This window comes from Pseudomonadota bacterium (assembly GCA_040752895.1).
Classification (GTDB): Bacteria; Pseudomonadota; Alphaproteobacteria.
The window spans coordinates 276686-387849 of the sequence record JBFMHN010000002.1; the positions used below are offsets into that span (position 1 = coordinate 276686).

116 protein-coding genes and 1 tRNA gene (2 of these 117 running past the window's edge) are annotated in these 111164 nt (G+C 64.5%); 71 read left to right on the top strand and 46 right to left on the bottom strand.

The genetic code is table 11. The annotated features are described in order from the left end of the window. The 3 genes from hyfB to AB1781_05160 all read right to left on the bottom strand — a co-directional run. On the bottom strand, positions 1-14 hold the 5' portion of the coding sequence (gene hyfB, locus AB1781_05150) for a hydrogenase 4 subunit B (protein MEW5703957.1). The gene continues 1999 nt to the left of window position 1, outside the view; the window shows 14 of its 2013 coding nt (coding positions 1-14); it begins with the start codon at positions 12-14; the stop codon falls past the left edge of the window. A 13-nt stretch (positions 15-27) separates the two neighbouring features. After that, on the bottom strand, positions 28-285 hold the full coding sequence (locus AB1781_05155) for a helix-turn-helix transcriptional regulator (GenBank protein ID MEW5703958.1): 258 nt from the start codon (positions 283-285) through the stop codon (positions 28-30). A gap of 185 nt (positions 286-470) precedes the next feature. Further along, complete coding sequence (locus AB1781_05160) at positions 471-992, bottom strand: hypothetical protein (protein ID MEW5703959.1); 522 nt, start codon at positions 990-992, stop codon at positions 471-473. A 167-nt stretch (positions 993-1159) separates the two neighbouring features. Here AB1781_05160 and AB1781_05165 point away from each other — a divergent pair, with 167 nt between their 5' ends. Then, the gene (locus AB1781_05165) at positions 1160-1465 is read left to right on the top strand and encodes a ferritin (GenBank protein MEW5703960.1); all 306 of its coding nucleotides are present in this window, start codon (positions 1160-1162) and stop codon (positions 1463-1465) included. Positions 1466-1710: 245 nt separating this feature from the next. After that, entirely contained in the window at positions 1711-1866 is a 156-nt protein-coding gene (locus AB1781_05170; GenBank protein ID MEW5703961.1) for a hypothetical protein, read from the top strand. 72 nt (positions 1867-1938) lie between these two features. Here the strand turns inward: AB1781_05170 and AB1781_05175 are convergent, their stop codons facing one another. Together AB1781_05175 and AB1781_05180 are read right to left on the bottom strand one after the other, a co-directional pair. Beyond that, complete coding sequence (locus AB1781_05175) at positions 1939-4308, bottom strand: AAA family ATPase (protein MEW5703962.1); 2370 nt, start codon at positions 4306-4308, stop codon at positions 1939-1941. Between the two features lie 58 nt (positions 4309-4366). Beyond that, on the bottom strand, positions 4367-6016 hold the full coding sequence (locus AB1781_05180) for an AMP-binding protein (GenBank protein MEW5703963.1): 1650 nt from the start codon (positions 6014-6016) through the stop codon (positions 4367-4369). A 245-nt stretch (positions 6017-6261) separates the two neighbouring features. On the opposite strand from AB1781_05180, the gene AB1781_05185 reads away from it, so the two are divergent. Both AB1781_05185 and AB1781_05190 read left to right on the top strand, forming a co-directional pair. Beyond that, positions 6262-7185 (top strand): DMT family transporter, encoded by a 924-nt coding sequence (locus AB1781_05185; GenBank protein MEW5703964.1) that lies wholly within the window; start codon positions 6262-6264, stop codon positions 7183-7185. A gap of 71 nt (positions 7186-7256) precedes the next feature. Further along, complete coding sequence (locus AB1781_05190; protein MEW5703965.1) at positions 7257-8081, top strand: sulfite exporter TauE/SafE family protein; 825 nt, start codon at positions 7257-7259, stop codon at positions 8079-8081. Between the two features lie 11 nt (positions 8082-8092). Here AB1781_05190 and AB1781_05195 read toward each other — a convergent pair whose 3' ends face one another. Together AB1781_05195 and AB1781_05200 are read right to left on the bottom strand one after the other, a co-directional pair. Beyond that, positions 8093-8812, bottom strand: a complete 720-nt coding sequence (locus AB1781_05195) for a rhomboid family intramembrane serine protease (GenBank protein ID MEW5703966.1) — start codon at positions 8810-8812, stop codon at positions 8093-8095. 124 nt (positions 8813-8936) lie between these two features. Further along, entirely contained in the window at positions 8937-9443 is a 507-nt protein-coding gene (locus tag AB1781_05200) for a DUF1993 domain-containing protein (protein ID MEW5703967.1), read from the bottom strand. A gap of 139 nt (positions 9444-9582) precedes the next feature. Here AB1781_05200 and AB1781_05205 point away from each other — a divergent pair, with 139 nt between their 5' ends. Continuing rightward, positions 9583-9993 (top strand): hypothetical protein, encoded by a 411-nt coding sequence (locus AB1781_05205; protein ID MEW5703968.1) that lies wholly within the window; start codon positions 9583-9585, stop codon positions 9991-9993. 110 nt (positions 9994-10103) lie between these two features. Here the strand turns inward: AB1781_05205 and AB1781_05210 are convergent. Continuing rightward, a tRNA-Gly gene (locus tag AB1781_05210) sits at positions 10104-10178 on the bottom strand. A gap of 241 nt (positions 10179-10419) precedes the next feature. On the opposite strand from AB1781_05210, the gene AB1781_05215 reads away from it, so the two are divergent. Genes AB1781_05215 through AB1781_05225 form a run of 3 tightly spaced genes read left to right on the top strand, consistent with a single transcriptional unit; the run spans position 10420 to position 12194 of the window. Further along, a complete protein-coding gene (locus AB1781_05215) occupies positions 10420-11328 on the top strand; it encodes a tetratricopeptide repeat protein (protein ID MEW5703969.1) in 909 nt (302 codons plus the stop codon). A gap of 1 nt (position 11329) precedes the next feature. Then, positions 11330-11974, top strand: coding sequence for an LON peptidase substrate-binding domain-containing protein (locus tag AB1781_05220; protein MEW5703970.1), 645 nt, complete (start codon positions 11330-11332; stop codon positions 11972-11974). Positions 11975-11984: 10 nt separating this feature from the next. Beyond that, positions 11985-12194 (top strand): Trm112 family protein, encoded by a 210-nt coding sequence (locus AB1781_05225; protein ID MEW5703971.1) that lies wholly within the window; start codon positions 11985-11987, stop codon positions 12192-12194. Here the strand turns inward: AB1781_05225 and AB1781_05230 are convergent. Beyond that, positions 12191-13414, bottom strand: coding sequence for a UbiH/UbiF/VisC/COQ6 family ubiquinone biosynthesis hydroxylase (locus tag AB1781_05230; GenBank protein ID MEW5703972.1), 1224 nt, complete (start codon positions 13412-13414; stop codon positions 12191-12193). The two genes, AB1781_05225 and AB1781_05230, sit on opposite strands and share 4 nt — an antisense overlap. 272 nt (positions 13415-13686) lie before the next feature. On the opposite strand from AB1781_05230, the gene AB1781_05235 reads away from it, so the two are divergent. The 6 genes from AB1781_05235 (at position 13687) to xth (ending at position 20370) form a co-directional block, all read left to right on the top strand. After that, entirely contained in the window at positions 13687-14025 is a 339-nt protein-coding gene (locus tag AB1781_05235) for a P-II family nitrogen regulator (GenBank protein MEW5703973.1), read from the top strand. A 10-nt stretch (positions 14026-14035) separates the two neighbouring features. Further along, a complete protein-coding gene (locus AB1781_05240) occupies positions 14036-15343 on the top strand; it encodes an ammonium transporter (protein MEW5703974.1) in 1308 nt (435 codons plus the stop codon). 232 nt (positions 15344-15575) lie between these two features. Then, on the top strand, positions 15576-17960 hold the full coding sequence (locus AB1781_05245) for a DNA translocase FtsK 4TM domain-containing protein (GenBank protein ID MEW5703975.1): 2385 nt from the start codon (positions 15576-15578) through the stop codon (positions 17958-17960). A 30-nt stretch (positions 17961-17990) separates the two neighbouring features. Further along, positions 17991-18626, top strand: a complete 636-nt coding sequence (locus AB1781_05250; GenBank protein ID MEW5703976.1) for an outer membrane lipoprotein carrier protein LolA — start codon at positions 17991-17993, stop codon at positions 18624-18626. A gap of 13 nt (positions 18627-18639) precedes the next feature. Continuing rightward, positions 18640-19569 carry an alpha/beta hydrolase gene (locus tag AB1781_05255; protein ID MEW5703977.1) on the top strand — a complete coding sequence of 310 codons (930 nt, stop codon included), beginning with the start codon at positions 18640-18642 and terminating at the stop codon, positions 19567-19569. A gap of 6 nt (positions 19570-19575) precedes the next feature. Beyond that, the gene (gene xth / locus AB1781_05260) at positions 19576-20370 is read left to right on the top strand and encodes an exodeoxyribonuclease III (protein ID MEW5703978.1); all 795 of its coding nucleotides are present in this window, start codon (positions 19576-19578) and stop codon (positions 20368-20370) included. Positions 20371-20376: 6 nt separating this feature from the next. On the opposite strand, the gene AB1781_05265 is transcribed toward xth, so the two are convergent. Then, positions 20377-21060: a response regulator transcription factor gene (locus AB1781_05265; protein ID MEW5703979.1), complete on the bottom strand. Its 684-nt coding sequence runs from the start codon at positions 21058-21060 to the stop codon at positions 20377-20379. A 242-nt stretch (positions 21061-21302) separates the two neighbouring features. On the opposite strand from AB1781_05265, the gene AB1781_05270 reads away from it, so the two are divergent. Both AB1781_05270 and AB1781_05275 read left to right on the top strand, forming a co-directional pair. Continuing rightward, complete coding sequence (locus tag AB1781_05270; GenBank protein MEW5703980.1) at positions 21303-21815, top strand: hypothetical protein; 513 nt, start codon at positions 21303-21305, stop codon at positions 21813-21815. A 39-nt stretch (positions 21816-21854) separates the two neighbouring features. Then, complete coding sequence (locus AB1781_05275) at positions 21855-22361, top strand: L,D-transpeptidase family protein (GenBank protein ID MEW5703981.1); 507 nt, start codon at positions 21855-21857, stop codon at positions 22359-22361. Here AB1781_05275 and AB1781_05280 read toward each other — a convergent pair. After that, a complete protein-coding gene (locus AB1781_05280) occupies positions 22358-23053 on the bottom strand; it encodes a YggS family pyridoxal phosphate-dependent enzyme (protein ID MEW5703982.1) in 696 nt (231 codons plus the stop codon). The two genes, AB1781_05275 and AB1781_05280, sit on opposite strands and share 4 nt — an antisense overlap. Before the next feature lie 40 nt (positions 23054-23093). On the opposite strand from AB1781_05280, the gene AB1781_05285 reads away from it, so the two are divergent. The 5 genes from AB1781_05285 to holA all read left to right on the top strand — a co-directional run bounded on the left by AB1781_05285 (position 23094) and on the right by holA (position 28471). Continuing rightward, entirely contained in the window at positions 23094-23732 is a 639-nt protein-coding gene (locus AB1781_05285) for a thiamine phosphate synthase (GenBank protein ID MEW5703983.1), read from the top strand. 64 nt (positions 23733-23796) lie between these two features. Then, positions 23797-24300 carry a DUF3576 domain-containing protein gene (locus tag AB1781_05290; GenBank protein ID MEW5703984.1) on the top strand — a complete coding sequence of 168 codons (504 nt, stop codon included), beginning with the start codon at positions 23797-23799 and terminating at the stop codon, positions 24298-24300. 55 nt (positions 24301-24355) lie between these two features. Continuing rightward, positions 24356-26935 (top strand): leucine--tRNA ligase, encoded by a 2580-nt coding sequence (gene leuS / locus AB1781_05295; protein ID MEW5703985.1) that lies wholly within the window; start codon positions 24356-24358, stop codon positions 26933-26935. Further along, entirely contained in the window at positions 26922-27434 is a 513-nt protein-coding gene (locus tag AB1781_05300) for a hypothetical protein (GenBank protein MEW5703986.1), read from the top strand. Before leuS ends, AB1781_05300 begins: the two co-directional genes overlap by 14 nt. A gap of 17 nt (positions 27435-27451) precedes the next feature. Then, complete coding sequence (gene holA / locus AB1781_05305; protein ID MEW5703987.1) at positions 27452-28471, top strand: DNA polymerase III subunit delta; 1020 nt, start codon at positions 27452-27454, stop codon at positions 28469-28471. Here holA and AB1781_05310 read toward each other — a convergent pair. The 6 genes from AB1781_05310 to AB1781_05335 are packed head-to-tail and all read right to left on the bottom strand — an operon-like array spanning position 28468 to position 34533. Continuing rightward, entirely contained in the window at positions 28468-29370 is a 903-nt protein-coding gene (locus AB1781_05310; protein ID MEW5703988.1) for a ParB/RepB/Spo0J family partition protein, read from the bottom strand. The two genes, holA and AB1781_05310, sit on opposite strands and share 4 nt — an antisense overlap. Beyond that, positions 29367-30191 (bottom strand): ParA family protein, encoded by an 825-nt coding sequence (locus AB1781_05315; GenBank protein MEW5703989.1) that lies wholly within the window; start codon positions 30189-30191, stop codon positions 29367-29369. Before AB1781_05315 ends, AB1781_05310 begins: the two co-directional genes overlap by 4 nt. A 7-nt stretch (positions 30192-30198) precedes the next feature. After that, on the bottom strand, positions 30199-30846 hold the full coding sequence (rsmG, locus tag AB1781_05320; protein MEW5703990.1) for a 16S rRNA (guanine(527)-N(7))-methyltransferase RsmG: 648 nt from the start codon (positions 30844-30846) through the stop codon (positions 30199-30201). 10 nt (positions 30847-30856) lie between these two features. Continuing rightward, positions 30857-32761 (bottom strand): tRNA uridine-5-carboxymethylaminomethyl(34) synthesis enzyme MnmG, encoded by a 1905-nt coding sequence (mnmG, locus tag AB1781_05325; protein ID MEW5703991.1) that lies wholly within the window; start codon positions 32759-32761, stop codon positions 30857-30859. Positions 32762-32819: 58 nt separating this feature from the next. Next, positions 32820-34169, bottom strand: coding sequence for a tRNA uridine-5-carboxymethylaminomethyl(34) synthesis GTPase MnmE (mnmE, locus tag AB1781_05330; protein ID MEW5703992.1), 1350 nt, complete (start codon positions 34167-34169; stop codon positions 32820-32822). 13 nt (positions 34170-34182) lie between these two features. Next, entirely contained in the window at positions 34183-34533 is a 351-nt protein-coding gene (locus tag AB1781_05335) for a (2Fe-2S) ferredoxin domain-containing protein (GenBank protein MEW5703993.1), read from the bottom strand. Between the two features lie 122 nt (positions 34534-34655). Between AB1781_05335 and AB1781_05340 the strand changes: the two genes are divergently transcribed. The 4 genes from AB1781_05340 to AB1781_05355 all read left to right on the top strand — a co-directional run bounded on the left by AB1781_05340 (position 34656) and on the right by AB1781_05355 (position 38951). Beyond that, entirely contained in the window at positions 34656-36710 is a 2055-nt protein-coding gene (locus AB1781_05340; protein ID MEW5703994.1) for a thioredoxin domain-containing protein, read from the top strand. Between the two features lie 10 nt (positions 36711-36720). Beyond that, positions 36721-37203, top strand: coding sequence for a methylated-DNA--[protein]-cysteine S-methyltransferase (locus tag AB1781_05345; protein MEW5703995.1), 483 nt, complete (start codon positions 36721-36723; stop codon positions 37201-37203). Between the two features lie 68 nt (positions 37204-37271). Continuing rightward, positions 37272-37967: a dienelactone hydrolase family protein gene (locus AB1781_05350; protein MEW5703996.1), complete on the top strand. Its 696-nt coding sequence runs from the start codon at positions 37272-37274 to the stop codon at positions 37965-37967. 3 nt (positions 37968-37970) lie between these two features. Further along, entirely contained in the window at positions 37971-38951 is a 981-nt protein-coding gene (locus AB1781_05355) for a quinone oxidoreductase (protein ID MEW5703997.1), read from the top strand. A 19-nt stretch (positions 38952-38970) separates the two neighbouring features. Here the strand turns inward: AB1781_05355 and rho are convergent, their stop codons facing one another. The 4 genes from rho to hemE all read right to left on the bottom strand — a co-directional run bounded on the left by rho (position 38971) and on the right by hemE (position 42987). Further along, entirely contained in the window at positions 38971-40227 is a 1257-nt protein-coding gene (gene rho, locus AB1781_05360) for a transcription termination factor Rho (protein ID MEW5703998.1), read from the bottom strand. A 229-nt stretch (positions 40228-40456) separates the two neighbouring features. Next, positions 40457-40903 carry a protoporphyrinogen oxidase HemJ gene (gene hemJ, locus AB1781_05365; GenBank protein MEW5703999.1) on the bottom strand — a complete coding sequence of 149 codons (447 nt, stop codon included), beginning with the start codon at positions 40901-40903 and terminating at the stop codon, positions 40457-40459. Further along, the gene (gene hemH, locus AB1781_05370) at positions 40904-41956 is read right to left on the bottom strand and encodes a ferrochelatase (GenBank protein ID MEW5704000.1); all 1053 of its coding nucleotides are present in this window, start codon (positions 41954-41956) and stop codon (positions 40904-40906) included. An 8-nt stretch (positions 41957-41964) separates the two neighbouring features. After that, positions 41965-42987: a uroporphyrinogen decarboxylase gene (gene hemE / locus AB1781_05375; protein MEW5704001.1), complete on the bottom strand. Its 1023-nt coding sequence runs from the start codon at positions 42985-42987 to the stop codon at positions 41965-41967. 433 nt (positions 42988-43420) lie between these two features. Here hemE and AB1781_05380 point away from each other — a divergent pair, with 433 nt between their 5' ends. Genes AB1781_05380 through dnaQ form a run of 5 tightly spaced genes read left to right on the top strand, consistent with a single transcriptional unit; the run spans position 43421 to position 47023 of the window. Next, positions 43421-44263, top strand: coding sequence for a pyruvate, water dikinase regulatory protein (locus AB1781_05380; protein MEW5704002.1), 843 nt, complete (start codon positions 43421-43423; stop codon positions 44261-44263). Next, a complete protein-coding gene (locus AB1781_05385) occupies positions 44256-44867 on the top strand; it encodes a nucleoside triphosphate pyrophosphatase (protein ID MEW5704003.1) in 612 nt (203 codons plus the stop codon). Before AB1781_05380 ends, AB1781_05385 begins: the two co-directional genes overlap by 8 nt. Next, positions 44864-45721 (top strand): shikimate dehydrogenase, encoded by an 858-nt coding sequence (locus tag AB1781_05390; GenBank protein MEW5704004.1) that lies wholly within the window; start codon positions 44864-44866, stop codon positions 45719-45721. Before AB1781_05385 ends, AB1781_05390 begins: the two co-directional genes overlap by 4 nt. After that, positions 45718-46329, top strand: a complete 612-nt coding sequence (coaE, locus tag AB1781_05395) for a dephospho-CoA kinase (protein ID MEW5704005.1) — start codon at positions 45718-45720, stop codon at positions 46327-46329. The genes AB1781_05390 and coaE overlap by 4 nt, the downstream gene beginning before the upstream one ends. Before the next feature lie 19 nt (positions 46330-46348). Beyond that, positions 46349-47023 (top strand): DNA polymerase III subunit epsilon, encoded by a 675-nt coding sequence (dnaQ, locus tag AB1781_05400; protein MEW5704006.1) that lies wholly within the window; start codon positions 46349-46351, stop codon positions 47021-47023. A gap of 13 nt (positions 47024-47036) precedes the next feature. On the opposite strand, the gene secB is transcribed toward dnaQ, so the two are convergent. Next, a complete protein-coding gene (gene secB / locus AB1781_05405; protein MEW5704007.1) occupies positions 47037-47534 on the bottom strand; it encodes a protein-export chaperone SecB in 498 nt (165 codons plus the stop codon). An 85-nt stretch (positions 47535-47619) separates the two neighbouring features. After that, positions 47620-48108: an FxsA family protein gene (locus AB1781_05410; protein MEW5704008.1), complete on the bottom strand. Its 489-nt coding sequence runs from the start codon at positions 48106-48108 to the stop codon at positions 47620-47622. A gap of 156 nt (positions 48109-48264) precedes the next feature. Here AB1781_05410 and AB1781_05415 point away from each other — a divergent pair, with 156 nt between their 5' ends. The 7 genes from AB1781_05415 (at position 48265) to AB1781_05445 (ending at position 53984) form a co-directional block, all read left to right on the top strand. Then, positions 48265-48960, top strand: a complete 696-nt coding sequence (locus AB1781_05415) for a Tim44/TimA family putative adaptor protein (protein ID MEW5704009.1) — start codon at positions 48265-48267, stop codon at positions 48958-48960. Positions 48961-48964: 4 nt separating this feature from the next. Next, positions 48965-50104 carry an MltA domain-containing protein gene (locus tag AB1781_05420; protein ID MEW5704010.1) on the top strand — a complete coding sequence of 380 codons (1140 nt, stop codon included), beginning with the start codon at positions 48965-48967 and terminating at the stop codon, positions 50102-50104. Between the two features lie 104 nt (positions 50105-50208). Continuing rightward, a complete protein-coding gene (locus tag AB1781_05425; protein MEW5704011.1) occupies positions 50209-50982 on the top strand; it encodes a (Fe-S)-binding protein in 774 nt (257 codons plus the stop codon). Then, positions 50982-52397 carry a lactate utilization protein B gene (locus tag AB1781_05430; protein ID MEW5704012.1) on the top strand — a complete coding sequence of 472 codons (1416 nt, stop codon included), beginning with the start codon at positions 50982-50984 and terminating at the stop codon, positions 52395-52397. Before AB1781_05425 ends, AB1781_05430 begins: the two co-directional genes overlap by 1 nt. After that, entirely contained in the window at positions 52394-53062 is a 669-nt protein-coding gene (locus tag AB1781_05435; GenBank protein ID MEW5704013.1) for a lactate utilization protein, read from the top strand. The genes AB1781_05430 and AB1781_05435 overlap by 4 nt, the downstream gene beginning before the upstream one ends. Beyond that, the gene (locus AB1781_05440) at positions 53059-53622 is read left to right on the top strand and encodes a Smr/MutS family protein (GenBank protein ID MEW5704014.1); all 564 of its coding nucleotides are present in this window, start codon (positions 53059-53061) and stop codon (positions 53620-53622) included. Before AB1781_05435 ends, AB1781_05440 begins: the two co-directional genes overlap by 4 nt. Further along, the gene (locus AB1781_05445) at positions 53619-53984 is read left to right on the top strand and encodes a helix-turn-helix domain-containing protein (GenBank protein ID MEW5704015.1); all 366 of its coding nucleotides are present in this window, start codon (positions 53619-53621) and stop codon (positions 53982-53984) included. The genes AB1781_05440 and AB1781_05445 overlap by 4 nt, the downstream gene beginning before the upstream one ends. 3 nt (positions 53985-53987) lie before the next feature. Here the strand turns inward: AB1781_05445 and hslU are convergent, their stop codons facing one another. Beyond that, positions 53988-55310, bottom strand: a complete 1323-nt coding sequence (gene hslU, locus AB1781_05450; GenBank protein ID MEW5704016.1) for an ATP-dependent protease ATPase subunit HslU — start codon at positions 55308-55310, stop codon at positions 53988-53990. A gap of 4 nt (positions 55311-55314) precedes the next feature. After that, complete coding sequence (gene hslV, locus AB1781_05455; GenBank protein MEW5704017.1) at positions 55315-55863, bottom strand: ATP-dependent protease subunit HslV; 549 nt, start codon at positions 55861-55863, stop codon at positions 55315-55317. Between the two features lie 133 nt (positions 55864-55996). Between hslV and hisB the strand changes: the two genes are divergently transcribed. Genes hisB through AB1781_05490 form a run of 7 tightly spaced genes read left to right on the top strand, consistent with a single transcriptional unit; the run spans position 55997 to position 59886 of the window. Next, positions 55997-56596: an imidazoleglycerol-phosphate dehydratase HisB gene (gene hisB / locus AB1781_05460; protein MEW5704018.1), complete on the top strand. Its 600-nt coding sequence runs from the start codon at positions 55997-55999 to the stop codon at positions 56594-56596. 24 nt (positions 56597-56620) lie between these two features. After that, a complete protein-coding gene (locus tag AB1781_05465) occupies positions 56621-56992 on the top strand; it encodes a DUF2628 domain-containing protein (protein MEW5704019.1) in 372 nt (123 codons plus the stop codon). After that, complete coding sequence (gene hisH / locus AB1781_05470; protein ID MEW5704020.1) at positions 56989-57633, top strand: imidazole glycerol phosphate synthase subunit HisH; 645 nt, start codon at positions 56989-56991, stop codon at positions 57631-57633. Before AB1781_05465 ends, hisH begins: the two co-directional genes overlap by 4 nt. A gap of 3 nt (positions 57634-57636) precedes the next feature. Further along, on the top strand, positions 57637-58374 hold the full coding sequence (hisA, locus tag AB1781_05475; GenBank protein ID MEW5704021.1) for a 1-(5-phosphoribosyl)-5-[(5-phosphoribosylamino)methylideneamino]imidazole-4-carboxamide isomerase: 738 nt from the start codon (positions 57637-57639) through the stop codon (positions 58372-58374). After that, positions 58367-59137, top strand: a complete 771-nt coding sequence (gene hisF / locus AB1781_05480) for an imidazole glycerol phosphate synthase subunit HisF (GenBank protein MEW5704022.1) — start codon at positions 58367-58369, stop codon at positions 59135-59137. The genes hisA and hisF overlap by 8 nt, the downstream gene beginning before the upstream one ends. Before the next feature lie 27 nt (positions 59138-59164). After that, the gene (locus tag AB1781_05485) at positions 59165-59497 is read left to right on the top strand and encodes a phosphoribosyl-ATP diphosphatase (GenBank protein ID MEW5704023.1); all 333 of its coding nucleotides are present in this window, start codon (positions 59165-59167) and stop codon (positions 59495-59497) included. A gap of 11 nt (positions 59498-59508) precedes the next feature. Then, the gene (locus AB1781_05490; protein ID MEW5704024.1) at positions 59509-59886 is read left to right on the top strand and encodes a histidine triad nucleotide-binding protein; all 378 of its coding nucleotides are present in this window, start codon (positions 59509-59511) and stop codon (positions 59884-59886) included. Here the strand turns inward: AB1781_05490 and AB1781_05495 are convergent. The 5 genes from AB1781_05495 to rsmI all read right to left on the bottom strand — a co-directional run bounded on the left by AB1781_05495 (position 59883) and on the right by rsmI (position 64504). Next, on the bottom strand, positions 59883-61412 hold the full coding sequence (locus AB1781_05495) for a YifB family Mg chelatase-like AAA ATPase (protein MEW5704025.1): 1530 nt from the start codon (positions 61410-61412) through the stop codon (positions 59883-59885). The two genes, AB1781_05490 and AB1781_05495, sit on opposite strands and share 4 nt — an antisense overlap. Positions 61413-61437: 25 nt before the next feature. Continuing rightward, on the bottom strand, positions 61438-62406 hold the full coding sequence (gshB, locus tag AB1781_05500) for a glutathione synthase (GenBank protein ID MEW5704026.1): 969 nt from the start codon (positions 62404-62406) through the stop codon (positions 61438-61440). A gap of 119 nt (positions 62407-62525) precedes the next feature. Continuing rightward, a complete protein-coding gene (locus tag AB1781_05505; GenBank protein MEW5704027.1) occupies positions 62526-63149 on the bottom strand; it encodes a BON domain-containing protein in 624 nt (207 codons plus the stop codon). Between the two features lie 6 nt (positions 63150-63155). After that, positions 63156-63548, bottom strand: coding sequence for a YraN family protein (locus AB1781_05510; GenBank protein ID MEW5704028.1), 393 nt, complete (start codon positions 63546-63548; stop codon positions 63156-63158). After that, positions 63545-64504 carry a 16S rRNA (cytidine(1402)-2'-O)-methyltransferase gene (gene rsmI, locus AB1781_05515; GenBank protein MEW5704029.1) on the bottom strand — a complete coding sequence of 320 codons (960 nt, stop codon included), beginning with the start codon at positions 64502-64504 and terminating at the stop codon, positions 63545-63547. Before rsmI ends, AB1781_05510 begins: the two co-directional genes overlap by 4 nt. Before the next feature lie 173 nt (positions 64505-64677). Between rsmI and AB1781_05520 the strand changes: the two genes are divergently transcribed. Further along, a complete protein-coding gene (locus AB1781_05520) occupies positions 64678-65904 on the top strand; it encodes a penicillin-binding protein activator (protein ID MEW5704030.1) in 1227 nt (408 codons plus the stop codon). A 2-nt stretch (positions 65905-65906) separates the two neighbouring features. On the opposite strand, the gene hemW is transcribed toward AB1781_05520, so the two are convergent. Genes hemW through rph form a run of 3 tightly spaced genes read right to left on the bottom strand, consistent with a single transcriptional unit; the run spans position 65907 to position 68411 of the window. Next, entirely contained in the window at positions 65907-67109 is a 1203-nt protein-coding gene (gene hemW, locus AB1781_05525) for a radical SAM family heme chaperone HemW (protein ID MEW5704031.1), read from the bottom strand. Then, entirely contained in the window at positions 67084-67689 is a 606-nt protein-coding gene (gene rdgB, locus AB1781_05530) for an RdgB/HAM1 family non-canonical purine NTP pyrophosphatase (GenBank protein MEW5704032.1), read from the bottom strand. The genes hemW and rdgB overlap by 26 nt, the downstream gene beginning before the upstream one ends. Beyond that, on the bottom strand, positions 67686-68411 hold the full coding sequence (gene rph, locus AB1781_05535) for a ribonuclease PH (protein MEW5704033.1): 726 nt from the start codon (positions 68409-68411) through the stop codon (positions 67686-67688). Before rph ends, rdgB begins: the two co-directional genes overlap by 4 nt. A gap of 158 nt (positions 68412-68569) precedes the next feature. Between rph and hrcA the strand changes: the two genes are divergently transcribed. From hrcA to dapB, 5 genes are all read left to right on the top strand, one after another. Then, positions 68570-69625, top strand: coding sequence for a heat-inducible transcriptional repressor HrcA (gene hrcA / locus AB1781_05540; protein MEW5704034.1), 1056 nt, complete (start codon positions 68570-68572; stop codon positions 69623-69625). Between the two features lie 24 nt (positions 69626-69649). Continuing rightward, complete coding sequence (gene grpE / locus AB1781_05545) at positions 69650-70276, top strand: nucleotide exchange factor GrpE (protein ID MEW5704035.1); 627 nt, start codon at positions 69650-69652, stop codon at positions 70274-70276. A gap of 228 nt (positions 70277-70504) precedes the next feature. Next, entirely contained in the window at positions 70505-72418 is a 1914-nt protein-coding gene (gene dnaK, locus AB1781_05550; protein MEW5704036.1) for a molecular chaperone DnaK, read from the top strand. A 64-nt stretch (positions 72419-72482) separates the two neighbouring features. Continuing rightward, a complete protein-coding gene (dnaJ, locus tag AB1781_05555; GenBank protein MEW5704037.1) occupies positions 72483-73613 on the top strand; it encodes a molecular chaperone DnaJ in 1131 nt (376 codons plus the stop codon). Between the two features lie 80 nt (positions 73614-73693). Further along, complete coding sequence (dapB, locus tag AB1781_05560; protein MEW5704038.1) at positions 73694-74458, top strand: 4-hydroxy-tetrahydrodipicolinate reductase; 765 nt, start codon at positions 73694-73696, stop codon at positions 74456-74458. Here the strand turns inward: dapB and AB1781_05565 are convergent. Continuing rightward, a complete protein-coding gene (locus tag AB1781_05565; GenBank protein ID MEW5704039.1) occupies positions 74450-74971 on the bottom strand; it encodes a DUF2244 domain-containing protein in 522 nt (173 codons plus the stop codon). The two genes, dapB and AB1781_05565, sit on opposite strands and share 9 nt — an antisense overlap. 45 nt (positions 74972-75016) lie before the next feature. Here AB1781_05565 and nth point away from each other — a divergent pair, with 45 nt between their 5' ends. Then, entirely contained in the window at positions 75017-75652 is a 636-nt protein-coding gene (gene nth, locus AB1781_05570; protein ID MEW5704040.1) for an endonuclease III, read from the top strand. 16 nt (positions 75653-75668) lie between these two features. On the opposite strand, the gene AB1781_05575 is transcribed toward nth, so the two are convergent. Both AB1781_05575 and AB1781_05580 read right to left on the bottom strand, forming a co-directional pair. Further along, positions 75669-76073: a hypothetical protein gene (locus AB1781_05575; protein MEW5704041.1), complete on the bottom strand. Its 405-nt coding sequence runs from the start codon at positions 76071-76073 to the stop codon at positions 75669-75671. Further along, the gene (locus AB1781_05580) at positions 76070-76735 is read right to left on the bottom strand and encodes an EI24 domain-containing protein (protein MEW5704042.1); all 666 of its coding nucleotides are present in this window, start codon (positions 76733-76735) and stop codon (positions 76070-76072) included. The genes AB1781_05575 and AB1781_05580 overlap by 4 nt, the downstream gene beginning before the upstream one ends. A gap of 137 nt (positions 76736-76872) precedes the next feature. On the opposite strand from AB1781_05580, the gene AB1781_05585 reads away from it, so the two are divergent. The 3 genes from AB1781_05585 to ald are packed head-to-tail and all read left to right on the top strand — an operon-like array spanning position 76873 to position 80345. Next, entirely contained in the window at positions 76873-77880 is a 1008-nt protein-coding gene (locus AB1781_05585; GenBank protein ID MEW5704043.1) for an adenosine kinase, read from the top strand. Between the two features lie 39 nt (positions 77881-77919). Then, complete coding sequence (locus tag AB1781_05590; protein ID MEW5704044.1) at positions 77920-79215, top strand: AmpG family muropeptide MFS transporter; 1296 nt, start codon at positions 77920-77922, stop codon at positions 79213-79215. A gap of 14 nt (positions 79216-79229) precedes the next feature. Beyond that, the gene (gene ald, locus AB1781_05595; protein MEW5704045.1) at positions 79230-80345 is read left to right on the top strand and encodes an alanine dehydrogenase; all 1116 of its coding nucleotides are present in this window, start codon (positions 79230-79232) and stop codon (positions 80343-80345) included. 3 nt (positions 80346-80348) lie between these two features. Here ald and phoB read toward each other — a convergent pair whose 3' ends face one another. The 8 genes from phoB to AB1781_05635 form a co-directional block, all read right to left on the bottom strand. Further along, entirely contained in the window at positions 80349-81041 is a 693-nt protein-coding gene (phoB, locus tag AB1781_05600; GenBank protein ID MEW5704046.1) for a phosphate regulon transcriptional regulator PhoB, read from the bottom strand. Next, entirely contained in the window at positions 81038-81769 is a 732-nt protein-coding gene (gene phoU, locus AB1781_05605) for a phosphate signaling complex protein PhoU (GenBank protein ID MEW5704047.1), read from the bottom strand. The genes phoB and phoU overlap by 4 nt, the downstream gene beginning before the upstream one ends. Positions 81770-81794: 25 nt before the next feature. Next, positions 81795-82541 carry a phosphate ABC transporter ATP-binding protein PstB gene (gene pstB, locus AB1781_05610; protein ID MEW5704048.1) on the bottom strand — a complete coding sequence of 249 codons (747 nt, stop codon included), beginning with the start codon at positions 82539-82541 and terminating at the stop codon, positions 81795-81797. Between the two features lie 173 nt (positions 82542-82714). Beyond that, complete coding sequence (gene pstA / locus AB1781_05615; protein MEW5704049.1) at positions 82715-84007, bottom strand: phosphate ABC transporter permease PstA; 1293 nt, start codon at positions 84005-84007, stop codon at positions 82715-82717. Then, positions 84000-85373, bottom strand: coding sequence for a phosphate ABC transporter permease subunit PstC (pstC, locus tag AB1781_05620; protein ID MEW5704050.1), 1374 nt, complete (start codon positions 85371-85373; stop codon positions 84000-84002). Before pstC ends, pstA begins: the two co-directional genes overlap by 8 nt. Positions 85374-85449: 76 nt before the next feature. Next, positions 85450-86493 (bottom strand): substrate-binding domain-containing protein, encoded by a 1044-nt coding sequence (locus AB1781_05625; GenBank protein ID MEW5704051.1) that lies wholly within the window; start codon positions 86491-86493, stop codon positions 85450-85452. A gap of 113 nt (positions 86494-86606) precedes the next feature. Next, positions 86607-88010, bottom strand: a complete 1404-nt coding sequence (locus AB1781_05630; protein MEW5704052.1) for an ATP-binding protein — start codon at positions 88008-88010, stop codon at positions 86607-86609. Between the two features lie 56 nt (positions 88011-88066). Beyond that, positions 88067-90325 carry an NADP-dependent malic enzyme gene (locus AB1781_05635; GenBank protein ID MEW5704053.1) on the bottom strand — a complete coding sequence of 753 codons (2259 nt, stop codon included), beginning with the start codon at positions 90323-90325 and terminating at the stop codon, positions 88067-88069. Between the two features lie 282 nt (positions 90326-90607). Here AB1781_05635 and mutS point away from each other — a divergent pair, with 282 nt between their 5' ends. From mutS to AB1781_05680, 9 genes are all read left to right on the top strand, one after another. Next, entirely contained in the window at positions 90608-93274 is a 2667-nt protein-coding gene (gene mutS / locus AB1781_05640) for a DNA mismatch repair protein MutS (GenBank protein MEW5704054.1), read from the top strand. A gap of 76 nt (positions 93275-93350) precedes the next feature. Next, positions 93351-96107 carry a [protein-PII] uridylyltransferase gene (locus AB1781_05645; GenBank protein ID MEW5704055.1) on the top strand — a complete coding sequence of 919 codons (2757 nt, stop codon included), beginning with the start codon at positions 93351-93353 and terminating at the stop codon, positions 96105-96107. 75 nt (positions 96108-96182) lie between these two features. Beyond that, positions 96183-97733: a murein biosynthesis integral membrane protein MurJ gene (murJ, locus tag AB1781_05650; GenBank protein MEW5704056.1), complete on the top strand. Its 1551-nt coding sequence runs from the start codon at positions 96183-96185 to the stop codon at positions 97731-97733. Positions 97734-97800: 67 nt separating this feature from the next. Continuing rightward, positions 97801-98799 (top strand): tryptophan--tRNA ligase, encoded by a 999-nt coding sequence (gene trpS / locus AB1781_05655; GenBank protein ID MEW5704057.1) that lies wholly within the window; start codon positions 97801-97803, stop codon positions 98797-98799. Positions 98800-98910: 111 nt separating this feature from the next. Beyond that, positions 98911-99828, top strand: coding sequence for a sulfite exporter TauE/SafE family protein (locus AB1781_05660; protein MEW5704058.1), 918 nt, complete (start codon positions 98911-98913; stop codon positions 99826-99828). Next, positions 99825-100589 carry a TIGR02186 family protein gene (locus AB1781_05665; GenBank protein ID MEW5704059.1) on the top strand — a complete coding sequence of 255 codons (765 nt, stop codon included), beginning with the start codon at positions 99825-99827 and terminating at the stop codon, positions 100587-100589. Before AB1781_05660 ends, AB1781_05665 begins: the two co-directional genes overlap by 4 nt. A 36-nt stretch (positions 100590-100625) precedes the next feature. Beyond that, positions 100626-101120, top strand: a complete 495-nt coding sequence (locus AB1781_05670; protein MEW5704060.1) for a universal stress protein — start codon at positions 100626-100628, stop codon at positions 101118-101120. Positions 101121-101246: 126 nt separating this feature from the next. Continuing rightward, positions 101247-101801, top strand: a complete 555-nt coding sequence (locus AB1781_05675; GenBank protein MEW5704061.1) for a NifU family protein — start codon at positions 101247-101249, stop codon at positions 101799-101801. Positions 101802-101982: 181 nt separating this feature from the next. After that, on the top strand, positions 101983-102951 hold the full coding sequence (locus AB1781_05680) for a glucosaminidase domain-containing protein (protein ID MEW5704062.1): 969 nt from the start codon (positions 101983-101985) through the stop codon (positions 102949-102951). A gap of 27 nt (positions 102952-102978) precedes the next feature. Here the strand turns inward: AB1781_05680 and AB1781_05685 are convergent, their stop codons facing one another. After that, on the bottom strand, positions 102979-104031 hold the full coding sequence (locus AB1781_05685; GenBank protein MEW5704063.1) for a polysaccharide deacetylase family protein: 1053 nt from the start codon (positions 104029-104031) through the stop codon (positions 102979-102981). 25 nt (positions 104032-104056) lie between these two features. After that, positions 104057-104668, bottom strand: coding sequence for a D-alanyl-D-alanine dipeptidase (gene ddpX, locus AB1781_05690; protein ID MEW5704064.1), 612 nt, complete (start codon positions 104666-104668; stop codon positions 104057-104059). Between the two features lie 127 nt (positions 104669-104795). Here ddpX and tsaB point away from each other — a divergent pair, with 127 nt between their 5' ends. The 8 genes from tsaB to AB1781_05730 form a co-directional block, all read left to right on the top strand. Further along, on the top strand, positions 104796-105455 hold the full coding sequence (tsaB, locus tag AB1781_05695; GenBank protein MEW5704065.1) for a tRNA (adenosine(37)-N6)-threonylcarbamoyltransferase complex dimerization subunit type 1 TsaB: 660 nt from the start codon (positions 104796-104798) through the stop codon (positions 105453-105455). Further along, positions 105448-105930 (top strand): GNAT family N-acetyltransferase, encoded by a 483-nt coding sequence (locus tag AB1781_05700; GenBank protein MEW5704066.1) that lies wholly within the window; start codon positions 105448-105450, stop codon positions 105928-105930. The genes tsaB and AB1781_05700 overlap by 8 nt, the downstream gene beginning before the upstream one ends. 75 nt (positions 105931-106005) lie before the next feature. After that, positions 106006-106443 (top strand): MucR family transcriptional regulator, encoded by a 438-nt coding sequence (locus AB1781_05705; protein MEW5704067.1) that lies wholly within the window; start codon positions 106006-106008, stop codon positions 106441-106443. Positions 106444-106551: 108 nt separating this feature from the next. Continuing rightward, positions 106552-106974, top strand: a complete 423-nt coding sequence (locus tag AB1781_05710; protein ID MEW5704068.1) for a Fur family transcriptional regulator — start codon at positions 106552-106554, stop codon at positions 106972-106974. A 16-nt stretch (positions 106975-106990) separates the two neighbouring features. Next, positions 106991-107914, top strand: coding sequence for a GNAT family N-acyltransferase (locus AB1781_05715; protein MEW5704069.1), 924 nt, complete (start codon positions 106991-106993; stop codon positions 107912-107914). Positions 107915-107928: 14 nt separating this feature from the next. Further along, positions 107929-108780 carry a lysophospholipid acyltransferase family protein gene (locus AB1781_05720; protein ID MEW5704070.1) on the top strand — a complete coding sequence of 284 codons (852 nt, stop codon included), beginning with the start codon at positions 107929-107931 and terminating at the stop codon, positions 108778-108780. A 105-nt stretch (positions 108781-108885) separates the two neighbouring features. Continuing rightward, a complete protein-coding gene (gene miaB / locus AB1781_05725; GenBank protein ID MEW5704071.1) occupies positions 108886-110241 on the top strand; it encodes a tRNA (N6-isopentenyl adenosine(37)-C2)-methylthiotransferase MiaB in 1356 nt (451 codons plus the stop codon). After that, positions 110238-111164, top strand: the 5' portion of a protein-coding gene (locus tag AB1781_05730; GenBank protein ID MEW5704072.1) for a PhoH family protein. Its footprint extends 90 nt past the window's final position; 927 of the gene's 1017 nt are visible here — the first part of the coding sequence; it begins with the start codon at positions 110238-110240; its stop codon lies beyond the right edge, outside the window. Before miaB ends, AB1781_05730 begins: the two co-directional genes overlap by 4 nt.

Consider the following 111164-nt stretch of genomic DNA (forward strand, 5'->3'; position numbering starts at 1 on the left):
GCAACGACAGGCATCGCACCCCGTCCTTTATGCTGCCGGCGGCGCCTTCAGCCGCACCCCGCGACCGCCGCTCAGACTTATCGCGCCCTCGCCGATCAGTTCGATACCGGCGGCATCGAGCGCGGCGACCAGCTTCATGAGTGAATCCACGTTGCCGCGAATGACGCCGTCGCTCGCCTCCATGCGCTGAATGGTCGGCACCGAAAGGCCCGACAGCTCTGCCAACTGACGCTGGTCAAGACCGAGCAGGGCCCGGGCGGCACGCAACTGTGGCGCAACGATCATGACACAACCATATGTTATTAACTTTTATATATGATATATTATGTTTAGAACTTGTATATATTTATATTAAATCGGATCATAAATAACTAGAGCTTCCTATGGGCGACGCCCATCGGCGCCGAACACGCCCGGCGCTCGAAGCGGCACACGAAGTTTATGTTTTCAATGGGTGACTCGGGATCGCCCTAGTGCACGCGCTCCGGCCCCGGACGCGCGGCCCGCTCGAATGTTACTGACTGCCCAGGAGGCTGCCCAAGGTCGTGCCACGGCAGCGCGCCGCCGAAGGCTGTGGCGAAGGCGATGGCGGTTTCGCAAAAACCAGCGAGCCCGGCTTCTCCCACATGGCCATAAGCAACGCCGAAGCCGGCGGCGACACCGCGTTGGCAGGCCGCGACCAGAGAAACCAGCCAGACTTCATCTTCACCAAGGCACGGACAGCAGGGCCGATGGTAACGAAGCGGGCGGAGACCATGGGCGGCGAGACTGCGGAACAGACGCTCGAAGCAAACCAGGGCCAGCCTTCCGCGCTCGGCGCCGAGGCGTTCGGAAAACGCCTTGCGCACCAGAAACCAGTGGCGGTGGTCCTCCGTCACAGCGCCTGCGCACCAGTGCCGGAACGTCCAGACCAGCAGGCCTTCCGATTCCGTCAGATCCTTGAGCCAGGCCGGGCGGCCGCCGCTTTGGTCGGGAAACGTGTCGTTTTGCAAATACGCGTCCTCCGTATTTCCCTCTTGCCGTCCAAGCCAGGATAATGAGAATGAAAATCATTTGCAATGCTTTTCAGCTCCTGCCGCGGAACGGGCGGCGCATTTGCTTAAACCCCCGCTTCGCGGCAGACTGTCTGCCCCGCTCCAATTCAGCCAGAGGTTCAGACATGTCCAGCGAAACCCTGCACGCGCCGCGCGAACGTTTGAGCAAGAAAACGATCGCGCTGCACCAGGCGATCGTCTCCCTCATGGAGGAACTCGAAGCCGCCGACTGGTACCGTCAGCGCGCCGACGATTGCGAGAGCAAGACCCTGAAGGCGATCTTGCTCCACAACATGCGGGAGGAGATCGAACACGCCTCGATGATTCTCGAATGGCTGCGGCGCAACAGCCCCGACTTCGAGAAAGAGTTGAAGACCTACCTCTTTTCGAAGGGCGAGATCGCAAAGCTCGAGGAAAAGGCAACAAAGTAAGGCGCAAAAAGACAACGCGCTTTCTTCCCGGACCGCCGGGAAGAGAACAAAGCGACAACTCCCAAGCGTCGCCAGCCCTTTCAGGCCCTATTTTTTCCTCGAAAAATCTCCCTATAATTATGCGCGCCGGCAACGGCGCGCCAAAGGTGGAAGCGACGAGTTAGGGGCTCCGGAGGCGAACCGTCCTTCTTACTTCTCTCTGTCTCTCGAAATCGCGTGCGGAGAAAAACCTAGGAGAAACTTACGTGATCAAAAAATGGATACACGCCCTCTTGATGGGGGCTTTTCTGACAGGGTCGGTTGCTGGTTTCGCTCACGCGGGTCAGCAGGAAGATTGCTCGAAGATCAAGGACCCGACCGACAGACAGCAATGTGAAGATGAACAAGATAGCGGCGAGTAACGAATAAGGTCCTAGGCATCGAACCTCCGCCGCGGAAACGCGGCGGAGGTTTTCTTTTCGCCGCCCGGCGTTTCACCCTCCAAAGACGGCGCTTCGGCCGCGCCGCGCGAGCAGGTGATCGAAGGTTTCAAGCTCGGCCATCACCTTGCCGTAGAGACTTGCCGGCGGGTAGACGCCCTGGGCGTCCGGCGCACCCACCGCGAGGCCGGTAAAAAGCTCGGCCGCCTCCTCGATCGTGCGCACGCTCCACAGATGGAACTTGCCCGCCGCCATATCCTTCACCACCTCGTCGCGAAGCGTGAGATGGGCTTCGTTGGCGGCCGGAATCACGACGCCCTGGGTGCCGGTCAAATCCCCGGCCGCGAGGCAGGCGCGGTGGAAACCCTCGATCTTGTGGTGGATGCCGCCGACGGCCTGCGTAACACCGAGCTGGTTGACGGAGCCGGTGATCGCGAGGTCCTGGCGCAATGGCACGCCGGCAAGATCGGAAAGGATGGCCAGAAGTTCAGCCATGGAGGCGCTGTCGCCTTCGACGCCGCCATAATTCTGCTCGAAGGTGACCGAGCAATTGAAGGAAAGCGGAAAGCGCCGCGCGAAACGGCCGGTCAGGAACCCCTGCAAGCCAAGCACGCCCTTTTGCTGGATGGGGCCGCCGAGTTCGGTTTCGCGCTCGATGTTGAGGACGCCGCGCCGGCCGGCCGAAGCCCGCGCCGTGACGCGGGCCGGCACCCCGAAGACATGATCCCCGAGGTCGAGCACGGAAAGCGCGTTCACCTGACCGACCGCAACCCCTTTCGTGTCGATCATCACGACGCCCTTGGCGATGTTCTCCTGCATGCGGTCCTCGAGACGGGCGTTCCGGCGGCGACGGCGGTGAACGACGGCAAGAATCTCGTCCCGGGTCACGGTCTTGACGCCGGGGCCGGCATCGAGTTGCACCGCCTCCGTCAGCATGTCCCGCGCGTTCTCGTATTGCGAGCTTAACTTCCCCCGGTCGCCCGCCCATCGTGAAACAAGACCGAGCAGGAGACGAACGGCCTCGTCCTCGCAGGTAACCTCGCCCAGCTCCACCGCCATCTTCCGCACCAGCCCGACATAGCCGGCGACGTTCTCCGGCGTCGCCTCCATGTCGGGGTCGATTTCCGCCTTGATCTTGAAATAGGTCCGCAAGTCCGGATCGAAGGAAAAGGCGCGGTACCAGAAGGGGGCGCCCACCAGGATGACGCGAACGGAAAGCGGGATCGGCACCGGTTTCGGCGATTCGGCGATCGGCAGCGCGCCCAGCCGGTGCAATTCCTCGATCCGGATCTCGCGGTCGCGCAAGGCGCCCTTCAGAAATTCCCAGGAAAAGAATTGCTGGGCCAGCGTCTCGGCGCGAATCACAAGAACGCCGCCGTTCGCCCGATGCAAAGCGCCGCCGCGGATCATCGTGAAGTCCGTCTCGACGATGCCGCCCGGCACCGGCCTATATTCGATGCGGCCGAACAGGTTCTCGTAGGACGGGTTCGGTTCGAGCACGACGGGGAGCTTTTTCAACCCCCCGTTATCAACCAGCAGGTTCACCGCGTAATGCTGTTCGGGCGGCAGCACGCCCTTCGGCAATTCTTCCGCGGCCGAGACGCGAAAGAGATCGAGATTGTCGAGCATATCGCCGCGCATTTCGACCAGCCATCGCGCGAGGCCCGGGTATTTCGAGAACTCGTCTATCAAATCGTCGAGGATGCCGCCGATGGCGTTGTCGCCAACCTGACGGTTGAGCTCGCGCAGTTCCTCCATCAAGGTCCGTTGCAGGCGCGCCGCGTCGCGGTTGAGTTTGCGAAGCTCATCGCCCAGTTGGTCGCCGGCCTCGCGGAGCGCCTCGCGGCGTTCTTCCGGCACCGCCTCGACCGGCAGCGGCTCGCCTTTCTCGTCGAGCGCCACGACGACCATGCCCTGAGGCGTTTGGACAAGACTCAGACCGGCCTTTTGCGCCTCCTCCCGCATGGCCTCGACGCGGCGGGAGATTTCCTTGCCCATGGCGTTGCGCCGCCGGCCGATTTCCTCCTGGTACTCCTCGGAGCCGAAGGCCTTCGAGAGCGCCTCGCGAAGCTGGGGCAGAAGAGCCGCCATGCGGTCCCGGAAGGCGCGACCCTTGCCGGCCGGCAAGCGGTGGGGCTTGGGCTGATCCGGCTGGCGAAAATTGTTGAGATAGACCCAATCGTCCGGCGGCTTGCGGCCTTCGACGAAGGTTTCCAGAAATTCGATCGTCGCCGTCATGCGGCCGCTGCGGTCGGCGCCGATGACGAAGGTGTTGAAGCCGGGGGCCTGGGTTGAAAGGCTGAGTTCGAGCGCCTCGCGCGCGCGGTGGTGGCTGGAAAGCTTGAAAATGTCGCCTTCCTCAGACCCGCCGACATCGAAACGGGGAAGGCCGCAATCCTTGCCGTCGATCGGCTTTGCCACCACGGCGTTTTTCCTCCCTTGCCCTGCGATCCCCGCCGCCGGTGACCGGCGGCGGATTTTCCTAGGGTTTCGTCAAGCCCATTGCAATCTCGCGAAGCTTGAACTTCTGAATTTTGCCGCTTGGCGTGTGCGGCATCTCGTCCAGGACCTCGAGCCGCTCCGGCATATACTGCTTCGCCATCTTCTGCCCTTCGAGGAAGGCGATCATGGCCTCAAACGTCAATTTCTCGCCCGCCTTCAAGACGGCGAAGGCGCAACCCTTCTCGCCCAGCCTCGGGTCCGGCATGGCGACGATGGCGACTTCCTGGATCGCCGGGTGGCGGTAGAGGGCCTGTTCGACCTCGGCGACCGGCACGTTCTCGCCGCCGCGGATGATGATGTCTTTCGCCCGTCCGGCAATCCGGATGTAGCCCGCCGCGTCCATGTAGGCGATGTCGCCGGTGTCGAACCAGCCTTCCGCATCCGTCCCGAACATCTCGGGCTTCTTCAAATAGCCGACGAAGGCGCCGGGACCACGCGCCTTCAGCAAACCCGGTTCGCCCGGAGGCTTGGGTGCGCCGCTTTCCGGATCGACGATCTTGACCTCGAAGCAGTCGAGCGCGCAACCGTCGGTCGTCGCGGACTTTTCAATCGGCGCCTCCGGCGGCACCGCCGTCGCCACGCCAAGCTCCGTCATTCCCCAAGCCGAGATTACGCGAAGTCCGAGCCTTTTCGTCGCTTCCTTGACGAGGACGGCGGGGATCGGAGCACCCGCGCAGACGAATTTCTTGAACGTGCCGACATTATAGTTGGCGACCGCTTCCGTGTGCGTGAGATCGGCGAGAAAAGGGGTCGCCCCCATCGAAAAGGTCGCACCCTCCCGCTCGATCCGTTTCGCGCATTCTTCCGCGTTCCAGATGTCCTGGAGAACGCCTTTCGCCTGCAGGTAGGCCGGCATCATCAGGCCGTAGAGGAAGCCGGTGAGATGGGCAAGCGGCGAGGCCATGAGGATGACATCGTCCGCCGTCAACTCGAGTCCTTCGGCGTAGGTTTTGACGCTGGCCACCAGCGTATTCGCGGTGTGCATGGCGCCCTTCGGTTTCCCCGTCGTGCCCGAGGTGTACATGAGGAGGCTCACCGCGTCGGCGCCGGGGCGGCGCGCCTTGAAAATAGCGGCGCGGTCCGTCTTTTTTTCCAACGCCGGGTCCAGCAGCACGCGCTCGAAGGCGTCCTCGCCTTCGCCGCCAACCACCAGCACGCGCTTGAGCTTCGGAAGGTCCTTGCGCAAACCTTCCATCATCTTCGGATAATCGAACTTGCGGAAAAGGCGGGGCACGACCATCACCTTCGATTCCGCAAAGCCCGTCATGTAGGAAATTTCCCGCTCCCGGAAAATCGGCATCAACGGGTTGATGACGGCGCCGATCCGCGTCGTCGCCGCGTAAAGAGCGGCGAATTCCCACCAATTAGGAAGCTGGATCGAAACGACGTCGTTCTTCTCGACGCCCAAGGAAACCAGGCCCAGGGCGATGCGATCGGAAAGGGCCTGGAATTCCTTATAGGAAAGGACGGTGTGCTTCCCGGTCATCGCGTTGAAGTTCGACCAGGCGGTCTTGTCGGGTACGACCTGGGCGGCGGCGTCCACATAATCGCACCAGAGCTTCCCCGGCCAATGCTTCTTCGAGCCCGCGCTTGCACGGCGCCATTCCGGAAGTATCGGATCGAAATCCATGGGTCTGTCGCTCCCTTCCCTTTATGCGTTTCTTGTATCGGCCCGCTCACCGCAACGGCGCGATACCCGCCCCCCCGAACGGGAAAAATCCAGGGCCATGTTAGCCCGCCCCTATCCTACGTCAAGGACGCCCGGACCGTTTCCCGGGCGGGGAAGGGAGAGGCAAGCGGGGCCGACTTCCGATTGACGGCGGGGTAGCACTTCCATCAAATGGCCCCTTCCTTCGAAAACCCAAGGCGCGTTTCATGCCGTCCGCAATCCTTGCCGTTGTCCGCTCGCCTTACCTGTGGTTGACGTTTGCGATGTTTCTTTCGGCGTCGAACCTGATCGTAGGCCGCGCCGTCGCCGGCCACGTGCCGCCGGTTGCCCTTTCGTTCTGGCGGTGGACGATCGCGTTTCTCTTTCTCCTGCCCTTCGCCTGGCCGGCGCTCCGCGTCCAGTACCGGGTGCTGCTGCGCGAATGGAAGACGCTGGCGCTGCTCGGCTTCCTTGGGATCGCCGGATTCCTGACTCTCACCTATTTCGCGCTGCAGGGAACGACGGCCATCAACGCCAGCCTCATCAACGCGATGGTGCCGGTTCTGATCCCGATCCTTGCCTGGATGATGTTCCGCGACCGCGTGACGCACCGCCAGACGATGGGCATTCTTCTCACGGTGGCGGGCATTGCCGTCATCGTCCTGCGCGGGGACGTGGGCACGCTCATGAACCAGCGGCTTGCCTGGGGCGATCCGGTGATGCTGTTCGCGACTTTCTTCTGGGCCGGCTATTCCGTGATCTTGAAGCGCCTGCCCGACGGCCTTCAGGCGGCCGCCGTGCTTTCGACGGTCATCCTCTTCGGGCTGGCGATGCTGCTGCCCCTCTACCTTCTGGAAATGGCGGCCGGCAGGGTCATGGTGCTGGACGGTGCTTCGCTCGTCGCTATCTTCTATGTCGGCGTCTTCGCCGCCGCCATTGGCTTCCTCTGCTGGCACTACGGCGTCGACCGGATCGGGCCGAACCGGACCGGCGTTTTCTTCAACCTGGTGCCGGTCTTCGGGCTCGGGCAGGCGATGGTTCTTCTCGGCGAAAGGCTCCATGCTTTCCATTTCGTTGGCGTACCGCTCGTTCTCCTGGGCGTCTGGCTGGCGACCGCGCCTCCGAAAAAACGCCGGATGGAAAGCCCTTAAGCCCCTGGCTGGCGCGCCAGGCGCCCGCCGCCTAAAGTTGTGCGGCCACCCTTGGAACGAGGCCCCCCTGGATGCCGGAAACGTTTCCTCCTCTTCTTCTCCTCGCCGGCGCCCTGGTCGCGACCGGCGCCATCGCCGGCGTCATCGCCGGCTTCCTCGGCGTGGGCGGGGGCATCGTCATCGTGCCCATCCTTTATTTCCTTTTCACCGCCATCGGCGTTGACGAGGCCGTGCGCATGCACCTTGCGGTCGGCACCTCGCTCGCGACCTTTCTGCCGACGGCAAGCGTTTCCGCCCTTGGCCACCACCGCCGCGGCGCCGTGGACCGGGCGCTTCTGAAACGGTGGGGGTTTGCGATCTTCGCCGGCGTCGTGCTCGGCGCTTCGATCGGCGGCTTCGTGAAGGGGACGATCCTGACCGGCGCCTTCGCGACGCTCGCCCTGGTGGTGGCGACGTATCTTTTCTTCGGGCGCAAGGATTTCCGCCTCGCCGACCGCTTGCCCACCGGCCTTCCCTTGCAGGCGGCGGGCGCCTTGATCGGCGGGCTTTCGGCGATGATCGGGATCGGCGGCGGCACGATGACCGTGCCCTACCTCAACGCCTTCGCCTACCCGATGCCGCGCGCCGTCGGCACCGCCGCCGCGATCGGCCTCCTCATCGGGGTGCCGGGTGCCACCGTCTTCGCCATCGCCGGTCTCGACGCGGCGGGCCTGCCGCCTTATTCGCTGGGTTATGTGAGCCTGCCCGCCTTCGCCCTCATCTCGGCCGGAACGATTGTCGCCGCCCCTTATGGAGTTCGGCTCGCCCACGCGCTTTCGGCGAGCCTCCTGCGGCGCGCCTTCGCGCTTTTCCTGGTGGCGACGGCGGCGCGCATGTACTGGGGACTCTTCGGGTAGAGGGCGGCGGCCTACCCCCACGGCCCCCGCCGGAAACGGGCGGGGCGATCCCGATCGAGAAGCGGCACGCCCGGGCGGCGGAAGAAGGGAATAAGCGCCATCCCGGCCAGGAAGCCGCCGATATGAGCGCCGTAGGCGATGCCTCCGCCCTCGGTCACCTCTGCCGTGCCCAGGAACTGCAGCAAGAACCAAAGCCCGAGCACGAGGAAGGCCGGCACGCGGATCATCTGGATATAGAAGAAAATCGGCACCACGACCAAGATCATCGCCCGCGGATGAAGCAGGAGATAGGCGCCGAGCACGCCGCCGATGGCGCCGCTCGCGCCCACCATCGGCACCTGGGATTGGGGTGCGAGCCCGGCCTGCGCCAGCGCCGCCGCCACCCCGCAGAGCAGATAGAAGACGACGAAGCGGCCGTGCCCCATGGCGTCCTCGACGTTGTTCCCGAAGATCCAGAGATAGAGCATGTTGCCGCCGAGATGGAGCAGCCCGCCGTGCACGAACATCGAGGTGATGAGGCTCGCCTCCGGCGACACCCAGGCCAGTTCGGGCGGCAGGGCGACGTGGCCGAACAGCACGGCCGGGATCAGACCGAGCGCATAGAAGATCCGTTCCTGGGCGGCTTGCGGCTGCCCAAGCTGCCAGAGAAAGACGAGGACGCAAAGGACGATCAGCCCGACCGTGACGAAGGGGCGGAGCGTTGTCGGATTGTCGTCGTGGATCGGTATCATGCCTTATCCCCGCCGGGTCCATCGGGCCCCCAAGGATAGCGCATTACCCAAGCGGGAAAGGAAAGATGGAGCGGACGAAGGGATTCGCACCCGCGACTTCAATCTTGCGAGGAAATTTTTTCCTTCACGCCGGCCCCAGATAGTCCCGCTTGCCGATTGCCAAACCGCCGTGGCGCAGGATGGCGTAGGCCATGGTGACGTGGAAATAGAAGTTTGGCATTGCGAAATGCACCAGATAGGACTGGCCCTTGAAGTTCATCGCCTGGCCGCCGACGGTAAGGGAAATATCGCGATCCTCCGAACCGTCGATATCTTTCGGTTGGAAACCCTGCAGAAATTTTACCGTCCTGGCGATGCGCGCCCTGAGATCGGCGAAGGTTTGCTCGGTGTCGTCGTATTTCGGAACTTCGGCGCCGGCAAGACGGGCGGGGGCCCCCTTGGCGTGATCGGTTGCGATCTGGATCTGGCGAATGAGCGGGAACATGTCGGGGGCAAGCCGGTAGTTCAGCAAGACCGTCGGGTCGATCTTGCGCTTCGCGGCATCGGCGTCCGCCTTATCGAGAATGGCGGAGAGGCTGTTCAGCATCCGCAGAAAGGCCGGCACGGAAGCCTGATACATGGAGAGAGACATCGGCGCGAACCCTTTTTCCTTGAGGTATCCCTGCCTTATTAGGCCATACCCTTCATGGGGCAGTCTAGATAGACAACCGGCCGGCTAAACCCCCGCCGTGGATCGACGGCGCGCACGGGCGCGGTGTATGAGAGGAACGATGGACGAGGCCAGCAATCGCCGGCAAAAGGACAAGGACTGGGTGAGCAGGCCCGGCCGCTATGTGGTCGCCTGGGGGTTGCCAATGGCGGCGTTGATCGCTGCTGTCTTTCTGCCCCCTCTCGCGCGAACCGTCATTGGGACCGCGGCCCTTCTCTGGATGGGCGCGGCCTGCCTCGCGAACGCGGCGCGCTGCGGCCGGACGCATTGCTACTTCACCGGCCCCTTCTTCCTTATCCTGGCCGCCGGCGTGGCCTTGCACGGGGCTAAGATTTTTTGGCTGGGTCCCGATGGCTGGATCTGGCTGGGTATCACCAGCGTGGCGGGTGCTGTTATCCTTTGGTGGTTGCCGGAGTGGATGTGGGGGAAGTTCGTGAAATTTTCCGGCAAACACGGGCGCAACAAGCCCTAACCCGCCGGTAACCGCAGGGCCCAGAAAGCCCGCCCGTAACGACCGACAACGCCGCCCCCCTCCGGCCCGCAGGCCGCGAGAAACGGTGTTTTTTTCTGTCCTTAGAAGAATGGAGCGGGCGAAGGGATTCGAACCCTCGACTTCAACCTTGGCAAGGTTGCGCTCTACCCCTGAGCTACGCCCGCGCCGCGCCTTGATCCCGCGCCTTGATCCAGGGGCGGAAAATCCATATAGGCGGGAAGGGGAGTGTAAGGAAAGCTTGGCCCAATTCAAGCCCGATCGCGCGGGCCCAGGACTTGGGCCCCGGCTTGGGCCCCGGCTTGGGCTTGCACAAGACCGGCCGAAGTCCCATCATTCGGCCCAGCACGGAAATCCAACACGGAAATCCGAACGAATCGTACCTTATTTTCAGGGAAGACCCGCCCGATGAGCCCGTTGCCCAACCAACCCGTCCTGCCGGACGGGGCCGATTTTCCCGCCATCCTCGAGGGAAGCCCGCAAGGCTTCCTGCGGGATGTCGTCGAGCCTTCGAGGACGCGGCCCGTCTTCGTCTATTTCTGGATGCCGAACCCGGCCTGCCAGCAGTTCACGCCGCTTATCGAGCGGCTGGCGCGGGAGGGCGGCGCGCGCGTCCGCCTGGTCAAGATCAACGTCCACGACCACCCCGAGATCGCCCAGCAATTGCAGTTGCAGACGGTGCCGACCGTGCTCGTCTTCCAGAACGGAGCGCCGGTGAACGGCTTCATGGGCCCCATCTCGGAGGACAACCTCCGCCACTTCTTCGGCCAGGTGCTGGGCGCCCCGCTCGTCGACCAGACGGCAGGCGAGCTCAAGGCGGCGCGCGCGGCGCTGGACAAGGGTGCGGCCGGAGACGCCCAGGTAATTTTCTCCGACATTCTCGGCAGGGACCCCGAGAATCCGGAAGCGATCGCCGGCATCATCGAAAGCTTCCTCGTCCTCGACGACATGGAAACCGCGAAGAGCTACCTCGACGAGGTGCCGGAGAAGCTGCGCACGCACGCCGCGATTGCCCGCGTCCGCGCCCGTATCGAACTGGCCGAGACGGCGCCCCCGCAGGCGACCGAGGCGCTGGCCGCAAGGCTCGCCGCAAACCCCAACGACCACCAGGCGCGCCTGAACCTGGCCCTTGCCGAATTCACCAAAGGAAAGACGACGGCCGCCGTTGAATCGCTTCTCGAAATCGTCCGCCGCGACCGCAAGTGGCAGGACGACGCAGCGCGCAAGCAGCTCTTGAAATTCTTCGAGGCGCTGGGGCCGGACGATCCCGTGACGGTGGCCGGGCGAAAGCAACTTTCCACAATTCTCTTTTCGTGAAATGGACGACGACGAACTCCCGGAAATCCTGCCGATCTTTCCGTTGTCCGGGGCGCTGTTGCTGCCGCACGGCGTTTTGCCGCTGAACATTTTCGAGCCGCGCTACCTTGGCCTGATTCGCGACGCGATGGCGGGCGAGCGCATCGTCGGCATGATCCAGCCGCTGCCCGCCTTAGACGCAACGGACAAGCCCGGCCTTTACCGCACGGGCTGCGTCGGGCGGATCACCGCCTTCAACGAAACGCCGGACGAACGCTTCCTGATCATGCTGACCGGGCTCAGCCGGTTCGACGTCGCGCGGGAGCTGTCGGAATTTCACGGCTACCGGCGGGTCGTCGCCGACTATTCGCGCTACCCGGAGGACACCGTCCCGGAAACCACGCCGAGAATAGACCGCGACCGCCTGCTCGACGTGCTGCGGCATTTCCTACAGCAAAACGCCATCGAGGTGGAATGGAAGACGGTCGCGGCGCTGGCCGACGAACAGCTCGTCATCTCGCTTGCCATGACCTGCCCTTTCGCACCGAACGAAAAGCAGGCCCTGCTCGAATGCCCGAGCCTGGCCGAACGCTGCCAGGTGTTGACGACGCTGCTCGAAATGGCCTTGCTCGTGCCGGACGCAAGTGGGAGCATGCGGCCGAACTAGGAGGGTGCAGATGGAAAAAGGGAAAGCCGGAATCGATCCGAAGCTTCTGGAAATTCTCGTCTGCCCGCTGACCAAGGGTCCGCTGCGGCTGGACGCCCTGCGCCAGGAACTGATCAGCGACCAGGCGAAGCTCGCCTATCCCATCCGCGACGGCATTCCGATCATGCTGGTGGACGAGGCGCGGCCCTTGGACGACAGCGAAACCCAACGCCCGCGCTAGAGCGGATGCCCGCGCATGAGCTTGGGCCCCTTTTCCCAGCCGCCGCGCGGCACGCCCATCGCATGCCGCATGAAGCGCCGCTTGAGAGGCGGCAGCCGGTTGACGGCGGCGAGGCCCAAATCGCGGGCGAGGCGTAAGGGAGCAAACGTGTTCGAAAAAAGACGGTTGAGGCCATCCGTCATCCCCGCCATCAGAAGATTGTCGAGCCGGCGCAGCCTTTCGTAGCGCTCGAGATGGGCGCCCTGGCCCAAGTCGAGGCCGAGCCGATGGGCGTCGACCAGCCCTTCCGCCAACCAAGCCAGATCCCGGAAACCGAGATTGAGCCCCTGGCCGGCGATCGGGTGGATGCCATGGGCGGCGTCGCCCACCAGCACGAGACGCCCTTCCTGGTAACGCTCGGCCAGCACCAGCGAAAGCGGATAGGACCACCGCCCGCCCACCACCCGAAGCGCGCCCAGATGACTACCGAAACGGCTGGTGAGTTCGGCCAGGAAGGCGTCGGCGTCAAGGGCGAGAAGCGAAGGGGCGAGCACCGTCCGTTCCGTCCAGACGATCGAGGAGCGATTGCCCGGCATCGGCAGGGTGGCGAAGGGGCCGGCGGCAAGAAAGCGCTCGACCGCGACGCCGTCATGGGGGCGCTCATGGGCGACCGTGCAGACGATGGCGGTTTGCGGATAGTCGGCGCGGAAGCAGCGGATGCCGGCTTGCTCGCGCAGGGGCGAGAAGCGCCCGTCGGCCGCTATGGCAAGACTTGCCGTCACTTGCCCGCCGCTCGCCAGGTGGGCCGTCACCCCATGGGCGTCGTGTTCAAGATTGGTAACGGCTTCCGGCGCCCGCAGCGAAAGCGCCGGCACTTTTTCGGCCGCCGCCAGCAGCGCTTGCCGCAGAAGGCGGTTTTCGACGATGTGGCCGAAGGGGTCTTCGCCCACCTCGCGGTGATCGTAGTGAAGGAAGAGAGGGGAATCGCCGTCGGTGATGCGGATGTCGAGGATGGGTTCCGCCGCCTCCTTCAGGGATTGCCAAAGGCCCAAGCCTTCGAGCACGCGGCGCGAGCCGCAGGCAATGGCGGAGGTGCGGCCGTCGAAGGCAAGGCCGCGCACGTTTTCCGGCGATTCGCGCTCGACGACAGAGGTCGCGATCCCGGCCTGCCCAAGGGCAATGCCGAGCGTAAGCCCGACCGGGCCGCCGCCTACGATGACGACCTCCGCGCGTTTCGTCATGGGACCCCCGCCGCTCCTTTCCCGGTGAATGGCCGACAATCGCCGCCGATGGACGCTTTGTCCAGTGGCCGGCATGAAGTAAGGGTCGCCTAAATTTTCATCAATATTCGATTGTGGCCTAAAAATTGGGCGAAAATTCGCCGCCGACCCTGGCGAAGCTTCCATCTATAAAAATTTATCCAATAAATTCAATCTGATACGAACCGACAAATCTCGGCACGGGTCTTGAAAGAGTGCTGGCATCGGCCAGCGCAAGCATGAGGAACCGAAAAATGAAATTCGTCATGGCCATTATTAAGCCTTTCAAGCTCGACGAGGTGCGTGAAGCCCTCATGGAGCTTGGCGTCCAAGGTCTTACCGTTACCGAAGTCAAGGGATTCGGCCGCCAGAAAGGCCACACGGAAATCTATCGCGGAGCGGAATACGAAGTGAGCTTTCTTCCGAAAGTGAAAATCGAGGTGGCACTTCCGGACGATCTCGCGGATCGGGCGATGGAAATCATTCAGAAAGCGGCCCGCACGGACAAGATCGGCGACGGGAAAATCTTCGTCTTCGATCTCAAGCAAGTCGTCCGCATCCGGACGGGTGAAACCGATGCCGAAGCATTATAGGAGAAGCCCCATGAGGAACGTGCTGTTAGCGATTTTAGCGCTTGCCGTATCCGCCACCTCGGCGCTGGCGCAAGAAGCGATGGAGGCGGCGGCCGAAGTGGCGGAGGCAGTGCCCGTGCTCAATAGCGGGGACACCGCCTGGATGCTGACCGCAACCGCGCTCGTCCTTCTGATGACGATCCCCGGGGTTGCCCTTTTCTATGGCGGCATGGTTCGCAAAACGAACGTCCTCGCCACCATCATGCAAAGCTTTGCGATCACCTGTCTGGTGACGATCCTATGGATGGTCGCCGGCTATAGCCTGGCCTTCGGTGCGGGCGGCGCCTATGTCGGCGATCTTAGCCATCTGTTCCTGAAGGACCTAAGCCTGGAGGGGTTAAGCGGGTCCATTCCCGAATCCGTCTTCATCATCTTCCAGCTTACCTTCGCCATCATCACGGCGGCGTTGATCACCGGCGCCGTCGCGGAACGGATGAAGTTTTCCGCCCTGCTCGTGTTCATCGGGCTGTGGTCGCTGCTCGTCTATTCCCCGATCACGCATTGGGTGTGGGGCGGCGGTTTTCTAAGCGAAGCGGGCGTGCTGGACTTCGCCGGCGGCACCGTCGTGCACATCAATTCCGGGGTCGCGGCGCTGGTCGCTTGTCTGGTCCTTGGTCCGCGCACCGGCTTCGGCAAGGAAATCATCGTCCCTCACAACCTGGTGCTGACGGTGATGGGGGCCTCCTTCCTGTGGGTCGGCTGGTTCGGCTTCAACGCGGGCTCCGCGGTGGCGGCCAACGGGTTGGCCGGCATGGCGATGGCGGTAACCCAGATCGCGACGGCGGCGGCGGCCTTGGCCTGGATGTTCGCGGAATGGGTCGCGCACAAGAAGCCAAGCGTGCTGGGCATCGCCTCGGGTGCCGTCGCCGGCCTCGTCGCGATCACGCCGGCCTCGGGCTTCGTCGATCCGATGGGCGCACTCGCCATCGGCGCCATCGCCGGAATCGTCTGCTTCTGGGGAGCGACCTGGTTGAAGCGGACGCTCGGCTACGACGATTCGCTCGACGTCTTCGCCGTGCATGGGCTCGGCGGCATCGCCGGCGCGCTTTTAACCGGCGTCTTTGCGGTCGAGGCGATCGGCGGCACACCGGGTCTGCTCGAGGGCAATCCCGGCCAGGTGTGGACGCAAGCCTACGGCATTCTCGCCACGATCCTATACTGCGCGGTCGCTTCCTTCGTGTTGCTGAAGGGGATCGATCTCGTGATCGGGCTCCGCGTCAAGGAGGAGGACGAACGCGAAGGCCTCGACATCCGGCTGCACGGCGAAAGCGTGTTGTAGAACGAACCGGTTATTTTCCTGCATCCACCACCCGGAAGGGCAACCTTCCGGGTGGTTTTTTGTCCGAAGCCTTAAGTTTTCGCGATCCGGGAAATATGGGGGTGTTGGTGGCGCGACCCGCAACATTCTGCGGTGTGGTGGGGGAGAAGGCTTGTTTCCGGGCGCGCGCGGGGACTAAAATGTCACCGCTTCGGGAAATAAAATTCCCCAAGATTCCACTTCTTGAGAGGCCATGCGCCGGGCAAGCACCGTCAAGACGACCTTCCTTCCCGCCGGCATCCGCGAATTCCTGCGCCGCCGGTTGATCGAGGCGGGCGGTCTCGTCTGCGCCGGGCTTGCCCTTGCCCTGGGGTTTGCCCTCTTGAGCCATGACGCGACCGACCCCTCTTTAAACAGCGCCAGCGACGGGGCAGTTGCCAACTGGCTGGGCTTGCCCGGTGCGATCACGGCCGACCTTTTCCTGCAGACGATCGGCCTTGCCGCGGCACTGGTCGTTCCGGTCCTTTTGGCCTGGAGCTGGCGGGTGCTTTCGAAGCAGGGAATTACGCGTTTTTGGCTGCGGCTTTCGCTCCTGCCCGTCGCCTTGCTGCTGGCCGCTTTCGCCTGCGCGGCGTTGGTTGCGCCGGAGGGCTGGCAGTCGAAAAGCGGCGCCGGCGGCTTCACCGGCGCCCTTTTGCTGCGGGAAATACGCGATTTCGAGCTGCCCATCGGTTCCGGCGTCCTCGGTATCCTCGCGGCGGGGCTGGCCTTGGTTGCCCTGGTGCCGGCGCTCGCCCTCGGACGGGGGGAATGGCAGGCCACCCTTCGGGCGTTGGTGTGGCTCGCCAAGAACACGGCGCGGGTCTTGGCCATTCTCGCCTGGCAAGCGCGGCGCAGGCTTTGGGCCTTCGCCGCCTGGGCCGGTGAAACGATGGCGGCGCGCCGTTCGTTACGTGTGCGGAATGAACCAGCCCTAGCCGAAACCAGGGCCGCCGCCCGGCAAGAGCCGGAGTCGGCGGCAATCGTTTCGGAGGCGGAACAAGAGCCAAGCCGCGTCGCGCCGCGCGCCAAGGGGCCGCCGCCCGGCAAGCGCGCCAAGGCCGAACGCGAGCCCAAGCTGCGGCTGTCGGCGGGAGAGACATTCGCCTTGCCGCCGCTCGACCTGCTCGACACCCGGCCCCGCACCGCGCCGCATCTGCGGATCGACGAGGCGGCGCTTGAGCAGAACGCGCGCCTTCTCGAATCCGTCCTCGACGATTTCGGCGTGCATGGGAAAATCATCAAAGTCCGGCCCGGCCCCATCGTCACGCTCTATGAGCTTGAGCCCGCTCCGGGCACAAAAACCTCGCGCGTGATCAGCCTTGCCGACGACATCGCGCGCTCGATGAGCGCGGTCTCCGTCCGGGTCGCCGTCGTGCCGGGCCGCAACGTCATCGGAATCGAGCTTCCCAACGCCGCGCGCGAGACCGTCTTCCTGCGCGAACTCCTTTCCTCTTCCACCTTCGAGCGAACGCCGCACGCGCTGACGCTGGTGCTCGGCAAAGACATCGGCGGCAGCCCCATCATGGTGGACCTTGCGCGCATGCCGCATCTTCTCATCGCGGGCACGACGGGTTCGGGCAAGTCGGTCGCCATCAACACGATGATCCTTTCGCTACTCTACCGGCTGCCGCCGGAGAAATGCCGGTTGATCCTGATCGATCCCAAGATGCTGGAGCTTTCGATCTACGCCGACATCCCGCACCTTCTGCACCCGGTTGTCACGGAACCCGCGAAAGCCATCGTCGCGTTGAAATGGGCGGTGCGCGAGATGGAAAACCGTTACCGCGCGATGTCGAAACTTGGGGTACGCAACATCGACGGCTATAACGCCCGCATCGCCGAGGCGAAAAAGAAAGGCGAGGTTCTGACGCGCACGGTGCAAACCGGCTTCGCCCCGGACACCGGAAGGCCCCTTTTCGAGGAGCAGCCGCTCGACTTGAGCCCGCTTCCCTATATCGTCGTCGTCGTGGACGAGATGGCGGACCTCATGCTGATCGCCGGCAAGGACGTCGAAGTTGCGATTCAACGCCTTTCCCAGATGGCGCGCGCCGCCGGCGTGCACCTGATCATGGCGACCCAGCGCCCTTCCGTTGACGTCGTGACCGGCACGATCAAGGCGAATTTCCCGACCCGCATCAGCTTCCAGGTCACATCGAAGATCGACAGCCGCACGATCCTGGGCGACCAGGGCGCCGAGCAACTGCTGGGTCACGGCGACATGCTCTACATGACCGGCGGCGGGCGCATCACCCGCATCCACGGCCCCTTCGTCAGCGACGAAGAGGTCGAGCGCGTCGTTCACTTCCTGAGAGAACAGGAGGAGCCCGTCTATATCGACTCGATCACGGAAGAGGAAGAAAGCCTGTTCAGCCCGATGGCCGACGGCGAGGGCGACGACCTTTACGCCCAGGCCGTGGCGCTTGTCCGCCGGGAACGGAGAGCCTCCACCAGTTTCATCCAGCGGCACTTGCAAATCGGCTACAATCGGGCGGCCAGGATCATGGACCAGATGGAGGCGGATGGTCTCGTCAGTCCCGCCAACCATGTCGGCAAACGCGAGGTGCTGATCCGCGATTCGGATGCCGTTTCCTCGTAACTCTATTCTGAAAAAAGCAGGCCCCGTTCGTTGCGCACCCTTTTCGCCCTTGCTCTCTGCCTAGTCCTTTCCGCCGTCGCCGACGCGGCGGCGGCGAAAGAAGCGCTGACACCCGAACTTCGTCAGGCCGTCGGCCAAGCCGAACGCTATCTCAACGGCATCACGACGATTCGCGCTCGCTTCATCCAGGTGGGGCCGAATGGGGAATTGTCGGAAGGGAATGTGTATCTGGCGCGGCCGGGGCGCATGCGGATCGAATACGACCCGCCGGTGCCGCTGCTGCTGATCGCCGCCGACAGCTGGCTCACTTATCAGGACAAGGAACTTGAGGAGGCCACCTATCTGCCGCTTTCCTCGACGCCGGCCGCCTTCCTGCTCGAAAAGGAAATCCGCCTCGGCGGCAAGATCACCGTGACGAAGGTCGAGAAGACGCCCGGCGCCCTCCGCCTCCGCCTCATCGAGACGGATGACCCGAAGGCCGGCGCGCTGACCCTCGTCTTCGGCGAGGCCCCCTTCGCCCTTCGCCAGTGGGAAGTGACGGACGCACGGGGCCTGACGACGCGGGTCGGTTTTCTGAACGCGGAGTTTGGAGTCGCGTTCGACTCCGAACTCTTCAACATCAAGAACCCGTATCGGAAATCGAAGCCTGGACCCAGGCGACATTAGGCCGCACGCCTTCATGCCGGAAAATTTTCGTTCAATCCCGCGGGAAAAGGCCGAAGCGAACGCTGTCTTTCGCCCGAACGGGATCCGGCTCAAGCTTTACCGGCTCCATGGCCCTGCGCAGGAAGGGCCGGCCATCCTGTTCGGCCATGCGAACGGCATGGCGGCCGGTTCTTACCTTCGCTTGCTGGAGGCGCTCGCCCTGCGAGCAACCGTTTTCGCCTTCGACGCGCGGGGGCACGGGGGCTCGTCGGCGCCGGCGACGAATCTCGACGCCCATTACCAAATGGATCTTTTCGCCGACGACCTGGAGGCCATCACGCAAAGTGTCCGGAACGAGGCGGGCGAGGTTCCCGTTTTTTACGCGGCCCATTCCTTAAACGCCGCCGCCGCACTTAGGCTTGGCGTCACGCGAAAGCGGAAATTCTGGGAAAAGATCGTTCTCTTCGAGCCGCCGGTCTGCCCCCCCGCGGCGCATCCCCTGCGGGCGGAGGCCGAGGCGAAAACGCAACAGCTCATCGCCCTTTCGAAGAAGCGCAAGGCGCGCTGGCCGAGCCCGGGGGTGTGTGCGGAAGCGTTACGGGGAAAGTCCCTTTTTCGCCAGTTCGAGGAGGGCCGGCTGCTCGATTACGCGAAGGCCAATCTGCGTCCGACCGGCGAGGGGGATTTCACTCTCGCCTCGCCGCCCGAAGTCGAAGCCGCCATCTTCGCCTGCCATACCAATTCGGCAACTTTCGAGAAGCTCGCGGATTTTCCGCAGGCCGTCCATTTCGTCTCCGGCGACCCCGGCGTGGGCGAGACCGGCAACTGGATCGCAAAACTTTCGCCGGAACTTGCCGAGCGCGTTCCGGGAAGCAGGCTCACGGTCTTCGAGGACAAGAGCCACCTTCTTCTTTTCGAGGCGACGGCGCGGGCCAGGGATTGCATCCTCGCCATGCTGGCCTGACCATCGATGCGCGTCACCCTGGCAAGCTGGAACGTGAACTCGGTGCGGCTTCGCCTGCCGCTCATCGAACGGCTGATCGGGGAAGCGAACCCGGATGTCCTTTGCCTGCAGGAAACCAAGGTCGAGGACGCGCTTTTCCCGAGAGAGCGCTTTCGTGCGCTCGGTTTTCCCCACGCCGTCATCCGCGGCCAGAAAGGCTATCACGGCGTAGCCATTCTCTCGCGTCTTCCCATCACGGAAATGGGCGGCCGGGAATGGGCGAAGCGCGAGGATCGCCGCCACGCCATTGCCTGCCTTGGCGGCATCGAGGTGCACAATTTTTACGTGCCGGCCGGCGGCGACGTGCCGGATCCGGCGACAAACCCCGCCTTCGCCCACAAGCTCGCCTTCCTTCAGGAGATGGCGCGGTGGTTCAAGAAGGCGAAGGGAAAACGCCCGGCCGTCCTGGTCGGCGACCTCAACGTGGCGCCGCTGGAAACGGACGTCTGGTCCCATCGCCAGCTTCTAAAGGTGGTGAGCCACACGCCGGTCGAGGTCGCCCTTTTGAAAACGGTGCAGGAAAGCGCGGCCTGGGTGGACGCCGTCCGCCGCTTCGTGCCGGAGACCGAGCGTCTCTATAGCTGGTGGAGTTACCGGGCTCACGACTGGGCGCGTTCGGATCGCGGACGCCGGCTCGACCACGTATGGGTGACGTCTTCCCTCGAACCAAATTTGCGCGCGGGCGGCGTCTTGAAGGCGGCGCGCGGCTGGCTACGGCCTTCCGACCACGCGCCGGTGCTTGCGACCTTTGATCTGCCATGAAGCGGCTCAGACGCTTAAGCGATAACCGCCGGATTCGGTCAACAGAATCTGGGCGTTCGCGGGGTCCTGCTCGATCTTCTGGCGCAGCCGGTAAATGTGGGTTTCCAGCGTGTGCGTCGTGACACCGGCGTTGTATCCCCAAACCTCGCTCAGCAGCACCTCGCGGCTCACCACCTTGTCGCCGACCCGGCAGAGATATTTGAGGATGGCGGCTTCCTTGTCCGTAAGCCGGATCAGCCGGCCGTCCTTCTGAAGCTGTCGGAGACTCGGCCGGAAGCGGTAGGGACCAATGGTGAAAACGGCGTCCTCGCTTTGCTCGTGCTGGCGAAGCTGGGAACGGATACGGGCCAGCAGCACGCCTAATTTGAACGGCTTCGTCACGTAATCGTTGGCGCCCGAATCGAGACCGAAAATGGTGTCCACTTCCGAATCGGCGCCGGTCAGCATGATGACCGGGGTGAGAACGCCGGACCGGCGGATAAGCTTGCAGACCTCCCTTCCGTCCATGTCCGGCAGATGCACATCGAGCAAGATCAGATCGTGGTGGCCGCGTTTGACCACGTCGAGACCGGCAGCGCCATCCCCCGCTTCGTCAACCTCGAACTCCTCGTGCAGCCGGAGCTGCTCGGCCAAGGACTGGCGAAGGGCCGCGTCGTCTTCGACGACGAGGATGCGTTTCGTTGATTTCACGCGCATGACACCCTTTCCACCGGAGCGGGTTTCTTCTCGTTTCATCGGGCGCCGGTATTTTACCACGTTTTCACGAAGCCCCCGAGCCAAGGCCGCCTAAGCGGCAAAAATTTCCGACCCGGGGTGCGCGGCCGCCGCCGCCGTCCACGGGGCTTTATTTAACCCAATGTTTTAAAAGCTCTTTTTCAGATGGGTCCTTGGCATCCCTCTTGCTTCGAAGGGGTTATGCAAAAGGGACTCTTATGATCGAAACCCACGCTTCCGCCCCGGCGCGAGTGTCCGGCCCGGCCCCTTCCGCCCCTCCGGCGGCGGCGGCCGGCGAAAAGGCCTCCGGATTCTCCCTGTGGGGAGACGGCGAAGGTTTCAGCTTCGCCGACTTGCTCGACGCCGTTAATCCGCTTCAGCATATCCCCGTCCTCGGCACGCTTTACCGCGAACTCACGGGCGACCACATCGGCACCGCCGCGAAGCTGGCCGGTGGCGCCCTGTTCGCCGGCATTCCCGGGCTTATCGGCTCGGCGGTCGATTCCGTCGTCGAAGCCCTGAGCGGCAAGGACATCGGCGAGAACGTGCTGGCGCTGTTCGATGGCGGCGCGGCGCCGCCCACCGTCCTTGCCGCCCAAACGCCCGCGTCCGAACCAAGCTTGGCAGAAGCCGCAATTTTCGCGCTTCGTTTCGATCGCGAAACAAAACTTTATCGGAAAAACGACAACCTTCCCCCGCCCCACGAGCCTATTCTTCGCATTCTAACCTAGGTCTTGTTCCGCACCGCCGCCGCGTTATAAGGCTTGGCAATGGATCTTTTCGTCTTCGCGAACGGTTTTGCCCGATGGGGCGAAACGCGGTTGCGTTGCGCGCTCGGGCGGGCCGGCGTGCAAACCGACAAGCGCGAGGGCGACGGCGCCACCCCGGTCGGCGTCTTCCCCTTGCGCCGTGTTCTTTACCGGCCCGATCGCCTGAAAAAACCGGAAACCCGCCTTCCCCTTGCCGCGCTGCGACCCCAGGACGGCTGGTGCGATGCGCCGGACCACCCCGATTACAACCGGCCCGTCACCTTTCCCTTCGCGGCGAGCGCCGAAGCCTTGTGGCGGGAGGACGCGCTCTATGATCTCGTGCTGATCCCGGGCTTCAACGATTCACCCGTCGTTCCGGGCAAGGGAAGCGCCATCTTCGTGCATCTGGCCGGGGCCGGTTATGCCGCGACGGAAGGCTGCGTGGCGTTCGATCTTGCCGATCTGCAACAAATCCTGAGGCAGGCGGACACGCACGCCCGACTCTGCATCTCCCAAGCCCCGCTCTAGGCGCGCGACCGGAAGATCGCCGTACCGATCCGCACGTGACTGGCGCCGAAGGCGAGCGCCGTTTCGTAATCGTTGCTCATCCCCATGCTCAAGCCCTGCAGGTGGTTGCGCCGCGCCATCTCGCGCAGCAGTCCGAAATGGAGCGCAGGCTCCTCGTCGATCGGCGGAATGCACATGAGGCCCTCGATTTCCAGGCGAAGCTCCTCGCGGGCAAGTGCGAGGAAGGCGTCGAGCGCCTCGGGTGCGACGCCCGCCTTGGCAAGCTCTTCGCCGGTGTTTACCTGCACGAACAGGCGCGGACGTTTTCCGCCTTGGGCAAAGGCTTTGGCCAGGGCGCGGGCGAGCTTCGGCCGGTCGAGGGTTTCGATGACGTCGAAAAGGGCCAGCGCGTGCGCCACCTTGTTCGTCTGCAACGGCCCGATCAGATGAAGCTCGATGCCGTCGAATTCCTGTCGCAGGGCGGGCCACTTCGCCGCCGCTTCCTGGACGCGATTTTCGCCGAAGACGCGGTGGCCGGCTTCGAGCGCGACGCGAATGACGGAGGCCTCGACCCCTTTCGTCACCGCGACGAGGACGGGGGGGCGCGGCCCAAGGCGAAGCGGGCTTTGCGCCGCGGCGACCTCGCGGGCAAGGGCGCGCAGTTTCTCCGCGACGGTCGCGTGTCTCTCGCTTGGCAGGCGGGCGGCCCTCATGGCAGGTTGGCGCGGGTTCCACGCCTAGGATAGAAAGACCGTGCCCGGGATTCCACTGAATCGCTCAACCCTGCTGCGTCTCGGCGGATTCCGCGCCGGCCTGCCGCCGCTCGTCTGCCTTACCGACGCCCGCCGTTTCCCCGATCCAAAGCCGGCCATCCGGCGTCTGCCGCGGGGAAGCCTCGTCATTTTTCGCCATTACGAAATGAAAAAAAAGGAACGCTACGCCCTGGCCGGCGAAGTCGCCGCCCTTTGCCGGGCGCGGGGTCTGCGTCTGCTCGTCGCCGGCGACGCCGCGCTTGCCCTCGCCGTTCGGGCGGATGGGTTGCACCTGCCGGAATGGCTTGCCCGAGGGCCGGTAAGCCGCGGCTGGGCCTGGCGGCGGCGAAAACCCGGCTGGCTGTTGACGGCGGCCGTTCATTCCGAAAGGGCGCTTGAGGCGGCGGCGCGGCAGAGGGCGGACGCCGCCCTGCTGGCGCCGGTTTTTTCCACCGCGAGCCACGCGCAGGCAAAGCCGCTCGGCAGCGTGCGCTTCGCAAGCCTAGCCCGGCGAACCGCCTTGCCCGTCTATGCCCTGGGCGGAATCGGTCCAACCAATGTCCGCCGGCTGATGGGTTCGGGCGCCGTCGGCCTCGCCGCCGTCGGCGCCTTTGCCAAGGACGCCGACACCCCGACTTAAAAAGCCCGGTTTCCAACCAGTTTACGCTGGAAATCGGCGCGCTAGTTCAGGCATACTCCCCGCCATGGCGCAAAGCTGGAAACGAATTTTCGCGGCCTTTTTGCTGGCCGGCGTGGTGGGTGGCTGTTCGGTCGTCGACGGAATCTGGAGCCAGAACCCGGCCCTGGGCGATCGCAAGAAAAAGACGTCCGCCGCCGCCGATTCAACGGCGGTCGGCCAGAACGCCGCCACCCCCGGCGCCGGCATCAACGCCTATCTCTGGCGGGCTTCGCTGGACACCATCTCCTTCATGCCGCTGGCCTCGGCCGATCCCTTCGGCGGTATCGTCATCACGGACTGGTACGCGCCACCCGAATCACCGAACGAGCGATTCAAGCTTACGGTCTACATCCTTAGTCAAAGCCTGCGCGCCGACGGTCTTAGGGTGGCGGTCTTCCGCCAGATGCTGACCGAGAACGGGGGCTGGGCGGATGCGGCGGTGGACCCGAAAACCGTCGTCGAGCTCGAAAACAATATCCTTACCCGGGCGCGACAGCTTCGCATCAACCGGACCACCAGCCAGCAATAACCCCCAGGCGAACGCGCCCGGCCGGGCCTTGCGGCGGCAACCCGGACAGGGAACAATGCCAGCCATGTCGCGCTACAACTTCCGGCTCGCCGAACAAAAATGGCAGGCGATCTGGGCCGAGCGGGGAACCTTCACCGCTCGCGAGGAAAAGGGCCGTAAAAAATATTACGTCCTTGAAATGTTTCCCTACCCTTCCGGCCACATCCACATGGGGCACGTCCGGAACTACACGCTGGGCGATGTCGTAGCCCGCTTCAAGCGGGCCCAAGGTTACAACGTCCTGCACCCGATGGGGTGGGATGCCTTCGGCATGCCAGCCGAAAACGCGGCGATCGAGCACAAGACCCATCCCGCCACCTGGACGGCGGCCAACATCGCCCACATGCGGGATCAATTGAAGGCGATGGGGCTTTCTTATGACTGGTCGCGCGAGCTTGCCTCCTGCACGCCGGATTACTACCGCCACGAACAGAAGATGTTCCTCGACTTCCTGAAGAAGGGGCTCGCCTATCGGAAGGAATCGTGGGTGAACTGGGACCCGGTCGATCACACGGTGCTGGCGAACGAGCAGGTCATCGATGGCTGCGGCTGGCGATCCGGCGCGCCCGTCGAGCGCAAGAAGCTTTCCCAGTGGTTTTTGAAAATCACGGCCTACAACGACGAATTGCTGGACGCTCTCGGTAAACTCGACCGCTGGCCGGAGCGCGTCCGCCTCATGCAGGAAAACTGGATCGGAAAATCCGAAGGCATGGTGCTGCGCTTTCCGCTGCAGGATGCGAACGCCGCGGCGGCGGGCGAGCTTGAGGTCTACACGACGCGCGCGGACACGATCTTCGGCGCTTCCTTCCTCGCCGTGGCGGCGGATCATCCGCTGGCGCGGAAGCTGGCGCAAAGCAACCCGGAACTCCGGGCCTTCCTCGACACTTGCGCGCGCGGCGGCCTGACCGAAGCGGCGATCGAAACCGCCGAGAAGACGGGCTTCGACACCGGGCTTCGCGCCCCGCACCCCTTCGCGAAGGAGGTGACGCTTCCCGTCTATGTCGCCAATTTCGTCCTAATGGAATATGGGAAGGGCGCCATCTTCGGCTGCCCCGCCCACGACCAGCGCGACCTCGAATTCGCGCGACGTTATGGCTTGCCCGTCCGCCGCGTCGTGGCCGGGCCGGAGGGCGAGGCGGCGGCCATCGGAGAAACGGCTTATACCGAAGACGGCGTTCTCATCCATTCGGACTTCCTGAACGGGCTTTCGGTCGCAGCGGCGCAACGGAAGGCGGCGGAGGCCTTCGAAAAAATCGGCAGGGGCCAGCGCAAGACCGCCTGGCGGCTCCGCGACTGGGGAATTTCCCGGCAGCGCTATTGGGGCTGCCCGATCCCGATCCTGCACTGCGCGTCCTGCGGCATCGTGCCGGTACCGGAAAAGGATCTGCCGGTCGAGCTGCCGAAGGACGTGTCCTTCGACACACCCGGCAACCCGCTCGACCATCACCCGACCTGGAAGAAAGCGACGTGCCCCGAATGTGGGGGTGTTGCGCAGCGCGAGACCGACACTTTCGACACCTTCTTCGAATCGTCCTGGTATTTTCTTCGCTTCTGTTCGCCCAAGTTGGAAACGGCGGCGTTCGATCGCGACGCGGTCGCTTACTGGATGCCGGTCGACCAATATATCGGTGGCATCGAACACGCCGTGCTGCATCTCCTCTATTCCCGTTTTTTCATGCGCGCGCTGCGCGATTGCGGCTACCTCGACTTCAACGAACCCTTCGCCGGCCTGCTCACCCAGGGCATGGTGTGCCACGAGACGTACCGGGCGGCGGACGGACGCTGGCTCTATCCCAGCGAGGTGACGGCGGGAGGGGAAAGAAGGCGCGTCACCACCGGCGAGGCCGTCACGGTCGGCCGGTCGGAGAAGATGAGCAAATCGAAAAAGAACACGGTCGACCCCGAGGCGATTCTTAAAACCTACGGTGCCGATACGGCGCGCCTTTTCATGCTTTCCGACAGCCCGCCGGACCGCGACCTCGAATGGACGGAGGCCGGCATCGAAGGTGCTTGGCGTTACGCCAACCGGCTCTGGCGATTGGCGACGGAACCGGCCACCGCCCTGCCAGAACCGGCCACCGCGCAGCCGGCCCATCTGGGGACGAAGGCGGCCGCAACCCACCAGGCGATTCACAAGACGATTGCCGCCGTGACCAACGACTTCGAGCGCTTTCATTTCAACCGGGCAATCGCCCGCATCCGCGAACTCACGAACACATTGGCCGAGCTTGAAAACGAAACCGGTGAAGACGCGGCCTGGGTTCGCCGGGAAGGCCTGGAGACCGTGACCCGCCTCATCCAGCCGATGACGCCGCACCTGGCGGCGGCGCTCTGGGAGGCGCTCGGGCAGCAAGCGCTGCTGGCGGACGCGCCCTGGCCAGAGGCGGATTCCAGCCTTATCCTGGACGCGACGCTCACCGTCGCCGTGCAGATCAACGGCAAGCTGCGCGGCACCGTCGAGTTGCCGAGGGACGCCGAGCACGCGGCGGCCGAAGCGGCGGCGCTTGCCTTGCCGGCCGTCGTAACGGCGTGCAAGGAAAGGCCCGTTCGGCGTATCGTCGTCGTTCCAAACCGGGTGATCAATGTCGTGGTTTAAAGGCGCTTTCCAGATTGGTTTGCTTTTCGCTCTTGCCGCTTGCGGTTTCCACCCGCTGTACGAGAAAGCACCCGGCGGCAGTGGCGTCAGCGTAGCGACGGACGAGCTTGCCTATATTCGCATCGAGCCCATGCCTGACCGGCTTGGCCAGGAATTTCGGAACGCCCTTCTCGATCGCATCACGCCGATGGGCGAGCCACCCCAGCCGAAGTATTTCCTTCGCGTGGCGGCAAGCGAATCCACTCAGAAATTCGGCCTGCGCGCGGATGAAACGGCAACCCGCGCGAATTTGCGCCTGGCCGTGACGTACGTGCTGTACGACGTCGTGACGCGGAAGGTTCTCTTCCACGCAAAAAAACGCGTGGTGGGAAGTTACAATATTCTGCGATCCGACTTCGCGACACTTGCCGCCGAGAAGAACATCCGCACGCGCCTCATCAACGAGGCCAGCGATGGCATCAAGACGAGCCTGGCCATTCATCTGAACGAAAACCGTTAAGCGGTGAGACAGGAACGATGAAGGTTGCGCCAAGACAGGTGGAGTCGTTCCTGCGGAAGCCCGATCCCGCGGCGCGCGCCGTTCTGGTCTATGGCAGGGACGCCGGCCAGGCGCACGAACGTCTGGCGACGTTGGTCGGGGCGGTGCTCGAGGATCCGGAAGACCCCTTCCGCCTTTCCAGCCTTGCCGCGGCGGCGGTCGCGAAGGACCCGGCGATTTTGCGGGACGAGGCGGCCGCGTTTTCCTTTACCGGCGGCCGCCGTGTCGTGCGCGTCCTCGGCGCGAGCGACGCGCTTGCCAATGCGTTCCAGGCGTTTCTGGAAGCGCCGGCGGGCGAGGCGCTCGTCCTGCTAGAAGCGGGCGATCTCGGCGCACGGTCAAGCTTGCGCCGCCTTTTCGAAACGTCCCCCCGCGCCGCCGCCATCCCCTGCTATGGCGACGAAGGCCATGCCCTAGAGGGCCTTCTCCGCGAATCGCTCGCCGGCTTCACGCTTGCGCCGGAGGCGCGCGTCTATCTCCTAAGTCATCTCGGGGCCGACCGTCTCCTAACCCGGCGCGAGCTTGAGAAGCTTGTCCTCTACGCGGAAGGCAAAGACACCATCGCCCTGGAAGACGCCGTGGCCGCCGTCGGCGACAGCTCGGCGCTCGCGCTGGAAGATGCCGCCTACGCGGCCGGCCAAGGCCAGCGTGAAGCGCTCGAGGAAGCGCTCGAGCGCCTTCACCTGGAAGGCGCTTCTCCGGTCGCCATCTTGCGGACGGCGAGCCAGCATTTCTTGCGCCTTCACCTCGTGCGCGGCCACATGGAAAAGGGCAAAGCGGCAGACGCCGCGATTCAGGCGCTCCGTCCGCCCGTCTTTTTCAAGCGCCGCCCGGCCTTTCACGCGCAGCTTACGCGCTGGCCGCTGGCCGCGCTTTCCCGCACGCTTGAACTGCTTGCCGAACGCGAGGCGGCATGCAAGTCGAGCGGCATGCCGGCAAAGACACTTTGCGACCGCACGCTGCTTGAGATCGCCGTGAACGGCGGCAGAAACGCTTAAATATCTTTTTTCTTTTCGGATATCGCGGCTGGGTTGCTCAGGCGGTGCAGTACGTCGTCGAGCTGCTCGAGCGTTCGGTAATGTATCGTAAGTTCGCCGCCGGACTTGCCGTGAAAGCGGATGGCAACGCGAAGGCCGAGCAGCGTGGAAAGATCGCGTTCGAGCGCGAGCGTGTCGGTGTCCTTCGCAAAAGCCGTTTTCTTCGCCGGGTCCTTCGCCGTCTGCTGGCGACGCACGAGGGCTTCGGTCTGTCGCACGTTCAGTCCTTTGCGAACGATTTCTTTGGCAAGAATTTCCGCGTTCGCCACGTTCAAAAGCGCCCGCCCGTGGCCGGCGCTCAACGCGCCTGCCTCCAACATTTCCTTCACCTTCGGCGGCAAACCGAGAAGGCGGAGCGTGTTCGCGATATGGCTGCGGCTCTTGCCGATGACCTTGGCGAGGTCTTCCTGGGTGTGGGCGAATTCGTCCATCAGCCTGCGATAGCCCTCCGCCTCTTCGAGCGGCGTCAGGTCCTGGCGCTGGACGTTCTCGACCAGCGCGATTTCAAGGGCGTCGTTGTCCGTGAAGTGACGGACGAGGACGGGCACTTCGTGCAGGCCGGCGATTTGGGCGGCGCGCCAGCGCCGTTCCCCGGCGATGATCTCGAAACGCTCGCTTCCTTCCAGCTGGCGGACAAGGATGGGCTGCAAGACACCCTTCTCGCGGATGGATTGGGCGAGAGTGGCAATTGCTTCCTCGTCGAAACGGTGGCGCGGCTGATGGCGGCCGGGTTGCAGGAGATCGACGGCGATCGTCTTGCCCTGGCGGATGCGCTCGAGGGAGGCGTAATCCTCCGTCTCCTCGCCGAGAAGCGAGGCGAGCCCGCGGCCAAGCCCGCGCTTTTTTCCGTCTTCGGTCATTCCCATGTTTCCGGGGTGGCGAGCGGTGCCTTGTCCGCGCGACGCAGAATTTCGCGGGCGAGGCGAATATAGGCCATCGCCCCGGCCGAACGGTGGTCATAGAGGAGAACGGGAAGGCCGTGGGAGGGCGCTTCCGAGATCCGGACATTTCTCGGAATGACCGTCTCGTAGACCATGTCCCCGAAATAGGCACGGGCATCGGAGGCGACAGATTTACTCAATATATTGCGTCTATCATACATAGTCAACACAACCCCTTGTAGTTTGAGGGCCGGATTGAGGGCGCGGCGCACACGCTCGATGGTCTTGACGAGATGACTCAGGCCCTCGAGCGCCAGAAATTCGCATTGCAACGGCACCAGCACGGCGTCCGCCGCGACCAGGGCGTTCAGGCTCAATAGCCCAAGGCCGGGCGGGCAGTCGATCAGCACATAGTCGAGGACCGGCAGATCGCCGCGCAGTGCCTTGCGCAGCAGGAATTCCCGTTCCTTGACTTCGACCAATTCTATTTCGGCCCCGGAAAGATCCACCGAAGCCGGCACCACCGATAAGCCGGGGATCACGGTGGCAATCATCGCCTGCCCGACGGTGGCTTCGCCGGCCAGCACGTGATAAGCCGTAACCTTTCGTAATTCCATAGGAATCCCAAGGCCTGTGCTGGCATTGCCCTGGGGATCGAGATCGATGACGGCGACCCGTTTGCCGACCGCCGCCAGCGCCGTGGCAAGGTTGATCGCCGTCGTAGTCTTGCCTACGCCGCCTTTTTGATTCGCTATCGCAACGATCTGCGGAACGCCTGTATCCGATTGGACAAAGCCCAAGGGACGGTCAGCGAGGATCGTATCGTTTGGCACGGTGGACGTCTCGGATGCGCAGGATCACGCTTTCCCGGTCCGACTGGCTTGGAAAGCGTTCGACCGTCATCTTCCAGCTTTTTTCCGCCTCGGTCAATTCCTCTGATACGCGTCTTCCCTTCGGGAACAATCCGACCGCGCCCAAATCCAGGAAGGGAAGGGCCTCGCCCAACAGGCGGGAAAGGGGCGCCAGCGCTCGCGCCGTCACCGCGTCGGCCGGAAAAGGCGCCAGGGCTGCGATCCGGCATCGGTGAATATGCGCCGATACCCCGGTTACCCTGGCCGCTTCCCCGAGAAAGGCCGCTTTTTTAGCGTCGCTTTCGATGAGATGGACCTCGGGCACGCCAAGCACGCCAAGCACCAGGCCCGGAAAGCCGGCGCCGCTCCCCATATCGACGATAATTCTGGTGTTTTTCGGAAGTAGCGGGAGAAGCTGGGCCGAATCGAGAAAGTGACGCCGCCAGGGGTCCTGCAAACTGGCCTCACCGACCAGATTGAGACGCTTTTGCCAGTGCTCGAGCAGCCGGAGATAGGCCTCCAGGCGTCCGAGTGTTTCACGTGAAACACTCGTAACATTCTGAAATTCATTAATATTTAATGGCTTTACCGGTGCCTTTGCCATGACCTGCCGGTCACGCGAGCTGCGTCTGATGCGATTCGGAGTGTGGAGATTTCCGCCGCACATGGGCGAGCAGGGCGATTACCGCCGCCGATGTTACGCCGTCGAGACGGGCGGCGGCGCCGAGAGTCGCCGGACGGGCGGCTTTCAGCTTGGCCCGCACCTCGTTCGAAAGGCCGCCCACGGCATCGAAGTCGAGATCGGCCGGCAGCATTAGCGCCTCGTCCCGCCGGAAAGCGCGGATATCGGCTTCCTGGCGCTCGAAATAGATGGCATAGCGGCAGTCGGTCTCAAGCTGGACAGCAATGTCGGCGCGCCATTTTCCGACCTCCGGCCAAAGCGCGGCTAGCTTTTGGAGGGTGATGGCGGGATAGGCGATAAGCTCGGCCGCCGTCCGCCGCACGCCGTCGCGGTTGATGGAAAGGCCGAGGCGGGCAAGCGCGTCCGGCGTTGCCGAAAGGGTATCGAGTCGGGCGCGCGCGGCAGCGAGGGCGTTCCGCTTTTCGAGGAAGCGGCGGGCGCGCGCGCTTCCAACGCCGCCAAGGGCGATGCCTTTTCCGGTCAGTCGCAGATCCGCGTTGTCGGCGCGCAGCCGGAGCCGGTATTCGGCGCGCGAGGTGAACATGCGATAGGGCTCCGAAACCCCGCGGGTGACGAGGTCGTCGATCAGCACCCCGATATAGGCTTCCGTGCGGTCGAGCGTGAAGGGGGCACCCTGCGAAACCTTGAGCGCGGCGTTGAAGCCGGCGATGACACCTTGGGCGGCGGCTTCCTCGTAACCCGTCGTGCCGTTGATCTGCCCCGCCAGGAAAAGCCCAGAAATCCTTTTTGTTTCAAGTGTTTGCTTCAATTCTCGCGGGTCCACGTAATCGTATTCGATGGCGTAGCCCGGGCGCAGCATGCGGGCGCGTTCGAGGCCCGGGATAGTTTTCAGCAACTCGGCCTGCACTTCCTCGGGCAGGGAGGTTGAAATGCCGTTCGGGTAGACCGTCCGGTCCTCGAGGCCTTCCGGCTCGAGAAAAATCTGATGCCGCGCACGTTTCGCGAAGCGCACGACCTTGTCCTCGATGGACGGGCAATAGCGCGGGCCGGGGCTGGTGATCTGGCCGGAATAGATCGGCGAAAGATGGAGATGCTTGCCGATGAGCGCGTGGCTTGCCGCGGTCGTGCCGGTGATATGGCACAGCACCTGCGGCGTGGTGATCCGGTCGGTCAGATAGGAGAAGGGCTCGGGCGGCACGTCGCCGGCCTGCGGCTCAAGCCCGGCCCAGTCGATGGTCGCACCGTCGAGCCTGGGCGGCGTTCCGGTCTTCAGCCGGCCAAGGGCAAACCCCCCACGATCGAGCGTGCGGGCGAGCCCGACCGCCGGCGCCTCGCCAACCCGCCCGGCCGGAATCTTTTGCGGCCCGATATGAATGAGGCCGCGCAGAAAGGTGCCGGTCGTCAGCACGACGGCCCCGGCCCGGATCTCCTGGCCGGCCGCCGTCACAACACCCTTAACCCCGCCATGGGCGTCGAGAACGAGGTCTTCGACCGCGGCTTCCTTCATGCTAAGTTCTTGAATTTCATTAAGAAGTTTAAAAACTGCCTGTCGGTAGAGCCGGCGGTCGGCCTGCGCCCTGGGGCCGCGGACGGCCGCCCCCTTGCTGCGGTTGAGCACGCGAAACTGGATACCGGCGCGGTCGGCGGCTAGCCCCATGAGGCCGTCCAGCGCGTCGATCTCGCGGACGAGGTGCCCCTTGCCGACGCCGCCGATCGCCGGGTTGCAGGACATCGCGCCGATGGTGTCCAAACGGTGGGTGAGGAGGCAGGTCTTCGCCCCCAGCCTGGCGGCGGCGGCGGCGGCCTCCGTGCCGGCATGACCGCCGCCGATGACGAGAACGTCATAGCGGGCGTCTGCGCGGGCATCTGCGCGCACGTCTTTCATGGGGAGGGAAGCTAGTCGCCGCCAGAGCGGCTGTCAAAAAATGCCGGGGTTATTTTCCGATGCAGAATTCGGCGAACAGGCGGTCGAGAACGTCCTCGACGTCCACCCGGCCGGTGATGCGGCCAAGGGCGCGGACGGCGAGGCGCAAATCTTCCGCCGCCAGCTCCGGCGACGGCTGGCTTAAGAACCGGGCGAGGGCGGCGGCGCAGTCTTCCAGGCTCCGCCGGTGACGCAGGCGGGTCACGGGGGCGGCCTCGCTCCCCGTCAGACGATCCCGGATCTCGCTTTCCAGGCGCCGCAGAAGAAGGTCCATGCCTTCGCCCGTCTTCGCGGAAACCACGAGCATTTCCTTGCCCGCCAGGCGAGCCGTCCGGGTCGCGCCGGCCCGGGTCGCGCCGGCAAGGTCCGCCTTGGTAAGAACCGGCACCGTCGTTTCGTCCACCAGGGCATGGGTTTCCCGATCGCGTTCCGGCCACAGCGTGCCGTCGAACAGGGCGAGCTTAAGGTCGGCTTCCGCGGCGCGCCTTCGCGCACGCGCAATACCTTCGCGTTCGATGGCGCTTGCCTCGGCGCGAAGCCCCGCCGTATCGGCGATGACGGCCGGCAAGCCGCCGAGGTCGAGCGCCACCTCGATGACGTCGCGCGTCGTTCCGGGTTCTTCCGAAACGATGGCGACATCGCGCCTTGCGATCGCGTTGAGCAGAGTTGACTTGCCGGCGTTCGGCGCGCCCAGAAGCACGATCCGAAATCCCTCGCGCAGCCGTTCGCCCCGCCGGTTGTCGTCGAGATGGGCCGCGATCTCGCGCCCGATCCGCGCGGCTTCTTCCTCTGCCGCCTGCCGCATGCCCTCGGGCAAATCCTCGTCCACGAAGTCGATGGCAGCCTCGACCCGAGCAAGGGTTTGCAGCAACACCTCCCGCCAGGCCTCGCACCGTTCGCCAAGGGCGCCCTCGAACTGCCGCAGCGCCTGTTCGCGCTGAGCCGCCGTCTCGGCCGCGACGAGGTCGGCAAGGGCTTCGATCTCGGTGAGATCGAGCTTGCCGTTCTCGAAGGCCTGCCTTGCGAACGCGCCCGGCTCGGCCGGCCGCAAGCCCGGAAGGCGGGCGAGGGCTTCCAGCGCACCGGCTACAACCGCCCGCCCGCCGTGGAGATGCAACTCGACGACCGGCTCGCCGGTAAAGCTTTTCGGTGCGGGGAACCACAGCACCAGCGCATGGTCCAGCGGCTTTGCGGTGGCGGGGTCGGCAAGCGTGGCAAGCGTTGCCTGCCGGGGCTTGGGCAGGGCTTTCCCCGAAAGCCGCCGCAGCGCTTCCCCAGCCGCCGGCCCGGAAATCCGGACGACGGCGATGCCGGCCACCCCCGGACCGGAGCCGAGAGCGAAGATCGTCTCCTGCCCCATCGCGTCCTTACCTTCAGTCCTTCGCCGCCTTGACGTCGAGCAACAGCCTCTCCACGCGGCCGCCGTCGCGAATATGGCGGATCAGGATTTCGTCGACGTCGGCCTTCGAATCGCAGCGGTACCAGACTCCTTCTGGATAGACGACGAGCGCCGGGCCTTGCACGCAGGCGTCGAGGCAGCCCGCCTGGTTGATCCGCACGTCTTTAAGCCCCAGCGCCTTGGCGCGGGTCTTCATGTGGTCGCGCAAGAGAGCGCTTCCTTTCGCCACGCAGCATCCGCGCGGGTCATCGGGAGAGCGCGCGTTCATGCAGAAAAAAATATGCGCGCGGAAACGAAGCGGCGGATCGTCAGGCGCTTGCGCCATGGGTCTCCGTTTTCCTCTTGGGTCTAGCCGGGAATCGAAAGAACGCCCTTACGACCCAAGGTAAGGCATGGGATAATCCCCTGCAACGCCACGCACGCCTTGCGCGAAGAGAGCCTTCGTCCATGTCCGACATGTCCAAAAACCACCTCGACCGGGAAACCAGCCCTTACCTGCTCCAGCACAAGGACAACCCCGTCCACTGGCAGCCGTGGGGCGAGGCGGCGCTGACCAGCGCCAAGGAGCGGGGCGTGCCGATTCTGCTTTCCGTTGGCTACGCCGCCTGCCACTGGTGCCACGTCATGGCCCACGAAAGCTTCGAGAACCCGGAGACGGCGGATCTCATGAACGCGCATTTCGTGAACGTGAAGGTGGACCGTGAGGAGCGCCCCGATCTCGATATCGTTTACCAGACGGCGCTCGCGCTGATGGGCGAGCACGGCGGCTGGCCGCTCACCATGTTCTTGACGCCCGAAGGCGAACCTTTCTACGGCGGCACCTATTTCCCGCCGGGGCCGGCCTTCGGAAGGCCCGCTTTTCGCGATGTCCTCAAGGGCATCGCCCGCATCTACCGGGAAGAACCCGACAAGGTGGCCGGCAACGCCGCGGCGCTGCGCGACGGCATCGCGCGAATGGCGGTGGCAAACATCGAGGGCGAGATCCAGCCGGAATTCCTGGAACAGGTGGCGCGCTCCCTCTTCCGGATCGTTGACCGGAAGCATGGCGGCATCGGCAAGGCGCCGAAGTTCCCGCAAGCGCCGATCTTCGAATTTCTCTGGCGGGCTCACCGGCGCGGCAAGGCCGAGACCCAAGCCTTCGCGGGTGCCGTGACGCACACGCTTTCCCACCTTTGCCAGGGCGGCATTTACGACCATTTGGGTGGCGGCTTCGCCCGCTATTCGACGGACAAGGAATGGCTGGTGCCGCATTTCGAGAAGATGCTCTACGACAACGCCCAGCTCATCGAGCTTCTGGCGCTTGTCTGGCAGGAAACCCGCGACCCTTTCTTCGCCGCGCGGGTGGAGGAGACGGTCGGCTGGGCGTTTCGCGAAATGCGGCACGCGGAAGGTGCCTTCTTCAGCAGCCTGGATGCCGACAGCGAAGGCGGCGAGGGCGCTTTCTACGTATGGACGGAAACCGAAGTGGATGCCCTGCTCGGTGACAAGGCGTCCGCCTTCAAGGCGGTTTACGATGTAACGCCGGGCGGCAACTGGGAAGGCAAGACGATCCTCCGCCGCAACAAGGGGGCGGCACTCCCGGCATGGAACGCGGCGCTTGAGCGCCCGCTCGAAGCGGCGCGGCGCATTCTTTTCACGGCGCGCGGGAAACGCCCCCGCCCCGGCCGCGACGACAAGGTGCTGGCCGACTGGAACGGCCTGATGATCGCGGCCGCGGCCTTCGCCGGTGACGTTTTCGAACGGCCGGAATGGAAGGAGGCGGCGGCCGGCGCCTTTCGTTTCGTTCGCGAAAAGATGACGGCGGCGGACGGACGCCTCCGCCACAGCTGGTGCCGGGGAAGCCTGGGCGCCATGGCCACCCTCGACGACTACGCCGAAATAGCGCGCGCCGCGCTCCACCTGTTCGAGGCAACGTTCGACGCCTCCTACCTCGCCCACGCCGAGGCCTGGGTGGCGACCGCGAACGAACACTATTGGGACGGAAAAGGCGGCGGTTATTTTCTCACCGCCGATGACACCACCGACATCATCGCGCGGATGAAGCCTTCGAGCGACCACGCGACCCCGTCCGGCAACGGCACGATGGCAAGCGTCCTGGCGCGTCTTTTCTACCTGACCGGAAACGCCGACCACCGCGAACGCGCGCAGAAAATCGTCCGGGCCTTCGCCGGCGAGGCGGCCCACAACCCGGCCGGTTTCGCAAGCCTGCTTAACGCCTACGAGCTTTTGGAGAACGCGCTGCAGGTAACGATCCTGGGCGATCCCGGTGCGGCGGACAGCCAACGGCTGCTCCGCGCCGTGCATGGGGCGTCCCTGCCCGCCCGCGTGCTCCTCCTTGTCGAGGACGGCGATGCCCTGCCCGATGGCCACCCGGCGAAGGGCAAAAAGCGCGAGGGGGGAAAGGCGACCTGTTATCTTTGCCGGGGACCGGTTTGCGCGCCGCCGATCGTGGAACCGGCCGCCCTCGCAGAAGCCCTCGCCCAAAGAAACGGAGGAGATTGAGGAGGAGCCCATGCCGCAACTTTCCGTCGCAAGCCCGGTGGGCACGCTTACGCTCACCGAAGAGGAAGGCAAGATCACCCGCCTCGACTGGGGCCGGGCCGAGCGCGAAGAGCCCACCCCCCTCCTGCGCCGGGCAAAGGCCGAGCTCACCGATTATTTCAAGGGGCGGCGTCAAACCTTCACCTTGCCGCTTGCCCCCAAGGGCACGCCCTTCCAGCAAAGGGTCTGGCAAAAGATGCGGCAGATCCCCTACGGGAAAACCCAAAGCTATGGCGCGATCGCCGGGAAGCTGCATAGCGGCCCCCGGGCGGTAGGCGGCGCTGCCGCCCGCAACCCGATTCCCATCCTCATCCCCTGCCACCGCGTGCTCGGCGCTCAAGGAACGCTCGGCGGCTATTCCGCCCATGGCGGTGTCGCGACGAAACGCGCCCTGCTCGCCCTCGAAGGGGTAACCCGCCACCGCCGCGGCGGTCCAAGTGACAAGCGGCAATGAGGGGGATATTCTTCAAGGAAAAGCGGTAAAGCGGGAACCGGCCCGGCCGGACCTTCGAGGGAGAAACCATGGCCGAGATCACGATCAACGCCTCCGATGGCGGCACCTTTTCTGCCTATCTTGCGAAGCCCGACAAGACCCCGGCGCCGGGGCTCATCCTGATCCAGGAGATTTTCGGCGTGAACACCGAGATGCGCCGGAAGGTGGACGCTTTCGCCGCGGCCGGCTTTCTCACCCTTTGCCCGGATCTTTTCTGGCGGCAGGAGCCGGGCGTTCAATTGACCGACCAGACCCAGGCGGAATGGGACAAGGCCTTCGCCCTCTATAAGGGCTTCCATGAGGCGAAGGGCGTGCAGGATCTGATCGCGACCCTCTTTCACGTGCGCGGCCTGACCGAATGTTCGGGCAGCGTCGGCACGATCGGCTACTGCCTGGGTGGCAAGCTCGCCTATCTGATGGCGACGCGTTCGGACGCGGATTGCTCGGTCGGCTATTACGGGGTCGGCATCGAAGGAGCGCTGGACGAAGCCAACGCCATCTTGCAACCGCTTCTGCTCCATATCGCCGAGAAGGACGAATTCGTGCCGAAGGCGGCGCAGGACGAAATCAAGCGGGCGCTCGCCCGCCACCCTTGCGTCACCATCCATTCCTACCCGAACGTGAACCACGCCTTCGCGCGCGGCAACGGCGTCCATTACGACAAGGAAGCGGCCGGGCGTGCGGACCGCCGCACGCTTGATTTCCTGAAAGCGCACCTCGTTTAAGAAATGGCGACGACACACGCCGTCCGTTTCCACGCGACCGGCGGGCCCGACGTTCTGCGCTGGGAGGAAGTGCCGCTCGATCCGCCGGGACCGGGCGAAGCCTTGATCCGCCATACGGCGATCGGTTTAAATTTCCACGACACCTATGTGCGAAGCGGCCTTTACCCGGTGCCGGAGCTTCCCGCTATCCCCGGGGTCGAGGGGGCGGGCGTTGTCGAGGCGGTGGGGCAAGGTGTTGTCGAGGTGCGCGTGGGCGAGCGCGTGGCGTATGCGTCCGCCAAGCTCGGGGCCTATGCGGAACGCCGGCGAATACCCGCCGCCCAACTCGTACCCCTGCCGGAAGAAATCTCCGACGAGCTGGCCGCCGCCCTCATGATCAAGGGGATGACGGCCTGCTATCTTCTGCGCCGAAGCCACCGGGTGGCGAAAGGCGAGGCGATCCTCGTACACGCCGCCGCCGGCGGCGTCGGTCTCATACTCTGCCAGTGGGCGAAGCATCTCGGGGCAAAGGTCCTGGGCACGGTGGGCAGCCGGGAAAAGGCGGAACTCGCCGCCGCCCATGGCTGCGACCACCCCATCCTCTACCGCGAGGAGGATTTCGTGGCGCGCGCGAAGGCCTTAACCCGGGGCGAGGGGGTCGCCGTTGTCTATGATTCGGTCGGCCGGGATACCTTCGCGGGCTCGCTCGATTGCCTGAAGCCCTTGGGCACGCTGGTGAGCTTCGGCCAGTCGTCGGGGAAGGTGCCGCCCTTCGACATCCTCGATCTCATGGCGAAGGGATCTCTCTTCCTGACGCGGCCCAGCCTTTTCACCCATGTCGCGAAACGCGAGGACTTGCTCGGCATCGCCGCCGAAACGTTCGCGGCAGCGCGCGCCGCCTTCCGGGTCGAGATTCGGCAACGCTACGACTTGCGCAAGGCGGCGAAGGCGCACCGCGATATCGAGGCCAGGCGAACGGCAGGTGTCTCGATCCTCCGCCCGTAGAAAGCGGATAGAGAAAACCTTACGTGTTCATCGACTCGAAGAAGTCGTCGTTCGACTTCGTTATTTTCAACTTGTCGAGCAGGAACTCCATCGCATCCGTTGATCCCATCGGGGTCAAGATCCGGCGCAACACCCACATCTTCGAAAGCCGCGCCTTGTCAACGAGCAGCTCTTCCTTCCGGGTACCGGACTTCGTGATGTCGATCGAGGGGAACGTCCGCTTGTCGGAAAGCTTACGGTCGAGAATGATTTCGGAATTGCCGGTTCCCTTGAATTCCTCGAAGATCACCTCGTCCATGCGCGAGCCGGTATCGACCAGCGCGGTCGCGATGATGGTCAGCGAACCGCCTTCCTCGATGTTCCGCGCCGCGCCGAAGAAACGCTTCGGCCGCTGCAACGCGTTCGCATCCACGCCGCCCGTAAGCACCTTGCCCGAGGAAGGCACGACCGAGTTATAGGCGCGCGCAAGACGCGTGATCGAATCGAGAAGGATGATGACGTCGCGTTTGTGTTCGACAAGACGCTTCGCCTTCTCGATCACCATTTCGGCAACCTGCACGTGGCGCGTTGCCGGTTCGTCGAAGGTGGAGCTGATGACTTCGCCGCGCACGGAGCGCGCCATGTCCGTCACTTCCTCCGGCCGTTCGTCCACCAGAAGAACGATCAAGTAGCAGTCTTGATGATTCGCCATGATGGAATGGGCGATGTTTTGAAGCATCATCGTCTTGCCGGTGCGGGGCGGCGCCACGATCAAGGCGCGTTGCCCCTTGCCGAGCGGGGTGACGAGATCGATCACCCGCGACGTCACGTCCTTCAATTTCGGGTCCAATATCTCGAGGCTTAATTTTTCGTCGGGATAAAGGGGCGTCAGATTATCGAAGTTGATGCGGTGGCGGGTGGTTTCCGGGGCCTCGAAATTGATGGCGTTGACTTTCAGAAGCGCGAAATAGCGCTCGCCGTCCTTCGGGCTGCGGATCTGACCTTCGACCGTGTCGCCGGTGCGCATCCCGAAGCGGCGGATCTGACTCGGCGAAACGTAAATATCGTCCGGCCCGGGCAGGTAGTTCGCCTCCGGCGAACGGAGAAAGCCAAACCCGTCCTGCAGGATTTCAAGGGTGCCGTCGCCATAGATGGGGGTGTCGTTTTCGGCCAGCTGCTTCAAGATCGCGAACAGCATGTCCTGCTTGCGCAGCGCGCTTGCGTTCTCGACCTTGAGTTCCTCGGCATAGGCCAGCAGGTCGGCCGGGGCTTTCGTCTTAAGTTCCTGTAATTTCATGATTTTATCTGCGTCTGGAGGGGGGTCGGCAAAGGCTGGATAAGGCGAAGCCGGGAACCGGCCGGAAAGGGAGTGGGGGCTTGTTGGGCGGCCGCCGGAATTTTCCGGGGGCCGTTTCGTGTTGTACCGTTTCGTATTGTCTTGAAAATAAAGGCAGTGCGAAAGCCTGCCTGAAAAAAACACTAGCGAACGGCCGAAAGGAAGTCAAACCCTTAAAACGGGTGACGGCCTAGAACGGCTTCACGATGACGAGGATCACGATGCCGATCATCAGTACGGTCGGCACTTCGTTCACGCGCCGGTAGAAGGCGGCGGCGCGGGTGTTGCGGTCGGCGGCGAACGTCTTCCGCCAGCGCGCCAGCAAACCATGAAAGCCCGCAAGGGCGAGGACGAGAGCAAGCTTGGTGTAAACCCATCCCGACCCCCAATTCACCACGCCCGGCGTCGCCAGCAAAAGCCCACCGAAGACGAAGGCCGCGATCATCGCCGGGTTGATGATGGTGCGCAGGAGGCGGCGCTCCATCACCTTCAGCATCTCGGAGGCCTCGCCGCCGGGTTTGGCGTCCGCGTGATAGACATAAAGCCTCGGCAGGTAGAGCATGCCGGCCATCCAGGCGATGACGAAGATCAGGTGCAGTGAAAGCGCCCACGGGCGCCAGGCGACAAGAAATTCCATTTACGCCGGCCTCGATTTATGGTCTGCACGATTCGGGCAGGCGCGAAAGCCCCTCGGGCAAACGCGCGCGCCGCTCTCGGTTGTCATGGTACGCTCCCCGGCGCGCGCCGCAAGCACGAGATCAGCAAGGGCGCGAATAAAATCCGGTGACGTACCGACCGTCGGCACGCGCGTGTATGCCGGCACGCCTCGCGCGGATGCGATCTCCCGGTATTGGATGTCGAGCTCGACCAGCGTTTCGGAATGTTCCGAAACGAAGGCGATCGGAACGACGACAACCGGTTTGGCGTCGGCGGCGGCGCGCGTGATTTCCGCGTCGAGCGAAGGCCCGATCCATTCCAGCGGCCCCACCCGGCTTTGGTAGCAGACCGCAAAGTCGAGCCCCGGCACGTTCAGTTCCGCAACGACCGCCTTCACCGTTTCGTTCACCTGCCATTCGTAAGGGTCCCCCGCCGCCACGATCTTCTTCGGCAACCCGTGGGCCGAAAATAGAACGCGCGCGCGCCTTTCTCCGGCAAGGGTTTCGCGCAAAAGTGTAACGACCGCGCGGCAGAAACCCGCCGCTATCGGGTAACAGCAAATCGCAAAGGCGGGTGCGGTAAGTCTCGCGCGGCGTGCCGCCCGTTTCCAGGCGGCAAGGGAGGACCCGCTCGTCGTCGTCGAAAACTGCGGGTAAAGTGGCAGCAACACGACATCGTCCGGCCCCCATTCCTTCACTTCCCCCGCCACCGCTTCGCTCATTGGGTGCCAGTGCCGCATGGCGACGAAGACCCGGAATTCCTGTGTTCCCTCCCGCGCGGCAAGCTCGCTATGCAGAGCCGCCGCCTGGTCCCGGGTCAGCGGCAGGATGGGAGAGCCGCCGCCAAGTTTGGCGTAAATTTCTTTGGCGATCGGTGCGCGCCGGTGCGCGATCAGCTTCGCCAGCAGGAAACGAAAGGGTTCGGGCAGACGCAGAATGGCGGGGTCGTGAAAGAGATTGAAAAGAAAGGGTTCCACCGCCTCCGGGCGGTCCGGCCCGCCCAGGTTGAAAAGGACGACGGCGGTTTTTTTCATGGGTGCGTTCAGCCGGTTTGGCGCACGAGGTCGAGAAGGGCGGCAACGTGCTCGGGCGGTGTTTCGGGCACGACGCCATGGCCCAAGTTGAAGACGAACGGCCCGTGACCCAAAGCCGCAAGGATGGAGGCCGCCTCCATCCGCAGGCGCGCTCCCCCCTCGACCAGGGCAGCGGGGTCCAGGTTTCCCTGAACGCATACCTTCGTCTGCAATTCAGCGGCGGCCCATTTTGGAGAAACGGATTGGTCAATACCGATGCCATCCACCCCGCTTCGTTCTGCGTACAGCCTATAGCTTTCTCCGGCACCTCGCGGAAAACCGATGATGGGGGTCTTCGGACAGGCCTTTCGTAAATTCTGCACGATCAGCCGGGTGGGTTCCACGACCCAACGTTCGAAAGCCGGTTCTGCAAGTACGCCCGCCCAGCTGTCGAAAAGTTGAACGACATCGGCGCCGGCTGCGACTTGCCGGATGAGATGATCGGAAACGCTCGCCACGAGTATTTCCATTAGCTTCGAGAAAGAGGCCGCGTTTTTTTCGGACCAGCGTTTGGCTCGGCCAAAGTCTTTGCTTGATCTGCCTTCAATCATATAGGCGGCAAGCGTCCAGGGCGCGCCCGCAAAACCAATCAAGGCAACCCGTTCGGGAAGCGCTTTGCGCAAGCGTCGGATCGTTTCGTAGACGGGTTCAAGCTTGTCCTGCGATTGGCAGGGTTGAAGTTTGTTTATGTCTTTTTCGTCCACCAATGGGGAAAGAACGGGTCCTTCCCCTTCGGAGAAAGCGACTTCCTGACCAAGAACATCCGGGATCAAAAGAATATCGGAAAAGACGATGGCGGCATCGAGAGGAAAGCGCCGAACCGGCTGCATGCTTACCTCGAAGGCCAATTCCGGCGAGTAGCAAAGCTTGAGAAAGTTTCCGGCCTTTTCCCTGACCGCGCGGTACTCCGGAAGGTAACGTCCGGCCTGGCGCATGAACCAAACCGGCGGCGGTGTCAGCGTTTTTCCGCGCAGCACCTGAAGAAGCGGCATCGGGGAAGTCACGGCGCGTTGCCTTTTTCATGCATTCCGGGAACTCGTTTCCTTACTCTACAATCTATATAAGAATCTAAGTAATTAGATAGTAGATGTAGTAGGTCCTGAGGATAGTGGGGATCGTTTGTTATTCGGAATCAACGCACAGAGAAGTTAAAAACATCAAGGCGGGAAACTTTTTTGTGCATAACTAATTAAACAGGGGCATGAGATATCTTTTGTGCCGGGGAATTTTTTCTTTCCACAGCCGGTGGATAAGCGAAAGAAACCGTATCTAGGCGGAAACTCCCATTCCGGTTGGTTGGTGTTTTAAACAAGCCGGGATAAGGTTACCAAGACCTCACGGCGGCAGGAAGTCAGTGTGAAGGAATAGGGATCGTTTCAAGGGTCTCCCTGAATTGCCGTGAATACGCGTAGATATACAACGCCGATGACACGAATCGCACAGGGTTCTGTGAAAACTTTTCATCTACATCTTGTTTCGGATGCAACGGGTGAGACGATCCGCAGTATCGTTCGCGCCTGCCTTGTACAGTTTGAAAACGTCCAGATCGAAGAACACACGTGGTTTCTCGTGCGAACCCAGGCGCAGGTGCAGCGTATTTTAGACGCGGTTGCCGCCAACCGCGGCATCGTTCTTTTCACCATCATCAATCCGGCGCTGCGTGACGCCATTGAGGAAGGCTGCCAGCATCTAAAAATTCCATACATCCCGGTGCTGGACCCGGTGATGGGCGCGCTTCGCAACTCCCTGGGTGTCAAAAGCAAGGATCAGCCCGGCCGCCAGCATGCCCTCGATAAGGAATATTTTCACCGGATCGACGCCATGGACTTCGTCCTCCTGCACGACGACGGCCAGCATGTGCAGGATCTCGACAACGCCGACGTCGTGCTCATCGGCATTTCCCGCACCTCGAAGACGCCAACCTGCGTGTACTTGGCGAACCGGGGCTTGCGGGCGGCGAACGTGCCGATCGTGCCGGGCTTGCCGCTTTTAGATGCGGTGGACCGGACGACGCGCCCTCTCATCATCGGCCTGACGATGGACCCGGCGCGTCTCGTCGAAGCCCGCCGGTCACGTATCAAGGAGTCGGGCGCGCCGGATGTCTACACCGATTTCGAAACGGTGCGGGATGAGGTGTTGCAAGCCAAGCGGATCTTCGCCGAGCGGAACTGGCCGGTGATCGATGTCACGCGCCGCTCCGTCGAGGAAACCGCTTCGGCGATCCTGCAACTTTATACGGAACGGCAAAAGCGCGAAGGCCATGCCTGATCCGATACCCGCCGCAACGCCCGTCGTTCTTGCCTCGGCCAGCGCCATTCGCGCGCGCCTCCTGCGCGAGGCCGGCCTTACGTTCACCATTGCGCCGGCCAGTATCGACGAGGCGGAGGTCAAGCTTGCCATGCGGGAAGAACCGGTCGAGGCGGTGGCCGAAATGCTGGCGCTGCTTAAGGCGCAAAGCGTCTCCCGCCGCTACCCGGACGCCCTTGTGATCGGCGCCGACCAGATTCTGGCCTGCGATGGCGCGCGCTACGACAAGCCGGCCGATATGGCCGAGGCCCGCGCCCAGCTCACGGCCCTGCGGGGGCGGACCCACGACCTCATCGGCTGCGCCGTCGTCATGCGGGAGGGGGTGCGGCTTTGGCACCATGCCGACCAGGCGGCGCTTACCATGCGGCCTTTCACCGACGCATTTCTCGACTCCTACCTGGCGGCGGCGGGGGCCGAGGTGCTGGCCAGCGTTGGCGCCTACCGTCTGGAAGGGCTTGGCGCCCAGCTTTTTGCGCGCATCCGGGGCGATTACTTTACCATCCTGGGCCTGCCGCTTTTGCCGCTTTTGGATTTTCTGCGCGTCCGGGAGGTGCTCAAGACATGACGATCACCGGAAAGACCCGCGTCGCCGGCGTCATGGGTTGGCCGGTTGCGCACTCCCGCTCGCCGGCCCTGCACGGTTACTGGCTCCGCCGATACGCGATCGACGGCGCCTACATACCCCTGCCGGTCAAGCCGGAAAACCTTTCGGCCGCCCTTCGCGCGCTCCCCCTTTTAGGCTTTGCCGGCGTCAATTTGACGGCACCCCACAAGGAATCCGCGCTTGCCATCGTGGACCGGGCGGACGCGCAAGCGCGGCGCATCGGTGCTGCGAACACGGTGACGGTCGAAGCGGACGGGACGCTTTCCGCCATCAACACGGACGGGTTCGGCTTTATCGAAAATTTGCGCGCCACGATCCCAGCCTGGAAGGGCGGGGCGGGCCCGGCCGTCGTCATCGGCGCGGGTGGGGCGGCGCGCGCCGTCGTGGCGGCGCTCTTCGACGCCGGGGTCGCCGAGGTGCGCCTCGTGAACCGGACGGAAGCCCGGGCCGGGGCCTTGGCCGAGGCACTTTCCGGCGCGGTCCGGGTGGTGCCCTGGTCGGCGCGCGCGGAAGCGCTTTCCGGCGCCGCGCTGCTCGTCAACGCGACGACGCTTGGCCAGGAAGGGAATCCCCCGCTCGATCTCGATCTCGAACCGCTGCCGAAAACGGCGATCGTCTATGACATTGTATATACGCCGCTGGAAACGCCGCTGCTGCGGCGGGCAAAGGCCAGCGGCCACCCGACCGTGGACGGGCTTGGCATGCTGCTGCATCAGGCAAGGCCCGGTTTCCGCGTCTGGTTCGGCAAGGGCACGCTCGACCCCGAGGTGACCGCCGGACTCCGCGCCGAAGTCGCCGGGGGCGGGGCGGGGTGAGCGGCGGCATGTGGGTGGTCGGGCTGACCGGCTCGATCGGCATGGGCAAGACGACGGCCGCCGACATGCTGCGGCGGCTTGGCATTCCGGTGTTCGACGCCGACGCCGCTGTCCGCGCGCTCGAAAGCAGAGGCGGCGCCGCGGTGCCGGCGATCGCCAGGGCCTTTCCGGGCCTCGTGCGGGAGGGGGCGCTCGACCGCGAGGGTCTGGCCAAGCGCGCCTTCGAAAACCCGGCGGACCTTCATAAGCTGGAAGCGATCGTGCACCCCTTCGTCCATGTTGCAGAAGCGGCCTTCCTCCGTGCGGCCCGGGTCCGGCGGGCGGGTATCGCCGTGCTCGAGATTCCCCTCCTGTTCGAGAGCGGCGCCGAGAGACGCTGCGATGTCACGCTTGTCGTGACGGCGCCGCGCTTTGTGCAGGCGGCGCGCGTCCTCAAACGGCCCGGCATGACGGGCGCGCGCTTCCGCGCCATCCTCGCTCGCCAGATGCCGGACGCCGAAAAGCGCGCGCGCGCCGACTTCGTCGTGTCAACCGGGATGGGCCGTTATCCGACGTTGAAAGCGCTGGGCAAAATCGTCAGACTGCTGCGACAGTCCAAACCCCGTTAACACCCACCGAAAGGCAGCCATGCGCCAGATCGTTCTGGACACGGAAACGACCGGCCTTGACCCCCTGGCCGGCCATCGTATCGTCGAGATCGGTTGCCTCGAACTGGTCAATCACATCCCGACCGGCGAGAATTTCCATGCTTACGTGAACCCGGAGCGGGACGTGCCGGAGGAAGTCGTACGGGTGCATGGGCTTACCCAGGCTTTCCTTCGTTCGCACCCCGTTTTCGCCGATCTGGCGGACGGATTCCTCGACTTTATCGGCGACACCGAGCTCGTCATTCACAACGCGGCGTTCGATCTGGCGTTTCTGAACGCCGAACTCGATCGCGCGGGCCGTCCCCAACTCGATCCGTCGCGCTGCATCGACACGCTTCTCCTGGCGCGCCGGAAATTCCCGGGCGCGCCCGCCAGTCTGGATGCGCTTTGCCGGCGTTTCGGCGTGGACAATTCCGCGCGGGACAAGCACGGCGCCCTTCTCGACAGTGAATTGCTGGCCGAGGTTTATCTCGAACTCATCGGCGGCCGCGAGCCGGGTCTAAGCCTGGTGGTCGGCGGCGGCGAAGCGGCGTCGGGCGCGGCGGTGGTTGAGCGGACCTTCCGGGCACCCAGACCGCACGGGCCGAGCGAAACCGAACTCGTCGCCCACGCCGCCCTTCTCGCGCGGCTCAAAAATCCGCTCTGGGAAGCTTGAGGCGCGCCGCGCCTCAAGAAACCGGGCCGGACGGCTTTTCCTGATAGCGGGTCCGATAAAGGGCCGCGAAGTCGATCGGATTGATCAACATGGGCGGCAGGCTGCTTTCCTGCGTCAGGGTTGCGACGATGTTCCTGGCGAAGGGGAACAAATGCCGCGGGCATTCGATGAAAAGCACGGGCTTCACGTGCTCCTCCGGCACGTTGGCGAGCGCGAAGACGCCGGCGTAGGCCAGTTCCAGGATAAAAATCGATTCGGCTTCGGCTTTCGCCTCGCAACGCACGGCAAGCGCGACCTCGTAGGTGTTCGGCTGCAAGTTGCGGACGGCGACCTCGATGTTGATGTCGACGTCGGGTGCCTTGGTCAGGCTTGAAATGCTTTCCGGCGCCCTCGGGATTTCGAAGGAAAGGTCCTTGATGTATTGGCCGCGGATGGTGAGCGGTAATTGCTGCTGCGCGCCTCCCGCTGCGGGGGTGATGTTGGTGGTGGGGTTATTGGGTCCGTTGTTCATGCTTGGGCTCCCTTGCGGCCGGTGGGGAGTGGCTAGCATGGATCGCGGGAAGGGACAACCGTGGAAGGGCGGCCGGGCCTTCGGTTCAGCCCCCGTTCAGGCGGCCAGGGGGTGCCGAAGGCGGGTGCGGAGGCGTGGTGCGGACCTCCCGATAGACGCCCTCGATCACCGTTTCGCCGCCGGCCACCGCCCCGCCGGGCCGTTCGACGGTCCAGCCCCCCTCGGTCAGATGGCTGGCCATGAGCCGGCCGAGGAAAGCGCGAAAGGGCGGCAGAAACAGTAGCAAACCGAAACCATCCGTGACGAAACCGGGGGCGATCAGGAAGGCGCCGGCCAGCAGCAGGCAAAGGCCGTCAAACGCCTCGCGCGCCGGGAAAACCTGCTGCATCAGGCTGGCGCGCGCCTGGTGCAGCACGGCGAGGCCCTGGATCCGGAAAAGGGCGGTGCCCAATACCGCCGTGAACACGACGATGCCCAGGGTCGGCCACAGACCCAGCCATCCGCCCACCTTGATGAATACGGCGATCTCGATGACCGGGACGAAGAGAAAAAGAAAAAAGAGGAACAAAATCATTCGCTTCCACGAGAATCGGCAAAGCCAGCACAAGACAATATACAAGCCGGCAGGGAAGCACCTATATATACTCCATATACTCTTGGGGAGGCTCTCCGGCGGGCCTGTTCCCGCTATTTCTGGAAAATCGGCCGGCTCGAGAGAGGCGTATAGGTCTTGCAACTCCTCGACATTCTATTCTTCGCTGCCATCGCGGCGTTTCTGGTCTTTCGGCTGTGGAGCGTTCTCGGCCGGCGGAACGGTCTCGACCGTCGTCCGCCGATGTCTTCGTGGTCGCCGCGCGGCCGCGAGGAAGAGGCCGCGCCTTCAAACGCCAAGCGGGCGAAGGAGCGCGTAGTCCAACTGCCGGGCACCCATCGGGAAGACAGCGCCCCGGCCCGCGCGTCGGGTGCGGAAGGACCCATGGCCAAGACCTTCGAGGCCTTCCGCCAGAAGGACCGCGCCTTCGACATCAACGAATTCCTCGCCGGAGCCAAAGCCGCTTTCGAGGCGATCGTCGCCGCGTTCGCAAAGGGGGATCGCAAGACGCTTCGCGTCCTCTTGAGCAAGGAAGTCTTTTCCCGTTTTGCCGCCGCCCTCGATGCGCGCGAGGCGAAGGGCGAACAATCGGAAGTCACCATCACCGGCATTTTACAGACCGAGGTGATGGACGCCGCCCTGCAAGGCGGCGTCGGCCGGATCACCGTGCGGTTCCGCTCGGAACAGATCCAGTTCACGCGGAACAAGGACGGCGCCATCGTCGTCGGGGATCCGAGCACGCTTCGCACCGTCACGGATATCTGGACGTTCGCGCGCGACCTTGGTTCGCGGGACCCGAACTGGCTACTGGTCGCGACCCAAACACCGGCCTGAGGGCATGCGCGCCTTTCGAGCGTTTTTCTACCTGCCACTTTTCTTGCTTGCCGCCTGCGAGGTGACGCCACCCGCGCCCTTCCGGCTGGAGCCGGTGGGGTTCGAGGCGCTTTCCGGCTGGGCGACGGACACCCAGGCCGAGGCGCTGGCCGCTTTTCGCAAAGGCTGCGCAAGGCTCGCCCTAAACCCGGCCACGACGGACGCCTGGCGGGAGGCGTGCGCGAAAGCAAACGCCCAACCGGCCGACGACGACGCGAAGGCGCGCACCTTCTTCGAGGCCAACTTCACGCCCCACCGCGTGCTTGGCGAAGGTAGCGTGGAAGGCCTTTTCACCGGCTATTACGAGGCCGAACTCAACGGCGCCCGGCAACGCGATTCCCGCTACCGGATACCCGTCTACACCCGTCCTGCCGATCTCGTCATGGTGAACCTCGGCCGCTTCCGGGACGATCTCCGCGGTGAGGTCATCGCCGGCCGGGTGGCGGAAGGCGAGCTTATGCCTTACCCGACGCGGGGCGAGATCGAGGCCGGCGCCCTGGAAGGAAAGGGGCTCGAGCTTCTTTGGGTTGACGACCCGGTGGATCTTTTCTTTCTCCATGTTCAAGGCTCCGGCCGCGTGCGGATGAAGGAAGGGGGCGTCCTTTACTTGAGTTACGCCGGGAAGAACGGGCACCCCTACCGTTCGATCGGGCGGGCGCTGATCGAGGAAAACGCCTTGCCGCGGGACGGCGCCTCAATGGCGAAGATCCGCGCCTTCCTTGCCGCCCACCCGGAGAGAATGCAGGAGGTGTTCGCGAAGAACCCCTCCTTCGTCTTCTTCAAGCTGCGCGAGAGCGAGGCACCCATCGGCAGCCTGGGCGCGCCGCTGACGCCGGGGCGGAGCCTGGCCGTGGACGTCGCCTTTCTTCCTCTGGGCGCCCCGGTCTGGCTCGACACCAAGCACCCGATCGAGACGGCAAAGCCGCTGCGCCGCCTGGTCATCGCCCAGGATACGGGCGGCGCCATCAAGGGGCCGGTGCGGGGCGATTTCTTCTGGGGCGCGGGCCAGGAAGCCGAAAGTCTGGCCGGCGCCATGCGGGCGACCGGGCGCTACTATCTGCTGCTTCCGAAAACCGCGACCGTGGCCGGCCGGGGCGGCGGTTAGGCCCTCGCCCGTCTTGCTTTTCGGGCCGCCGCCTCCCATGCTGGACGCGCGTTCGCCCGCGTCACCCGCGGGCCCTTTTCCCGGTGCCTCGAAGGGGCCCTGCCATGCCGCAGCCTGACCGCGTCGGGCTTTTCGTCACCTGTCTGGTTGACCTGCTCCGTCCGCAGGTAGGCTTTGCCGCCGTCCGCCTGCTCGAGAACGCCGGTTGCCGGGTGGCTTGCCCGCGGGCCCAGACCTGTTGCGGCCAGCCCGCCTTCAACGCCGGCGACAACCCGACCGCCGCCGCCCTGGCCAGGCGGACGGTCGCCGCCTTCGAGGGCTTCGACCGCGTCGTTGTTCCTTCCGGCTCCTGCGCCGCGCATCTGCGCCGCCAGGTCCCGGTCTTGCTGGCCGAAGATGCGGCGTGGCGGGTGCGTTCGCGGGCCTTCGCCGACAAGGTCTTCGAGCTTACGACCTTTCTCGATGCGGTTCCGGCCGTGGCGCCGGGCCCGGTCGAAACCGCTCAAGCTTCGCGGCGGATCGCCTACCACGATTCCTGCGCCGGCCTGCGCGAACTCGGCATCCGCTTCTCCCCGCGCCGCTTGCTCGCGCGTCTTCCCGGCGTCGCCGTCGAGGAATTGTCCGACCGCGACGTCTGCTGCGGCTTCGGCGGCGCCTTCTGCGTGAAGTTTCCAGAAATCGCCGGCCGCCTCGCCCGCGACAAGGCCCGCGCCGCGCAAGCGACCGGGGCAACCGAACTCACCGGCGGCGATCTCGGCTGTCTCTTGCATCTGCAAGGAATGCTGCATCGGGCGGGCGTGCCCATGCGCGTCCGCCACGTCGCCGAAATTCTGGCCGGGTTCGACGGCCCGGCCATCGGCGAAGCGGAGGAGGCGTAGTGGAAATCACCTCGAACGCTTTTCGCGAGAAGGCTTCGCAGGCGTTGCAAGACGCCGATCTGCAAGACGCGCTTCAGAATCTGAAGCGCGGATTTCAGGAGAAGCGCGCCAAGACGCTCGCCCATCTTCCCGAATACGAGGCGTTGCGCGAGGAAGCGGTCGCGGTCAAGGACCACGTGCTTCGCCATCTCGATTTCTATCTCAATCACTTCGAGGAAAAGGTGCGCGCGAACGGCGGCCACGTGCACTGGTGCGAAACCGCCGCCGACGCGCGTGCGACGATCCTGAGGCTTTGCCAACAGGCGGGCGCCAAGACCGTGGTCAAGGGCAAGTCGATGATCGCCGAGGAGATCGCAATCAACGACCATCTCGCCGCCCACGGGATCGCGCCGGTCGAAACCGACTTGGGCGAATACATTATTCAGCTTCGGAAGGAACCGCCGAGCCACATCATCGCGCCCGCCATTCACTTGAAGCGCGACCAGATCGCCGGTACCTTCCGGCGGCAGCACCAAGACCTGCCGGACGACCGCGCGCTCGACACCCCGCGCCGCCTGGTGGACGAGGCAAGGCACATCCTGCGCGAACGCTTCCTCGGCGCCGACGCCGCCCTTACCGGAGCGAATTTTCTGATCGCCGAAACCGGCAGCGCGGTTCTTGTCTCGAACGAGGGCAACATTGACCTGTCGCGGGGCCTTACCGGGCTTCATATCGTTCTCGCCAGCCTCGAGAAGGTGGTGCCGAGCCTCAACGATGCCTTCCTCTTTCTTCGGCTTTTGAGCCGGGCCGCGACGGGTCAGGAGGCGGCGACCTATACGAGCTTCTTCACCGGGCCTTCGCGTCCGGGTGAGGTGGACGGGCCCGGCGCGTTCCATGTCGTCCTTCTCGACAACGGCCGGAGCAAATTGCTGGGCGGCGAGTTCGCGGCGATCCTGCGCTGCATCCGCTGCGGGGCATGCCTCAACCACTGCCCGGTCTATGGCGTCACCGGCGGCCACGCATACGGTGCGGTCTATACCGGGCCGATGGGCGCCGTGCTGACGCCTTTGCTCGAAGGGCTCGACCGCGCCGGCCCCCTGCCCGAAGCCTCGACCTTCTGCGGGCGCTGCGAGGAAGTCTGCCCGATGGGGATTCCCCTGGTCGGCCTTCTGCGGAAGCTGCGCGTTCGCCGCCGCGCGGAAGGTCGGGTTTCGCCCTTGGCGCGGGCCGGCCTTGGCGTCTGGGCGTTCCTCGCCCGGCGGCCTTTCCTCTATCACGTCGCCGCCCGGGCGCTGGTAGCGGTTCTCTTTCTTTTCCGCCGGCGCGGCCGGGTGCCGGCCGCCCCCTTCGCCGGCGGTTGGGGGCGTTCGCTTCCGCTCGCTTCCGCCCGCACCTTTCAGGCCGAGTGGCGGCGACGCCAAGGTGAGGACGCATGAGCTTCGCGCGCGACCGTATTCTTGGCGAGATCCGCAAGCGGACGGAGAAAAACGAACCCCCTTCCCGCTTGCGGGCGCGGCTTAAAGACCCGCCCGTTCATACCATCCCGGCGCGGGTGCGGCGGGGAGAGGCGGAGCGGCTTTCCCTCTTCGTGCGCATGGCCGAGCTGGCCAAGGCGGAAGTCGTGCGGATTAAGACGCCGGCGGCGTTTCCGGAAGAAGTCCGCCGCCTGCTCGCCGAACGGGGCCTGCCTCCGGAGGTGCTGGCTTCCCGGGAGCCGGCGCTGCTTGGCCTGCCCTGGGCGGCGGCCGGCCTGCGGCTCCGCCACGGCCGCGCCGGCGCGGAAGATCGCACGGGCGTCGCCCTCGCCCTGGCCGGGGTCGCCGAGACCGGCGGCCTCCTGTTCGCCGCTTCTCCGGCAAGCCCGATGACGCTTCACCTGCTCTGCGATCTCCACGTCGTTTTGCTGCCGGAAGAACGCCTGTGCGGGACGGCGGAGGAGGCGTTCCATTTCTTGTCCCGCTCCGCCGACGGCGCGCTGCCTTCGGCGGTCACGCTGGTGACCGGGCCTTCGCGGACGGCCGACATCGAGCAGCGGATCGCGCTGGGCGCCCACGGACCCAGGGAGGTTCACATCGTCCTTGCCGGGCGCGCGGCGCGATGACGGCGCCGCCAAACGGGGATGGCGGGGACGACCTCTGGAAGCAGGTGAAGACGGAGGCCCGCCCGCTGGCCAAGGGCAAGCGCCGCCTGCGCAAGGCCGCTCCCGGAAACGCCCCGTTCCCGCCCCGCAAGGCGCCGGCCTGCAAGGCGCTGCCCCGCCCCGCGTCGCCGGCCTCGAAAACGCCGCCCGGTTCGGCGCCCGGTTCGGCGCCCCCTGCGCCGGGTCTCGACCGGCGGACGGCCGAGCGGTTAAAGCGCGGCCAGCTCGCCCTCGAAGCCCGGCTCGACCTGCACGGCCTTACCCAGGAAGCCGCGCACCGCGCCCTTAACGCCTTTCTCCGGCGCGCCGCGGACGAAGGGAAACGAACGGTTCTCGTCATCACCGGCAAGGGGGAGGCGAAGGCGAAGGCGGGCGGCGGCGTGTTGCGGACGAACCTGCCGCGCTGGTTGGCGACGCCGCCCCTTTCGCGGCGCGTGCTTTCCGTCGTGCCGGCCAAGGCCCGCGACGGCGGCCTCGGCGCTTTCTACGTCCGGCTGCGCAAAGAACGCGCGCCCCGATGACGCCCTTCGGTGCCAGGGTGCGCGTTTACCGCGCCGCGCGCGGGCTTACGCTCAAGCAAATGGCCGCGGACTTGCAAATCTCCCCCGCTTACCTTTCGGCGCTTGAGCACGGCCGGCGCGGCCGGCCGAGCCGGATGCTGTTTCTGCAGATCGCCGCCTATTTCGAACTGGATTGGGAAGCGCAGGAGGAACTCGAAACCCTTCTCCGGCATTCGAACCCGAAGGTAACGGTGGACACCGCGGGCTTGAGGCCGAACGCGACGGAGCTTGCGAACCGGCTCGCCCACCGCATCCGGCACCTCAAGCCACCCGCGATCGAGCGCCTTCTCGACCTTCTTCGCGAGGACGCGGAGAAGAAGTAAGGGTTAAAGGATGAACCGCGAAAGATCGGCGTCCTTGGCAAGCGACTGCACCTGCTCGCGGACGTAATGCGCGTCGATGGTGATGCGCGCGCCGGCACGGTCCGTCGCGGTGAAGCTGATTTCCTCCAGAAGCCGTTCCAGTATCGTGTGCAGCCTGCGCGCGCCGATGTTCTCGACGTTCCGGTTGACCTGCATCGCGATTTCGGCGATTTCGGCGACGGCGTCCTGGGTGAAGTCGAGCGTCACCTCTTCCGTCGCGAGAAGCGCTCGGTACTGGGTGATGAGGCTCGCCTCCGGCTCGGTCAGGATGCGCACGAAATCCGCTTTCGTGAGCGCCTTGAGCTCGACCCGAATGGGCAGCCGGCCTTGCAGTTCCGGCAGCAGGTCGGACGGCTTCGAAAGGTGGAAGGCGCCGGAGGCGATAAAGAGAATGTGGTCGGTCTTGATCGACCCGTGCTTGGTCGCGACCGTCGTTCCTTCGATCAAGGGAAGCAGGTCGCGCTGCACGCCTTCCCGGCTTACCTCGGCGCCGCGCATATCGGAACGCGCCGTTATCTTGTCGATCTCGTCGAGGAAAACGATGCCGTTCTGCTCGGTTTCGGCGATGGCCTCGCGGAGCACGCGGTCCTGGTCGAGAAGCTTGTCGCTTTCCTCGGCGATCAGGGCCTGGGTGGCCTGCGCGATGGCGACGCGCTTGGGCTTCTTGCTGCCGCCGAAGGCCTTTCCGAAGATGTCGCCCAGATTGAGCATGCCCATTTGGGCGCCGGGCATGCCCGGAATCTCGATGGTCGGCATCGCCGCCGCGCCGGAATCGGCAAGCTCGATCTCGATCTCGCGGTCGTCCAGCTCGCCCGCCCGCAGCATGCGCCGGAACTTCTGGCGGGTCTCGGCGGAGGCGTCCTCGCCAACCAGCGTCTTGAGCAGGCGTTCCTCGGCCAGCTCTTCCGCCTTTGCCGCCACGTCGCGGCGCATCTTCTCGCGCGTCATGGAGAGCGCGATTTCAAGAAGGTCGCGGACGATCTGTTCGACATCGCGCCCGACATAACCGACCTCGGTGAATTTCGTCGCCTCGACTTTCAGGAAGGGCGCCTGGGCGAGACGTGCGAGGCGCCGGGCGATTTCCGTCTTGCCGCAGCCGGTCGGCCCGATCATGAGAATGTTTTTGGGCAGCACCTCCTCGCGCAAGCTTTCCGGCAATTGCTGGCGCCGCCAGCGGTTGCGAAGCGCGATGGCGACCGCCCGCTTCGCCGCGTTCTGGCCGACGATGTAGCGGTCAAGTTCGGAGACGATCTCGCGCGGCGAGAAGAAGGCGCTGACGGCGGTCATTCGTCTAGAGCGTTTCGATGGTGAAGGTGGTGTTCGTGTAGACGCAGATACCGGCGGCGATCTCCATCGCGCGCCGGGCGATCGTCTCGGCGTCCATGTCCGTCGCCTGGATGAGCGCGCGCGCCGCGGCCAACGCGAAATTGCCGCCGGAGCCGATGCCGATCAACCCGTCCTCCGGTTCGAGCACGTCGCCGGTGCCAGTCAGCACCAGGGCGACGTCACGGTCGGCCACCGCCATCATCGCTTCCAGGCGGCGCAGGTAGCGGTCCGTTCGCCAGTCCTTCGCCATTTCGACGGCAGCCCGCGTCAACTGGCCGGGGTGCTGTTCGAGACGCGCCTCTAAGCGCTCGAAAAGAGTGAGCGCGTCCGCCGTCGCCCCGGCAAAACCGGCGATGACAGAGCCGTCGCCGAGCCGGCGGACCTTTTTCGCCGTGGTCTTGATGACGGTGCTGCCGAGGCTCACCTGGCCGTCGCCGGCAATCACGGTCTTGCCCCCCTTGCGGACGCAAAGGATGGTCGTTCCGTGCCAGTGGGTGGTGTCGCTTTCGGCCATTTTCTTCCCGAAGATGTGGGGAATCGCCCGCTCGGGTCAAGGTCTAGGACAGGAGGTGTGGCGGTTTTCCCGAAATCTTGGTAGAACGGCGCGAATCAAGGCGTTGAGAATCCAGAAATAAGGACGCGAAGCCATGCGGCACGCCCGCGTCGAGCGCAAGACGAAAGAAACGCGGATAGAGGCCGAGCTCGACCTCGACGGCACCGGTGCGTACGACGTGGCGACGGGGATCGGCTTCCTCGACCATATGTTGGAACAGCTTTCGCGCCACAGCCTGATCGACCTCAAGCTCCGCGCCGAAGGCGATTTGCGGATCGACGGCCACCACACGACGGAAGACACCGGCATCGTGATCGGCGAGGCGGTGAGCCGGGCGCTCGGTGAGCGCCGCGGGGTCGTCCGCTATGGCGAAGCGACGATCCCGATGGACGAAACCCTGACGCGGGTCGTCGTGGACATTTCCATGCGCCCCTACCTGATCTGGCGGGTCAACTTCCGCCACCCCAAGGTGGGCGAGATGGACGTCGAGCTTTTCAAGGAATGGTTCCAGGCGTTCGCTCAATCGGCCGGCATTACGCTGCATATCGAGAATTTGTATGGCGAGAACACGCACCACATCATCGAATCCTGCTTTAAGGGGCTTGCGCGCGCCCTTCGCCAGGCGATCGCGATCGACCCCAAGCGGGCGGACGAGGTGCCGTCCACCAAGGGCGTTCTGGGCGGCTCGCTTTAATCGCACGCGCGCGGAGGGGTGACGGTGGCGATTTACACGGTCCATCGGTTGCCGCTTGCGGCGGAAACGGGCGAGGACGAGACCGTTTTCGTCAAGGAAGGCTTTGCGTGGCCGGCCTTTTTCTTCACCGGCCTGTGGGCCTTCTGGCACCGGATGTGGGGGGTGGGCACCCTGCTGCTGGCCGGCGGTCTCGCGCTTGACGGCGGCCTTGCTTTCCTCGGTGCGGACCCGCTCGTTCACGGCACAGCGCTGGCTTCTTACCTTATCTTCATAGGCCTCTTCGCCAACGACTGGCGGCGGCGGTGGTTGGCGCGGCGCGGCTATGAATTTTTAAGCCCGGTCGGCGGCGAAACCCGCGAGGGGGCAATCCGCCGCTACTACGACCACACGCCATGAGCGTTGCCGTCATCGACTACGGTTCGGGGAATTTGCGGTCGGCGGCGAAGGCGCTGGAGGCGGCGTCGCGGGCGGCGGATTTGGGGCTTGCGGTCGAGGTGACGGTAGAGGCGCGCAAGGTGCGCGCGGCAAGCCGCATCGTCCTGCCGGGGGTCGGCGCCTTCGCCGACTGCAAGGCCGGCCTTGCCCGCCTGCCCGGCATGCTGGAGGCCTTGCAGGAGACGGTGATCGAAAAGGGGCGGCCTTTTCTCGGCATCTGCGTCGGCATGCAACTGATGGCGGAGCGCGGCTTCGAGCATGGCGCACACGCGGGCCTTGGCTGGATCGCCGGCGAGGTTACGCCGATCGTCCCAAAGGACCCTTCGCTCAAGGTGCCGCACATGGGCTGGAACGAACTCGAGCTGGAGGCCGAAGAACACCCGCTTTTCGCCGGCATCGCATCCGGCGCGCACGCTTACTTCGTGCACGGCTTCGCGCTTCGCCTAGCGCGGGCGGAGGATAGGCTGGCCAGCGTCGATTATGGCGGGCGGCTTACCGCCGCCGTCGGCCGGGCGAACCTCGCCGGCACCCAGTTTCACCCGGAGAAAAGCCAGGGCGTTGGCCTTCGCCTGCTCGCCAATTTCCTGCGCTGGCGGCCCTGACCCATGATCCTTTATCCCGCGATCGACGTGAAGGAGGGGACTTGCGTCCGTCTGTGGCAGGGCGACATGGAAAAAGTCACGCGCTTCAACGACGACCCGGCGGCCCAGGCCGCAAGCTTTGCGGCGGCCGGCTTCCGCTGGCTCCACGTCGTCGATCTCGACGGCGCGGTGGCGGGCGGGCCGGTGAACACGGCCGCCGTCCGCGCCATCCTTGGCGCGGTCAACCTGCCGGTGCAGCTTGGCGGCGGCATCCGCGATTTGGCGACACTGGAGGCCTGGCTGGCGGAAGGCATTACCCGCGTCGTCCTGGGCACGGTCGCCCTTTCCGACCCCGGTCTCGTTCGCGAGGCGGCCAAGCGTTTCCCCGGCCGCGTTGCGGTCGGCATCGACGCCTGGCAGGGACGCGTCGCCATCCGGGGCTGGCAAGAGGCGTCCGAGGTGGAGGCGATAGAGCTCGCCAAACGCTATGAGGACGCCGGCATTGCGGCGATCATCTACACCGACATCCAGCGCGACGGCACGCTGCGGGGGCCGAACGTCGCGGCGACGGCAGCGCTAGCGGAAGCGCTCACCATCCCCGTCATCGCCTCGGGCGGGGTTTCTTCGCTGGACGATATCGCGGCGCTGAAGGCAAGGGAGGCAAGCGGCATCGCGGGCGTCATCCTGGGCCGCGCGCTTTACGACGGCAAAGTCGCGCCGCAAGCCGCCCTCGAAATCGCCAACCGGGAATCCAATGCTTAAAGCCCGCCTCATCCCCTGTCTCGATGTCAAGAACGGCCGCGTCGTCAAGGGCGTCAACTTCGTCGATCTGCAGGACGCCGGCGACCCCGTCGAACAGGCGACGGTTTACGACCGCGCGGAAGCGGACGAGCTTTGCTTCCTCGACATCACGGCTTCCCACGAAAACCGCGACACGCTTTTCGACGTCGTCGCCAGAACGGCGGAGCGCTGCTTCATGCCGCTCACCGTGGGCGGGGGCGTGCGCACCACGGAAGACGTCCGCAAGCTTCTGCTGGCCGGCGCCGACAAGGTTTCCATCAACACGGCGGCGGTGGCCAAGCCCGAGCTGGTGACGGAGGCGGCGCTGCGCTTCGGCCAGCAATGCATCGTCGTGGCGCTCGACGCCAAGCGCGCGCCTTCCGGCGCCTACGAGATTTTCACCCATGGCGGCCGGCAGGCGACCGGCATCGAGGCGGTTGGCTGGGCGAAGCGGATGGCGGCCGCCGGGGCCGGCGAGATTCTGCTCACCTCGATGGACCGCGACGGCACCCGGGCCGGCTTCGATCTCGCCCTTACGCGGGCGGTGGCCGACGCCGTCCCCGTCCCCGTCATCGCCTCGGGCGGGGTCGGCACGCTCGATCATTTGGTCGAAGGAATCCGGGAAGGCCACGCCTCGGCCGTGCTCGCCGCTTCCATTTTCCACTTCGGGGAATATTCAATCGCCGAGGCGAAGGCTTATCTGGCGGCGGCCGGGATACCGGTGCGCCCGGCCGCCCGGCCGTGATAGGCTGGCAACCGGGAGCCTAAAGCCATGACAGAAACGAATGGACAAGCCACCCTTTCCCGCCTCTTCGCCTTGATCGAAGGCCGCAAGGGAAAGGACCCCGAGACATCCTATACGGCGCAATTGCTGGCCGGGGGGGTTGGGAAGATCGCCGAGAAGCTTGGCGAGGAGGCGATCGAGACGGTTCTCGCCGCCGTCACCGGGGAACGGGAGGCGCTTATCCACGAAAGTGCCGACCTTCTCTATCATTTGCTCGTGTTGCTGGCGGCGCGCGGGATTCGACCGGAAGACGTTTTCGCCGAGCTTGAAAAGCGCGAGGGAAGATCGGGAATCGAGGAAAAATGCGCCCGCAAACGCTAGGGGGGCAAACCATGGCGTACGACCCGAACAACGTGTTCGCCAAGATTCTGCGCGGCGAAATCCCGTGCAGGAAAATTTACGAGGATGACTTCGCGCTCGCCTTCCACGACGTCAACCCGCAGGCCCCCGTGCACGCCCTCGTCATCCCGAAGGGCGAATACGTCTCGATGGCCGATTTTTCCGAACGCGCCCCGGACGCCCTGCTCGCCGGCTTCTTCCGCGCCGTCGGCAAGGTCGCAAAGACCCTCGGCGTTGCCGAATCTGGCTACCGCATTCTGGCCAATCACGGGACGGATTCGCACCAGGAAGTGCCCCACTTCCACGTCCACGTGTTCGGCGGCGCGGGGCTCGGCCGCATGCTGCACTTGCGGAAAGGTCCGAAAGGCTAGAGCGGACTTCTTCCAGGCGCCAGGCGGCGGAAGGTAAGCGCCTCGGCGAGGTGGCCGCGGTGAATGGCCGCGCTGCCCTCGAGGTCGGCCAGGGTGCGCGCCACGCGGAGCACGCGGTGATAGCCGCGCGCCGTCAAGCGAAGCTTGCCGATCGCCTCTTCGAGCAGCGCCTTGCCTTCCTTGTCCGTCGCGGTCACCGCTTCGAGAAGTTCGCCGTCGGCTGCGGCGTTCACGCGAACGTCAGCACCCATTTTTTCATAGCGTTCCGCCTGGCGCTCGCGGGCCGCCAGCACGCGCGCGCGCACGGCGGCCGACGGTTCCGAAAACCCCGGCCGGATCAGTTCCTCGGGCGGCACCTCGGGCACCTCGACGTGGAGGTCGATGCGGTCGAAGAGGGGGCCGGAAATCTTCGCCTGGTATTCGACGGCGCATTTCGGGGCGCGCCCGCAGTCGCGCGCCGGGTCGCCCAGATAGCCGCAGTGGCAGGGATTCATCGCCGCCACCAGTTGAACGCGGGCCGGGTAAGTGACGTGGGCGTTGGCCCGCGCCACGGCGACCCGCCCCGTTTCGAGCGGCTGGCGAAGCGCTTCCAGCGCCGCCCGCGAAAATTCCGGCAGTTCGTCGAGGAAGAGAACGCCGTGATGGGCGAGCGTCACCTCGCCCGGCCGCGCCTTGGCGCCGCCGCCGACCAGCGCCGGAAGGGAAGCGGAATGGTGGGGCTCCCGGAAGGGGCGTCGCCGGGAAAGTTTCCCCTCTTTGAGGAGACCGGCGATGCTCTGGATCATGCTGACGTCCAGGGATTCGCGGGCGTCGAGCGGCGGCAAGAGGCCGGGCAGCCGCTGGGCCAGCAACGACTTGCCGGCGCCGGGCGGGCCGATCATCAGAAGGTTGTGGCCGCCCGCCGCCGTCGCTTCGAGCGCCCGCTTCGCCGTCTCCTGGCCCTTGACGTCGGCGAGGTCGGGGTAAGGCGCTTCCGCTTCCGCCGCCGCCAGCTCCGGCTGCGGCGGGCTTAAGGCTAGATTGCCCTTGAAGTGATTGACGAGGGCAAGAAGGGTGGCGGCTGCCAGCACCGCGGCCCCGTCCGCCCAGGCGGCTTCCGCCCCGCAAACCGCCGGGCAGATGAAGCCGCGGTCGTTCGCGGCTGCCGCGATCGCCGCCGGCAGGACGCCGGCGACCGCGCTCAAACCCCCGTCCAGCGAAAGCTCCCCCATTGCCATATAGCCCGCAAGCTCGTCGCCGGAGAGGACGCCCATCGCGGCCAGCAGCGCCAGCGCGATGGGCAGGTCGAAATGACTCCCCTCCTTCAGCACATCGGCCGGCGCCAGGTTGACGATGATCCGCTTCAGCGGCAGTGCGAGCCCCATCGATTCGAGGGCGGCGCGCACGCGCTCGCGGGATTCGGCGACCGCCTTGTCGGCAAGGCCCACGATCGTAAAGGCGGGCAGGCCGTTCGTGACCCGCACCTGAACATCAACCTCCCGGACATCGATGCCGGAAAAGGCAACGGTGGCGATGCGTGCAACCAAGGACGCTTTCCTCTGCGGCGTTCGCTCAGCCCGTCCGCTTGGGACGATGCTGGGCGGCGTGGCGGGCCTCGATCACGTCCCAGATCTTCGCCTCGATCGAAACGTTATCGAACCGGTCGATTTCGCGAATGCCGGTCGGCGACGTGACGTTGATCTCAGTGATGTATTTTCCGATAACGTCGATCCCGACGAAGACGAGACCGCGCTTCTTCAGCGTTCCGCCGATCGCTTCGCAGAGCAGGGTGTCGTGCGCGCTCAGCGTCGCCTTTTTGGCGGTGCCGCCGACGTGCAGGTTTGACCGCGCCTCGCCCGGGGGCGGGATGCGGTTGATCGCGCCGACCGGTTTGCCGTCCACCAGGATGATGCGTTTGTCGCCTTCGCGGACCTGCGGCAGATAGCGCTGCACGACGATAGGTTCCCGGTACAGTTCGGTGAAGAATTCGAGCAGCGCGTTCAGGTTCTCGTCTTGCGGCGTGACGTGGAAGACGCCGCGCCCGCCGTTGCCGAAAAGGGGCTTCAGCACGATATCGCCGTGCTCCTTCCGGAAGGCGCCGATCTCCTCGCGGTCCGAGGTGATCAGCGTCGGCGGCATCAGATCGGAGAAATGCGTGATGAACAGTTTCTCCGGCGCGTTTCGCACCTCGATCGGGTCGTTCACTACCAGCGTCGTCGCCATCACGTGTTCCAGCAGATGCGTCGCCGTGATGTAGGCCATGTCGAAGGGCGGGTCCTGGCGCATCAGCACGACATCGACGGTTGCCAGGTCAATGCTCTGGGGGTCGCCGAAGGTGTAGTGATGGCCCTTCTCGTCGCGCACCATGAGAGGGTGGGTGCGGGCCACCACCCGGCCGCAGCGGAAGGTAAGGTCCTGCGGCAGGTAATGAAAAAGGGCGTGGCCCCGGCGCACGGCCTCCAGCGCCAGGGCGAACGTGCTGTCCCCCTCGATGTTGATCCCTTCGATGGGGTCCATCTGGATCGCGACGGCAAGGCTCATGCAGGCACCCGCGTAGGCAAGAAAAGACCGGGGATAGGAGAACCAAGAATAGGAAAGTCGAGAAGAGGCGAGAATAGGAAAGAATGTCCGCTCGCGCCAGTCGGCGGTTTTCCCCCGCTTTAAGACGCGCGCCGCCGCGGGTCGTCCTTCAGAAGCACGTGGCTCACGACCCCTTCCACGTATGGGATGTCGCGGGCGGTTCGTATGACGCGGTCGAGTTCCCGGCCGTCCTGGGCGACGCCCAGGACATAGATCACCCGACCGACCGCCTCGACCGAATAGTTGATAGCGAGGACTTCCTTGTCGAACAAAAGCCGTGTCCGAAGCTCGGCGGCGATCCAGCCGTCGCGGACGGTGTCCAGTATTTCCGCGTCGGGGGCGACGTGAAGCTCGTTGATGACTTCCTTGACGCCCGCCACCTGCCAGGTCAGCCGCGTCGCGGCGTCGAGCGCTTCCGCGTTCGGCACTATCCCCATGAGTAGCACGCGGCCCTCGTGGACGCTGGTGCTGACGCGGCGGAAAAGCGCGATGTCGGCGTTCAAAAATTTATAGTTGATCTCGGCGCGGATCGTCGTATCGCCGATGGCGCCGCCCAAGCCCCGCTCTTCCGACGCGGCGACACCGGCGCCGGCGCCGGCGCCGACCGCCATGCCGATCGGCGAACAGGCGGCGAGCGGCAGGCCGGCGGACAGGAGAAGGCAAAACCAGCGGCGCAGCAGCATGGGGGTCCCGGCGGTGTCCACGATGTTTTATCTAATGCCTTCATAGCCTTTCCGCCAGATGTCCTTCACGTGGCGGGGAAGGGTGAAACGGCCGGCCAGCATGGCATCGAAACGGACGGGCCGATCCGCAAGCTCGGGCCGGCGGCTTAGAAAATATTCCGCCGCCCGCAAAATGCGCGCGCGCTGCCGCGGGTGGATGGCCTCGGCCGCTTCGTGCACGGACCGCCGCGCCTTGATCTCGACGAAGACCACCGTGCGGCCCCGAAGGGCGATGAGGTCAATCTCGCCCACCGGCGTGCGGTGGCGCCTGGCCAGGAGGCGGTATCCCTTGAGCCGCAGCGCCAGCGCGCACAGGACCTCGGCCAAGCGGCCATAGCGTTCCGCCCGCCTGGCCCGCGCGCGCGTTTCGCGTTTGTTCATGCGTTCCGTTTCGTGAGCGCCAGCGCCAGGGCATAGACCCGCCGGCGGCTAAGCCCGGTGCCGGCCGCGACCGCGTCCACGGCGTCGCGCAGGCTGGATCGGCGCAGCGCCGCCGGCAGCAATTTCTCCGCTTCCGCCTCGCGGTCTTCCGCCGCCGCTGCCTCGGGGGGGCCGAGGACGATAACGACCTCGCCCTTCGGCGGCCCTTCCCTTTCGTAAATTTCCGCGAGCCTCGCCACGTCGCCGCGGCGGACTTCCTCGTAAAGTTTCGTCGCCTCGCGGACAACGGCGGCAGGCCTCCGGCCCAGGTGTTCGGCCATTTGGCGAAGGGTGGCCGGCAGGCGTTTCGCGGATTCGAAGAAAACAAGCGTCGCCGGAAACCCGCCAAGGCTTTCGATCTCGCGCCGCCTGGCTTCCGCCTTGGCGGGCAGGAAGCCGCCGAAGAAGAAGCGGTCGGGGGGAAGCCCGGAAAGCAGCAAGGCGGCGAGCACGGCCGATGGCCCCGGCAAGGCCGTGAACGGAATTCCCTCCGCCACCACCGCCTGGACCAGCTTGTAGCCGGGGTCCGAAACAAGCGGCGTGCCGGCGTCGGTCACCAGCGCGATCGTCTCGCCGGCCTTGAGCCTGGCCAGCAGGCGGGGCCGGGCCTTGGCGGCGTTGTGCTCGTGATAGGGGGTAAGTTCGGTTGCGATGCCATAGCGGTCGAGCAGCTTCCGGGTGACGCGGGTATCCTCGCAGGCGATGGCGGCGGCCTCCTTGAGGGTGGCGATGGCGCGGAACGTGATGTCGCCCAGGTTGCCGATAGGGGTGGCGACGAGCAGGAGGCGGCCCCGTTTACTTTCAGCCTCCCAATCGCTAGCCTTGGCGGCTTGGACCATTTCCTTTTCGGAGGTTTTGGGTGGGTGTTTCCGCCGCCGCCCGTTCCCATTCCCGTTGCCGCCTTTTGACCGGGGCATGCGCGGTCCTTTCGCTTGTTCTTGTGGCCGGCTGTGCGAGCAGGGTATCGGAGCGCTCTCCCGGCACGCAAGAGGCACCGCCGCCGTCCAGCGCGCCGTCAACGCCGGTCAGGGAATCGCCGCTTTCCCTGCCCAGCGAATACGACCGGACGCGGAGCGAAGATCCCGCCCTGATGGAAACCACGACGGCGATCGCCTCCCTAAACCGGGTGGTGTCGCGCCAGGGAGTCGAAAGGGCCGTCGCCAAGATGCCCGGCGACGACGCGCGGACGCGTATCGCAATCTTGCTTCCGCTTTCAGGCGCGAACGGGACGCTCGGGAAGGCGATGCTCTACGCCGCGGAGATGGCGCTCTTCGATCTGGCGGGGCCGCAGCTCGCCCTGCTGCCGTTTGACACGAAAGGCACCCCCGCCGGCGCGGCGGCGGCGGCGAAGGCCGCCCTTGGAAGCAACGTTTCCTTGATCCTGGGTCCGCTTCTTTCCACCTCCGTCTCCACCATTGCCGAAGCCGCGCGCGCGCGGGCCGTCCGCGTCGTGGCGTTCTCGACCGACCGGAACGTTGCCGGCCGCGGCGTATACGTCATGGGATTTCTGCCGCGCACCCAGGTCGAACGCGTCGTCACCTTTGCCCATGAGCGGGGGGTAAGACGCTTCGCCGTGCTGGCGCCGCAAAACGTCTATGGCCAGACGGTCGTCGACGAACTGAAGCGGGCCGTCGCAAACGTCGGAGGCGTGGTGACGCGCGTCGCCTTCCACGACGCCACGTCCGCCCTGGACATGGAAAAACTTTCCGGAGTTGTGCGCGAGCTGGCGAATTACGACGCGCGAAAAAAGGCGCTCGACGAACGCCGCGCCGAGCTTGCGGCATTGGGTGACGCGACCTCGCTGGCCGAGCTTGAGACCCTGAAAGAGAAAGAAACGCTGGGCGACGTTGACTTCGACGCCGTCTTGCTGCCGCAAGGGGGCGATCACCTGAAAAGCATCGCGCCCTTGCTTTCCTATTACGATATCGATCCGAAGACGGTTCGTTTCCTCGGCACCGGCCTTTGGGACGACTCCTCGATCGGAACGGAGCCTTCGCTGGTTGGCGGCTGGTACGCCACTTCCTCGCCGCAGGAATGGGAACGTTTCGTCCGTCGTTACCGGGAGAAATTCCAGACGCCGCCGCCGCGGCTGGCAAGCCTTGCCTATGACGCGGCCGCCCTGGCCGCCGTGCTGGTCGGTGCCGGCGCCTCGCTCGACGATTTTTCGCTCACCGTGCGGGGGGGCTTCGCCGGCGTTGATGGCGTCTTCCGCTTTCATCCGGACGGCTTGGTCGAGCGCGGCCTTGCCGTGCTGGAAGTGCGCCGGAAGGGGCCCCGGGTCGTAAGCCCGGCCCCGACCAGTTTCACCGGCAGCTAGGCCTAGCCGGTGAGCAGCCGCCCGAGCACGGCGTTCAGCCGAAGCCTTCCCTTCGGTGTCGCCCGCAGGCCCTCTCCGTCGAGAACAAGAAAGCCGCCATCTTGCAAGGCGGTCAGCCGCTCGGCCGGAAAGGCGGCCGCGATGTCGCGCCCGGTCTGCCGCCGGAAACGTTCGTGGGCAAGCCCTTCCCGCAGGCGGAGCCCCATCATCGCAAGCTCGGCCAGGCGGCTTTCCGAATCGAGCGGTTCGACCGTCTCCCAGGCGGCGCCCCCGTCCTCGGCCGCCGCCAGCCAGCGTTCCGGCTGGCGAATGGCGGCGGTCGCAAGCCGTGCTTCCATCGCCTCGCGGCCGCCGATCCGGCCATGGGCGCCCGGGCCGATGCCGACATATTCGCCGGCCTTCCAATAGGTCAGGTTGTGGCGGCAGGCTTCGCCGCGCCGCGCGTGGTTGGAAATCTCGTAGGCGGGGAAGCCGGCTTCTTCCATCGCCGCTTGGGTGGTTTCGTAAAGGGCCGCCGCCGCGTCGTCCGCCAGGGGGGCGAGTTTGCCTTCGCGGTAGAGCTGGAAGAAATGGGTGCCGGGTTCGATCGTGAGCTGGTAAAGCGAAAGATGGCCGTCGGCAAGGGCCAGCGCCTCGGCAAGTTCTTCGCGCCACGCGGCAACCGTCTGGCCGGGCAGGCCATAAATAAGATCGAAGGAAACGCGCGGAAAGACGGCCTTCGCCGCCTCAAGTGCGGCAACCGCCTCGCCCACCCCGTGGGTGCGGCCCAAGAAACGCAACGCCTCCGCGCGCAACGCCTGTATGCCAAGCGATAGCCGGTTGACCCCGGCTTCCCGGTACTGCCGGAAGCGGGCCCCTTCCGCCGAGGTCGGGTTCGCCTCGAGCGTCACTTCGAGGCCGGGATCGGTTTCCCACAGCACCTTCGCTTCCCCGATCAGACGGGCAACGCTTGCCGGCGGCATCAGCGAAGGGGTGCCCCCGCCGAAGAAGATGCTGGTCAGCCGCCGCCCGGGCGTCTGGTTGGCGGCCTGACCCAGCGCGTGGGAAAGCGCGCGCTCCCAGCGCCCGAAGGCGATCCCTTCCCGCACGTGGCTGTTGAAGTCGCAATAGGGGCACTTCGAGAGGCAGAAGGGCCAGTGGACGTAAAGCGCGAAGCCTTCCGTTCCGGCCAGGGCGGGGTTACTTTTTTGCTGCGAAGCAGGCATGGATGAGCTTGCGGAAGGCGTTCGCCCGATGGCTGATGGCGTCCTTCGCTTCCGGCGCCATTTCGCCGAAGGTGGCGTCGTGGCCCTCGGCCACGAACATCGGGTCGTAGCCGAAACCCTGCTTGCCGCGGGGCGGCCAGACCAGCGTTCCTTCGACCGTGCCTTCGAAGACCTCGCACACCCCGTCCGGCCAACACAGAGCCAGCGCACAGGCAAAATGCGCCCGGCGGTCCGGGTGGCCCTCGATCATTTCTTGCACCCTCCGCATGGCGTCCTCGAAATTGCCGCCGGGGCCCGCCCAGCGCGCGGAACGGATGCCGGGCCGGCCGCCAAGGGCGGGGACGACGAGGCCGGAATCGTCGGCCAGCGCCGGCAGGCCGGTTGCTTGCGTCGCCGCTTTCGCCTTGATCTTGGCGTTTTCGGCGAAGGTGGCGCCGGTCTCAGGGGGAGCTTCAAGGCCAAGCGCGCTGGCCGCGAGCACCGTGACGCGGAAGGGTTCGAGCAGGGCGGCAAGCTCGCGCGCCTTGCCCGGGTTGTGGCTGGCCAGCACCAGCTTTTCCTCGCGGAAGGGGCGGCTCATCCCCCGTCCAGCCCAAGCGCCTGCCGCTGGCATTTCAGGAGTTCAGCGACCCCGCTCTCGGCGAGCGTGAAAAGCACGAGGAACTGCTCGCGCGAAAACGGCGCCGCTTCGGCCGTTCCCTGGATCTCGACGATGCGTCCCGAGGCGGTCAGCACGAAATTCGCGTCCGCTGCCGCGGCGCTGTCCTCCGTATAATCGAGATCGAGAATGGGCTCGCCTTCCCAGATGCCGCAGGAAATAGCGGCGACCTGTTCGACGATCGGGCTTTTCGGCACCGCCCCGCTCTTCACCAGACGGTCGCAGGCCTGGTAAAGGGCGACGAAGGCGCCGGTGATCGCCGCCGTCCGGGTGCCGCCATCGGCCTGCAGCACGTCGCAGTCGATCCGGATCTGCCGCTCGCCCAGCGCGCCGAGATTGATGACCGCGCGCAGGCTGCGGCCGATCAACCGCTGGATTTCCTGGGTCCGCCCGGATTGCCGTCCGCGCACGGCCTCGCGGTCCATCCGCGAGTGCGTGGCGCGCGGCAGCATGCCGTATTCGGCGGTGACCCAGCCGGTTCCCCGGTTGCGCAGGAAGGGCGGCACCTTTTCCTCTATGCTTGCCGCGCACAGCACGTGGGTGTCGCCGAAGCGGACGAGGCAGGAGCCTTCCGCGTGCTTGCTGACGTTCGTTTCCAGGTGAATGGGTCGAAGGGCATCGGCAGGCCGCCCGGAAGGTCGCATGGGGTGTGTCCTGTGGTTTCGAAGAAATCTTCGCTGATGGCCGCCAAGCTAGCCCGCCGGGCGTGGCTTCGTCCAGTCTTCCGCCCGTGGACGGCGTGCGTTGACGATGCTCTCCCGGCTAACTAGATTCAAAGCCGGAGGGCCAGCGATTTTCACCCATGGCAAATAGGAACAATCCGGCTTTCGTCGAGCTCAGCGAGCGCAGCCGGGAAATTTTCAGTCGTATCGTGGACGCCTACGTGGCGACCGGCTCGCCGGTGGGTTCGGCGGTGCTGGCACGCAAGCTCAACGTGCCGCTCTCCTCGGCCACCGTCCGCAACGTGATGGCCGATCTCGAGGCCGCCGGGCTTCTCTATTCGCCGCACACTTCGGCCGGGCGGCTGCCGACGGAGGCGGGGTTGCGGCTTTTCGTGAACGGGCTGCTCGAAATCGGGGGCCTGAATGAAGGCGAGCGGCGCGATATCGAACGCCGGTGCAAGCCGGAGGGCCACAGCATTCAGGAGCTTCTCGAACAGGTTTCGAACGCGCTTTCCGGCCTGTCCTGCTGCGCCAGCCTGGTCGTGGCGCCGAAAACGGAACGCGCGCTCAAGCATATCGAATTCGTTCGCATAGGGCCGCAGCGCGCGCTCGTCGTCATCGTGACCGAAGATGGGATCGTCGAGAACCGCTTGGTCGAGCTGCCGCCGGGTCTGCCTTCTTCGGCCCTTGTCGAGGCAACGAATTTCCTCACCGCGCGGCTCGTCGGTCGCACATTCGCCGAAGCCCAGGAGGAAATCTTGGAGGAGATTCGCGCCCACCGCGCCCAACTGGACGCGCTTGCCTCCCGTGTCGTCGCGGCGGGGCTGGCGACGTGGTCGGGCGGCGAGGGCGCGGGCTCGCTCATCGTCCGCGGGCAGGCGCGCCTGCTTGAGGACGTAACCGCGGTCGGGGAAATCGAACGCATCCGCGGCCTCTTCGAGGCGCTCGAACGGAAGGAGACGATGAGCCGCCTTCTCACGCTTTCGCAGGAGGCGCACGGCGTGCAGATTTTCATCGGGGCGGAAAACGAGCTTTTCGGTCTTTCCGGTTGCGCGATGATCGTCGCCCCTTTCCGCGACAGCCGCCAGCAGATCGTCGGCGCCCTCGGCGTCGTCGGGCCGACGCGAATCAATTACGCGCGCATCATTCCAATGGTAGATTATACGGCCCAGTTGGTCGGGCGCTTTATCGGATAACCCCAACGCAAGCGAATGGTGAAGATGAATAAACCGGACGAAAACGATAAGCCGGCGGAAGGCGAAGCGTCGCAAACGGAAACGACGAAAGCCGAAGCCGGCGAAGGAACGCCGGCGGCGGAGGCCGGGCCGGCGGAAACCGCCGGCCGCGACCTTGAGGCAGCGCTTGCCGAAACCAAGGATCAGTTGCTGCGGACGCTTGCCGATATGGAGAATTTGCGCGCGCGCAGCGCGCGCGAACAGGAACAAGCGCGCAAGTTCGCTATCGCGGATTTCGCGCGGGCGGTTCTCACCGTCGCCGACAACCTTCACCGGGCCGTCGGAAGCGCGCCGGATCCGGAAAGCGTTGCCGACGAACCCACGAAACGGTTGATTGAGGGTGTTGCGCTGACCGAACGCGAGCTTGCGGCCGTTCTCGAGCGCCATCACATCCAGAAGATCGATCCCGTGGGCGAGAAGTTCAGCCACGACCTTCACCAGGCGATGTTCGAGGTCGAGACGGCGGAGCATCCGCCGGGCACGGTCGTCGAGGTTCTGCAGATCGGCTACCGGCTGCACGACCGCCTGCTGCGCCCGGCGATGGTCAGCGTCGCCAAGGCCGGGGTCGGCGGGGAAGGCTGCGCGCCGCCCAGGGTGGACACGCAAGCCTGAGTGGAAAAGCCCGCCCGGTCCAACGTTCACCTTTCGTGCTTTGCCGTGCGGTATGTAAAAAAAGACCCGCCGGTGTTGCCGCGGTTTCAGCGAGGACCTATATATCCTCAGGCTAACCCTCAAGACGTTAAGGATTTTTCTATCCAGGCGCGTATTACGTAAGGTCGGATGGGGGGTTCCGAAGGTGCCGATTCGCGGCCTTCGGGGCTCGCCAAGGGAGAGGAGACCATGAGCAAAGTCATCGGTATTGATCTCGGTACAACGAATTCCTGCGTCGCCGTCATGGACGGCAAGAACGCCAAGGTGATCGAGAACGCGGAGGGCGGGCGAACGACCCCCTCGGTAGTCGCCTTCACGGAGGCAGGCGAACGCCTGGTCGGCCAAGCGGCCAAGCGCCAGGCCGTCACCAACCCGGGGAACACGCTGTTTGCGATCAAGCGCCTGATCGGGCGGACCTACGACGACCCCACGACCCAAAAAGACAAGGGCATGGTCCCTTACGAGATCGTCCGTGCCGACAACGGGGACGCCTGGGTCGAAGTGCGGGGCGAGAAGTACAGCCCAAGCCAGGTTTCCGCCTTCATCCTGCAAAAGATGAAGGAGACGGCGGAGGCCCATCTCGGCGAGAAGGTTGAGCAAGCCGTCATCACGGTTCCGGCCTATTTCAACGATTCCCAGCGCCAGGCAACGAAGGACGCCGGCAAAATCGCCGGCCTCGAAGTCTTGCGCATCATCAACGAGCCGACGGCGGCCGCTCTGGCTTATGGCCTGGAAAAGAAGCACGCGGGCACGATCGCCGTTTACGACCTCGGCGGCGGCACGTTCGATATTTCGATTCTCGAAATCGGCGACGGCGTCTTCGAGGTGAAGTCCACGAACGGAGATACCTTCCTCGGCGGCGAGGACTTCGACAAGTACATCATCGATTACTTGGCGGATGAGTTCAAAAAGGAAAACGGCATCGACATCCGCTCGGACCGTCTCGCGCTTCAACGCTTGAAGGAAGCCGCCGAGAAGGCCAAGATCGAACTTTCGAGCGCCATGCAGACGGAGGTGAACCTTCCCTTCATCACCGCCGACCAGACGGGGCCGAAACATCTAAACATCAAAATCACGCGCGCCAAGCTCGAGGGCGTTGTCGCGCATCTGATCCAGCGCACCGTTGATCCATGCAAGGCGGCGTTGCGGGACGCCGGTCTCAAGGCGTCCGATATCGACGAGGTCATTCTCGTTGGCGGCATGACACGGATGCCGAAGGTCGCCGAAACCGTAAAGCAGATTTTCGGGCGCGAGCCGCACAAGGGCGTCAACCCGGACGAAGTTGTGGCGGTAGGCGCCGCGATCCAGGCCGGCGTTTTGCAGGGCGACGTGAAGGACGTGCTGCTGCTCGACGTGACGCCGCTCTCGCTTGGCATCGAAACGCTGGGCGGCGTCTTTACGCGCCTCATCGACCGCAACACGACGATTCCCACCCGCAAGAGCCAGGTCTTCTCGACCGCCGAGGACAGCCAGACGGCGGTCACCATCCGCGTGTTCCAGGGCGAGCGCGAAATGGCGGCCGACAACAAGCTGTTGGGTCAGTTCGACCTGGTCGGCATCCCGCCCGCCCCGCGCGGGGTGCCGCAGATCGAAGTGCGCTTCGATATCGACGCGAACGGCATCGTGAACGTCTCCGCGAAGGACAAGGCGACCGGCAAGGAACAGGCGATCCACATCCAGGTTTCCGGGGGGTTGTCCGAGGAAGAAATCGAAAAAATGGTCGCCGACGCCGAGAGCCACGCCGAAGAGGACAAGCAGCGCCGCGCGCTTGTCGAGGCGCGGAATCAGGCGGAAGTCCTCGTCTATTCAACGGAAAAGAACCTGCAGGAGCACGGCGATAAAATACCGGAGGCTGACAAGGCGGCCATCTCGGGCGACCTTGAAGCGCTGCGCGGCGTCAAGGACGGCGAGAACACGTCGGCGATCCGTTCGGCGATCGAGAAGCTCGCGCAATCCGCCATGAAACTCGGCGAGGCGATGTACAAGGCCAGCCAGGAAGCCGAAAGCGAAGCCCCGCAAGACGCCGCGCCGGCCCCGGAAGGTTCCGTGGTGGACGCGGAGTTCGAAGAAGTCGATGACGAGCATAAAAAGAAAAAATCGTAACGCCTCGCTTCAAAGCGTTCGTCGCGAACGGCGATAGGCTTCTTTCGCTTCCAGGGTTCCTCCCATGGCCAAACGTGACTATTACGAAGTTCTGGGTGTTGGCAAAGACGCTACCGCGGAAGAAATCAAGAAGGCCTATCGCAAACTGGCGATGCAGCACCACCCGGATCGCAACCCGGACGACGCCGCCGCCGAACAGCACTTCAAAGAGGCCAACGAGGCCCATGACGTTCTGAAAGACGCCCAGAAGCGCGCCGCCTACGACCGCTTCGGTCATGGTGCCTTCGAGGGCGGCGGTGCCGGTTCGGGCCATCCCGGTGCCGGCGATTTCACCGGCTTCGCCGATATTTTCGACGAGATGTTCGGCGAGGCCGGCTTCGCCCGGCAGACGGGCCGAAACGCCGGCCGCGGCGCCGACCTCCGCTACAATTTGACGATCGCCCTCGAAGACGCCTTCCGCGGCAAGCAGGCCGAGATCCGCGTGCCGACGCTTGTCGTTTGCGTAACCTGCAAGGGAGGCGGGGCGGCCGCCGGTTCGGGCCCGGTCACCTGCACGACGTGCCATGGTGTCGGCAAGGTCCGCGCCCAGCAGGGTTTCTTCACGATCGAGCGCACCTGCCCGGCCTGCCGGGGCGCCGGCCGCGTCATCGAGAAGCCGTGCGCGGCGTGCAACGGCCTCGGCCGCGTTCAAAAGGAAAAGACGCTCTCCGTTACGATTCCGACCGGCGTCGAGGATGGCACGCGCATCCGTCTCACCGGCGAGGGCGAGGCCGGTGTGCGAGGCGGGCCGAACGGGGATCTTTACCTATTTATCTCGGTCCGACCGCACCGCTTCTTCCGCCGGGAAGGGCCCCATCTCTTTTGCCAGGTGCCGATTCCGATGACGACGGCGGCGCTGGGCGGCACCGTCGAAGCGCCGACCATCGACGGCACGTGTGCGCGCGTCTCGATCACAGCTGGCACCCAGACCGGCCGCCAGTTCCGCCTGCGGGGGAAGGGCATGCCCGGCCTCCGGGGAACGGCAAGGGGCGACATGTATATCGACGCCGTGGTGGAAACCCCGGTCCACCTTACGAAGCGCCAGCAGGAATTGCTGCGCGAGTTCGAAAAAGCCGGCAACCCAAAGCGGATGAATCCCGCCTCCGAGGGCTTTCTCGACAAGGTGAAGGAATTCTGGGACGACCTTCGCGAATAGGGCGCGCCCCGTTTCGGAAAATTTTCTCCGCCCCGATCGAGCCTTATGTTTAAATTCCCGCGCAGGAAGGAAACGACGGCATGGCCGTTATACGCATTGGCATTTTGGGCGCTTCCGGGCGCATGGGCCGCCTGTTGATCCGCGAGGTGGCGGCGGGAAAAGGGTTTGCGCTTTCCGGCGCCACGGAGGCGAAGGGTCACCGCGCGATCGGCCAGGATGCGGGCGTGCTCGCCGGTCTTTTTCGTCTCGGCGTCGCGGTTTCGGATGACGCGGCCGCCCTCATGGCGGCGTCCGACGTCGTGATCGATTTCACGCTGCCGGCGGTGACCGTTCGGCACGCCAAGCTCGCCGCCAAGGCGGGAACGGCCATGGTCATCGGGACAACCGGATTCGCACCGGCGGAGGTGAAGGCAATCGCCGCCGCGGCCAGGCGCGTGCCGATCGTTCAGGCGCCGAACATGAGCCTTGCCGTCAACCTTCTTTTTGCATTGACGAAGCGCGCCGCCGCTGTTCTGGACGCGACCTACGACATTTCGATTTCCGAGATCCACCACCGGGAAAAGCGGGACGCCCCTTCCGGCACGGCCCTGGCGCTTGGCGCCGCCGCGCAGGCGGGCCGCAAGAAAAAGGGAAAACCGGCGAAAATCCCGATGGTCTCGATCCGCGCCGGCGACACGGCCGGCGAACACACGGTTCTCTTCGCCGGCGAGGGCGAACGGCTTGAGCTTGCCCACAAGGCCACCTCGCGCCAGGTCTTCGCCCGCGGCGCCGTCTTCGCGGCGCGCTGGGTGAAGGGGAAGCCGCCCCGTCTTTACGACATGGCGGACGTGTTGGGTCTAGGCTAGGTCAAGGCCCGGCGCCGAGCGTTCATGCCGGGCGCGAAGGGCGTCGCGGATGGCTTGCGCGAGGTCCAGTTTCTCGGCCGCTGTCAGGAAGGCGCCGATCTCGACGGTTTCCCCATGGGTGGTAAGCGTAAGCTGGCTGCCCGGCCGCGGCGGGTTTTCCATCTCGACGCGCAGCCAGTAGGGCTCGAAACGATAGGACCAGACGATTCCCTTCGGATTAACCTTCCGCAGAAGAAGCTCCCTCTCGGTCAGCGTCAGCGTCTCGAAGGCGCGCCCCCCGCGGTAGTTCAGCCGGAAGAAGATATAGACGAGCAAAACGTCGAGTCCGAAGAACCCGAAGATCGGCCAGGCGCCGGCCAGCAGGAACAGCGTGCCGGCGACGAAGCTTACCCCGCCGATCGCCAGCATGAGGACCCAGAAACCGGTTTGGCTTAAGCTCCGGTAGGGGCGCATCTCGGCGTAGAAGAGGACAGGGGTCGGTTCAGCCGCGTTCTTTTCGGGGCGGGTTTCCATGCTTCCCGATATAATACCGTTCAGGATTTTCGGAAAGGCCGCATCATGAATCTGGCGAAAATCGAGCGGTTTTTCGCCACCCTCGCCAAGGCGAACCCCAACCCGAAGGGGGAGCTTCGCTACACCAGCCCCTATACGCTTCTGGTCGCGGTGGTCCTTTCCGCCCAGGCAACGGACGTCGGCGTGAACAAGGCAACGCGCACGCTCTTCGCCGTCGCCAACACGCCGGAGAAGATGCTGAAGCTTGGCGAAGAGAAGCTTCGCGCGCACGTCCGGACGATCGGCCTTTTCAACACGAAGGCGAAAAACATTCTCCGCCTGAGCGCGCTTCTTCTCGAACGCCACGGCGGCCGCGTGCCGAAGGACCGCGCGGCGCTGGAGGCGTTGCCCGGGGTTGGGCGCAAGACGGCAAACGTCGTTTTGAACATGGCCTTCGGCCAGCCGACGATCGCCGTCGATACGCACATCTTCCGTCTTTGCAACCGGACAGGCCTGGCGCCGGGGAAGACGCCGGGGGCCGTCGAGAAGGCGCTGCTGGCGCGCGTGCCCGAGAAATACCGGCGCCATGCCCATCACTGGCTTCTCCTGCACGGCCGTTACGTGTGCAAGGCGCGAAGGCCCGACTGTCCCCGCTGCATCCTTCGCGCGTTCTGTGAATACCGGGCGAAAACGCCCGGCTGATTCACCGGAGGCGGTTTTATTTCACCCGCTGGATCCCTGCGTAACAGGCGTCCGCCGGCAGGGTTTCGCCGGGCGGCGGACGCAACTCGAAATAATCTACGCGGTAGTCGCCACTTTCCGCATAGAGGAAAAGATCGAGGACGCACGCATCGGCCGCGTACTGCCAGACTTCGGCCGGGCCGTCGCGGCGGATAAGGTGCGGCGCGCCGAGCAGGCTTAAGACGCCGGTCTTATCGAGGCCGATCATCTGCGGCGGCTTCGGCATAGCCGCCGCCGGAAGCGATGCTTTCCCGCCCTCCCGCCTGGCCGCCTCTTCCCCTTGCGGCACGCGTTGGATCGCGGGTTTTGTTGGCGACGTGCAGCCGACCAGAAGCGCGGGCAGCAGCAACCACAGCAGAAAAAAGCGGCGCGGCGGCGTCATGCCCGGCTTTCCCGATGCCGCTCGAAAAGATGCAGCATCAGGGTGGTGCCGAGGACAGGGGCGATCAGGTTGATGCCGGGGATCGTGGAAAGGACCGCGATTGTCATGCCGGCCGCGAAAATACTCCACCCATGCGTTTTTCGAAACGCTTTTGCCGCTTTTGGCTCCAGGCGGCGCGCGGTGACGAGGTCCGCGTATTCGCGGCCGAGCAGGAAGCCGGTGACGGCAAAGAAAAGAAAGGGTCCGACGACGGGAAGAAAATAGACCGGCAACGCCAGCAGGTTGAGAAAGACGAGAAGACCCGTGAACATCGCCGTCGTCAGAAAAATTTCGGCGAAGCCCTGGCGACGGGCCGGCGGCAGGCGCGGGTAGTCCTTCGCCTCGATGGCCTCGCACGCGTCTTCCAGGAAAAAACCCAGCCCCAGCGTCACGAAGCCCGGGAAAAGCAGAAAGGTCAGCACAAAAATAGCGACGAACCCGCCGATATCGAAGAGTCCCTCAAGCCAGACGGTTTCGAAGAAAGTGGTTTTGGCGGCGACCAATCCGGCGATTGCCCAAAGGGCAACCATCGCCGCCATCGCCACCCAGGCTCCGCGCCAAAGCAGGCGGCGGAAGCCCGGGTCCGCGATCTGTCGGAACGTTCGGAAAAGGGCGGTTGGCATGGCGCTCCTCGGATCGTATCGGCGGGGCAGGCGCGTACGTTAACGGGCGTTCCCTCTTCGCCGCAAGCGCCGGCTTGTCGGTGGGCGGGCGGAGGGTTAAGTTGCCTCGCAGGTCAGGTCAACCGCGGAGAATACGCATGTCTGCGAAGCCGTTGGACGTCGTCGCTCTCGGCAACGCCATCGTCGATGTCATCACCCACGCCCGCGACGAGGCGGTGGCGGCGCTCGAGCTGACCAAAGGGGCGATGACGCTGATCGACGCGGCGCGGGCCGAGTTTCTCTATGAATCCATGGGGCCGGCTATCGAGATTTCGGGCGGCTCCGCCGCCAACACCGTCGTCGGGATCACCCAGTTGGGAGGGTCGGCCGGTTACATTGGCAAGATCCGCAACGATGAGCTCGGCGGCATTTTCAACCACGACATTACCGCCGCCGGGGTCGAGTTCCTGACGCTGCCGGCGACGGAAGGCCCGCCGACGGCGCGCTGCCTGATTTTCGTCACGCCGGACGCCCAGCGCACGATGGAGACCTATCTCGGCGCTTCCGTGGAGTTGGGTCCGGCCGATATCGAGGACGTCTTCATCGAGCGGGCGAAGATCGTCTATCTCGAAGGCTATCTCTGGGACGCGCCGCCGGCGAAGGAGGCCTTTGAGCGGGCTTCCGAGATCGCGCACAAGATGGGCAAGAAAGTGGCGCTTACCCTTTCGGATCCCTACTGCGTCGAGCGCCACCGGGAATCCTTTCAGGTGTTCGTCGAAAAACACGTCGACATTCTTTTCGCGAACGAGCAGGAAATCCTTTCCCTTTATCAATCGCCAGACTTCGACGCGGCGATGCAGAAAGTGCGTTCCCTTTGCGAGGTAACGGCACTTACCCGCAGCGAGAAAGGTTCCGTTGTCGTCACCGGCAAAGAGGTGCATGTGATCGACGCCGAGCCGGTGCCAAGGGTGGTAGATACGACAGGGGCTGGCGATCTTTACGCGGCGGGCTTCCTGTTCGGGTTTACGCGCGGCCACGATCTCGCGACCTGCGGCCGGATCGGCAGCGTCTGCGCGTCGGAGATCATCAGCCATTTCGGCGCCCGCCCGCAGGTTGCGCTCGACCGGCTGATCGCCGAACGGTTGGGGGAAAAGGTACTCGGCTGACCCGTGCTTGAGGGGAACGCCGAGCCAGGGAGTCGCGGCGTGTTCAAGTCCCTTTTCGACGCCGTGGCGATTTACCGGGACGGGCGGATCGCCCGTCTTCTTTTCCTTGGCTTTGCGAGCGGGCTTCCACTTTTGCTCACGGCCTCGACCCTGGCCATCCGGCTGGCCGAAGGCGGGGTGACGAAGACGGCGATCGGGATCTTCGCCCTGGTCGGCCTTCCTTACGCGCTGAAATTCCTGTGGGCGCCGGCGATCGACCGGCTTGCGCTGCCGCCGTTCACGGCCGTCCTCGGTCGCCGCCGCGGCTGGATCGTCTTCACCCAGCTTTGCCTCATCACCGCCCTGGTCGGCCTCGGTTTCGCGAACCCGGTGCGGGACCCGGTGATGACCGGCGTTCTGGCGCTTCTCGTCGCCTTCTGCTCGGCCAGCCAGGACATCGTGATTGACGCCTACCGGGTCGAGATTCTCGAGGAACGGCTTTACGGCGCCGGTGCTGCCGCCCTCGTCTTCGGCTACCGGATGGGCCTGCTGGCGGCCGGCGCGGGCGCCCTTTACCTCGCCGCCTTCCTGCCATGGGAGGCGGTCTACCTCGCCATGGCGGGGCTGGTCGGGGTGGGCCTGCTCACGGTTTTCTTCTCGGCCGAGCCGCCCGGCCCGCAGGCTTCGGCGGCGGCAAAAAAGACGGCCCGCGAGGGCGGTGCGAGCAGCGCGGTTCGGTGGTTCCGCGAAGCCGTCCTGGCCCCCTTTTCGGATTTTCTCGCCCGGCCGCAGTGGCGGGCGATTCTGGCCCTTGTCGTTTTCTACAAGTTCGGCGACGCGCTGGTCGGCGTCATGGCGAACCCCTTTTACCTGGAGATCGGCTTTACGAAGGTCGAGATCGCGAACGTGAGCAAGCTGTTCGGACTGGCGGCGACGCTGGTCGGCGCCTTCATCGGCGGCCTTCTCGTCGCCCGCCTCGGCATCTTGAAAAGCCTTCTGCTGTGCGGCGTCCTGCAAATGGCTTCGAACGCGGCCTTCGCCCTTCAGGCGGTCGCCGGTCACGACGTGGGCCTTCTCGTCGCCACCATCGGATTCGAGAACCTGGCCGGCGGCATGGGTACGGCGGCCTTCGTCGCCTACCTCTCCTCGCTCTGCCACGTCGCCTATACGGCAACGCAGTACGCCCTGCTTTCGTCGTTGATGTCGTTTGGCCGGACACTGCTTGCCGCACCCGGCGGCTGGCTTGCCGATCACATGGACTGGGTAAACTTCTTCCTGCTTACGACCGCGGCAGCGTTGCCGGGCCTCGTTCTTTTGGTTTGGATTCGAAGACGGGCCGCATCGCGGATAGGATGAAAGGGGAAAAAATCATGCGAATCGGCGTTCCGAAGGAGATCAAGACCCTTGAGCACCGCGTCGGCCTGGTGCCGGGGAGCGTGCGCGAGCTTGTCTATCACGGCCACGAGGTGATCGTCGAAAAGGGTGCCGGTCTTGACAGCGGGTTCGATGACGTGGCTTACGCGGCGGTGGGCGCGCGCCTCGTCGGGACGGCGGACCGCGTTTACCGGGATGGGGAATTGATCGTGAAGGTGAAGGAGCCGCAGGCCAGCGAATTTCCGCTTCTGCGCGCGGATCAGATTCTTTTCACCTATCTGCACCTGGCAGCCGAGCCGGAGGTCGCGGACGCGTTGGTGGCGGCGGGCACCGTCGCCATCGCATACGAAACGGTAACGGACGCGGCGGGCGGCCTGCCGCTGCTCGCCCCCATGAGCGAGGTGGCCGGCCGGATGGCGGCCCAGGTCGGCGCCCACTATCTCGAGGTGGAGGGCGGCGGCGTCGGCCTTTTGCTTGGCGGCGTGCCCGGCGTACCGCCGGCGAGAGTGGTGGTTCTTGGCGGCGGCGTCGTCGGCACCAACGCCGCCCGCATGGCGATGGGGATGGACGCCTACGTTACGGTGATCGACAAGTCCCTGCCCCGCCTCTACGAGCTTGATCTTCGCTTCGGCGGCCAGCTGAACACGGTCTTCTCGACCGTCGATACGATCGAAACCTACGTTTTAGACGCTGATCTCGTGATCGGCGCCGTGCTGGTGCCAGGCGCCTCGGCGCCGAAATTAGTGCCCGAGGCAATGGTGAAGAAGATGCGGCGGGGATCCGTCATCGTTGACGTCGCGATCGACCAGGGCGGCTGTTTCGAAACCAGCCGGCCGACCACGCACGCTGAGCCTGTCTACATAGCCCACGGCGTCGTTCACTACTGCGTCACGAACATGCCGAGCGCGGTGGCGCGCACCTCGGCGCTGGCCCTCAACAACGCGACGCTGCCTTTCGTGCTGGAGCTGGCGGAGAAGGGCTGCCGGTTGGCGATGGCGGAGAACGCCTATCTCCTGCGCGGCCTCAACGTGCACCGGGGGAAGATCACCCACAAGGCGGTCGCCAAGGCGCTCGGCCGGCCCGCCGTGGCGCCGGAATCGGTCATTTTTTAAACGTCAATTCGCGGGCGCTTCGAGGGCATAGCCAGCACCGCGCACCGTGCGGATGAGATCGGCCTCGCCTTTTCCGTTCAAGGTCCGGCGCAGGCGCCGGATGTGGACGTCCACCGTGCGCAGCTCGACATAGACGTCCTGCCCCCAAACGGCGTCGAGCAACTGCTCGCGGTCGAAGACGCGGCCGGGGTGTTCCAGAAAATGCCGCAGCAGCCGGAATTCCGTAGGCGCCAGGACGATTTCCCGGGCGCCCCGGTGAACCCGGTGGCCGACAAGGTCCATCGTCAAATCGCCGGCTTCCAGTTTCTCCGCGTTCAACGTCGGGTGCGCGCGGCGCAAAAGAGCGCGGATGCGGGCGATGAGTTCGCTCGGGCTGAACGGCTTCGTCACATAGTCGTCGGCGCCGGTATCGAGCCCGCGGATCTTGTCTTCCTCCTCGCCTTTCGCCGTGAGCATTAGGACGGGCACGTGGCGCGTTGCCGGGTTGCGCCGAAGCTGGCGGCAAACCTCGATGCCGGATAGCAGGGGCAGCATCCAGTCAAGGAGGATAAGGTCCGGCGTTTCCTCTTTCGCGAGCACCAGCGCTTCCTCGCCGTTCGTCGCCACGGCGACCCGGTAGCCCTCTCCTTCAAGGTTGTAGCGGAGCAGCGTCACCAGGGTCTCTTCGTCTTCGACGATGAGGAGAAGAGGCTTCATTTTTCCAGCTTGCTGCGGGCGGCAAGCGTCGTCACGACGGAATCCTCTTCCTCGATCGTCGGCCGGTGTTCGCGCAGCCGTTTTCCATAGACCAGGAAATAGATCGTTTCGGCGATGTTCGTCACGTGATCGCCGATGCGCTCGATGTTCTTCGCCATGAACAACAGATGCGTGCACGGCGAAATATTTCTGGGGTCCTCCATCATATAGGTCAGGAACTCCCGGAAGAGGCTCATGTACATGTCGTCGACTTCGATGTCGCGATTCCAAACCTCGATGGCGCGCTCCGCGTTACGGGCGACGTAAGCATCCAGCACGTCCTTGATCATGGGCTGAACAAGCGCTGCCATGCGGGGGATTCCGGAGGCAGGCCGGATGTAGCGGTAGTCTTCCGATGAGATCACGCGCTTTGCGACGTTCGTCGCATAGTCGGCGATGCGCTCGAGGTCGCTGGATATCTTGAGGGCGGCGACGATGCTGCGCAAATCCTCCGCCATCGGCTGGCGAAGCGCCAAAAGGCGGACGGCCATTTGGTCGACGTCGAAATTCAGCTCGTCTACTTTGTCGTCGTTTTCTATGACGGCGGCGGCAAGCTTGTCGTCGTGTTCGCCAAGGGCGCGAATGGCCGCTGCAAGCTGGGATTCCGCCAGCCCGCCCATCTCGACGATGGCGCGGTTCAGGTGATTCAGTTCGTCGTCGTAGGATTTTACAATATGTTCCGAGGCCATGGGCTTGTCCTTCCCTATCTGCCGGTCAACCGAACCGGCCGGTGATATAGCCCTGCGTGCGGTCGTCTCTCGGGCTCGTGAAGATGGTCGCGGTTTCGTCGTATTCGACAAGCTCGCCGAGATGGAAGAAGGCGGTGTGCTGGGACACGCGCGCCGCCTGCTGCATCGAGTGGGTCACGATGACGATCGTGTATTTCCGGCGAAGTTCGTCCATCAACTCCTCGATGCGGGCGGTGGCGATGGGGTCCAGCGCCGAGCAAGGCTCGTCCATCAGGATGATTTCCGGGTTCACGGCGATGGCGCGGGCGATGCAAAGGCGCTGCTGCTGTCCGCCGGAAAGGCTGATGCCGGGCTCCTGCAAGCGGTCCTGCACTTCCGCCAGCAGCCCGGCGCGTTCCAGGCTCGTCATGACGACCGCGTCCAGCTCGGCCCGGTTCCTTGTCATGCCGTGGATGCGGGGACCGTAGGCCACGTTTTCATAGATGGATTTCGGAAAGGGATTCGGTTTTTGGAACACCATGCCGATTTTTGCACGCAGCTCGACCACATCGACGGTTTTTTCGTAAATGTCCTTGCCGTCGAGGGTTACCGTGCCGGTAACGCGGCACCCCTCGATCGTGTCGTTCATCCGGTTGAGGCAACGCAGGAAGGTGGACTTGCCACAGCCCGAAGGGCCGATCAGCGCGGTCACCTCGTTTTCCAGAATGTCGAGGTCGACGTTCGTCAACGCCTGTTTATTGTCATAAAAGACGTTGAGCTTCCGTGACGCCATCTTGACGGGCGCTTGCGCGCTCTTGGCGGCGAGGTCGGCTTCCGCCCGGCCTGCCTTCACGTCGACCTGGCCGCGCTTGGCTTTGGCGCGCCTGGTCGGGGTTTCCGCGCTGACGGCGGCTGGGTTCTCTTCGCCGAATTGGCGTTCCATGGCTTTCATTTTACCTGATTCTCCTACCAGCGTCGTTCAAATCGTTTGCGCAGGTAAACCGCCAGGCCGTTCATCGTGATCAGAAAAGCCAGCAGAATCAGCGTTGCCGCCGCCGTGCGCTCGACGAAGGCCCGCTCGGGGCTGTCCGCCCACATGAAAACCTGGACGGGTAGCGCCGTCGCCGGGTCCAGCGCCCCTTGCGGGATGTCGGCGATGAAGGCGACCATGCCGATCATGAGAAGCGGCGCCGTTTCGCCAAGCGCTCGCGCCATGCCGATGATGGTGCCGGTCAGGATGCCGGGCATGGCGAGCGGCAGCACGTGGTGCAGCACGACCTGGCTTTCGGAAGCGCCCACCCCGCGCGCCGCCTCGCGGATGGAAGGCGGCACGGAAAGAAGGGAGGCCCGGGTCGCAATGATGATTGTGGGCAGCGTCATGAGCGTCAGCGTAATGCCGCCGACCAGGGGCGCGGAACGGGGAAGCCCCGCGAAACTCAGAAAGACCGCCAGCCCCAGAAGCCCGAAAACGATGGACGGCACGGCAGCCAGGTTGTTGATGTTGACCTCGATAAGTCGGGTCCAGCGGTTTTTCGGCCCGAATTCCTGCAGGTAGGCCCCCGTCATGAGGCCGATGGGAAAGGCAAGCAACAGGGTCACGGCCATCGTGTAGAAGGAACCGACCACGGCTCCCCAGATCCCGGCGACTTCGGGCGTGCGCGAATCCGCGTTCGTGAAGAAGGCCGAGTTGAACTTCTTGGCGATAACGCCCTCGGCGGCGAGCCGATCGACCCAGCCGATCTGCCGGTCGTTCAGCCGCCTTGAGCCTTCCGGCACGTCGCGCCGCAGGGCGCCCTTCATCAGCATGTCGACGTCGCCGGATGCCGGCACCCAGATCGCCTCCCGCGTTCCGATAGCCGCCGGTTCTTTTAGTACGCGCTCACGCAGACGGAAGCGGGCGTGATCGCTAACCAGCGCAAAAAGCTGACGCAGGTCGCCGCGGCCTTCAACGTCAGGGAACTTGACCTGCAGGCTCTGGCGGACGAGTGCGCCGTAGTCCGCCGTCATCAGCGCCGCGGTGGTTACGTCCCCCTTTGGGGCCAGCGCGGCCTCGTCGTAGTGAATGTCGAGACGAACGTGGGTTTGCAGGATGGCCGTGTAGCCGTTTGCAAGGAGGCTGCCGATCATCAAAAAAAGGAAAAGGATCGCGGCAAGCACCGCCGAAACGCAGTAAAGGCGAAACCGCTTTTCCGCCCGGGCGCGGTGTTTCCGGCGTCTCGCCATCTGGGTCTTTTTTCTTTCGTGGAGAGAATCAGTCATATTTTTCCCGGTATTTCTCGACCACCCGCAGGGCAAGCATGTTCAGCAGCAGGGTGATGATGAAAAGCGTAAGGCCCAAGGCGAAAGCGGCCAGCGTCTTGGCGCTGTCGAACTCCTGATCGCCGACGAGAAGCGTGACGATCTGCACGGTCACCGTCGTCACCGCCGCAAACGGGTTGGCCGTAAGATTGGCAGCAAGGCCCGCCGCCATGACCACGATCATCGTCTCGCCGATAGCGCGCGACACGGCGAGCAGGAAGGCGCCGACAATCCCGGGAAGGGCGGCTGGCAGGATGACCTGCTGAATCGTCTCCGGCTTCGTGGCGCCCATCGCGTAGGAGCCGTCGCGCAAGGCCTGCGGCACCGCGTTGATGACGTCGTCCGAAAGCGAGGAGATGAAGGGAATGATCATGACGCCCATGACAAGGCCGGCGGCCAGCGCGCTTTCCGACGCGACGTCGAGTCCGAACGTCTCGCCCATTCCCCGGATCATGGGTGCCACGGTGAGCGCGGCGAAGAAGCCGTAGACGACCGTCGGCACGCCGGCCAGGATTTCGAGGATCGGCTTCACCGAGGCCCGGATCCGCGGGCTTGCGTATTCCGACGTATAGATGGCCGAAAAAAGCCCGATCGGTGCTGCGACGAACATCGCGATCAGGGTGATCAGAAGCGTGCCGGCGAAGACCGGGACCGCACCGAAGGCGCCGGTGGAGCCGACCTGATCGGCGCGAATTGCCGTTTGCGGGCTCCATTGAAGCCCGAACAGGAAGTCCTGGAGGGGAACGTGGTTGAAGAAACGGATCGCCTCGAACAGCATGGAGAGCACGATCCCGATCGTCGTCAGGATCGAGAGGGTGGAACCCAGGAAGAGCATCTTTACGAAGAACCCCTCGACCCGGTTGCGCGCCCGGAAGGAAGGGGTAAGCGCGCGGCGGCCGAAGGCAAGGCCACCCAAGGCCGCGGTCAGGGCGAGAACGAAGAGGCTCGCTTGCCCGATTTGCACCAGGTTCCGATAGTGCGCCACCCCATCGCCGAGCGCGCGCTCCCGCGCCGGATCGGCGAGCCCGCCTTCCGCCAGGCGGCAGATCTCTTGGAAAAAAGCCTCGTTGCCACTGAACTGCGCAAGCGTTTCCGGGGCGGCCTGCGCGACCAGCAGGGCCTTGAGGATGGGCTCCTCTAGCAACAGGCCGAGAATTAGAAGGGCCAGCGCCGGCAGGACGCACCAGAGGACGACGTAAAGGCCGTGATGGGTGGGACGGGAATGAAGACGCTGGCCCCGCCCTAGCGCAAGCGCGCGCTTGCGCCCCGCGGTGAAGGCCAGCGAGGTGAGGACGAGAAGGCCGGCAATGAAAAAATAAGCGGCCATCCTATCCCCACCCCTCTGTAGCCTAACCCCAATCTATATCCCAAACTTGCGCCGCGACAAGCAGCGCGCCGTCACTTTACTTCTTGTAAGGCGCGAAATTGACGCCCGTGGCGCGCCATTTCTCGCGTTCCTCGGTCGGCAACGGAATAAGCCCCCGATCGGCCAAATAGCCGAAGGGCCCGAAGGCCGCCTCGCTCGTGAAGGTCTCGATGTATTCCCTGATGCCCGGCACGATGCCGACATGGGCGGTCTTCACATAGAAGTACATCGAGCGCGAAACCGGATATTTCCCGCTCGCGATCGTATCGAAGGTTGGCTCGGTTCCGTCCACGATGGCGCCCTGGACCTTGTCCCGGTTCTGATCGAGGAAGCTGAAGCCGAAGACGCCAAAGGCGTCATGGCTTGCTTCGAGTTTCTGTACGATCAGGTTGTCGTTCTCGCCGGCCTCGACAAAGGCGCCGTCTTCCCGGATGGCTTGGCAGATGGCCTGGTATTTCTTCTCATCCGTCTTTTTGATTTCTGCAACGACGGGGAACTTCTTGCAACCGCCTTCCATGGCAAGCTCGACGAAGGCGTCCCTCGTGCCGGAGGTGGGGGGCGGGCCAAGCACCTCGATTTTCTTGTCGGGCAGGCTCGCGTCGACGTCCTTCCAGGTCTTGTTCGGGTTGGGGATGAACTTGCCGCTCGCGTCCGGCACGTCCTTGGCAAGGGCGAGCCACAGCGTCTTGAGGGTGATCTCGGCGCGCTTCGCCTTGGTCGAATTGGCGATCACGATGCCGTCGAACCCGATCTTCACCTCCGTGATGCCGGTGACGCCGTTCTTCGCGCAGGTTTCGACTTCCGAATCCTTGATCCGCCGCGAGGAATTCGTGATGTCCGGCGAATCAAGCCCGGCCCCGCTGCAGAAAAGCTTCAAGCCTCCGCCGGAGCCGGTGCTTTCGACGATGGGCGTCTTGAATTTTGTCGTTTTCCCGAACTCTTCGGCGACCGCGGTCGAGAAGGGAAATACCGTTGAGGACCCGACGATTCGAATCTGGTCCCGCATCGCGGCCGCGGTGGCGGAACCCACTGCAACCACGGCAACCACTGCAACAAGGGCGGCAAGAACGAGTTTCTTCATGCGTGGAACTCCTGATGTCTTGGGCATATGGGGCCTATGAGACCCATGGAGGGCGACGGCCCGAAAGCTGCCGCCGGTGACCCATAAAGCCCTACCGGAGCTTGGTGACCGTTTTATGACGCCTCTTCCGTTTCCTTTGTCAGGGGGAGGTAAACCGTAAATGTGCTGCCTTCGCCAAGCGCACTTTCGATCGTCAGCCGGCCGCGGTGGCGGTTGACGATATGCTTTACGATGGCAAGGCCCAGGCCGGTGCCGCCCAACTCCTGCGAGCGGGCCCGGTCAATGCGGTAAAAGCGCTCGGTGAGCCGGGGCAGGTGTTCGCGGGGAATGCCCTCGCCCCGGTCGGTGACGGCAATGCTTACCGCCGGCCCGGGCAGGCTGCCCGGCTCCTGCCGTCTTGCCTCGATCCGGACGACGGAATTGGCGGCGCCGTATTTGATGGCGTTGTCCGTCAGATTCTGGAAAAGCTGGGTCAATTCGTCCCGGCTGCCGGGAATGGCGGGCAAGTCCGGGGGCACCGCGACCGCGAGCGTCATGCCTTTCGCCTCCGCCTTCAGGGACAGCATGTCGCGCACCGCCTTCAGCACATCCCCGATGGCGGCCGTTCCGGTCGGCGACACGTGTTCGTTCAGTTCGATCCGGGAAAGCGAAAGCAGGTCGGCGACCAGGCGGACCATCCGTTTCGCCTGGCCCCCCATGATATTTAAGAATTTTTCCCGCGCCTCCGGATCGTTCTTCGCCGGCCCCTGGAGCGTCTCGATAAAGCCGACCAGCGCGGAAAGCGGCGTGCGAAGCTCGTGGCTGACATTCGCGATAAAATCCACCCGCGTCTGTTCGAGCTGCTTCACCGCCGTCATGTCCTGAAGGCTTACGATCAGCACGGTGCCGTCCTCGGCCGGTTTCGCAAGCGGGACGATACGCACCGCGAAGCACCGGGCCCGCGGGTAAGGAAGGTCAAATTCGGCGCTGCGGTCGGACAGGGTTTCGAGGGCGATGTCGACCTCTTCGAGAAGGCGCGGGTCCCGAATGACGGCGGCCAGGTCCTGGCCGATCGGGTTCGTCGTCACCAGCGCGCGCGCCGCCCGGTTTGCCTGGCGGATGCGCCGTGCGCGGTCAACCAGAAGCAGGGGGTCGGGAATGCTGTCGAGGACGATGACGTTCGCCTCCGCCAGCGTTTCGAGTTGAGCGGTTCGGCGGAGGTGCGAACGGTGAAACGCCTCGATCGCGGAAAGAAAGTCGTCGGCGACGCTTAAGGCGCGCACGTCCGGCGGCGGCGGCTTGCCGCCTCTGGCCAGGTCGCCGAGATAGGCGATCACCTTGTCCATGTCGGCGAGATAGGTGCGCACGATGACGACAAGCGCCGTTGCCGCAAGCCCGCCGCCCAACGCGGCCTGCCACGGGCCGACCTCGCCGATCGCCACGAACAGCGCCAGCACCGCCGCGCCGGGGGCCACCGTCGCCGCCCACCACAAAAACCAGCGATGGGGAACCGTCCGCGGCTGGCCAAGCTTGGGCATTCTCTTTCCTCTTTCGAAGGGTTTTCCGACCGTTCGGCGGCCGCCGCCGGCCGCCCCTATTCGGCGGCGTGGGCGGCAAGCGCGGCCAAGTTTACGACATCGGAGACGGTCGCTCCCATGTGGGCGATCTGGGCCGGTTTCGAAAGCCCGGTCAGGATCGGGCCGATGACGGTCACCTTTCCGAGTTGCTGCACAAGCTTCGAGGCGATGTTGGCGCTTGCCAGGTCCGGCATCACCAGCACGTTCGCCGAATCGGAAAGACGGCAAAAGGGATAGAATTTCCGCGTTTCCGAGTTAAGGGCAACGTCCGGCGTCATCTCGCCGTCGTATTCGAAATTCACGTTGCGGCGATCCAGAATCCGGATGGCTTCGCGCACGCGCTCGGTGCCGGCCGCCTTGCGGCTGCCGAAATTCATGAACGAGATCATGGCGACGCGCGGCTCATGGCCCCACACGCGCGCGCTTTCCGCCGCTTGAATGGCGATGTTTGCCAGCATCTCCGCCGTCGGGCTTTCATGAACGGTGGTGTCGGCAAGGAAAACGGTGCGCTGCGGCGTCACCACGACGGACAGCCCGAAGACCTCCATGCCCGCTTTCGGGTCCAGCACGCGGGAGACTTCCTGGTAGGAAACCGCGTAGCTCCGGGTAAGCCCCGTCACCAACCCGTCGGCGTCGCCCAGTGCCACCATGCAGGCGGCAAACACGTTGCGGTCCTGGTTCACCATCCGTTGGCAGTCGCGGTAAAGCGCGCCTTCCCGCTGCAGCCGTTCGTACAGGTATTCCGTGTAGCGTTGGTTGTTCTTGCTGTGGCGGGCGTTGTGGGTTTCAAGGGCCTCGCCGCCGCCCAAGCCCAGACGTTCGATCGCCTCGGCAATCAAGTTGTCGCGGCCGATCAGCACCGGCGTGCCATAGCCGGAATTGCGGAAAGCGATCGCGGCGCGGATCACTTTTTCTCCCTCCCCTTCCGCGAAGACGATGCGGCGCGCGTTGTGACGAACACGCTCGAAGATGAGCTGGAGGCTTGCCGTCGTCGGGTTGAGTCGCGAAGCGAGTTCGCGCCGGTAGGCTTCGATGTCGATGATCGGTTTGCGGGCCACCCCGGAACGCATGGCGGCCTCGGCGACGGCGACCGGCACCGAGAAGATGAGCCGCGGGTCGAAGGGGGCCGGGATGATGTAATCGGGACCGTATTGCAGATGCCGGCCGGCGTAGGCGGCGGCCACCTCGTCCGGCACGTCTTCGCGGGCGAGGCTAGCCAGCGCGCGGGCGGCGGCGATTTTCATCTCGTCGTTGATCGTCGAGGCGCGCACGTCGAGCGCGCCGCGAAAGATGTAGGGGAATCCCAAGACGTTGTTGACCTGGTTTGGATAATCCGAGCGCCCGGTCGCGACGATGGCGTCGTCACGCACTTCGCGGACCTCTTCCGGCGAGATTTCCGGATCCGGGTTCGCCATCACGAACAGGATCGGCCTTTTGGCCATGCTGGCGACCATTGCCGCGCTCACCGCCCCCTTGACGGAAAGCCCGAAGAAAACATCCGCCCCTTTCATGGCGGCGGCCAGCGTGCGGGTGTCCGTCTCAATGGCGTGGGCGGATTTCCACTGGTTCATGCCTTCCTTCCGGCCGCGGTAGATGACGCCCTTCGTGTCGCATAGGGTGATGTTCTTCGGGCTTGCCCCCATCGCCTTCACCAGTTCGACGCAGGCCACCCCGGCGGCGCCGGCGCCGTTCACCACCATTTTCATGTCTTCGATCCGACGGCCCGTCAGGTCGAGCGCGTTCAGAAGACCGGCGGTGGCGATGATCGCCGTGCCGTGCTGGTCGTCGTGAAAGACCGGAATGTCCATCAGCTCGCGCAGGCGCTGTTCGATGACGAAGCATTCCGGCGCCCGAATGTCTTCGAGGTTGATGCCGCCGAAACTGGGCCCGAGAAAACACACGCAGTTGACGAACGCGTCCGTGTCTTCGGTGTCCACTTCGAGATCGATGCTGTCGACGTCGGCAAAGCGCTTGAAGAGTACGGCCTTGCCTTCCATGACGGGCTTCGAGGCGTGCGCGCCCAAATTGCCCAAGCCGAGCACGGCGGTGCCGTTCGAGATGACGGCGACGAGATTGCCCTTCGCCGTGTAGTCGTAGACGAGGGCGGGGTCTTCGGCGATGCGCTCGCACGGCACGGCAACGCCCGGCGAATAGGCGAGCGAGAGATCGCGCTGGGTGGTCAGCGGCTTGGTCGGCGTAATCTCGAGTTTGCCGGGGCGTCCGGAAGAATGAAAAAGCAGCGCTTCCTGGTCGGTTATCTTCGTCGTGTCGTTCATTGTCCTCCGGGGGCCGCGCGTGTTGGGGCGGTCCTTTTCGCTTGACGCATGGTGGCCCGGCCTTCCGCCGGCGGGAAAAACTCCGTAATCGTAGGGGCGCTTAGGCCTGGCGTCAAAGGCCATCGGGCGCCGCGTCGCTTCGTTGCCTGCCATCGCGCGCCCGCTTCTTGGGCTTGCGGCGGGGGGCTTGCGGCGGGGGGCTGTGCTAGATTGGGGGCGACGCCGCCCCCGGGCGCAAGACTCCGTCCGGCCGGTTTAAGAAAGGGGTTGGACCCTTAACGCATGCACCGCCCGAAACCCGGCCCCTCGGCGACCCCGATGATCGCCCAGTATCTCGCCATCAAGCAGGCCCACCCGGATTGCCTGCTGTTCTACCGCATGGGCGATTTCTACGAGATGTTCTTCGAGGACGCCGTACAGGCGGCGGCGGCGCTCGACATCGCGCTTACCAAACGGGGCCGTCACGACGGCGACGACATTCCGATGTGCGGCGTGCCGGTGCAGGCGGCGGATTCTTACCTCTCGCGCCTTATCCGCCGCGGCTTCAAGGTAGCCGTCTGCGAGCAGGTCGAAGACCCGGCCGAAGCGAAAAAGCGGGGCGCGAAGGCGGTCGTCCGCCGCGACGTCATCCGGCTGGTCACCCAAGGCACGCTCACGGAAGAGACGCTGCTGGAGGCGCGAAACCACAATTTTCTCGCCGCCCTGGCGGAAGCGGAAGGCGAGCTTGCGGTCGCTTGGCTCGACATGTCGACCGGCGACTTTCACGTTCAGGCGGCGACGATCGAACGGCTTCCGGCCGTACTGGCGCGGGTAGAGCCCGGTGAGCTGCTGCTTGCCGACCGGCTGCTCGAGCGTCGTGAAATCGCGGCTGCCTTGCGGGATTGCCGGGCGGCGCTCTCCCCCTTGCCGGCGGCCCGCTTCGACAGCACCTCGGCGGCCCGCCGGCTGAAGGCTCTTTTCAAGGTCGAGGCCCTCGAAGGCTTTGGCGCCTTCACCCGCGTCGAGATTGCCGCCGCCGGCGCCCTTGTCGACTATGTCGAGCTTACCCAGAAGGGCCGGCTCCCAAGGCTTTCGCCGCCAAGACAGCTGCGCCCGGACGCCGCCCTCGAAATCGACGCAGCGACGCGGCGCAACCTCGAACTGACCCGCAGCCTGACCGGCGAGCGCAAGGGCTCGCTTCTGGATGCGATCGACGAGACGGTGACGGGGGCAGGCGCGCGGCTTTTGGCGGTGCGTCTTGCCGCCCCCCTGACCGATGTCAAGGCGATCGAGCGCCGCCTCGACATGGTGGCGTTCTTCGTCGCGGACCCCACGCGGCGCGCCCGCCTTCGGGAGGCCCTGCAAGGCGCACCCGACCTTGAACGCGCCCTTTCCAGACTTACCCTCGGCCGTGGCGGCCCGCGCGACCTGGCGGCCGTGCGGGATTCCCTAGCGGTTACCGCAGATTTAAGGGAAGTCATTGAAAAACCAACGGCTTCTGGCATTCCCATGGAGATTGCCGAGGCGGTTTTCAGCTTGGGTTCCCACGGCGATCTTGTGGATCGGCTGACCCGCGCCCTGGCGCCGTCGCCGCCGGTCTTTTCCCGCGAGGGCGGCTTCATCGCGCCGGGCTATTCGCCCGAACTCGACGAGACGGTGACGCTTCGCGACGAAAGCCGTCGCCTCATCGCCGCTCTCCAGAACCGCTACGCGAAGGCCACCGGGATTCCTTCCCTGAAAATCCGCCACAACAACATCCTCGGCTACTACATCGAAGCGACGGCGACCCACGCGGCGAAACTGGCGACGCCGGAAAGCGGCTTCCTGCATCGCCAGACGATGGCGGCGGCCGCCCGCTTCACGACGGTCGAGCTGGCCGAGCTTGAGAACCGCATCCGCCAGGCGGCCGACCGGGCGCTGGCGCTCGAGCTTGACGTGTTCGAAGCGCTCGTCGCGGCGGTGACGGAAAACGCCGACGCCATCGCCCTCGCCGCGCGCGCGATGGCCGAACTCGACGTGGCGACGGCGCTGGCCGAGCTTGCCGTCCATCGCCGCTACGTGCGGCCAACGGTCGAGGAAAACCTCGCCTTTTGCGTGACCGGCGCGCGGCACCCGGTGGTCGAACGCGCGCTTGAGCGCGGCCACGAGGGCGCCTTCGTCGCCAACGACTGCGACTTGGGCGATGGCGGCGGCGATGGCAGCCGGCTTTGGCTGGTGACGGGACCGAACATGGCCGGCAAAAGCACTTTCCTGCGCCAGAACGCGCTGATCGCCATCCTTGCCCAGACCGGGGCCTTCGTGCCCGCGACCGTGGCCCGTATCGGCGTCGTGGATCGCCTGTTCAGCCGGGTGGGGGCGGCGGACGATTTGGCGCGGGGGCGCTCGACCTTCATGGTCGAGATGGTGGAGACGGCGGCGATCCTGCACCAGGCGGGACCGCGCTCTCTCGTCATCCTGGACGAAATCGGCCGCGGCACCGCAACCTTCGACGGCCTTTCGATCGCCTGGGCTACGATCGAGCATCTTCACGACGTCAACCGTTCGCGGGCGCTGTTTGCGACGCACTACCACGAACTCACGCATCTCGCCGCGCGCCTTGACGGCCTTTCCTGCCATGCGATGCGGGTCAAGGAATGGCGGGGCGAGGTGATTTTTCTGCACGAGGTGACGGAAGGGGCGGCGGACCGCTCCTACGGCATCCATGTCGGCCGCCTCGCCGGCTTGCCGGAGGCGGTCGTCCATCGGGCCGAGGCCGTGTTGGCCAGCCTTGAGGCGGGGGAAAGCAAAAGCGCGCTTTCCCGCCTGGCCGAGGACTTGCCGCTGTTCCGCATAGATGCCGGCCCCGCCCCGGCCGCCGCTTCGTCGCCGTCGGCGGTCGAAGCGTTGCTAAGCGAGATTCGGCCCGACGAGCTTACGCCCAAGGCGGCGCTTGAACTTCTGTACCGTCTTAAGGCGGCGCTCGACGAATAGGTCGTTTCCTACCTATATCTTTGGCCTATCCTTTGGTGTTCGTGCCGGGGTGCTCCCATACAATGGCGGAAAGCCCATGGAGAAGATGATCGACAACGTGCTGCAGCCGGACGCCCTTCGCGCGGCGCTTGAGGCGGTCTGCCGGGAGGAAGAAAACCCCGAACGTCAGCGCCCGCGCGTGCTGGCGGTGTTTCGGGAGACGCTCGAGGAAGCCCGCGCCGGCCTGCGGAGCGCGTTCGAGGCCGGTCTGAACGGCTTCGACGCCGCCCGGGTGGCCAGCCGCATCTTCGACGCGCTGCTTAAAGTCATGTACGCGTTTGCCGCGGAGCGTCTTTACCGGGTCTCGAACCCGACCGCCGCCGAACACTTGGCCGTCATCGCCGTCGGGGGATACGGCCGGGGCGAACTTGCACCCCATTCGGACCTCGATCTTCTTTTTGTCCTTCCCTACAAGCAAACGCCGCATGGCGAGCAGATCATCGAATACATGCTCTACATGCTTTGGGACTTGGGGCTTAAAGTTGGCCACAGCGTGCGCTCCATCGACGATTGCATCCGGCTTTCGAAGGCGGATATGACGATTGCGACCTCCATTCTCGAATCCCGTTTTATCACCGGCAACGAGGCGCTTTATCAGCGTATGCGCATGCGCTTCTTCCGCGACGTCGTCGTGGCGACGGCGACGCACTTCGTCGAAGCGAAGCTGGCCGAACGCGACACGCGGCATCGCCGGCTTGGGGACTCACGCTACGCGCTCGAGCCGAACATCAAGGAAGGCAAGGGCGGCCTGCGCGACCTGCACACCCTTTTCTGGATCGCGAAGGCGATCTATCAGGTGGGCGATCCGGCGGCTCTCGTGCCGCTGGGCGCGCTTTCGGCGCGCGAGGCGGCGCGCTTTGATCGGGCACTCCACTTTCTGTGGAACGTACGCGCCCATCTCCACTACCTTGCCGGCCGTGCCGAAGAACGCCTCACCTTCGACATGCAGGCGGAGATCAGCCGCCGCATGGGCTATGCCGATCGCGGCCATGTTCGCGGCGTCGAACGCTTCATGAAGCATTATTTTCTGGTTGCCAAGGACGTTGGCGACCTCACGCGAATCTTCTGCGCCTTCCTTGAGGCCCAGCACAAAAGGCGGCCGCGTTTCCGCCTGCCCTGGCTGCGGGCGGCGCGGGTCGAAAGCTTTATCGTGGATGGCGATCGGCTCAACGTCGAGGCGGACGACGCCTTTGCAAAAGACCCCCTCGGCATGGTCCGTCTCTTTCGCGTCGCCCAGAAGGAAGGACTCGACGTTCATCCGTATGCGCTGCGCCTGATCACGCAAAATCTGAAGCGGATCGATCACCCCTTGCGCGAGAACCCGGAGGCCTCCCGTCTTTTTCTTGAAATCCTGACCGCGAAGAAGGACCCGGAGCGCGCGCTAAGACGCATGAACGAGGCCGGGGTGCTGGGGAGGCTTTTGCCGGAGTTCGGGCGGATCGTCGCCCAGATGCAGTACAACATGTACCATACCCATACGGTGGACGAGCATTCGATCTTCGCCATTGGCATCCTGCACGGAATCGAGGAGGGCAAATTCCGGGACGCCATGCCGCTTTCCTCGGAGATCGTTCACAAGGTCCTCTCGCGGCGCGCCCTTTACCTTGCCGTTCTGTTTCACGACATCGCGAAAGGCAGGCCCGGCGATCATTCCGTCGTCGGCGCCGACATCGCCGGACACATCTGCCGCCGGTTGCGCCTGCCGGAGGAGGAAACGGAAACCGTTGTCTGGCTGATCCGCCACCATTTGCTGATGAGTGGCACCGCCTTCCAGCGCGACACCAACGACCCCGAGGCGATCGATGCCTTTGTGCAACTTGTCCAGTCGCCGGAACGGTTGCGCCTGCTGCTTCTCCTGACCGTTGCCGATATTCGCGCCGTCGGCCCGAACGTGTGGAACGCGTGGAAGTCCTCGCTTCTGCGCGCGCTTTACCACCGGGCCGAAGAGGTGATGTCGGGCGGCCTCATGGCGCAGGCAACCGAAGAACGGGTCGCTGCCGCCCTGGCGGCGCTTCGAGCCGGCCTTGCCGACTGGACGGACGCCGCCTTCGCCGCCTTCAAGAGCCGCGGCTACACGGCCTACTGGCTGGCCTACCCGGCGGAGGATCTGATCCGCCAGGCGCGGCTCATGCGCGCGGCGGACGCCGAGAAAGCGCCGCTCACCGTCCAGATTCACGTCGACGCCAAGCGGGGGGCTACGGAGGTCACCATCTACACGGCCGATCACCCAGGTCTCTTTTCGCGGCTGGCCGGCGCCCTTTCGCTGGCCGGCGCCAACATCGTGGACGCCAAGATCTTTACGACAAAGAACGGCATGGCGCTCGATAGTTTCTGGTTGCAGAGCGACGACGGCAAGGCGTTCGAGAAACCGAATCTGGCCGATGCCCTTTCTTCGGCCATCCGCAAGACGCTGGCCGGCCAGATCCTACCGAAGCGGGAACTCACCCAGCGGACAGAGATTTCCAACCGCCTGCGGGCCTTCAAGGTGGCGCCGCGCGTTCTGATCGACAACCGCGCCAGTCAGACCTTCACGGTCATCGAAGTGAACGGCCTCGACCGCACGGGCTTTCTCTACGACGTCACGCGGGCGCTGGCCGCTCTCAACCTGCAAATCGCAAGCGCGCATATCATGACTTATGGCGAACGCGTCGTTGACGTTTTCTATGTGAAGGACATCTTCGGCATGAAGATCGAAAGCGAAAGGAAGCGGCAGGTGATCCGGGAGAAGTTGCTTGCCGCCGTCGCCGGCGAACCGGGCCCAGGCACCTTCCTCCGCGCCGCCGCCGGCGAGTAAGGCGCGCGGCTTCGCTCTTCGCCTGCCAAGCGGGCGCCTTCCAAGCCGACAAAAAATCCGATACATCTCAAGGCCATGGCGTTTCTCCGATCCATCGCGACCGTCGGCGGCTACACGCTTGTCAGCCGCCTGCTCGGCTTCGTCCGCGACATTTTGCTGGCGGCCTTCCTCGGCGCCGGCGTCCTGGCGGACGCCTTCTTCGTCGCTTTCAAGCTGCCGAATTTCTTTCGCCGGCTTTTCGCGGAGGGGGCCTTTAGCGCCGCCTTCGTCCCGATGTTCGCCGGCTTCTTTGAAAAGGAAGGGCGCGACAAGGCGAAACGCTTTGCCGAGGAGGTGTTCGCGGTTCTGTTTCTTGGCCTCGCCTTCTTCATAGCGGTTGCCGAGATTGCGATGCCGTGGCTGATCTATGCTCTGGCCCCCGGCTTCGCGGACGAACCGGAACGCTATGGGTTCGCGGTCGTCTTTTCACGCATCACCTTTCCTTATCTTCTGTTCATCTCCCTGGTTTCGCTGATGGGCGGCGTCCTGAATTCCTTTGGCCGGTTTGCGGCGGCCGCGGCGACGCCGATCCTTTTGAATCTTTTCCTGATCGGCAGCCTGTTGATCCTTGCGGACTTCACGGCCACCCCGGGGCATGCCCTGGCGATCGGCGTAGCGTTGGCCGGAGTCGGCCAGTTTCTGTGGCTTGCGGCCGCGCTCAGGCGGGCCAATTTTTCCCTTCGCCTGTCTTTTCCACGGCTGACGCCCGACGTGAAGGCGTTCCTCGGACGGCTGGCGCCGGGCGCGATCGGCGCCGGCGTCGTACAGGTCAATCTCTTCATCGACATCGTGCTGGCGTCGCTGCTGCCGACCGGGGCGATTTCCTTCCTTTACTATGCGGACCGGGTGAACCAGCTGCCGCTCGGCGTCGTCGGCATCGCCGTCGGCACGGCGCTTCTGCCGCTGCTTTCCCGCCAGCTGCGGGCGGGCCAGCGCGAGGCGGCGAACGCAAACCAGAACCGGGCCCTTGAGGCGGCCCTCTTTCTGACGCTGCCGGCAACTGCGGCCCTTGTTCTTCTAAGCGAGCCGATCGTCCGCGTGCTGTTCGCGCGGGGCGCGTTCGGCGGCGCGGAAGTGGTGGCCGCGGCGCGGACGCTTTCGGCTTATGCGACGGGCTTGCCGGCCTATGTCCTGGTCAAGGTGCTGGCACCCGCCTATTTCGCCCGCGGGGATACGGCGACGCCGGTCAAGATCGCGGGGGCCGCCGTCGTCGTGAACGTCGTCCTCAGCGTCGCCCTCATGATTCCCTTCGCGCAGGTGGGCATCGCCCTGGCGACGGCGATCGCGTCCTGGTTCAACGCCGCCCTTTTGGTCACGGGCCTCCTGCGAAGAGGCGATTTCACGTTCGACGGCCGGTCGCGGCGGCGGCTGCCGCGCACGGCGCTTGCCGCGCTCGCCATGGGCGGGCTGGCCTTCGGGGCGGCCAAACTCCTCGAAGCGCCGCTCACCGGCGGCGAGGCGGAAAGATGTGTCACGCTGGGCCTTCTGATCGGCGGCAGCACCCTTCTCTATTTCCTGCTGGCGCGCCTTCTCGGGGCTTTCGAAAAGGGCGATTTGCGAGCGCTTTTCCGGAAAAAGCCCGCTTGACCGAGGGCGGGCTTGAGGGGACACTCCGGCCACCTCAACCGTCCGACTTTCCGCTGGAGTTCGCGGCATGGAACGCATCTTTTCCGGGGTGCAGCCCACCGGCAACCTTCATCTTGGCAATTATCTGGGGGCGCTTCGGAACTGGGTCGGCCTCCAGGAGCGCTACGACTGCATCTATTGCATCGTCGATCTTCACGCCCTCACCCTGCCTCAGGACCCGGCCGCCCTCCGCGCCCACATCCGCGAAGTCGCCGCCGCCTTCCTGGCCGCCGGGGTTGACGCCAAGCGGGGCGTCATCTTCAACCAGAGCGCCGTCGCCGGGCACAGCGAGCTTGCCTGGCTTCTCAGCTGCCTGACGCCGCTCGGCTGGCTCAACCGCATGACCCAGTTCAAGGACAAGGCGGGCAAGCACCGGGAGCAGGCGGGCCTGGGTCTTTACGCCTACCCGGTCCTGATGGCGGCGGACGTTCTCCTCTACAAGGCGACCCACGTGCCGGTCGGCGAGGACCAGAAGCAGCATCTGGAGCTTGTCCGCGACATCGCGGGCGCCTTCAACCGCCAATACGGCGTGGACTACTTTCCCTTGCCGGAACCGCAGATTTTCGGTGAAGCGACCCGGGTGATGAGTCTGCGCGACGGCCAGGCGAAGATGAGCAAGTCCGACCGCTCGGACTATTCCCGGGTCAACCTGACGGACGATCCCGATACTATCGCGCTTAAAATCCGCAAAGCCCGCACCGATCCAAAGCCCTTGCCGGACGAACCGGGGGGGCTTGCCGGCCGGCCGGAGGCAGCGAATCTGGTCGGTATCTACGCGGCCCTTGCCGGCTTGAGCCGGGCCCAGGTGCTGGCGCGCTTCGCCGGCACCCAGTTCTCGGTCTTCAAGGAGGCGCTGACCGAGCTTGCGGTCGGCGTGCTTGGGCCGCTTAGCGCCGAGATGGCGAGGCTCCGGAAAGACCCTGGCGCAGTGGACGCGGTTCTTCGCGAGGGCGCGGCCCGCGCCGGCCGCATCGCCGAGAAACACCTGGCGGAGATTCACGACATCATGGGACTCCTGCGCGCCTGACGCGTTCCCCTTTTCCGTTTTTAATCCAAAGCCGCGATTTAGGCTTGCCCTCGCGGTGGGGGCGGGCCTATCTCTCCTGCATCGGCCCAGCCGACCCAAACCGTAAGCCACATGCAGATTTATTTCCCCATTGCCGAAATATCGGTAAACGTTTTTCTCCTGCTTGGGCTTGGAGGCTTCGTCGGATTTCTTTCCGGCCTGTTCGGCATCGGGGGCGGCTTTCTAATGGCGCCTTTCCTCATCTTCATCGGCGTTCCGCCGGCCGTCGCCGTAGCGACGGGAACGAACGAGATCGTCGCCACTTCGGTTTCCGGGGTGCTGGCCCATTGGCGGCGGCAAAACGTTGACTTCAAGATGGGCGTCGCGCTGATCGTGGGCGGTGTCTTGGGATCGGTTGCGGGCGTGCAGCTGTTCACCTATTTCCGGAGCCTAGGCCAGCTCGACCTCATCATCGCGCTTTCCTATGTCATTTTTCTCGGCGCGATCGGAAGTCTCATGTTTGCGGAAAGCACCCGCGCCGTTTTTCGCCGTCGCCGTTACCCCGCCCAACGGCAGAAATTGCACCAGCATCACTGGGTGCACGGGCTTCCCTTCAAGATGCGGTTCCACCGCTCGAAACTCTATATCAGCGTGCTGCTTCCCATCGGGGTCGGGTTTGTCATCGGCGTGCTGGTGGGTGTCCTGGGGCTTGGCGGCGGTTTCATTCTCATACCGGCGATGATTTATCTGATCGGCATGCCAACCGCCGTGGTCGTCGGCACCTCGCTTTTTCAGATCATCTTCGTCACGGCGACCGCTACGTTTTTGCAGGCCTACTACAACCAGACGGTGGACATTCTGCTGGCGCTTTTGCTTCTGGTCGGCGGCGTCATCGGCGCCCAGCTTGGCTCGCGATTTGGGGGAAAGCTGCAAAGCGACGAGCTGCGAATTCTGCTCGCCTTTCTCGTTCTTCTGGTTTGCGGGCGCATGGTCTGGGATCTTGTCATCACGCCGGCGGACGTTTTCTCGCTAAACTTGGTGTCGCCATGAAGACGCGCGGTCCTTTTCGTCGCCGCTTTTGGCCGTGGGTCGCTTGTCTCGCTGTCTCGGGCTGGCTTGTCGCCGCCGCCCGCGCCGAGCCGTTGGTGGCCGATCTTTCCGATCATCTGATTGCGATCACGACCGGTTTTACGGGCGCGGAAGTCCTTCTGTTCGGCGCCACCGAGGGCGAGGGGGATATCGTCGTCACGGTACGGGGCCCCGCCCAGGACATCGTCGTGCGGCGGAAGGAGCGCATCGGCGGCGTTTGGATAAACCGGAGGGAAATGCGTTTCCAGGATGCGCCGGTCTACTATGTCGCCGCCTCGAACCGCCCGGTCGCGGAGATCGTGCCGCCGGAGATGCTGGCGAGAAACGAAATCGGGGCGGAAAGTTTACGGTTTAAGACGGCGGATGCAGCGGACGAAGAAACCACGGCTCTTTTCCGCGAGGCGCTCGTTCGGCGGAAGCAGGCGCAGCGGCTTTACGGCGTTGAGACGGGCGAGGTCGCGTTTTTAAGCAACAACCTTTTCCGCACCCGCCTGTTCTTTCCGGCGACGGTGCCGGTCGGCGTCTATACCGTCAAGGTTCTCTTGGTGAAGGAAAAGCGCGTTGTCGGGGTCCAGACGACACCGCTCATCGTGCAAAAAACGGGTCTAGAAGCAGCGCTTTACAACTTCGCCCACGCCAACGCCGCGCAATACGGGATCGTTGCTATTTTCCTTGCCTTGGTGGCAGGATGGTTGGCCGGGCTCTTCTTCCGCCGGGTCTGATTCCCAACCCCTATTCCCGCTGGTGTTCGAGGTCGCATGCCGCAACAGAAGAAAAGCGCAGCGTCACCGTCCGGCCGGTGCTTTCTCGTCGTCGTCGATCCGACGAAGGAAATGCACACGGCGCTTCGCTACGCCTGCTACCGCGCCCGCAGCACGGGCGGGTATGTCGCGCTTCTGTACGTGCTGGAACCGACGGATTTTCAGCACTGGATGAAGGTTGGCGAACTGATGCGGGACGAGGCGCGGGCGGAGGCGGAAGAACACCTGAAGCAGCTTTCAACGGAGGTCAATACGATCACCGGAAGGGTGCCGGTCCTTTACGTTCGCGAAGGGGTTCGCAGCGAGGAGCTTCTCAAGGTCATCGAAGGGGAGCCCGGCATCTCGATCCTGGTGCTGGCGGCGTCCTCCGAGCCGGAGGGACCGGGACCGATCATCAGCCATTTGGTTAACAAGATGGCTGGCAAGCTGCGCATCCCAATCACCATCGTACCGGGCAACCTCACGGACGATCAGCTGCGCGCGCTCACCTAAAAGCGCAGGCTTTCCCGACGGTTAAGCCGCTAACCATAAGAAAACCTTGAATTTTAGGTTTCTTTTACCCAAAGTTTACCTAACCGACGGGCAGCCCTTTCCGGCGCCGGTCAAGGAGGTGTTGAGGTGTTTATTCAGACCGAGCGGACGCCCAACCCGGCGTCTCTGAAGTTTTTACCGGGCCAAACGGTCTTGGCGGGAGAGACGGTCGATTTCGCCTCGGAGGCGGCGGCCGAAGCGTCCCCCCTGGCGCAGCGGCTGTTCGCGATTCCGGGCGTGGCCGGCGTCTTTCTGGGCACCGATTTTATCACCGTGCGCAAGACCGAGGCCCGCGACTGGCAGGTCATGAAGCCGGAGATCTTGGGCGCCATCATGGAACATTTCACCCTTGGCGAGCCGGTGATGACGCCTTCCGCACCCGCTGCAACGCCGGTCTCGGCGACGGCGGAAGACGCCATCGTGGGCCAGATTCGCGAGCTTTTGGAGACCCGGGTCCGCCCGGCGGTCGCCCAGGACGGCGGCGATATCACCTTTCAAAGTTTTGAGGACGGCATCGTTTTCCTCGAACTGCGAGGATCCTGCGCCGGCTGCCCAAGTTCGACGGCGACGCTGCGCAACGGAATCGAGAACCTGCTCAAACACTACATCCCGGAAGTCAGGGAAGTCCGGGCCGTCTCGTAACACAAGAGACAGGGAAACGTTCCAGACAGGAGGGACGCCATTGCGACGTCACCCATTCGGCCGGAAACAGCCGGTTTTCTTGCAGACCTTCCGCCGCCGCGCCCGAAGCAGCCATTTCTGGCTTGACGGTCGCCGCCGCGCCATTGCTATATTTAGCCGGTTTAATCGACTGGGCCACTACATGCGGTTGGTCTATTCGGGGACTTTCGGCAGGCTAGGACGGCGGATCGGCTTCGAACATTTTGCTTTAGGCGGTCTCTTTTTCGCCGTTTTGGGCTTGGTGGGCGGTGTCGCTCTGGGCGGGGCCCGGCTGCCGGCCTCGTTCGTGTTGGCGGGCGCTGCGCTCGAACGGCCGGTCTTTTCTCTCCATCTCAAGGAAACGCAGGCCCTGGCCGAGGCCTTCGGCCAGCGCGATTACCGGCTCGATCGCGTACGCCGGGAAGGGGTTGTGCCGCGGGTCTTCCTGGCGGCGTTGCCCTCCGATCTCGGCGAGGTCGCCGTCGTCGCCGAACGCAAGCGGCTCTTTCTGCAGACGATCCTGCCGCTCGTCCTTCATGTGAACGAAACGATCAAGCGGCAGCGCGATCGTGCGATCGCGCTTAATGCGGCCGCGGCCTCGGGCGCGCAGCTTGCCAAGCGGGACGCCGAATGGCTGCGCACCCTCTATGGCTATTACGGTGTGCCGGATGGCGATTTCGAGGAATTGCTCCGCCGGGCCGATGTCGTGCCGCCCTCGCTGGCGCTTGCTCAAGCGGCCGAGGAAAGCGGCTGGGGCACTTCGCGCTTTGCCCAGGAGGGGAACGCCATCTTCGGCCAGTGGACGCGGAGTCGCGATCGCGGGATCGAGCCCGTGGCCGGGCCGGACGGGTCGCCGTACGCCATCCTGCGCTTCCGGGAACTCGCCGGTTCCGTCCGCGCCTATATCCGCAACCTGAACACGCACCAGGCCTATCGGGAATTTCGCAACGCGCGGGAAGTCTTGCGCCTTCGCGAGACGCCCTTGAACGGCTATACGCTGGCCGTAACCCTTGGGCGTTATTCCGAGCGCGGCAAGGCCTATATCGAAGCGATTCGCACGCTTATCCGTTCGAACAAGCTCCGGCACTTCGACCGGGCGAAGCTTGCGGGGGATGTCTACGCGTCCCTCTGAGTTCGCCGCCTTCGCCGCCGGCTTTCCTTATTCCAGGACATAGAACTGGCGGCCGTACCATCGCCAACGGTCATCCGCCGTGTGCAGCGTGCAGTTGATTCGCGCGCGCCCCCTTGGGAAGGGTTCGGTCAGGCGGACTTCGATGCGCGCGTCTCCTATGCGTTCAAGCTGGGCCATTGCCTGATTCGAAGCGTAACACCGCAGCCGTTCGAGGCCGGGCACGTCTTGCGAAACGGTGAAGCCGAATTTCGGCGGGTTGTCGCTTTTTCGAAGCGTCATGTCCGGCGGAGTAACGTCCTTGACGGGTAAGGGCAGAGCGTTGGCGGCGATACGGAACCGCGCCATGTCGCCGTAGGTTTCGCTGAAGGCGAAGCGGGGAAGATAGAAGGGATCTTCTCCGGCGTGAACGACGCCGGAATGCTGCCCAAAGGCGGCAAGGAAACCCGCTTTGCGGACAAGGGCTTGGGTGGCGAGGCTGGCTTCGCCATAAGGGTAGGCGAAGAGGTCCGGCGCCTTTCCGAGTTCCTTGAGAAGACGCGCGTTCGAGCGGGCAATTTCCGCCGCGTTCGTCGCGTCGTCCGCCAACGGCATGTGGAGGTGGGTGTCGGTGTGGCCGCCGATAGCGACGCCTTCCTGCGCGAGTTGCCGGATCTGGTCCCACGTCATGTAACTTTTTCCGCCGCGGTCAACGGCGTCGGCGGCGACGAAAAGCGTCATCGGAAAGCCTGCCGCCTTTAACCGCGGCCAGGCTTGCGTGTAAATGGAGAGGAAGGCGTCGTCGATGGTGATCGCGACGGCGCGTTCCGGCAACGCTTTTCCTTCACGGAGCGCCTGCACGATTTCCAGCAAAGGAAGGACGTGATAGTTGCCGCTCTTCAGTTCCTGAATCTGCGCTTCGAATTGTTCTATCGTGATGTTTGTTCCGGCGAATTCGCTTTCCCCGAATCGATGGTAGATGAAGACGGCCGCCGAGTTGGCGGCAAACGCCGTCGTCGAAAGGAAAAGCCCGACGAGACACGCGAGGCCGATGCGCCAGCATGCGCGGCGGAAAGGGGAAAAGAGTTCGGTAGAGATCCGCATGTTACGAAAGACCCTCTTCGTGTTTTTACTCTAGGGTCCGGCCGCCAGCTGGAACAGCCTTTCGGGCTATACCTACCATGCCGACGCCAAGGTCGGCATCACGAAGAAGCGGATAGCGCTTCGCCTCGAACAGCTGGTAATGCCACCATTCGTTCCGGTAAAAATCCCACCCGGCGTCCGTCATCAGTCCCAGAAGCAACAGCCGGTTGCGCTGCGCCTCGGGGGTTACATCCCCGTTCCCGTGATGGGAAAGCGGCGTAAAGGCGTCGAAGGGCGTGCCCATGTCGAGCTCGGTTCCCTTGCCGTCGATGAGCGTGAGGTCCACCGCTACGCCACGCGAATGGGGCGAGCCTTTCTTGGGGTCGGCCAGGAAAGCCGGGTCCGGGCAAAAGTCCCAGAGGATTTGCTGCGCCTCGGCCGGCCGGAAACCGTCGAAGACCTTGAGCCGGTAGCCCAGGCGGCTGGCGAGGACGATGGCGTTTTCGAGGCATCTCGCGGCGTCCGCGTGGAGGTAGCAGCGCGCCTTCCGGTAAACCGGCTGGCCGGTGAAATTTTCCGCCGTCGCGTAAGCCAGCGCCAACGCGACGCCGTCGGCGGGCGTGATCTCGACCAGGGGTGAAGCGGGATCGGTGGGCATGGTCTCACATGAACTTGCGGCGTTTCGGTCGGTTTTTACAAGCCTTCGTTGCGTCTTGGGTTAAAACTTGGGCCAGGATTGCGACCCGGAATTTTACACCCCTCGCCCGGGTACGAGGAAGGAACGGATGAAAATATTGGCCTTCGACACGGCCGCCCGGGCCTGTTCGGCCGCCCTTCTCGAGGATGGGCGCGTGCTCGCCGAACGGCTGCGGGAGATGGAGCGCGGTCAGGCGGAAGCCCTGATCGGGATGATCGAAAGCGTGCTCGAAGAGGGGGGGGTGCCGTTCGCCGAACTCGACCGGCTGGCGACGACGGTTGGGCCGGGCTCCTTCACCGGCCTTCGCGTGGGTCTTGCCGCGGTCCGCGCCTTCGCCCTTGCCGGCAGTCTGCCGACGGTCGGCGTCACCACCTTCGAGGCGGTGGCCGCCGCCGTGCCTGCGCCGGAACGCCGGGGTCGGCGGGTGCTGGTCGCGCTGGACACCAAGCGGGGCGATCTTTACGCGCAGTTCTTCGACGCGGCACTTGAGCCTTTGGGTCCCGGCGCCGTGCTTTCGCCGGAAGCCTGCCTGCCGGAAGACGCGGGCCTCCCCCTTCTCGTCGTGGGCGACGGCGCGCGCCTACTGCGCCCTTTGTTCGAGAGATGGCCGGGAGACGTGCGCTGGTCGGTGGTCCCCGGCTATCCGCAGGCCGCGGTCATCGGCCGCCTCGCCGCCAGCCGCGCGCCCACGATCGATATGCGGCCCGTCTATCTGCGGCCGCCGGAAGCGAGGTGGCCCGATGCCTGAACCGCACGCGCGTGGCGAGATCGAGGTGGGCCTGGTGTCGCCCACCGCGGCGCAAGCGATCGCCGCGCTGCAGGCGGCCTGCTGCCTGGAGGCGTGGGGCGCGGCGGCGATCGCGCGCCTGCTCGGGGAGAAAATCGTCTTCGGCCTGTTTGCAACGATTGGGCGGCTTGAGCAAGGCGGGTCCCTCGCGGGCTTTGCGCTTTGCCGGGTGGCGGCCGGCGAAGGCGAGATCCTGTCCTTGGGCGTTCACCCCCAGGCGCGGCGCATCGGCGTCGCCGGCCGGTTGTTGGCAAGGGTGGAGGAGGAGGCGCGCCGCCGCTCTGCGCGGGCGATCTACCTAGAGGTTGCCGCCTCGAACGTTCCCGCCGCGGCGCTCTATGCGCGGCACGGCTTTTTCGAGGTGGGCCGTCGTCCCGGCTATTACGAGGGGCGGGAAAAGGGGGAAGACGCCCGGGTTCTTCGCCTTTCCCTTTAAGGCTGCGGGGCCTTCCGATCCTGCATTCCTTCCGGCGGCCAATTTCGGTAGAGTGGAACGCGAAAGGAAACGCCCATGCTGAAAGAAACCCCGCATTCGGCGGAAGGAACAAGCGACATCGAACTCTTGCGGCTCACGACCAACATCGTCGTCTCGCACGTCGCCAACAACCGCCTCCTTGTCGAAGAACTGCCGCAGCTCATCCGCGAGGTTTACGCCAGCCTAACGGGCGCCGGACGAAAGGACGCCCCGGCGGTCCAGCGTCCGCAGCCGGCGGTTCCCATCCGCAAATCCGTCACGCCGAACCACCTCGTCTGTCTTGAGGACGGGAAAAAATTGAAAATGCTGAAACGGCATTTAAAAACGGCGTACAACTTGACGCCGGAAGAATACCGCACGCGGTGGCACTTGCCCCCGGATTACCCAATGACGGCTCCCGTTTATGCCGAACAGCGCAGCAAGCTGGCGAAGCAAATCGGCCTCGGCCTGCGTTCACGCGGTCGTAAAAAATAAAGGGTAGAACCCGGTCCGGTCGAGGCCGAGACAGGGTTGTGAGGGGGTGGACCACCCTCTATACTTTACCACCAAAGCAACGGAAGCGATTTGCTTGCCGATGGAAACATGTCTTCCCGTATAGAACGCTTCTGCGAGACCAGGGGTCTGAAGATGACGGAGCAGCGGCGAATCATCGCCCGCGTGCTTTCCGAATCGAAAGATCATCCAGACGTTGAGCGGGTTTATCAGCGCGCTTCGAAGATTGACGAGCGCATCAGCATCGCGACGGTTTATCGTACGATCCGGCTGTTCGAGGAAGCGGGCATCATCGAGAAGCTGGACTTCGGCGGCAATCGCGCCCGGTACGAAGAAATTCCGGAAATCCACCACGACCATTTGATCGACATGCGAAGCGGCAAGGTCATAGAGTTTCAGTGCAAGGCGATCGAAAAATATCAGCAGGAAGTCGCTGAAAAGCATGGGTACAAGCTCGTCGGTCACCGGCTCGAGCTTTACGGTGTACCCCTCGACAAACCAAAAACGAAATAAAAATGAGGATCGAACGGTGCTCATAAAACCCAAAAAACCGCGCGGGCGTTTTCACGAGCGTCCGGCGGGGTGGTTGCCGAAATTCGCGCGCGCCATGCGCCCGCCCTATACCTGGAAACGGTTCATCGCTGGCGTGCGGACGCCGCTGGGTTTCGTCGATCCCATCCAGAAAGTTCGCAGCAAAACGCTGGAAGTCCGCCTCGCCCGCGACGAACGCGAAGTGGACGCGGCGCTGGCTCTTCGCTACCGGGTCTTCTATGAGGAACTGCACGCCCACCCGACACCGGAAATGGCGGCGCGGAAACGCGACTTCGACGAATTCGACACCGATTGCGACCACGTTCTGGTGGTTGATCACGAGCGGGTCGAAGGGCACGATTTCTCGAAGGCCGTGGTCGGCACGTACCGCTTGATACGCAGCGAGACCGCGGCAAACCATGGCGGGTTTTATTCGGCCGGCGAATACGACCTTTCCCGTTTGATGGAATATCCGGGGCGGCTTCTGGAATTAGGCCGTTCCTGTGTGGACGCGGAGTACCGAAGCCGCGCGACGATGGAGCTGCTTTGGCGGGGGATTGGCGCCTATGTCGCATACCACGACGTCGATGTGCTGTTCGGCTGCGCGAGCCTGCCCGGCACGGACCTGGCGGCGCATGCCGAAGCGCTCACCTACCTGCACAAATACCATCTGGCGCCGCCGGCCATTCGGCCGCGGGCACTTCCCCATCGCTACGTTCCGATGAAATCGAACGTGGAGGTGGATCCGAAACGTGCCCTGGCCGCGCTGCCGACGCTGATCAAGGGCTACCTTCGTCTTGGCGGGTTCGTTGGCGACGGGGCGGTCGTGGATGAGCAATTCGATACGACGGATGTGTGCATCGTCGTGAAGCGGGATCTGGTTCCGGACAAATATTTCCGCCACTTCGACGTGAAAAAATAGGCGGACAGAATCGAATGGGTTCGCCCCTTCTCGCCTTCTTCCGCATTCTTGTCTATGTAAGCTGGACGTTTCTGCTCATTCCGATTCAGGAAATCGGGCTTCGCTTCGGTTTTGCCTATCGGCGTCGTCTTCCCCATTTTTATCATCGTTCCTGTTGCAAGATTTTCGGCTTTCGCCTGGTCCGCATCGGTCGGATAAGCGAGGCGCGTCCGACCCTGTTCGTTTCGAACCATACGTCCTATCTCGACATCACGATGCTTTCCGCGCTGATTCGCGGCGTTTCCCTTATCTCGAAGGCGGAAGTGGCGGCGTGGCCCTTTTTCGGCCGGCTGGCGCGGCTTCAGGAAACCGTTTTCATCGAACGCAACGCGCTGCGAAGTTCCACGCACCGGGACGCCGTCCACGAACGCCTGCAGAGCGGCGACCAGTTGGTTCTCTTCCCGGAAGGGACCAGCAACGACGGCAACCGCGTGCTTCCCTTCAAGAGCGCGCTTTTCAGCGTCGCCGAGAAAACATTCCAGGGGGAACCGCTGACCGTACAGCCGGTCTCGATCGCCTACACGCGTCTTGACGGCATACCGTTGGGGCGGGGCTGGCGGCCCTATTACGCCTGGTACGGGAGCATGGAACTCGCCCCGCATTTCTGGCGGATGGCGGGGCTCGGGAAGGCGACGATCGTCGTTCAGTTCCACCCGCCGGTGACCATTGCCGCCTTCGACGGCTCGCGGAAGGCGATGGCCGAGGCTTGCCAGCGCGTGGTGGCGGAAGGCGTTGCGGCGGCGATTACCGGAAAGCAGGCGCCCTCGCTCGAAGAACGGCCCGAAGCCGGACCCCCGGGCGCAAGACTTCGCCCGGCCGATTCTTGACTCTTTTTATTAGCCCGATGCTAGTGTTTTTCGGCTATCTATTTCATATCTATAGCGAAAGCTTAAGGGACTTGGCGCAGGCGCGGCCAAGGCCGGGTAGATAGGTTGGCGAAGAAGCTCTTCATCAAAACATACGGTTGCCAGATGAACGTCTACGACTCCGCCCGCATGGCGGACGTCCTGGCGCCGCTCGGCTTCGCGGCGGCGGCAGGGGCGGCGGAGGCGGACATGGTGATCTTGAACACCTGCCACATCCGCGAGAAGGCGTCCGAGAAACTTTTTTCGGAACTTGGGCGACTGCGCGAGACGAAAGCGCGTCGCACCGAGGCCGGCAAGCCTTTGATCCTTGCCGTTGCCGGCTGTGTCGCCCAGGCCGAAGGGGAAGAAATTTTCCGCCGCGCCCCTTACGTGGACATTGTCTTCGGGCCGCAGTCCTACCACCGGCTGCCGGAGATGGTGGCCCGCGCGGCGCGGGCCGGGGGCGCGGTGCTGGAGACCGACTTCCCGGCCGAATCGAAGTTCGACCATCTGCCCGCAGCGGCATCCGCCGGGGTTTCAGCTTTTCTCACCATCCAGGAAGGGTGCGACAAGTTCTGCACCTTCTGCGTCGTTCCTTATACGCGCGGCGCGGAATTTTCGCGGCCCGCCGCCGACGTGGCGGAGGAAGCAAAGCGGCTCGTTGCGAAAGGGGCCCGCGAGATCACGCTTCTCGGCCAGAACGTGAACGCCTATCGCGGGCGAAGGCCGGCCGGCGGCACCGCCAATCTTGCCGAGTTGATCCGTACCCTGGCGGCAATTCCAGACCTGCTCCGCATCCGCTACATGACCTCGCACCCGAAGGACATGGATGAAGATCTCCTCGCCCTTCACGGCGAGGAACCCAAGCTCATGCCTTTCCTGCATTTGCCCGTGCAGTCCGGTTCGGACCGCGTGCTGGCCCGGATGAACCGCGGTCACACCGCCGCGGATTACCGCGCGACCGTCGCCGCGCTTCGCCGGCATCGGCCGGACATCGCGCTGTCCTCGGATTTCATCGTCGGCTTTCCCGGCGAGACGGAAGACGATTTCGAAGCCACGCTGGCGCTTGTCCGCGCGCTGCGTTTCGCCCAGGCCTTTTCGTTCAAGTTCAGCCCGCGGCCAGGCACCCCGGCCGCCGGGATGGCGGACCCGGTGCCCGAGGCGGTAAAGGAAGAACGCCTTTCCCACCTGCAGGCCGTGCTCGGGGAACAGCAGCGTGCCTGGAACGCGGCCACGGTGGGCCGCACGCTGCCTGTCCTTTTCGAGCGCTTGGGCCGCCGCCCCGGCCAGGTCATAGGCCGCAGCCCTTACCTGCAGGCCGTGCACGTTGCCGCTTCCGAGACCGCGATCGGCGAGACGCGGGACGTGCGCATTACCGCCGTCACCATCAACAGCCTAGAAGGAACACCGGTGAACCCCGTTGCGACAAGGGCATGCGCGTGAATCCGACAAAAACATCGGAAAAAGAAAGCCCGCTTTACCTGCAATTTGACGACAACCGTCTTCTTCCGCACCTTTATGGGAAACAGGACGAACATCTTGCGCGAATCGAGCAAAAGCTTGGGGTGGCCATCACCTCGCGGGGCAACCGTCTGGCGATTTCCGGGCCGGCCGGCCGCGTTCGCGCGGCGCGCGCGGCGCTCGAATCGCTCTACCGCCGGCTGCGCGAAGGCCGCGACGTTGACGCCGGCGAGGTCGAGGCCGCCTTGCGGCTTGCCATGAGCACGGAAGACGGCCGGTTCAGCCCCGAGGCCTACGCCATCCCGACGCGCAAGCGGCTGATTTTGCCGCGCTCGCCGGGCCAGGTCCGCTACGTGCGTGCGCTGCAGGAGCACGAGCTTGTCGTTGCCTTGGGGCCGGCCGGCAGCGGCAAGACCTACCTGGCCGTCGCCATGGCGGTTTCCATGCTGATGACCGGCCAGGTGGACCGCATCATTCTCTCGCGTCCCGCCGTCGAGGCGGGCGAGCGGCTCGGCTTCCTGCCGGGGGATTTGCGCGAGAAGATCGACCCTTACTTGCGGCCGCTCTACGAGGCGCTCCACGACATGATGCCGCTCGATCAAGTGAACCGCCGGCTGGCCAGCGGCGAGATCGAGATCGCACCGCTGGCCTTCATGCGCGGGCGCACGCTTGCGAACGCCTATGTGATCCTGGACGAGGCGCAGAACACGACGGCCGTCCAGATGAAGATGCTGCTGACGCGTCTTGGGGAGAATTCCCACATGACGGTGACCGGCGATTTGACCCAGGTTGATTTGCCGAAGGACGTCCGTTCCGGCCTTCGCGATTCACTGGAGGTGCTGGCCTCCGTTCCGGGGGTTTGCATTGTCGAGCTTGCGGACGTCGATGTCGTTCGGCATCCTCTG

Coding starts and splice junctions, on each gene's coding strand:
- AB1781_05155 (MEW5703958.1), bottom strand. CDS start 285: ATGATCGTTGCGCCACAGTTGCGTGCCGCCCGGGCCCTGCTCGGTCTT.
- AB1781_05165 (MEW5703960.1), top strand. CDS start 1,160: ATGTCCAGCGAAACCCTGCACGCGCCGCGCGAACGTTTGAGCAAGAAA.
- AB1781_05180 (MEW5703963.1), bottom strand. CDS start 6,016: ATGGATTTCGATCCGATACTTCCGGAATGGCGCCGTGCAAGCGCGGGC.
- AB1781_05185 (MEW5703964.1), top strand. CDS start 6,262: ATGCCGTCCGCAATCCTTGCCGTTGTCCGCTCGCCTTACCTGTGGTTG.
- AB1781_05190 (MEW5703965.1), top strand. CDS start 7,257: ATGCCGGAAACGTTTCCTCCTCTTCTTCTCCTCGCCGGCGCCCTGGTC.
- AB1781_05195 (MEW5703966.1), bottom strand. CDS start 8,812: ATGATACCGATCCACGACGACAATCCGACAACGCTCCGCCCCTTCGTC.
- AB1781_05200 (MEW5703967.1), bottom strand. CDS start 9,443: ATGTCTCTCTCCATGTATCAGGCTTCCGTGCCGGCCTTTCTGCGGATG.
- AB1781_05205 (MEW5703968.1), top strand. CDS start 9,583: ATGGACGAGGCCAGCAATCGCCGGCAAAAGGACAAGGACTGGGTGAGC.
- AB1781_05215 (MEW5703969.1), top strand. CDS start 10,420: ATGAGCCCGTTGCCCAACCAACCCGTCCTGCCGGACGGGGCCGATTTT.
- AB1781_05220 (MEW5703970.1), top strand. CDS start 11,330: ATGGACGACGACGAACTCCCGGAAATCCTGCCGATCTTTCCGTTGTCC.
- AB1781_05225 (MEW5703971.1), top strand. CDS start 11,985: ATGGAAAAAGGGAAAGCCGGAATCGATCCGAAGCTTCTGGAAATTCTC.
- AB1781_05230 (MEW5703972.1), bottom strand. CDS start 13,414: ATGACGAAACGCGCGGAGGTCGTCATCGTAGGCGGCGGCCCGGTCGGG.
- AB1781_05235 (MEW5703973.1), top strand. CDS start 13,687: ATGAAATTCGTCATGGCCATTATTAAGCCTTTCAAGCTCGACGAGGTG.
- AB1781_05240 (MEW5703974.1), top strand. CDS start 14,036: ATGAGGAACGTGCTGTTAGCGATTTTAGCGCTTGCCGTATCCGCCACC.
- AB1781_05245 (MEW5703975.1), top strand. CDS start 15,576: ATGCGCCGGGCAAGCACCGTCAAGACGACCTTCCTTCCCGCCGGCATC.
- AB1781_05255 (MEW5703977.1), top strand. CDS start 18,640: ATGCCGGAAAATTTTCGTTCAATCCCGCGGGAAAAGGCCGAAGCGAAC.
- xth (MEW5703978.1), top strand. CDS start 19,576: ATGCGCGTCACCCTGGCAAGCTGGAACGTGAACTCGGTGCGGCTTCGC.
- AB1781_05270 (MEW5703980.1), top strand. CDS start 21,303: ATGATCGAAACCCACGCTTCCGCCCCGGCGCGAGTGTCCGGCCCGGCC.
- AB1781_05275 (MEW5703981.1), top strand. CDS start 21,855: ATGGATCTTTTCGTCTTCGCGAACGGTTTTGCCCGATGGGGCGAAACG.
- AB1781_05280 (MEW5703982.1), bottom strand. CDS start 23,053: ATGAGGGCCGCCCGCCTGCCAAGCGAGAGACACGCGACCGTCGCGGAG.
- AB1781_05290 (MEW5703984.1), top strand. CDS start 23,797: ATGGCGCAAAGCTGGAAACGAATTTTCGCGGCCTTTTTGCTGGCCGGC.
- leuS (MEW5703985.1), top strand. CDS start 24,356: ATGCCAGCCATGTCGCGCTACAACTTCCGGCTCGCCGAACAAAAATGG.
- AB1781_05300 (MEW5703986.1), top strand. CDS start 26,922: ATGTCGTGGTTTAAAGGCGCTTTCCAGATTGGTTTGCTTTTCGCTCTT.
- holA (MEW5703987.1), top strand. CDS start 27,452: ATGAAGGTTGCGCCAAGACAGGTGGAGTCGTTCCTGCGGAAGCCCGAT.
- AB1781_05310 (MEW5703988.1), bottom strand. CDS start 29,370: ATGACCGAAGACGGAAAAAAGCGCGGGCTTGGCCGCGGGCTCGCCTCG.
- rsmG (MEW5703990.1), bottom strand. CDS start 30,846: ATGGCAAAGGCACCGGTAAAGCCATTAAATATTAATGAATTTCAGAAT.
- mnmE (MEW5703992.1), bottom strand. CDS start 34,169: ATGGGGCAGGAGACGATCTTCGCTCTCGGCTCCGGTCCGGGGGTGGCC.
- AB1781_05335 (MEW5703993.1), bottom strand. CDS start 34,533: ATGGCGCAAGCGCCTGACGATCCGCCGCTTCGTTTCCGCGCGCATATT.
- AB1781_05340 (MEW5703994.1), top strand. CDS start 34,656: ATGTCCGACATGTCCAAAAACCACCTCGACCGGGAAACCAGCCCTTAC.
- AB1781_05345 (MEW5703995.1), top strand. CDS start 36,721: ATGCCGCAACTTTCCGTCGCAAGCCCGGTGGGCACGCTTACGCTCACC.
- AB1781_05350 (MEW5703996.1), top strand. CDS start 37,272: ATGGCCGAGATCACGATCAACGCCTCCGATGGCGGCACCTTTTCTGCC.
- AB1781_05355 (MEW5703997.1), top strand. CDS start 37,971: ATGGCGACGACACACGCCGTCCGTTTCCACGCGACCGGCGGGCCCGAC.
- rho (MEW5703998.1), bottom strand. CDS start 40,227: ATGAAATTACAGGAACTTAAGACGAAAGCCCCGGCCGACCTGCTGGCC.
- hemJ (MEW5703999.1), bottom strand. CDS start 40,903: ATGGAATTTCTTGTCGCCTGGCGCCCGTGGGCGCTTTCACTGCACCTG.
- hemH (MEW5704000.1), bottom strand. CDS start 41,956: ATGAAAAAAACCGCCGTCGTCCTTTTCAACCTGGGCGGGCCGGACCGC.
- hemE (MEW5704001.1), bottom strand. CDS start 42,987: ATGCCGCTTCTTCAGGTGCTGCGCGGAAAAACGCTGACACCGCCGCCG.
- AB1781_05380 (MEW5704002.1), top strand. CDS start 43,421: ATGACACGAATCGCACAGGGTTCTGTGAAAACTTTTCATCTACATCTT.
- AB1781_05385 (MEW5704003.1), top strand. CDS start 44,256: ATGCCTGATCCGATACCCGCCGCAACGCCCGTCGTTCTTGCCTCGGCC.
- AB1781_05390 (MEW5704004.1), top strand. CDS start 44,864: ATGACGATCACCGGAAAGACCCGCGTCGCCGGCGTCATGGGTTGGCCG.
- dnaQ (MEW5704006.1), top strand. CDS start 46,349: ATGCGCCAGATCGTTCTGGACACGGAAACGACCGGCCTTGACCCCCTG.
- secB (MEW5704007.1), bottom strand. CDS start 47,534: ATGAACAACGGACCCAATAACCCCACCACCAACATCACCCCCGCAGCG.
- AB1781_05410 (MEW5704008.1), bottom strand. CDS start 48,108: ATGATTTTGTTCCTCTTTTTTCTTTTTCTCTTCGTCCCGGTCATCGAG.
- AB1781_05420 (MEW5704010.1), top strand. CDS start 48,965: ATGCGCGCCTTTCGAGCGTTTTTCTACCTGCCACTTTTCTTGCTTGCC.
- AB1781_05425 (MEW5704011.1), top strand. CDS start 50,209: ATGCCGCAGCCTGACCGCGTCGGGCTTTTCGTCACCTGTCTGGTTGAC.
- AB1781_05435 (MEW5704013.1), top strand. CDS start 52,394: ATGAGCTTCGCGCGCGACCGTATTCTTGGCGAGATCCGCAAGCGGACG.
- AB1781_05440 (MEW5704014.1), top strand. CDS start 53,059: ATGACGGCGCCGCCAAACGGGGATGGCGGGGACGACCTCTGGAAGCAG.
- AB1781_05445 (MEW5704015.1), top strand. CDS start 53,619: ATGACGCCCTTCGGTGCCAGGGTGCGCGTTTACCGCGCCGCGCGCGGG.
- hslU (MEW5704016.1), bottom strand. CDS start 55,310: ATGACCGCCGTCAGCGCCTTCTTCTCGCCGCGCGAGATCGTCTCCGAA.
- hslV (MEW5704017.1), bottom strand. CDS start 55,863: ATGGCCGAAAGCGACACCACCCACTGGCACGGAACGACCATCCTTTGC.
- hisB (MEW5704018.1), top strand. CDS start 55,997: ATGCGGCACGCCCGCGTCGAGCGCAAGACGAAAGAAACGCGGATAGAG.
- hisH (MEW5704020.1), top strand. CDS start 56,989: ATGAGCGTTGCCGTCATCGACTACGGTTCGGGGAATTTGCGGTCGGCG.
- hisA (MEW5704021.1), top strand. CDS start 57,637: ATGATCCTTTATCCCGCGATCGACGTGAAGGAGGGGACTTGCGTCCGT.
- hisF (MEW5704022.1), top strand. CDS start 58,367: ATGCTTAAAGCCCGCCTCATCCCCTGTCTCGATGTCAAGAACGGCCGC.
- AB1781_05485 (MEW5704023.1), top strand. CDS start 59,165: ATGACAGAAACGAATGGACAAGCCACCCTTTCCCGCCTCTTCGCCTTG.
- AB1781_05490 (MEW5704024.1), top strand. CDS start 59,509: ATGGCGTACGACCCGAACAACGTGTTCGCCAAGATTCTGCGCGGCGAA.
- gshB (MEW5704026.1), bottom strand. CDS start 62,406: ATGAGCCTTGCCGTCGCGATCCAGATGGACCCCATCGAAGGGATCAAC.
- AB1781_05510 (MEW5704028.1), bottom strand. CDS start 63,548: ATGAACAAACGCGAAACGCGCGCGCGGGCCAGGCGGGCGGAACGCTAT.
- rsmI (MEW5704029.1), bottom strand. CDS start 64,504: ATGCCCCGGTCAAAAGGCGGCAACGGGAATGGGAACGGGCGGCGGCGG.
- AB1781_05520 (MEW5704030.1), top strand. CDS start 64,678: ATGGAAACCACGACGGCGATCGCCTCCCTAAACCGGGTGGTGTCGCGC.
- hemW (MEW5704031.1), bottom strand. CDS start 67,109: ATGCCTGCTTCGCAGCAAAAAAGTAACCCCGCCCTGGCCGGAACGGAA.
- rdgB (MEW5704032.1), bottom strand. CDS start 67,689: ATGAGCCGCCCCTTCCGCGAGGAAAAGCTGGTGCTGGCCAGCCACAAC.
- rph (MEW5704033.1), bottom strand. CDS start 68,411: ATGCGACCTTCCGGGCGGCCTGCCGATGCCCTTCGACCCATTCACCTG.
- hrcA (MEW5704034.1), top strand. CDS start 68,570: ATGGCAAATAGGAACAATCCGGCTTTCGTCGAGCTCAGCGAGCGCAGC.
- grpE (MEW5704035.1), top strand. CDS start 69,650: ATGAATAAACCGGACGAAAACGATAAGCCGGCGGAAGGCGAAGCGTCG.
- dnaK (MEW5704036.1), top strand. CDS start 70,505: ATGAGCAAAGTCATCGGTATTGATCTCGGTACAACGAATTCCTGCGTC.
- dnaJ (MEW5704037.1), top strand. CDS start 72,483: ATGGCCAAACGTGACTATTACGAAGTTCTGGGTGTTGGCAAAGACGCT.
- dapB (MEW5704038.1), top strand. CDS start 73,694: ATGGCCGTTATACGCATTGGCATTTTGGGCGCTTCCGGGCGCATGGGC.
- AB1781_05565 (MEW5704039.1), bottom strand. CDS start 74,971: ATGGAAACCCGCCCCGAAAAGAACGCGGCTGAACCGACCCCTGTCCTC.
- nth (MEW5704040.1), top strand. CDS start 75,017: ATGAATCTGGCGAAAATCGAGCGGTTTTTCGCCACCCTCGCCAAGGCG.
- AB1781_05575 (MEW5704041.1), bottom strand. CDS start 76,073: ATGACGCCGCCGCGCCGCTTTTTTCTGCTGTGGTTGCTGCTGCCCGCG.
- AB1781_05580 (MEW5704042.1), bottom strand. CDS start 76,735: ATGCCAACCGCCCTTTTCCGAACGTTCCGACAGATCGCGGACCCGGGC.
- AB1781_05585 (MEW5704043.1), top strand. CDS start 76,873: ATGTCTGCGAAGCCGTTGGACGTCGTCGCTCTCGGCAACGCCATCGTC.
- ald (MEW5704045.1), top strand. CDS start 79,230: ATGCGAATCGGCGTTCCGAAGGAGATCAAGACCCTTGAGCACCGCGTC.
- phoB (MEW5704046.1), bottom strand. CDS start 81,041: ATGAAGCCTCTTCTCCTCATCGTCGAAGACGAAGAGACCCTGGTGACG.
- phoU (MEW5704047.1), bottom strand. CDS start 81,769: ATGGCCTCGGAACATATTGTAAAATCCTACGACGACGAACTGAATCAC.
- pstB (MEW5704048.1), bottom strand. CDS start 82,541: ATGGCGTCACGGAAGCTCAACGTCTTTTATGACAATAAACAGGCGTTG.
- pstA (MEW5704049.1), bottom strand. CDS start 84,007: ATGACTGATTCTCTCCACGAAAGAAAAAAGACCCAGATGGCGAGACGC.
- pstC (MEW5704050.1), bottom strand. CDS start 85,373: ATGGCCGCTTATTTTTTCATTGCCGGCCTTCTCGTCCTCACCTCGCTG.
- AB1781_05625 (MEW5704051.1), bottom strand. CDS start 86,493: ATGAAGAAACTCGTTCTTGCCGCCCTTGTTGCAGTGGTTGCCGTGGTT.
- AB1781_05630 (MEW5704052.1), bottom strand. CDS start 88,010: ATGCCCAAGCTTGGCCAGCCGCGGACGGTTCCCCATCGCTGGTTTTTG.
- AB1781_05635 (MEW5704053.1), bottom strand. CDS start 90,325: ATGAACGACACGACGAAGATAACCGACCAGGAAGCGCTGCTTTTTCAT.
- mutS (MEW5704054.1), top strand. CDS start 90,608: ATGCACCGCCCGAAACCCGGCCCCTCGGCGACCCCGATGATCGCCCAG.
- AB1781_05645 (MEW5704055.1), top strand. CDS start 93,351: ATGGAGAAGATGATCGACAACGTGCTGCAGCCGGACGCCCTTCGCGCG.
- murJ (MEW5704056.1), top strand. CDS start 96,183: ATGGCGTTTCTCCGATCCATCGCGACCGTCGGCGGCTACACGCTTGTC.
- trpS (MEW5704057.1), top strand. CDS start 97,801: ATGGAACGCATCTTTTCCGGGGTGCAGCCCACCGGCAACCTTCATCTT.
- AB1781_05660 (MEW5704058.1), top strand. CDS start 98,911: ATGCAGATTTATTTCCCCATTGCCGAAATATCGGTAAACGTTTTTCTC.
- AB1781_05665 (MEW5704059.1), top strand. CDS start 99,825: ATGAAGACGCGCGGTCCTTTTCGTCGCCGCTTTTGGCCGTGGGTCGCT.
- AB1781_05670 (MEW5704060.1), top strand. CDS start 100,626: ATGCCGCAACAGAAGAAAAGCGCAGCGTCACCGTCCGGCCGGTGCTTT.
- AB1781_05680 (MEW5704062.1), top strand. CDS start 101,983: ATGCGGTTGGTCTATTCGGGGACTTTCGGCAGGCTAGGACGGCGGATC.
- AB1781_05685 (MEW5704063.1), bottom strand. CDS start 104,031: ATGCGGATCTCTACCGAACTCTTTTCCCCTTTCCGCCGCGCATGCTGG.
- ddpX (MEW5704064.1), bottom strand. CDS start 104,668: ATGCCCACCGATCCCGCTTCACCCCTGGTCGAGATCACGCCCGCCGAC.
- tsaB (MEW5704065.1), top strand. CDS start 104,796: ATGAAAATATTGGCCTTCGACACGGCCGCCCGGGCCTGTTCGGCCGCC.
- AB1781_05700 (MEW5704066.1), top strand. CDS start 105,448: ATGCCTGAACCGCACGCGCGTGGCGAGATCGAGGTGGGCCTGGTGTCG.
- AB1781_05705 (MEW5704067.1), top strand. CDS start 106,006: ATGCTGAAAGAAACCCCGCATTCGGCGGAAGGAACAAGCGACATCGAA.
- AB1781_05710 (MEW5704068.1), top strand. CDS start 106,552: ATGTCTTCCCGTATAGAACGCTTCTGCGAGACCAGGGGTCTGAAGATG.
- AB1781_05720 (MEW5704070.1), top strand. CDS start 107,929: ATGGGTTCGCCCCTTCTCGCCTTCTTCCGCATTCTTGTCTATGTAAGC.